Genomic DNA, 89,250 nt, shown 5'->3' with positions numbered 1-89,250 from the left:
TGGAGGACGGGAAGGCGTAGGGGCGGCGGGGGCGACCGCGTCCATCAGCGGCCCCGCCATGGGCCTGCGCCGCATCGAGGGCCTCCTCCTCGGCCTGGCCGCGGGCGACGCCGCCGGCTGGCCCGCCGCCCGCCACCGGGCCGCCCGCATGCCCGACTGGACCCGCCGCCTCACCCGCGAACTCGACACCTTCGCCGAACAGAACGCCACCACCACCCTCCCCGTCCCCATCGCCCTCAACCAACCCCCCGAACCCCTCCGCCTGGGGCCCTCTGACGACGCGGAATGGGCGGCCTTCGCAGCCGAGGCCCTCCTCCGCGCGGGCGACGACACCGCCCTGGGCGACCTGAGCCGAGCACGCAGAACCCGCGCCGCGATCGACCTCGCCTGGAACGGTCTGGCCGCCGAGGTGGCGGCGGCGGCCGAGCGCGCCCCCGAGGTCGAGTCCGCCGTGCTCCCCTTGCGTGCCCGCATCTCCGTCCGGGCGGGCCTCGGCAACCTCGCCACCGGCCTGCGCCCGCCCGCCACCGGCCACGACAACCCCCACTACTTCGACGACGCCGCCTGTGTCCGCGCCTGCGTCCTCGCCGCGGCCCACCCCGGCGACCCCCGACTCGCCGCGGAGCTGGCCGAGTTCGACGCCCGCTACACCCAGGACGGCGACGGCGTGCACGGCGCGCGGGCCATGGCCGCCGCCCTCTCCCTCGCCCTCGCCGGCGCGGACATCCACGCCTGTGTCACGGCCGCCCTCAGCGAACTCCCCGCGGAGACGGAGATCGGCCGCAACGCCCGCCACGCCCTGAAGCTGGCCCAGCACGCCGAGGGCGCCTTCGCGCTGATCCCCCTCCTCGAACACCAGATCGTCGACCACGTCTACAGCTACGGCATCGCGGCGGCCGAAACGGTCCCGGTGGCGCTGGCCCTGGCCACAGCCGCCGACGGCCGCGTCCGCGAGGCGATCCCGGCAGCCGCCTGCCTCTCCCGGGTCGCCGACTCCGCCCCCGCCCTGACCGGCGCCCTCACCGGCGCGCTGAGCGGCGGTGGCGCGATCCCCGCCACCTGGCGGGACGCCTGTCGCACCCTCTCCGGCTGCGCCCTCCCCCGCCTCACCGGCACCGACCTCGTGGAACTCGCCGGGCTCCTGGAAGCCACGCCACCGACCCCTCCAGGAGGATGATTCGGGCATGACGCCCAAAGAATCAGAAACCAGCCTGGACGACCGGATCTCCGGCGCCCTCGTGGGCGCGGCGGTCGGCGACGCCCTGGGCGGCCCGGTGGAGGGCTACTCCCCCGACCAGATCCTCGAACGCCACGCCGGCCGCGTCCACGGCGTCGTCGGCCCCTGGAACGGCGACGCCTGGCGCACCGCCCGCCCCATCGCCCCGTACCACAAGGGCGACGGCCACGTCACCGACGACACCTTGATGACCCACGCCCTGATCAGGGTCTACGCCCGGGTCCGCGACCACCTCGACGCGTACGCGATCGCCGAGCACCTGGTCCCGGACCTGATGACGACCCCCCGCTGGATCCCGGAACTCGAACAGGAGGCCCTCCCCCTGCACCGCGTCTTCCTGGCGGAGAAGTGGCTGGTGGCCCGGCTGCACTACGGCCATGTCGATCCCCGCGAGGCGGGCGTCGGCAACATCGTCAACTGCGGCGCGGCGATGTACATGGCCCCCGTCGGCCTGGTCAACGCGGCCAACCCCAGGGCCGCCTACACGGAGGCCCTGGACATCGCGGGCGCCCACCAGTCCTCGTACGGCCGCGAGGCGGCGGCGGTGTTCGCGGCGGCGGTGGCGGCGGCCTGCGCTCCCGACGCGACCCCGGAATCGGTCGTCACCACCTGCCTGTCCCTGGCGAAGGACGGCACCCGCACGGCGATCCAGAAGGTCTGCGAGACGGCCCACGCCCACACCGACTTCGAGTCCGCCCTCGGGCCCCTGCGGGAGGCGGTGGCCCCTTACGACACGGTGGGCCCGGACTACCGCTCCCCCTCCCTGGGCGCCCGCCGCCCCTCCCGCCTCCACACGATCGAGGAACTCCCCATCGCCCTGGGCATGTTGCTGGTGGCCGGCGGCGACTACCGCCACGCGGTGCTCGGTTCGGTCAACTACGGCCGCGACTGCGACTCGATCGCGACGATGGCGGGCGCGCTCGCGGGCGCCCTGGGCTCCCCGGTCCCGGACGACTGGTCGAAGACGGTCGCGGAGGCCAGCCGCCTGGACCTCTGGGAACCGGCGCGCACCCTCACCGAGGTGACCCGGGAGATCCACGAGCGGGACGTACGCCGCCGCAGGGCCCACGAGTCGGCCTTCGCCGGGATCGGAGGCCCACGATGCTCCGGCTGACCTGGGTCCAACCGGAGGACCTCCTGGGCCACGAACTGCGCCAGGCGGCCCTGGACGGCCGCGAGGCCGGGGCGATCGCCGCACGCTGGAGCGCGGCGGGCGGCAACGACGCCCCGCCGAGGGCCGGAGCCTCGCCGGACCGGTCCTCGGGATACCTGCGGCGACTGGCGAGAGACCTGCTGGACGAACTCGCGGACCTGCCCGGCACGTTGGCGGACCAGGAGCCGAGCGACCTGGAAAGGATCAAGGCCGCCTGCCCGGCCTGGCCCGCGCCCACCCCCGCAGCGCCCCCCACCCGCTCGGCCCTCGAAGCGGCCTGGCTGGGCCGGGCGGTGGGATGCCTCCTGGGCAAGCCCGTCGAGAAGCTCCCTCTGGAAACCATCCGCCAACGGGCCGCGGCCACCGGCAACTGGCCCCTGAACACCTACTTCACGGCACAGGGCGTCCCCGAACACCTGCTGCGCTCCCACCCCTGGAACCGCCGCTCGGCATCCACCTCGCTCGCCGAGAACATCGACGGCATGCCCGAGGACGACGACCTCAACTACCCCCTGCTCAACCTTCTCCTGCTCCAACGCCACGGCAGACGGTTCACGACCGCGGACGTCGCCGGCCTCTGGCTCGACGAACTCCCCGCCGGCCGCACCTTCACCGCCGAACGCATCGCCTACCGCAACCTCCTCCTCGGCCTGGACCCCCCGCACACGGCCCGCCACCGCAACCCCTTCCGCGAGTGGATCGGCGCCCTGATCCGAGCCGACGTGCACGGCTGGACCAACGCGGGCGACCCCGCGGCCGCGGCCGAGCAGGCCCACCGGGACGCCACCCTCACCCACACCGCCAACGGCGTCTACGCGGCGATGTTCACGGCGGCCACGATCGCCACCGCGGCGACCGGCACGCACGACATCCACGCCTGCCTTCGCACCGGCCTGACCGTGATCCCGCCGGCCTCCCGCCTCTCCCGGGCGATCCGGCACGCGATCGGGCTGGCGCGGTGGTGCGCCGACTTCGACACGGTCGTGGACGAACTCCACGCCACCTACGCCGACACCCACCACTGGGTCCACGCCGTCCCCAACACCGCCCTGATCGCCGCCGCCCTCACCCACGCGGACGGCGACTTCACCGCCTCCATCTGCAAGGCGGTGAGCGGCGGTTGGGACACCGACTCCAACGGCGCCACCGCGGGCAGCATCGCCGCTCTCCTCGCCGGCACCCCACGCCGGCTCCCCGACCGCTGGACCGCTCCCCTCAAGAACCGCCTCGCCACCTCCGTCGCCGACTTCGACGGCACCGGCTTCGACGCCCTCGCCCACCTCACCCACGTGGAGGCTTCCCGCCCATGACCCACATCGCCGTGCTCGGCAGCACCAACATGGACCTCGTCGCCTACGTCGGGAAGGCCCCGCAGCGCGGGGAGACCGTGACCGGACGGGAGTTCCGTACGATCCCCGGCGGCAAGGGCGCCAACCAGGCGATCGCCGCGGCCCGCGCCGGCGCCACCGTCTCGATGATCGGCGCGGTCGGCAACGACGCCTACGGCACCCAGCTGCGCTCCACCCTCGAACACTCCGGCGTCGACACCGACCACCTGCGCACCATCGAGGGGCCGTCCGGCACCGCCCATATCGTCGTCGACGACGAGGGCGGCAACGCGATCGTCGTGATCCCCGGCGCGAACGGCACCGTCGACCACCTCGCCCCCGGCGACGACGGCCTCATCGCCAGCGCCGACGCCCTGCTGCTCCAGCTGGAGATCCCGCTGGCCGCGGTCGTGGCGGGCGCCGAGGCGGCCCGCGCCCACGGCGTCCGGACGATCCTGACGCCCGCCCCCGCCCAGCCGCTGCCCATCGAACTCCTCGCCGCCACCGACCTGCTGGTCCCCAACGAGCACGAGGCGACCACCCTCACCGGCCGTATCGACCCCATGGCCGCGGCCACCGCCCTCCTCGAGGAGGTGCCGGAGGTGGTCGTCACCCTCGGTTCCGCGGGCAGTCTGTACCTGGCCCGCGACCGCGAACCGCTCACCGTCCCCGCCCCGCAGGTGACCGCCGTCGACTCGACCGGCGCCGGTGACACGTTCGTCGGCACCCTCGCGGTGGCGCTCGGCGAGGGCCGCCCCATGCGCGAGGCGCTCCAGTGGGCGGCCAGGGCGGCCGCCCTCTCGGTCCAGCGGGCCGGCGCGTCGGCGTCGATGCCGTACCGCCCGGAGATCGACAAGCAGGCCACGTCATGACGGCCGCACACCCCCGGGCGGCCCCCCTCTGCGGCCTCCGCGTCCTGGACCTCGCCACCCTCTTCGCCGGTCCCCTCGCCGCCACGATGCTCGGCGACTTCGGCGCGGAGGTCGTGAAGGTCGAGCACCCCACGAAACCGGACCCCTCCCGCGGTCACGGCCCCGCCAAGGACGGCATCGGCCTGTGGTGGAAGCTCCTCGGCCGCAACAAGCGCACGATCACCCTGGACCTGTCGAGGCCGGGCGGCCGCGCCACCCTGCTCCGCCTCGCGGCGAGCGCCGACGTCGTCATCGAGAACTTCCGCCCGGGCACCCTGGAGAAATGGGACCTCGGCTGGGAGGAGCTCTCGGCCGCCAACCCCCGTCTGATCCTCACCCGGGTCACCGCCTTCGGCCAGTTCGGCCCCTACGCCCACCGCCCCGGCTTCGGCACCCTCGCCGAGGCGATGAGCGGTTTCGCCGCGGTCACCGGCGAACCGGACGCGCCCCCGACGCTCCCGCCGTTCGGCCTCGCCGACTCCATCGCGGGCCTCGCGACGGCGTACGCGGTGCTGACGGCGCTGGCCGCCCGCGATCGCACCGGCCACGGCCAGGTCGTGGACATGGCGATCATCGAGCCCATCCTCAGCGTCCTCGGCCCCCAGCCGACCTGGTACGACCAGCTGGGCTACGTCCAGCAGCGCACCGGCAACCGCTCCGCCAACAACGCCCCGCGCAACACCTACCGCACCGCGGACGGTGGTTGGGTCGCCGTCTCCACCTCGGCCCAGTCGGTCGCCGAGCGGGTGATGCGCCTGGTCGGGCGCGAGGACCTGACCGCCGAGCCCTGGTTCACCACCGGTGCCGACCGCGCCCGCCACGCCGACGTCCTCGACGACGCGGTCGGCACCTGGATCGCCGCCCGCCCCCTGACCGAGGTCCTGGCGGCCTTCGAGAAGGCGGAGGCCGCGGCGGCCCCGGTCCAGGACGTCCGGGAGGTGATGACGGACCCCCAGTACCAGGCCCTCGACACGATCACCACCGTCGACGACCCGGAGCTGGGCCCCCTGCGCATGCAGAACGTCCTCTTCCGTCTCTCCGACACCCCCGGCGCGATCCGCTGGGCGGGCCGCCCGCACGGCGCGGACACCACGCAGGTCCTCACCGAACTGGGGCTGACAAAGGCCGAGGTGGCGGCCCTGCGCGCGGAAGGGGCGGTATGACCCCGCTGACCTGGCTGTACGTCCCCGGCGACCGCCCCCAGGTGGTGGCCAAGGCGCTGGCGGCCGGTGCCGACGTGGTGGTGATCGACCTGGAGGACGCGGTCACCCCCGACCGCAAGGCGTACGCCCGGGACGCCACCGCCGACCTCCTCTCGGCGCCGCAGCCGCGGCCCGTCCACGTCCGTGTGAACGCCCTGGAGACCCCTTGGGCGGCGGCGGACCTGGCGGCGGTGTCCGCCCTGCCCGGGCTCGGCGGCCTCCGCCTGCCCAAGGTGACCTCGCCCCGGCAGATCACCGCCGTCGCCGAGCGCACGCCCCCCGCCGACGGCGGCGCCCCCGCCCTGTACGCCCTCCTGGAAACGGCCCTCGGTGTGGAGCAGGCGTACCCGATCGCCGCGGCCCACCCCGCCCTGCGCGGCATCGCCCTCGGCGAGGCGGACCTCCGCGCCGACCTCGGCGTACGGGACGACGCGGGCCTCGACTGGGCCCGTTCCCGGGTCGTCGTGGCGGCGCGGGCGGCGGGCCTGCCTCCGCCGCCCCAGTCGGTCCACCCCGACATCCGCGACCTCGAAGGCCTGGCGGCCTCGTGTGCCCACGGCCGCGCCCTCGGCTTCCTGGGCCGGGCCGCCATCCACCCGTGCCAACTCCCGGTGATCGAGCGGGCCTACCTGCCGACACCGCTGGAGATCGAACGGGCGGAGACGATCGTGAGGGCGGCGGCGACGAGGCCGGGCGCCCAGGCACTGCCGGACGGCCGGTTCATCGACCCGGCGGTGGTGGCCGCGGCACACCGCACCCTGTCACTCACCCACCGCCCCTGACCGCCCCCCGCGGCGCGGCCCGGCGGTGCCAAACCCGGTGACGCGACCGCGACCGGCCGCACACGACGAGGGGCGCCCGGCAGATCCCGGGCGCCCCTCGTCCTCGTACGACCAGCAGTCGTCGTACGACCGGCTGTCAGCTCTTCTTGGCCGACTCGGCCTCGTCCGTCGACGCGGCCTTGTCCATGGAGACGGCCTCGTCCTTCACCTCGGTGGTCTCCGGGTCGGCCGCGTCCGCGTTGTCGCCGTCGCCGTCGGCCTCGACCTCCGCGGCCTCACCGTCGGGGTCGGCCGGCTCCACGACCTCTTCCCGGCCGGGCCGCTTCTTCGCCGACACCGCGATGTAGGCCACCGCGAGCAGGAAGACGACCAGCGCGGTCCAGTTGTTCAGGCGCAGGCCCAGGATGTGGTGGGCGTCGTCGACGCGGAGGTACTCGATCCAGAACCGGCCCACGCAGTACGCGGCGACATACAGCGCGAACGCCCGTCCGTGCCCGAGCTTGAAGCGGCGGTCGGCCCAGATGACGAGAAGGGCGACGCCGACGCACCACAGGGACTCGTACAGGAAGGTCGGGTGGTAGTAGCCCGGCACGCGGCCGTCCGTCGTGGACGTGATGTGCAGGGCCCACGGCAGGTCCGTCTCCCGCCCGTACAGCTCCTGGTTGAACCAGTTGCCCCAGCGTCCGATCGCCTGGGCGAGGGCGATGGCGGGAGCGATGGCGTCGGCGTAGGCCGGCAGCGGGATGCCCCGGCGGCGGCAGCCGATCCAGGCGCCCAGCGCGCCGAGCGCGATCGCGCCCCAGATGCCGAGGCCGCCCTCCCAGATCTTGAAGGCGTCCACCCAGTCGCGGCCCTCGCTGAAGTACAGCTCGTAGTCCGTGATCACGTGGTAGAGGCGGCCGCCGAGCAGACCGAACGGCACGGCCCAGACAGAGATGTCGGCCACCGTGCCGACCCGCCCGCCCCGGGCGACCCAGCGCTTGTTACCGAGCCAGACCGCGACGAAGACGCCGATGATGATGCAGAACGCATAGCCGCGCAGCGGAATGAGGCCGAAGAGGTGGTAAACCCCGTGCGACGGGCTGGGAATGTAGGCAAGTTCCATGGCAGGACCGACGCTACCGTGCCGGGCGCCGCGCACGGCAGGCAGCCCGGCTACGGCTCCATAACGGGAGGGTCGGAAAACTCTTACCCCTTGTTCGCCTCCCGCACCTGCTTCTTCAGCTTGGCCGGGGTCATCGTCTGGTCCTGGTAGATGTTCTTGCCGTCGAGGAGGACGGTCGGGGTGCCGCTGAAGCCGCCGTTGCGGAAGGCCGCGGCGGACTTGGCGACCCAGCTGTCGTGGGTGCCGTCCTCGACGCAGGTGCGGAACGTGGGGGTGTCCAGGCCGTCGACCTTCTTCGCCAGCTCGATGAGCTTGCTGTTCTCGGCGTAGGCGTCGTCGGTCTCCGCCGGCTGGTTCTCGTACAGCACGTCGTGGTACGCGGTGAAGTCGCCCGCGTCCTGGGCGCAGGCCGCCGCGTTGGCCGCCTTGCGGGAGCCGGTGCCGCCCATGTTGCCGTCGATGATGGTCGCGAGGTGGTAGTCGACCTTGAGCTGTCCGGAGTCCGTCAGCTCGTGGATCGTCGAGCGGTAGGCGTCCTCGAAGGACTTGCAGGCCGGGCAGCGGAAGTCCTCCCAGATGGTGAGCGAGGCCTTGGCGCTCGTCTTTCCGACCGGGATGGCGAGGTTGTCGTCGCCGTTGGCCCCCGAGGGCGCGACGACCGGGCCCGCGGAGTCGCTGCCGTCGTCCTTGCCCGCGTTGGCAGCGACCACTCCGATCACCGCCGCCAGGCCCAGCACACAGACCACGCTCGCGCCCACGATCAACGTCCGTCGACGCTTCTCCGCGGCCTTCTGCTTCTCACGCTCGACCGCCAGCCGCTCGCGGGCGGTGCGCTTTCCGTCACGGTTCTTCTCGCTCACACCCGCAGAACGAACCGGGGAGGCGCAGAGCGCCTCCCCGGCCCCAGGTCCACCCGTTCGAGTGAGCTGTACGACATGTCCCGACCGCGGCCGGGTCCTACGAGCGGTGCTACGCCTCTCCGCGCACGCCCTTCGCCAGCTCACCGGCGAGCTCGCGCACCGCCTCGACGCCGGCCTTGTCGTCCGGCGCGTCCAGCATCCGCTTCACGAAGGCCGAGCCGACGATCACGCCGTCGGCGAAGCCGGCGACCTCGGCGGCCTGATGGGCGTTCGAGACCCCGAGCCCGACACAGACGGGCAGGTCGGCCCGGGTGGCGCGGGTGCGCTCGACCAGGTCCTGGGCCTGCGCGCCCACCGACTCACGGGTGCCGGTGACCCCCATGAGCGAGGCGGCGTAGACGAAGCCGCTGCCCGCCGCGGTGATCTCGGCGAGGCGCGCGTCCTTGCTGCTGGGCGCCACCACGAAGACCGTGGCGAGCCCGTGCTTCTCGGCGTGCTCCCTCCACAGGGCCGCCTCCTGCACGGGCAGGTCGGGCAGGATGCAGCCCGCGCCGCCCGCCTCGGCGAGTTCGGCGGTGAAGCGCTCGACGCCGTAGCGGTCGATGGGGTTCCAGTACGTCATCACGAGCACCGGCTTCCCGGTGGCCTCGTAGGTCTCCCTGACCGTGCGCATCACGTCCGCGATCTTGACGCCGCCGCGCAGGGCGATGTCGTCGGCGGTCTGGATGACGGGGCCGTCGAGGACGGGGTCGCTGTGCGGCAGACCGACCTCGACGACGTCCGCGCCGCCGTCGAAGGCGGCCCTGATCGCCTCGATGCCGCCGTCCACGGTCGGGAACCCGGCCGGGAGGTAGGCGATGAGGGCGGAGCGGCCCTCGGCCTTGGCGCCGGCGAGGGTGTCCGACAGCAGTTGGATGTTCCCGCTCACTTGGCGTCCCCCTCGATCTCGGCGAGGTCGGCGGCGTCGGCCGCGACCTCGGCGTCGGTGTCGTACAGGCCGAAGTACCGCGCGGCCGTGTCCATGTCCTTGTCGCCGCGGCCCGACAGGTTGACGACGATGAGCCCGTCCTTGCCGAGTTCCTTGCCGACCTCCAGGGCACCGGCCAGCGCGTGCGCGCTCTCGATGGCCGGGATGATGCCCTCGGTGCGCGACAGCAGGCGCAGCGCCTGCATGGCCGCGTCGTCGGTGACCGCGCGGTACTCGCCGCGGCCGGAGTCCTTGAGGTAGGAGTGCTCCGGGCCGATGCCCGGGTAGTCCAGACCGGCCGAGATGGAGTACGGCTCGGTGATCTGGCCCTCCTCGTCCTGGAGGACGTAGGAGCGGGAGCCGTGCAGGATGCCGGGCTCGCCCGCGGTGAGGGTCGCCGCGTGCTCGCCGGTGTCCACCCCGTGCCCGGCGGGCTCGCAGCCGATGAGGCGTACGTCCGCGTCCGGGATGAAGGCGTGGAAGAGGCCGATGGCGTTGGAGCCGCCGCCGACGCAGGCGATGGCCGCGTCGGGGAGCCGGCCGGCCCGTTCCAGGAGCTGGCGGCGGGCCTCGACGCCGATCACGCGGTGGAAGTCGCGGACCATGGCCGGGAAGGGGTGCGGTCCCGCGACCGTGCCGAAGAGGTAGTGCGTGCGGTCGACGTTGGCGACCCAGTCACGGAACGCCTCGTTGATCGCGTCCTTCAGCGTGCGGCTGCCGGACTTCACGGCGACGACCTCGGCGCCCAGCATGCGCATCCGGGCCACGTTGAGGGCCTGGCGCTGGGTGTCGATCTCACCCATGTAGATCGTGCACTCGAGGCCGAACAGCGCGCAGGCGGTGGCCGTCGCGACACCGTGCTGACCGGCGCCGGTCTCGGCGATCACCCGGGTCTTGCCCATGCGCTTGGTGAGCAGGGCCTGGCCGAGCACGTTGTTGATCTTGTGCGAGCCGGTGTGGTTGAGGTCCTCCCGCTTGAGGAAGACCCGGGCGCCGCCCGCGTGCTCCGCGAAACGGGGGACCTCGGTGAGCGCCGACGGGCGGCCCGTGTAGTTGAGGAGCAGGTCGTCGAGCTCGCGGGCGAACTCGGGGTCGTGCTTGGCCTTGTCGTACTCGACGGCGACCTCGTCCACGGCGGCGACGAGGGCCTCCGGGATGAACTTGCCGCCGAAGTCGCCGAAGTAGCCTTCGGGACTCGGGACTTGACCCTCGGGGTCGGGGATGAAGAACTCGCTGGGCATGCGGAAACCTCACGGTGAGTTGGGGAAATACCTAATCGCCGTGGGGGCGGGGCTTGTTCGACGGCCTCAGGCCGCCGGTGGCTTGTCGCGCAGTTCCCCGCGCCCCTGAAGGGCGCGCTGCCATCGACAGCCGTTCACCTGCCCGGGTTCGTCCCCGATGACGTATCGCACTCGACGGCCGTGCACCCGGCGGGCGGGCGCGCGGCAGCCACGGGGGCGGCAGCCGCGCGCGAGGCGGGCGTACCGGTCCGTGGGTGTCATGGTGAGCGTCATCGGGGCAAGCCTATCGAATGATCAGCTGCGCCCGTGCCGCAGAGCCGGGTGCTCGCCCGCCGCGACCAGGTCGGAGACCGCGGACCTCGGGTCCTTGCCGGTGACCAGGGACTCGCCGACCAGGACCGCGTCGGCGCCGGCGTTGGCGTACGCGATGAGGTCGTGCGGGCCGCGGACGCCGGACTCGGCGATCTTGACGATGTGGTCGGGGATCTCGGGGGCGACGCGCTCGAAGGTGCCGCGGTCGACCTCGAGGGTCTTGAGGTTGCGGGCGTTGACGCCGATGACCTTGGCGCCGGCGTCGACCGCGCGCTCGACCTCGTCCTCGTCGTGGACCTCGACGATCGGGGTGAGTCCGATGGACACCGCGCGCTCGACGAGGGACTCCAGGGCGGGCTGGTCGAGGGCGGCCACGATCAGCAGGGCGAGGTCGGCGCCGTACGCGCGAGCCTCCCAGAGCTGGTACGACGTGACGATGAAGTCCTTGCGCAGGACGGGGATGTCCACGCGTGCGCGGACCGCCTCCAGGTCGGCCAGCGAGCCGCCGAAGCGGCGCTGCTCAGTGAGGACGGAGATGACGGCCGCGCCGCCCGCCTCGTAGTCCGCGGCGAGTCCGGCGGGGTCGGCGATCGCGGCCAGCGCGCCCTTGGAGGGGCTGGAGCGCTTGACCTCGCAGATGACCTTGACGCCGTCGCCGCGGAGGGCGGCCACACCGTCCTTGGCCGCGGGTGCCTTCGCCGCGCGCTCCTTGAGCTCGTCGAGGCTGACGCGCGCCTGCCGCTCCGCGAGGTCGGCACGGACTCCGTCGATGATCTCGTCGAGCACACTCACGCGAGCGGCCCCCTTCCAGACGGTTGACAGTTCCAGCGACCAGAGAACAGGTGGTCACTGCGATGGTATCCGGAGGAAGGCCAAGGCCTCACATCCGGTTGACGGCGGTCCCACTACCTGGACGTTCACCCATTGATCAAGGGTGCAGCCAGCCACCGAACGGCAGGTTCCGGACAACGGTGAAGACCAGCAGCAACGCGCCGACGGTCCAGAGGAGCACGGGTCCGGGGTCGAACCGCAGCGGCCGTCCGCGCGCGGTGCGGACCACCCAGACGGTCCACAGCACCGCGAACCCCAGATAGCCGAGTACGGCGGGCGCGTTGGCCTGGAGGGCCGTCAGGAAGTCCCCGTGCGCGAAGGCGTGTGCGCTGCGCAGTCCGCCGCAGCCGGGGCAGTACAGGCCGGTGAGGCGCAGGAGCGGGCAGACGGGGTAGTGGCCCGGTTCGTTGGGGTCCACGGCGGCGACGTACCCGAACGCCCCGGCGACGGCCGCGAGGACCCCCGCGGGCACGGCCAGGCGGCCCGCTCGCGCCGCGTACGGCGTCACTCTGTGGCTGTCGGCGTTCACGCCTTGCATTGTGCCCCCGCCGGGCCCCGGACGCGCGTGAGGGGCGGCACGGGCCGCCCCTCGATGGGTCGTACGCGACTGCCGTACGGCGATCAGCTCTTGGAGCCGGCCGTCTCCGGCGTCGAGGTGACCAGCGGCTTGTGAGCATCCTTCGGCATGCCCATGCCCATCGCGCTCATGATCCAGCCGACGATGCCGCCGAGGACCACGATCGCCATGCCCGCCCAGAAGCCGACCGGGCTGGCCAGGACCATGAAGGCGCCCGCGACGCAGAAACCGATGAAGGCGATAGTGACACCGGTCCAGGCGGCCGGGGTGTGACCGTGGCTGCTGCCCGCCATGACTTGCTCCTCGTTGCTGTAAACGTGTCTGAGCCGGACGCTCGCGACCATTGTCCCGTACGCGCGCGTGCGAAGTGATCGGGGGTGGCCCGACCGACCCGGGCGCGCCGGGCGCGCCGGCCGGCGGTCGGGGACCTGCCCTCAGGCGCCCGTGGGGTCCTCTCCTCGGTCCAGGGCCTTCCACATCTCCTCGGGCCGGTCGGGGTCCGCGGCCCTCGGCCTGCGAGCGGGACGCGGCGCGCCGTTGCGCTCGTACCGACCGGACATCGCGGGCCACAGCCGCCCGTACCGCAGGGCGAGCAACCCGGCCAGCAGGATCAGCGCCCCGCCGACGGCGGCGACGTAGGGCCAGGCGGTGTGGCTCAGGGCGCCGACCGTGGCCGACGCGTCGCCGGAGGCCTTCGCGGCCTGCTCGTCGAGCGCGGAACTGTCGGACGCGCCGAACAGGGACGCGGCGACGATGCCGGCGCCGGAGAGCGCGAGCAGTCCGGCGACGGCGAGGCGGCCGGCCCTGCGGACGGCGAAGACGGCGACGAGCGCGGCGAGGCCCACTATGGCGAGGGCGGCGGGGACGCCGGTGACGTCGCTGCCCTGGGCGGTCAGCGGGAAGTCGCCGCCGGCCACCGTGGCGGTGCCCTCCGACCACTGCTGGCGGGTCGCGAGCAGCGCCACGGCCGCGCCGAGCGCGCCGGACAGCAGGGCTACGGCGAGGCTGACGCGGCCGGCCCTGGCGGGGCCTGCGGCTTCGGAACGGGGGTGAGGTACGGCAGTCACGTACCCCACTATCGCCCGAACCCCGGGCGAACCGTCACCCGGGGTTGTATGAGAAGCGCCCCATTCGTCGCGGAGGCGCTCCCGCGTGGCTTATTTGCCGAGTCGGTTCGCCGTGTGCACCGCGCGCAGCACCGCCGCCGCCTTGTTGCGGCACTCGGTGTCCTCGGCGACCGGGTCGGAGTCGGCGACGATGCCGGCGCCGGCCTGGACGTAGGCGGTGCCGTCGCGCAGCAGGGCCGTGCGGATGGCGATGGCCGTGTCGGAGTCGCCCGCGAAGTCGAGGTAGCCGACGCAGCCGCCGTACAGCCCGCGCCGGGACGGTTCGAGTTCGTCGATGATCTGCATCGCGCGGGGCTTGGGGGCGCCGGAGAGGGTGCCCGCCGGGAAGCAGGCGGTGAGGACGTCGAAGGCGGTGCGGCCCCGCGCGACCCTGCCGGTCACCGTCGAGACGATGTGCATGACGTGGGAGTAGCGCTCGACGGACATGAAGTCCACGACCTCCACCGAGCCCGGCTCGCAGACCCGCCCCAGGTCGTTGCGGCCGAGGTCGACGAGCATCAGGTGCTCGGCGCGCTCCTTGGGGTCGGCGAGCAGTTCCTCGGCGAGGGCCTGGTCCTCCTGCGGGGTCGCCCCGCGCCACCGGGTGCCGGCGATGGGGTGGACCATGGCCCGTCCGTCCTCGACCTTGACCAGGGCCTCCGGGCTGGATCCGACGACGTCGAAGCCGTCGAAGCGGAACAGGTACATGTACGGGGAGGGGTTGGTGGCCCGCAGGACCCGGTACACGTCCAGCGCGCTCGCCGTGCACGGTGTCTCGAAGCGCTGCGAGGGGACGACCTGGAAGGCCTCGCCCGCGCGGATGCGCTCCTTGATGTCCTCGACGGCCTCCTGGAAGTCGGGGCCGCCCCACCGGGCCGTGTACTCGGGGAGCTCGGAGGGCGGGAGCACGGCGGGCGGCTGGGCCACCGCGCGGGAGAGGTCCGCCTCCATGGCGTCCAGGCGGGCCACCGCGTCGGCGTGGGCCTCGTCGACGCCGGTGTCGAGGTCGTTGTGGTTGATCGCGTTGGCGATCAGCAGGACCGAGCCCTCCCAGTGGTCCATCACCGCGAGGTCGCTGGTCAGGAGCATGGTCAGCTCGGGGAGCTCAAGGTCGTCACGCTCGCCGGGGCCGATCTTCTCCAGGCGGCGCACGATGTCGTAGCCGAGGTAGCCGACCATGCCGCCGGTGAAGGGCGGCAGGCCCTCCTGGTGGGGGGTGTGCAGGGCCTCGATGGTGGCGCGCAGGGCGGCCAGCGGGTCGCCGTCGACGGGGACGCCGACCGGTGGGGTGCCCAGCCAGTGGGCCTGGCCGTCACGCGCCGTCAGGGTGGCGGCCGAGCGCACGCCCACGAAGGAGTAGCGAGACCATCGAAAAGCCGTACGACCGTTCTCCGCGGACTCCAGCAGGAAGGTGCCGGGGCGCTCGGCGGCGAGCTTGCGGTAGAGCGCGACCGGGGTGTCGCCGTCGGCGAGGAGCTTGCGCGTGACCGGGATGACGCGCCGGTCGGTGGCGAGCTTGCGGAAGGTCTCGAGGTCCATGGCCGCTGACCTTACTGATCCGAGGCGGGTGCGCCGGAATCGGCGGCGCCCTGGTCGCCGGCGGGGCCGTCGTCGAGGAGCACGTCGGCGTCGAAGCAGGTGCGGGCGCCGGTGTGGCAGGCGGCGCCGATCTGGTCGACCTTGACCAGCACGGTGTCCGCGTCGCAGTCCAGCGCGACCGACTTCACCCACTGGAAGTGGCCGGAGGTGTCGCCCTTGACCCAGTACTCCTGGCGGCTGCGCGACCAGTAGGTGCAGCGGCCGGTGGTCAGCGTGCGGTGCAGCGCCTCGTCGTCCATCCAGCCGAGCATCAGCACCTCGCCGGTGTCGTACTGCTGGGCGACGGCTGGGAAGAGCCCGTCGGCGCCGCGCTTGAGGCGGGCGGCGATCTCGGGGTCGAGGCTGCTGGGCCGGGGCGTACCGGTCGTGCTGGTCATGGTTGCCATTGTGCCGCGCGCCACTGACAGGACCGGCGCGGTGTCCACTGTGCGGACCGCCCGCACAGTCGTAGGCTGACGGCATGTCGACTTTCGCCAAGCGTGAACGACTTCTGCTCGCCGACCTTCTGGAGACCGCCGGTCCGGAGGGGCCGACCCTGTGCGAGGGCTGGCGCACCCGTGACCTCGCCGCGCACGTGGTGGTGCGCGAGCGCCGCCCCGACGCCTCCGCGGGGCTGCTCATCAAGCAGCTCTCCGCCCGCCTGGACAAGGCGATGGAGGAGTTCGCGGCCAAGCCGTACGAGGAACTGATCCAGCTGATCCGTACCGGCCCGCCGCGTTTCTCCCCGTTCTCCCTCAAGCAGATCGACGAAGCGTCCAACACGGTCGAGTTCTACGTCCACACCGAGGACGTCCGCCGCGCCCAGCCCGACTGGACCCCGCGCGAACTCGACCCCGTCTTCCAGGACGCCCTGTGGAGCCGCCTGGAGCGCACCGCCCGCCTCATGGGCCGGGGCGTCCCCACCGGCCTCGTCCTGCGCCGCCCCGACGGCCAGACAGCGGTCGCCCACCGAGGCACCCCGGTCGTCACCGCCACCGGCGAACCCTCGGAACTGCTGCTGTTCCTGTACGGCCGCCACAGCGCCGCGAAGGTGGAACTGGACGGCGAGAAGGACGCGATCGCCCGGCTGTACGAGGCGAAGGAGCTGGGGATCTAGGGGCTACGTCGGGAGCTCGGCGCGGCGCAGGTCCCGTACGCACAGGGCCACGACCCCGCCGAGTCCGCAGACCGCCGCGCTCACGGCGAACACGGGGCCGGTCCCCCACGCCGAGATGGCCGCGGCGGACAGCGGCATGCTCAGCGGGGCGAGGCCCAGGCTCACCAGACTGGCCACGGCGGTGACCCGGCCCAGGTAGGCGGGGTCGGCCTGCGTCTGGAGCAGGGCCGCGCACATCGCGCCGCTGAGCCCGGCGAGCAGCCCGACCAGCAGGGCCGTGCCGACGGCGACGGCGATGCTCGGCGCCTGGGCGAGGGCCCCGATCGCGACCGAGCCCGCGATGATCGTGAACCCCGCCACCCGCCCCGCGTGCGGCAGCCGCCCGCGCACGGTCAGCAGCAGGGACGCGGCACCCGCGCCGACACCGAACCCGGCGAGCATCGACCCCATCGGCCGTCCGGTTCCACTCACGGCCCCAGTGGGCGCGTTCGTCGAGCCAGCGGCGGTACATGTCCATGCGCTGCTCGGCGAAGAGCCTGCTGGCCGCGGTGTGCGCGGCCGCTCCCTCGGGGGCGTCGCGGAAGTCCTCGTCGCGGATGCTCACGCCGTCCGAGGCGGGCTGCCACCATCTCTCCCGGCCGTCCGCGCTCTGCGGCCGGGCCTCTTCGATCAGGCCGTGCTCGGCGAGCTTGCGCAGGTGGTAGCTGACCAGCGAGACGGCCTCGTCGACCGCCTCGGCCAGCTGCGAGGCGGTGGCGACCCGGGCCAGGTTCAGGTGCCCGGGGCTTGCCTCAACGCCTCACGCACGTCACCGCACGGGGTGCCCGGCCCCCCGCAGCGCGTTCTTGACCTCGCCGATCCGCAGGTCACCGAAGTGGAAGACCGAGGCGGCGAGGACCGCGTCGGCGCCCGCCTCGATGGCCGGGGCGAAGTCGGGCAGACGGCCGGCGCCGCCGGAGGCGATCACCGGGACCGTCACGTGCTTGCGGACGGCGGCGATCATCTCCAGGTCGTAGCCGTCCTTCGTGCCGTCCGCGTCCATCGAGTTGAGCAGGATCTCGCCCGCGCCCAGCTCGGCGGCCCGGTGGGCCCACTCGACGGCGTCGATGCCGGTGCCCTTGCGGCCGCCGTGGGTGGTGACCTCGAAGGAACCCGACTCGGTGCGCCGCGCGTCCACCGACAGGACCAGGACCTGGCGGCCGAAGCGCTCGGCGATCTCGCGGATCAGGTCGGGGCGGGCGATGGCGGCGGTGTTGACGCCGACCTTGTCCGCGCCGGCCCGCAGCAGCTTGTCCACGTCCTCGGCGGTACGGACGCCACCGCCGACCGTCAGCGGGATGAAGACCTGCTCGGCGGTGCGGCGCACCACGTCGTACGTGGTCTCGCGGTTGCCCGACGAGGCGGTGATGTCCAGGAACGTCAGTTCGTCGGCGCCCTCGGCGTCGTAGACCTTGGCCATCTCGACGGGGTCGCCCGCGTCACGCAGGTTCTGGAAGTTGACGCCCTTGACGACCCGGCCGTTGTCCACGTCCAGGCAGGGGATGACTCGTACGGCGAGGGTCATGCGGGGGTGTCTCCTCGGAACGCCTCCACCTCGACCTCGACGACCAGGCTGGGGTCCACGAAGCCAGAGACGATGATCATGGATGCGGCGGGCCGGACGTCGTCGAACAGCTCCTTGTGAGCGCGTCCGATCTCGTCGACGTCCCGGGCGTGGGTGATGTACAGCCGCGTGCGCACCACGTCGTCCCGGCCGAGCCCCAGCTCCTTCAGCGCCGCGAACGCGACGTTGAAGGCGTTGACCGTCTGCTCGTACGGGTCGCCCGCGGCGATCTCGCCGTCCACCACCGAGGTGCAGCCGGAGACCAGCACCAGGCCGTTCGGCAGCTCGACCGCGCGGGAGTACCCGAAGGTGTCCTCCCAGGGCGCACCGGTCGTGACGCGTCGCAGATCACTCACTGAGCCACCGCCTCCAAAGCCTCTTCCAGGGTGAACGCCTTCGCGTACAGCGCCTTCCCGACGATGGAGCCCTCGACACCGAGCGGGACCAGCTCGGCGATGGCCCGCAGGTCGTCCAGCGAGGACACCCCGCCGGAGGCGACCACCGGACGGTCGGTCGCCGCGCAGACGTTGCGCAGCAGCTCCAGGTTGGGGCCCTGGAGCGTGCCGTCCTTGGCGATGTCGGTGACGACGTACCGCGCGCAGCCCTCCTTGTCGAGCCGCTCCAGCGCCTCGTAGAGGTCGCCGCCCTCACTGGTCCAGCCGCGGCCCTTGAGGGTCGTACCCCGGACGTCGAGGCCCACCGCGATCCTGTCGCCGTGCTCGGCGATGACCTTGGCGACCCACTCCGGGCTCTCCAGGGCGGCCGTGCCGAGGTTCACCCGGGTGCAGCCGGTGGCGAGAGCGGCCGCCAGGGAGGCGTCGTCGCGGATGCCACCGGACAGCTCGACCTTGATGTCCATCGCCTCGGTGACCTGGCGGACCAGGTCCCGGTTGTCGCCGGTGCCGAAGGCCGCGTCGAGGTCGACCAGGTGCAGCCACTCGGCGCCCGCCGACTGCCAGGCGAGCGCGGCCTGGAGCGGGGAGCCGTACGAGGTCTCGGTACCGGACTCGCCGTGCACGAGGCGGACGGCCTGGCCGTCGCGGACGTCGACGGCGGGGAGCAGTTCAAGCGTGGCGGGCATCAGAGGGTTCCGATCCAGTTGTTCAGCAGCTGCGCACCGGCGTCGCCGGACTTCTCGGGGTGGAACTGCGTGGCCCACAGGGTGCCGTTCTCCACGGCGGCCACGAACGGCTTGCCGTGCGTGGACCAGGTCACGAGCGGGGCCCGCATCGCGGGGTTCGCGGTCTCCAGGTTCCAGTCGTGGACGGCGTAGGAGTGCACGAAGTAGAAGCGGGCGTCCGCATCCAGGCCGGCGAACAGCTCGGAGCCGGCCGGCGCGTCCACGGTGTTCCAGCCCATGTGGGGCACGATGTCGGCCTGGAGCGGCTCGACCGAGCCGGGCCACTCGTCCAGGCCCTCGGTCTCCACGCCGTGCTCGATGCCGCGCGCGAACAGGATCTGCATGCCGACGCAGATGCCCAGGACCGGGCGCCCACCGGCGAGCCGGCGGTCGATGATCCAGTCGCCGCGCGCCTGCTTGAGGCCGTTCATGCAGGCGGCGAAGGCACCGACGCCCGGCACCAGCAGTCCGTCGGCGTTCATGGCCTTGTCGAAGTCACGCGTGATCTCGACGTCCGCGCCGGTACGGGCGAGGGCGCGTTCGGCGGACCGCACGTTCCCGAAGCCGTAGTCGAAGACGACGACCTTCTTGCCGGACGTCGCGCTCAATTCCACACCTCCAGCCTCATGACGCCGGCGACGAGACACATCGCGGCGCCGATGGAGAGCAGCACGATGAGCTGCTTGGGCATGCCCTGCTTGACGAAGGAGATGATCCCGCCGACCAGGAAGAGGCCGACGACGATCAGGACGGTCGAAAGGCCGTTCACAGCGCGCCCTTCGTGGACGGGAGGATGCCGGCCGCGCGCGGGTCGCGTTCGGAGGCGTACCTCAGGGCGCGGGCCAGGGCCTTGAACTGGCACTCCACGATGTGGTGGGCGTTGCGGCCGTAGGGCACGTGCACGTGCAGCGCGATCTGGGCCTGGGCGACGAAGGACTCCAGGATGTGCCGGGTCATCGTGGTGTCGTACTCGCCGATCATCGGCGCCATCTTCTCGGGCTCGGTGTGCACGAGGTAGGGGCGGCCGGACAGGTCCACGGTGACCTGGGCGAGGGACTCGTCCAGGGGGACCGTGCAGTTGCCGAAGCGGTAGATGCCGACCTTGTCGCCGAGCGCCTGCTTGAACGCGGCGCCGAGGGCGAGAGCGGTGTCCTCGATGGTGTGGTGCGAGTCGATGTGCAGGTCGCCCTCGGTCTTGACGGTGAGGTCGAACAGGCCGTGCCGGCCGAGCTGGTCGAGCATGTGGTCGTAGAAGCCGACTCCTGTCGACACGTCGACCTTGCCGCTGCCGTCGAGATCGATCTCGACGAGCACGGAGGTCTCCTTCGTGACTCGCTCCACGCGTCCTACGCGGCTCATGCGCTCTGCTCCTTCTTGATGTCACGGACCGCGTCGAGGAACGCGTCGTTCTCTTCGGGGGTTCCGGCGGTGACCCGCAGCCAGCCCGGGATGCCGTTGTCCCGGACCAGGACGCCCCGGTCGAGGATCTGCCGCCAGACGGCGTGGGAGTCCTCGAACAGCCCGAACTGCACGAAGTTCGCGTCGGACTCCACCACCGCGTAGCCGGTCTCCCGCAGCGCGGTGACCAACCGGTCCCGCTCCGACTTCAGCTGCTCGACGTACTTCAGCAGCGTGTCGGTGTGCTCCAGGGCGGCCAGCGCGGTCGCCTGGGTGATCGCGGAGAGGTGGTAGGGCAGCCGTACGAGCTGGACGGCGTCCACGACCGCCGGGTGCGCGGCGAGGTAGCCGAGGCGCAGGCCGGCCGCGCCGAACGCCTTCGACATGGTCCGGGAGACGACGAGGTTGGGCCGGCCCTCGATGAGCGGCAGCAGCGAGGCGCCGTGGCTGAACTCGATGTACGCCTCGTCGACCACGACCAGCGAGGGCTTCGCCGCCTGCGCGGCCTCGTACAGGGCGAGGACCGTCTCGGCCGGGACCGCGGTACCGGTGGGGTTGTTGGGGGTGGTCACGAAGACGACGTCCGGCCGCTCCTCGGCGATCGCCTTCTCGGCCGCGGGCAGGTCGATGGTGAAGTCCTCACCCCGCGGGCCGGAGATCCAGCCCGTGCCCGTGCCGCGCGAGAGGAGCGCGTGCATGGAGTACGACGGCTCGAAGCCGATCGCCCTGCGCCCCGGTCCGCCGAAGGTCTGGAGCAGCTGCTGGAGGACCTCGTTGGAGCCGTTCGCGGCCCACACGTTGGCGAGCCCGACCTGGTGACCGGTGGTGTCCGTCAGGTACTGGGCGAGCCGCGTGCGCAGTTCGACCGCGTCCCGGTCCGGGTAGCGGTTGAGCGTGCGGGCGGCCTCACGGACCCGTTCGGCGATCCGCTCGACCAGCGGCTCGGGCAGCGGGTAGGGGTTCTCGTTGGTGTTCAGCCGTACGGGGACGTCCAACTGGGGCGCGCCGTAGGGGGACTTGCCGCGCAGCTCGTCCCGTACGGGGAGATCGTCGATACCGAACGTCACTTGCCGGGCACCTTCCAACCGAACCGGGCCTTGATCGCCGCGCCGTGCGCCGGCAGGTCCTCCGCGTCCGCCAGCGTCACCACGTGGTGCGCGACGTCCGCCAGCGCGTCCTCGGTGTAGTCGACGATGTGGATGCCGCGCAGGAAGGACTGCACGGACAGCCCGGAGGAGTGGCAGGCGCAGCCGCCGGTGGGCAGGACGTGGTTGGACCCGGCGGCGTAGTCGCCGAGGGAGACCGGCGCCCAGGGGCCGATGAAGATCGCGCCGGCGTTGCGCACCCGGTCGGCCAGGGCGGCCGCGTCGGCCGTCTGGATCTCCAGGTGCTCGGCGCCGTAGGCGTTGACGACCCGCAGCCCCTCCTCGACGCCGTCGACCAGGACGATCGCGGACTGCCGGCCCGCGAGGGCGGGGCGGATCCGGTCCTCGATGTGCTTGCTGGCCGCGACCTGCGGCTCCAGTTCCTTCTCGACCGCGTCGGCGAGCGCCACGGAGTCGGTGACCAGGACGGCCGCCGCGAGCGGGTCGTGCTCGGCCTGGCTGATCAGGTCGGCGGCGACGTGCACCGGGTCGGCGGTGTCGTCGGCGAGGATCGCGATCTCGGTCGGGCCGGCCTCGGCGTCGATGCCGATCCTGCCGGTGAAGTAGCGCTTGGCGGCGGCGACCCAGATGTTGCCGGGGCCGGTGACCATGTCGGTGGGCGGGCAGGACTCGGTGCCGTACGCGAACATCGCGACGGCCGTCGCGCCACCGGCGGCGTACACCTCGTCCACGCCGAGCAGCGCGCAGGCGGCGAGGATCGTCGGGTGCGGCAGCCCGCCGAACTCGGCCTGCGCCGGGGAGGCGAGGGCGAGCGACTCGACGCCGGCCTCCTGGGCCGGGACGACGTTCATGATCACGGAGGACGGGTAGACGGCCCGACCGCCGGGCGCGTACAGCCCGACCCGGTCGACGGGGACCCACTTCTCGGTCACGGTCCCACCCGGCACGACCTGGGTCGTGTGGGTCGTACGGCGCTGTTCGCGGTGGACGAGACGGGCGCGCCGGATGGACTCCTCCAGGGCCGCGCGGACGGCCGGGTCGAGTTCCTCGAGCGCCTTGGCGATCGCCGGGGCCGGGACCCGTACGGATTCCAGCCGGACCCCGTCGAACTTCTCCGCGAAGTCGATCAGCGCCGCGTCGCCCCGATGATGCACGGCCTCGCAGATCGGACGCACCTTCTCCAGGGCGGCCGAGACGTCGAAGTCGGCTCGGGGCAGCAGGTCGCGCAGGGCGGGGCCCTCGGGGAGGGCGTCGCCGCGCAGGTCGATTCGGGAGATCACGAGGTCAATTCTCTCAGACCGCGGTTGGGCGTCGTTCGGGCATTCCAATGGCTGATACGCAACCTCGAAGATCCTGCTCACGTCTAGCGTTCAGGGCGCACCCAACGGGCATGAACAGTTGTGCGAAATGTGTGAGCGACCGAGGGGGATGGGAGAGCCGTGACCGACGAGGCCGGCACCCGCGACGGGGACCTGCCGGACGATCTGACCGCCGCCGAGGCCGGGATGTGGCAGGCCTTCCGCAACGGCAGCGCGTACGACCTGAGCAGCGGCGACATGCTCGTCGACGATCCGCACGGCGGGCACCCGTGGGGACCGGAGCGGACCGTGCGGGCCCGCATCGTGTGCTGGCTGCTCCTGGACGGTCCGCCCGCGCTCGCGGGCCGGGTGCCCGCCTTGAAGCTCAGCGGTGTGCAGATCAGCGGCACGCTGGAGCTGGCCGGCGGGAACGTGGTGCCGTACGTCGAGATGCGCGGCTGCCGCTTCGAGCGGGACGTGCTGCTGCCCGAGGCCCGTTTCGCGACCCTGCGGATGGTGGACTGCTCGGTGCCCCGCCTGGAGGCCGCCCGGATCCACACCGAGGGCGACCTGCACCTGCCCCGCTGCCGCTTCCACAACGGCGTCCGGCTGACCGACGCCCACATCGGCACCGACCTGATGCTCAACCAGGCGATCGTCCACCAGGACCGCAGCGGCCGCTCGATCGCCGCCGACGGCATGACCGTCGGGCAGGACCTCCAGGCCGAACTGCTGGAGTCGCACGGCGAGCTGAGCCTGCGCAGCGCCAAGGTCGGCGTCTCGCTGAGCCTGCGCGGCGCGAAGCTGGTCAACCCCTGCACCCGGCTCGCCCTGAACGCGCCGCAGCTGACCGTCGAGCGCTCGATGTACCTGACCCCGGCGGGCATCGGCAGCCCGCTGCTGAGCGGGGCCACCCCGGCGCACGGGACGCGCATCCAGCGCTTCAGCTGCGAGGGCGGGCTGCGCCTGGACGACGGGCGGTTCGGGGACGCGCTCGACTTCGAGCGGGCCCGGTTCACCCTCGCCGACGACCAGGAGGTGTCGCTGCGCCGCATCCAGACGCCCGAGCTGCGCTTCCTCGGGGAGCGCCCGGCGCGCGGGCGGGTGGTGCTGTCGGGGGCGCGGGTGGTGAACCTGATGGACCGCACGGACAGCTGGCCGGGCCCGGGGCGGCTGCACATGGGCGGCTTCTCCTACGAGAACCTGGTGCCGAGGGGCCCGTTCCCGCTGGACGAGCGGCTGGCGTGGGTCACGGCGGCGACCGCGGAGTACAACCCGGAGCCGTACGAGCGACTGGCGGCCGTGCTGCGGTCCGGCGGCGAGGACGAGGACGCGCGCGAGGTGCTGCTCGCCAAGCAGCGCCGACGCCGCGAGACGCTGCCGCCCGCGGCCAAGCTGTGGGGGTACGCGCAGGACTGGACGGTCGCCTACGGGTACCGGCCGGGACGGGCCCTGGTGTGGATGGCGGTGCTGTGGGCGGCGGGCTCACTGGCCTTCGCGCACGCCCACCACCCGCCGATCAAGAGCGGCGAGGCGCCGTACTGGAACCCGGCCCTGTTCGCCCTGGACCTGCTGCTGCCGGTCATCGACCTGGGGCAGGTGGGCTTCTTTCAACTCAGGGGCGGCTGGCAGTGGCTGGCGGCGACGATGATCCTGCTGGGCTGGGTGCTGGCCACGACGGTGGCGGCGGGGGCGTCCAGACTGCTGCGCCGGAGTTAGCCGCCGCGGGGCGAGGGGGCCACCGCGCGCGGACACTTGTTGAACAATAAACACTTTGCCCATTCTTGACCTCTGGCCGTACAACTTTCCGCCCTTTGCCCGGAACCTCTGGCGCATCCAGGACCCGCCGCTTTTCAATGGTCGACACCATGGCTCTGCTGCCCCCGTTCGTCCGCTCGTCCCGCGCGACCCGGACGACCCGGCCCCCCACCCAGCATCCCGCCGTCGCACTCCCGCCCGACGACGAGGTGCTCCTGGACGCGCCCGACGACCGGCTCGGCCCCGCCCTCGTCGCCGCGGGCCAGGGCACCTGGCGGACCGCCTCCGCCCTGCTCGCCGCCACCCGCGCGGACGCCGCCTGGGAGATGCGCGACCGGTACGTCGCACGCCTCGCGTCCTTCGCGCACTCGCGACCCGAGTGGTTCCAGGACTGGCGTACGGCCGCCCCGCACGACCCTGACCAGCTGCTGGTCGGCGCCCAGCTGGCGGTCAGCCGCGCCTGGGGCTCACCGGCCCGGGCGGAACTGCTGCGCGAGCTGAACCCGCTGATCACGGCCGCCGCGCGCGGCGACGACCGCGACCCGGTGCCGTGGCGGCTCGCCCTGGATCACGCGCACGGCTCCCAGGCCGGGCACAAGTACTTCGGGGAGCTCTGGGAGGCGGCGATCCGCCGCGCGCCGCACCACTACGGCTGCCACGCGGCCGCCCTGCGCTATCTCGCCGACTCCTGGAACGGCTCGCACCGCGAGTGCTTCGACTTCGCCGAGACCGCCGCGCAGGACTCCCCCGCCGACTCCCTCGTCCAGGCGCTGCCCACGCGCGCCGCCTTCGCCTATCTGGCCGACGGCTGCGGCCCGGCCGTACCGCGCGAGCGGCTGGACGCGGCGGCGGACCGGGCGATCACGCTGTCGGCCCGGTTCCCGGCGGCCGACCCGTGGCCGGCGGAGATGCGGAACAAGCTGGCCTACGTCCTGTCCCGCCTCGACCGCTGGACGGACGCGCTCGAGCAGATGAGGCTCGTCGGCCCGTACGCCACCTCGTTCCCCTGGGACCGGCTCTCGGACGATCCGCTGGGCGGCTTCCTGGAACTGCGCGAGGAGATCCGCCTCCGCGCGGCCGGCGGGCATCCACGAAGTGGGCACCCCGGACGCGCCCATCCCGGCGACCATTAGGCTTTTGCGTCGTGACCACCGTCCGTCTCCCGCTCTTCCCCCTGAACTCGGTGCTGTTCCCGGGGTTGGTGCTTCCGCTGAACGTCTTCGAGGAGCGCTATCGCGCCATGATGCGCGAGCTGCTGAAGACCCCCGAGGACGAACCGCGCCGTTTCGCCGTCGTGGCGATCCGCGACGGCCTCGAGGTCGCCTCGACCTCCCCCGGCATGCCCGATCCGACGGCCCTGCCCGACCGCGGGCCGGCGGCCGGCTTCGGCACGGACCCGATCAAGGCGTTCCACGGCACCGGGTGCGTGGCCGACGCGGCGACCATCCGGGAGCGGGAGGACGGCACCTTCGAGGTGCTGGCGACCGGCACCCGGCGGGTGCGCCTGCTGTCGGTGGACGCATCGGGCCCGTTCCTGACAGCGGAGCTCGAAGAGCTCGACGAGTCTCCGGGCGAGGAGGCGGGCGCCCTCGCGGAGGGGGTGCTGCGGGCCTTCCGGCAGTACCAGAAGCGGCTGGCCGGCGCCCGCGAACGCTCGCTGACCACCGGCTCGGAGCTGCCGGACGAACCCTCCGTCGTCTCCTACCTGGTCGCCGCCGCGATGATGCTGGACACCCCGACCAAGCAACGGCTGCTCCAGGCCCCCGACGCCGCGTCCCGCCTGCGCGACGAACTGAAGCTCCTGCGCTCGGAGACGTCGATCATCCGCAGCCTGCCCTCGTTGCCCGCGTCGGAGCTGACGCGCGGCCCGACGAGCCTGAACTGAGCCGGAGACCCTCGATGGCGAAGAAGTCCAAGAAGCAGCAGTCCGGAGGCACCCCCGCGACGGTGGCGCTGACCGCCGCGGGCGTCGAGTACACCGTCCACGCCTACGACCACGACCCCGCGCACCCCTCGTACGGCGAGGAGGCGGCCGAGGCCATGGGCGTCTCCCCGGAGCGGGTCTTCAAGACGCTGGTGGCGGACGTCGACGGCGCCCTGACGGTCGCGGTGGTCCCGGTCGCCGGCCAGCTGGACCTGAAGGCGCTGGCGACGGCGGTGGGCGGCAAGCGCGCCACCATGGCCGACCCAGCGCTGGCGGAACGCACCACGGGCTACGTCCGGGGCGGCATCTCCCCGCTCGGCCAGCGCAAGAAGCTCCCGACGGTCCTGGACGCCTCGGCGTCGTCCCACGCCACGATCTGCGTCTCGGCCGGCCGCCGGGGCCTGGAGGTCGAGCTCGCCCCCGAGGACCTGACGAAGCTGACCGACGCGGTGGTGGCCCCCGTCGGGCGTGCGTGACCTCTCGACGCGCCCGGGTTCCTCGGTCAAGCACGAGGGGCATGTCGAAGAAAACACGCAAGCGGAAGTGGCGCATGAAGAAGGGCCGCGCGAACCACGGCAGGCGACCGGCCCAGCGAGTGCTCCGGGCCGTCGCGGAGGTCTGGGGGCCCACGCTCCCAGACCTGCCCATAGGCCTCGGCCGACACCGACCCTGCCCGTACGCCTGGGCCGACGCCGACGGCGCCCCAGGGCGCGCACAGCCCGGCCCTGGCCCGGCCCTACGCCGACGGCGCCCCAGGAGGCCCGTACGGCCCCTGCTGCTGGTACGGGTCGGGGTCCCGGGGCCCGAACAGTCCGGTGAGTCCCAGGTGGACCACCAGCGCCGCCAGCGGCCACGCCAGCCAGGCCCCGTACGCCTCCAGCTTCAGCGGCGCCGAGAAGGTGACCCCCTTGCCCACGGACTTGGCGTGGGCGATCACGTCCTGTGCGGGACCGAGCCAGATCCCGACCCGCCACGCCAGCAGCGAGCCGAGCAGTCCGCCCGCACCGAGCGCCACCACCAGCGGGACACCGCCGCGCCGACGCAGCAGGAACACCACGAGCGCGCTGACCGCGCCGAACGCCAGTCCCAGCAGAGTGAACGTTCCGTCGACGCCGATCGCCTGCTCCCCCTCGCTGTCCCCGAGGTAGACGACCCACTTCTCGTCGACGATGTCCCCGACCAGCGGGACATGCGGAGCCAGCCACCACCACAGCACCCCGAGCAGCGCCCCGGCGAGCGCCATTGCGACGGTGACGACCGCGGCCTCACGCACCTCGGTCGCCATTCCGGGACCGTCGTACACGGTCTCGTGAGGCGCGGGAGCCACGTACGCCGCGGCAGGAGACTGCCACGCGGCGTGCGAGGACGGTTCGTGCGGGGGCGGGGGCGGAGTCAACGGTGCGGTCACCCTGACATCGTGCCAGGCGCCTGTGTGCGGCGCGTCACCGGACGGCCGCCCGACGGTACGCCCAGGTGGCCACGGCCAGCGACACGACCCCGACCACCGCGCACACGGCGAGGTCACCGAGCACGAACGCCCAGTCCGGATGCGGTCCGAAGGTCCGCGCGAAGGCCTCCACGCCGTACGTGGACGGCAGCAGGTCGCGCAGGAAGCGCAGCGCCTGCGGCATCCGGTCGGCGGGCAGCACCCCGAGCAGCAGCGCCGCGGACATGCCCAACTGACCGAGCACGGTCGCCAGTTCCGGCCGCGGCGCGAGCAGCCCGAAGGCCGCCCCGAGCCCGGCCAGTGCCGCGCCCGCCAGCGGGATCACCGCGACCAGCACCCACAGATGCGCCAGCGGAAGCCCGAACAGCGCGCACCCGAACACCGCGGTCACCACGGTCCCGGGCACGGTGAAGGAGGCGTAGGCCCCCGCCGCCCCGAGCACGACGGCGGCCGGCGGCACCGGCAGCGTGGCGTAGTGGTCCAGCCCTCCGTTGGCCCGCAGCTGCCCGAAGTACTGGGCGAGCAGGTTCAGCGCGACGAAGGCCACGACGAGCACCGACGAGCCCGCGACGACGGCCTGCGCCTCGGCCCCGCCGTCCACGACCCCGCGCATCAGGATCATGATCCCGACCGACTGGAAGGTCGCCACGAACAGCAGCGGGATCCGCGCGACCCGCGCCCGGGACAGCTGTGCCCGGTACACGGCCGCGAGCGACGGCCACAGCCGCGCGCGCGGCCCGAGCTCGGCCGCGCCGCGGGCCGTCTCCTCGACGGCCAGGGCGCCGCCCGGCAGAACCTCGGCGGGTACGACACTCACGTGGCGCTGCTCCCTCTCACAAACGGGTTCACTGCGGCGTTCGCCTTCCGTACGGATGCTACGGCCCGTGCGCTCAAGCCCGGCTCGAGGTCCCGCACAGCGTTCGAGCCCGGCTCGAGGTCCCGCGGCTCCCTCACGCCTTCACCAGCCCCTGCTGCGCCGCCCCGCCCAGCGCCAGATAGACGTCCTCCAGGCTCGGCGTGGCCAGCGTGAAGTCGTCCAGCGCGGCGAAGGCGGCCCCGCCGGTCACGGTCGCGACGACCGTGCGGGCCTCCTCGGGGGCGAGCCGCAGCGTCCAGCGGCGCCCGGAGGCGACGGCCCGGTCCTGGAGGGCCGCGACCTCGGGAACGTGCAGCGGCGCGGTCTCGCGCCACACCAGGTCGACCCGGACCTCCCCGGCGACCCGCTCCTTGAGCCCGACGGGGGTGTCACAGGCGATCACGCGGCCCTGGTCGAGGACGGCGACCCGGTCGAGGACGGTCTCGGCCTCGATGACGTTGTGGGTGACGAGCAGCACGGTCGCCCCGCGCTCCGCCCGCCGCCGGTCCACCGCGGACCAGACCGCCCGGCGCGCCACGGGGTCCATCGCGGTGGTCGGCTCGTCGAGGACCAGCAGCGGCCGCTCCCCGACCAGGGCGGCCGCGAAGCACGCCAGGCGCCGCTGACCGCCGGACAGCTTCCTGATCGCCCGCCCGGCGAGCGGGGTGAGCCCCAGTTCGTCGAGGACGGCGTCCCGCTCGGCCCGCGCGGCCCGCGCCTGAAGGCCGCGCAGCCGCCCGGTGGTCTCGGCGGCGAGGGAGACGGTGAGATCGTCGAGGGCGGTGGACTCCTGACCGAGATAGGCGAGGATCCGCGCGGCCCGCTCCGGGTGCCGCACGATGTCGTGGCCGAGGATCTCGACGCTGCCCCGGTCGGGCCGCATCAGGCCGGTGAGCTGGCGTACGAGGGTGGACTTGCCGGCGCCGTTCGGGCCGAGCAGTCCGAAGATCTCACCGCGCCGGATGTCGAGCCGTACGTCGTCGGTGGCCCGCACCTCGGGGGTGGCGGGGACCCCGCGCCGGCCGCGCACCGCCGGATAGGTCTTGGTCAGTCCGCGCACCGCGCACACGACATCGTCACCGTGCCGAAGTGCCTGTGCCGCGCGCGTACTCACAAGGGACGAGGGTACGGGGTCGGCCGGCCCCGCTCGCCCTTGGGGGCGGCGTATGTGCCGTTTCACTCCCCCACGGGCGCGTGCTGGGCGTCGGTGCGTACGTCGATCTCACGCCAGAACCCGGCACGGATGGCGTAACGGTCGTGCTCGTCGATCTGGTCGTCCTTGTGGGCGAGCAGACCGAAGCGGGCGGCGTAGCGCAGCAGCTCGCCGTCGATGCGGTGCGGCACGCGCGGATACATGCCGGACAGCTTCTGAAGGTGGCTCGGGTCGCCGAGCCGCTCCATCCAGCGCCGCGCGAAGACCTGCCCGACCTCGAAGGGGTCGCCGCCGACCGTGGTGATGTCCTCCTCGCGGTCCGCCCAGCGCTGTTCGGCGCTGGTCAGCTGGGCGAGGGTGGGCATGGAGGAGACCTCGGGGGGCTCGACGACACCGGGACGGTCGACCCAGCCCTTGTCGGAGGACCAGCGCAGGGTGGCGTTGGCGGGGTGCTGGGGCTGCTGGACACCGGGGGCGCGCAGCGCGGCGAGGTCCTTGGGGGTGGGCACGCCCTTGGGCGCGGGCACCCGCTCCTGGGTGCCGTTCTCCGAGGTGGCCGCGGTGGTGTGCTCGCCCTCCTCGCCGGATCGCTCGGCGGCCGCGGCGAGCGCGGACTCGGGCAGCGGCGCGGACAGGATCGCGGCGATCTCGGGCCGTGGCACGGGCTGCGGCGCGCAGATCCCGCCGAGCTCCTTGGCGCGTACGGCCTTGGTGATCCAGGTGCGGTCCAGCACGCGCCGTTCGTCGGCCTCGGCGACCAGGTCCTCGGACTGGTTGTAGTCCCCGTCGGCGGCCTGCACGGCCCACAGGTGTACGGCGACGCCGTGCTCCTTGGCCGCCATCATGCCCGGCAGCAGATCGCCGTCGCCGGTGACCAGGACGATGTCGGAGCAGGCGCGGTTGCGGGCCAGCTCGGTGAGCTCGGCGTGCATGGCCGCGTCCACGCCCTTCTGGGCCCAGCGGCCGTCGCTGCGGGTGAGGGCGCCGAGCCGGACGGTGACCCGGGGCATCACGCGCAGCCGGCGGTGCTCGGGCTGCGGGACGCGGTCGGGGGCGCCGTCGAACCAGTAGATGCGCAGCAGGGGCCGTTCGGTGTCCGACTCGGCGCGTTCGCGCAGGCCCTGGATCAGGGCGGGGTGGTCGACGGTGATCCTGGATCGGGAGGGCTCCCCGGCGAGGAGACTGGCGGCCGCCCCCAGCAGATACCCGGCGTCCACCAGGACGATGCAGCGGTCCACGCGACTCACCCTCTTCCGAGGCGGTTTGGTTCAGGCTTCCTTCGAGTCTGCCCGACCGCGCGGGGGTTAACGGCCGGAACTCGATCTTCGGCGTGGCGTTTCGGGGGCTTCGGGGGGCGACGAGCCCTGTCACAGACGGTAATTATCCGAAATGCGCTCATTGTCAGGCTATGTGAATCTGGTCCCGGCTCTGGCCCCTAGATCACCCACAGGAGGCAGATCACCATGGCCAAGAACAAGAACCGTGACCGTAAGCAGCCGCAGTCCGAGCGTGGTCAGCAGGCCCCGCAGTCCTCGATGGAGCCGCAGGGCGAGCAGCGCATGACCCAGGTGACTCCGGGCGACATGGCCCGCAAGGGCAAGCAGAAGCGCTTCGGTCACAACTGACATCTGCACAACGGGTTGTTGAGACCCAGGCACACAGAGAGGGCGCACCCGGTCCAGGGGCGCGCCCTCTCTTGCACGTGCGGGTGCGGCCGTCCGGCTTCCCGGGTCCGGCCGTCCGGCTTCCCGGTTGCGGTCGTCCGGCTTCCCGGGTGCGGCTATCCGGCGAGGCAGGACGGGCCGAGCAGCACCTTCAGGTCGCCGAAGAGCGCCGGGTCGGGCTTCACGCGGTGCCGGTCCAGGCGCAGGACGGTGGTCTTGGTCGGACCCTGGAGCTTGATCCGGACCTCGCTCTCGCCCTTGTGGTGGGTGAGGATCTCACCGAGGCGGCTGATCATCGGCGGGGTGACCCGCGTCGCCGGGATGGTGAGGACCACGGGGGCGTTGGTGCCCGCGTGGGACAGGTCGGGGACCTGGAGCTCCATCGCGACCAGCCGGGGGACGTCCTCGCGCTTGTCGAGGCGGCCCTTGACGAACACCACGGCGTCCTCGACGAGTTGGGTCGAGACGAGCTGGTAGGTCGCCGGGAAGAACATGCACTCGATGGACCCGGCGAGGTCCTCGACGGTGGCGATCGCCCAGGCGTTGCCCTGCTTGGTCATCTTGCGCTGCAGCCCCGAGATGATGCCGCCGATGGTGACGACCGCGCCGTCGGCGTGCTCACCGCCGGTGAGCTGGGCGATGCCCGCGTCGGCCTTGTCGGACAGCACGTGCTCCAGCCCGAAGAGCGGGTGGTCGGAGACGTACAGGCCGAGCATCTCCCGCTCCTGGGCGAGCAGATAGGTCTTGTCCCACTCGTCCTCGGTGAACTGCACGTCGAGTCCGAAGCCGGGCTCGGTGCTCTCCTCCTCGCCCATCCCGCCGAAGAGGTCGAACTGGCCCTCGGCCTCCTTGCGCTTGACCGCCACCACGTTGTCGATCATCGGCTCGAAGTGCGCGGTCAGGCCCTTGCGGGTGTGGCCGAGGCTGTCGAAGGCGCCCGCCTTGATCAGCGACTCGGTGGTGCGCTTGTTGCAGGCGGTGGCGTCGACCTTGTCGAGGTAGTCGGGGAAGGAGGCGTACTTCCCCTTGGCCTTGCGGGACTTGATGATCGACTCGACGACGTTGGAACCGACGTTCCGGACGGCCTCCAGGCCGAAGAGGATCACGTCGTCGCCCTGCGCGGCGAAGTTGTGCACCGACTCGTTGACGTTCGGCGGGAGCACCTTGATGCCCATGCGCCGGCACTCGTTGAGGTAGACGGCCGACTTGTCCTTGTCGTCCTTGACCGAGGTCAGCAGGGCGGCCATGTACTCGGCCGGGTAGTTGGCCTTCAGATAGGCGGTCCAGTACGACACCAGTCCGTACGCGGCGGAGTGCGCCTTGTTGAACGCGTATCCGGCGAAGGGGACCAGCACGTCCCAGAGGGCCTTGATCGCCTCTTCGCTGTAGCCGTTCTTCTGGGCGCCGGCCTGGAAGATGGTGAAGTTCTTCGCCAGTTCGTCGGGCTTCTTCTTGCCCATCACGCGGCGCAGGATGTCGGCCTCGCCGAGCGAGTAACCGGCGATGATCTGGGCGGCCTTCTGCACCTGCTCCTGGTAGACGATCAGGCCGTAGGTGACGTCCAGGACCTCCCGGAGGGGCTCTTCGAGCTCCGGGTGGATGGGGGTGATCTCCTGGAGCTTGTTCTTGCGCAGCGCGTAGTTGGTGTGCGAGTCCATGCCCATCGGGCCGGGACGGTAGAGCGCGGAGACGGCGGAGATGTCCTCGAAGTTGTCGGGCTTCATCAGGCGCAGCAGGGAGCGCATGGGGCCGCCGTCGAACTGGAAGACGCCGAGGGTCTCACCGCGCTGGAGCAGTTCGAAGGTCGTCGGGTCGTCCAGCGGGAGGCTCAGCAGCTCCAGGTCGACGCCCTTGTTGGACTTCACCATCTTGACGGCGTCGTCCATGATCGTCAGGTTGCGCAGGCCGAGGAAGTCCATCTTCAGCAGGCCGAGCGACTCACAGCTCGGGTAGTCCCACTGCGTGATGGTCACGCCGTCGGTGTGCCGGACCCAGACGGGCACGTGCTCGGTGATGGTCTCGCTGGACATGATCACGCCGGCGGCGTGCACGCCCATCTGCCGGACCAGGCCCTCGACGCCCTTGGCGGTGTCGATGACCTTCTTCACGTCGGGTTCGTTCTCGTACATCCCGCGGACCTCGCCGGCCTCCGAGTAGCGGGGGTGCGAGGGGTCGGTGATGCCGTTGAGGTCGATGCCCTTGCCGAGGACGTCGGCGGGCATCGCCTTGGTGATGCGGTCGCCCATCGCGTACGGGTAGCCCAGCACGCGCGCGGAGTCCTTGATCGCGTTCTTGGCCTTGATCTTGCCGTAGGTGCCGATCATGGCGACCTTGTCGGCGCCGTACTTCTCCGTCACGTACCGGATCACCTCGACGCGCCGGCGCTCGTCGAAGTCGATGTCGACATCGGGCATGGAGACGCGCTCGGGGTTGAGGAACCGCTCGAAGATCAGGCCGTGCGGGATCGGGTCGAGGTCGGTGATGCCCATGGCGTAGGCGACGATCGAACCGGCCGCGGAGCCTCGGCCGGGGCCGACCGCGATGCCGTTGTTCTTGGCCCACATGATGAAGTCGGCGACGACGAGGAAGTAGCCCGGGAACCCCATCTGGATGATGACGTCCATCTCGTACTCGACCTGGCGCTGGCGGTCCTCGGGGATGCCGCCCGGGAAGCGGCGCTCCATGCCGCGGCGGACCTCCTCCTTGAACCAGGTGACCTCGGTGTAGCCCTCGGGGATGTCGAACTTCGGCATGAGGTTCTTGGCCTCGAACATGCCGGTGGTGTCGACCTGCTCGGCCACCAGGAGGGTGTTGCGGCAGCCCTCCTGCCAGGCGTCCGAGGAGTCGATGGCGTACATCTCGTCCGTGGACTTCAGGTAGTAGCCGGTGCCGTCGAACTTGAAGCGGTCGGGGTCGGAGAGGTTCTTGCCGGTCTGGATGCACAGCAGCGCGTCGTGCGCCGTCGCCTCGTGCGCGTACGTGTAGTGCGAGTCGTTGGTCACCAGCGGCGGGATGCCGAGCTTCTTGCCGATGTCGAGCAGGCCCTCGCGGACCCGGCGCTCGATCTCGATGCCGTGGTCCATCAGCTCCAGGAAGTAACGGTCCTTGCCGAAGATGTCCTGGTACTCGGCGGCCGACTTCAGCGCCTCGTCGTACTGGCCGAGGCGCAGCCGGGTCTGGAGCTCGCCCGAGGGGCAGCCGGTGGAGGCGATGAGCCCCTCGGACCACTGGGAGATGGTCTCCTTGTCCATCCGGGGCCACTTCTGCAGCCAGCCCTCGGCGTACGCGTCCGAGGAGAGCCGGAAGAGGTTGTGCAGGCCCGTGGAGTTCGCCGCCCAGATCGTCTTGTGCGTGTAACCACCCGAACCGGAGACGTCGTCCCGCTTCTGGTGCGGCTGGCCCCACTGGATCTTGCGCTTGTTGCGCCGGGACTCGGGGGCCACATAGGCCTCGATGCCGATGATCGGGGTGACGCCTGCCTTCTTCGCGGAGTGGAAGAAGTCGTACGCCCCGTGCAGGTTGCCGTGGTCCGACATGGCGATGTGGGTCATGCCCATCTCGTTGCACGCGTCGAACATGTCCTTCAGCCGCGCGGCACCGTCCAGCAGGGAGTACTGGGTGTGGACGTGCAGGTGCGTGAACGGCGGCTTTGACACGTTCGACCTCCTAGGAAAACAGTCGGCGGCAGGCTGTCGGACAGTCTGGGGACAGCGTCGAAGTCTATGCCTCGGCAGTGACACTCCGGGGGCCGCCCCGCGTACCTTCACACCGAGGGTCGCGGGCACTTATCCCGGGGCCCGCCCGTTGGACGAACGACAGAAACGCTGTCGTACACATGCACCAGGAGGCACCCCGCGATGTCGGTTCCGCAGCTCAACGACGAGCCTCGCGGCGAGGAGATTCTCGCCGTCTTCGACACCGCCTTCGGCGAGCTCCTGGCCGCCGACCCGGCCGCGTTCCGCGTCAAGTTCCGCAAGATGGCGGCCTCCGCGTTCGCGTTCTACCGCGGGACGGCGTGCCTCTTCTACCACGACCTCGACGCGGAGAACGTCGGACGGGCGGGCGGGGACATACTGAGCGGCCCCTACCTGGACGAGCGCACCTCGCGCGTGTGGATCCACGGCGACCTGCACGCCGAGAACTTCGGCACGTACATGGATTCCACCGGCCGGCTGATCTTCAACGTCAACGACTTCGACGAGGCCTATGTCGGCCCCTTCACCTGGGACCTCAAGCGCTTCTCCGCCTCCATCGCGCTGATCGGGTACGCCAAGGCCCTCAGCGACGAGCAGATCACCGAGCTGGTGCGGGTGTACGGGGCCGCCTACCGCGAGCGGATCCGCGCCCTGGCCACCGGCGCCAAGAGCGACGAGGTGCCGCCCTTCACCCTGGACACCGCCGAGGGCCCGCTGCTGGACGCGCTGCGCGACGCCCGCGCGCTGACCCGCTTCGGCCTGCTGGACTCGATGACCGAGATCCGCGACTTCGAGCGCCGCTTCGCGCCCGGCGGCGGCTCCATCGAGCTGGACGCGGCCACCCGCTACAAGGTCCTCGCGGCCTTCGACGGCTACCTGGAGACCCTGCCGGAGACCTCGCTGACCCGCCCTGACTCCTACCGCGTCAAGGACGTCGTCGGCCGTCGCGGCATCGGTATCGGCTCGGCGGGGCTGCCCTCGTACAACATCCTGCTCGAGGGCCACAGCGACGCCCTGGAGAACGACGTGGTGATCTACATCAAGCAGGCCCAGACCCCGGCGGTCTCCCGGCACATCACCGACCCGGCGATCCGCGACTACTTCCAGCACGAGGGCCACCGCACGGTGCTGTCCCAGCGCGCTCTCCAGCAGCACGCCGACCCGTGGCTGGGCTGGACCGAGCTGGACGGCTCGGGCCAGCTGGTCGCCGAGGTCTCGCCGTACGCGGTCGACCTGAACTGGGGCGACATCGACGACCCGGAGGAGATCGCGGCGGTCGTCGCCGACCTCGGCCGCGCCACGGCCACCATGCACGGGGCGGCGGACGACCAGTCCGGGGAGTCCCTGGTGCCCTTCTCCACCGAGCGGGCCATCGACGCGGCGATCGCCGCCGACGAGGACGGCTTCGGCGAGCTGCTGGTCTCCTTCGCGCACGACTACGGCGCACGCGCGCGTGCCGACCACCAGATCTTCGTGGACCTGTTCCGCAACGGCCGCATCCCGGGCCTGTAGACGGCGGGGATCGATGACGACAGGGCCGCTCACAGGGACCCTTTAGGGGTCCCTTACCGGCCCGCGTGACACACTCTCTGCGCTATGGACATATCCGGGACCCGACTGCGAGCGCTGCGCGCGGCACTGTTCACGGCACTCGTCGTGACGCTCAGCACCGCGTCGCACGTGCTGCTGTCCCGGGTCCCGCTCCCGCTGACCACGGTGGCCCTGGTGGCGGCCGTCGTGTTCGTCCTCGCCTACGCCCTGGCCGGCCGCGAGCGGGGCTTCGGGCGGATCGCCGCCCTGCTCGTCCCGCTGGAGCTGGCCGCCGACACCGTCTTCACCGCCGGCCAGCACGTCTGCTACGGCGCCGCGGGCGGCCCGGTCACGGGCCCCCTGCGCTCGGTCGGCTGGGACGTGTTCTGCGGCGACGGCGCCAGCGTCGGCAGCCCGCTGGCCCGGGTGACCGGCACCGACACCGACCACCTCGCGGGCGCCCTCGCCCACCTCGACCCGTGGGCCGCCTGGCTGCTGCTGGGCGCGCACCTCGGCGTCGGCCTCCTCGCCGCCGGGTGGCTGCGCCGCGGCGAACGGGCCCTGGCCCAGCTGCTCGGCGCGGCGGCGGCGACCACGTTCCGCCCGCTCCTGCTGGCCGTGGCCGCGGTGACGGTACGGCGGACCCCGGCGGCCCGCGTCCCGCGGCACCCCGGTCGCCGTACCCATCTGGTCCGGGACCGGGTCCTCGTGCACTCCCTGGGACGGCGTGGACCGCCGTGCCCGGCCGCTGTCGCCTGACCGGACAGCCCCCCGAGCACCACCAGTTCCCCTCTTCCGCATCCCCGCGCACCAGGTGCGCACCCCAGGCATCCCGCACACGAGGTGTGCGCGTCCCCTTACGGAGATCCCCCATGAGCAAGCGGAACAGCCAGACGGCGAAGACGGCGGCCCGCGAGCGGCTGCGCCAGGAGCGCGAGCGCCAGGCCAAGCGCGACAAGGTCAAGCGGCAGGTCATCGTCGCCTGTTCGATCGTCGGCGTCCTCGCGATAGCCGGCGGCATCGGCTACGCGGTCGTCCAGGGCAACAAGCCGGACTACTGGGAGGCCGCCAAGAAGGACAAGCTCGTCAAGCCGGCCCACACCAGCGGCGCGAACGGCACGACCGTCACCATCGGCAAGAGCACCGCCAAGAAGACCCTCGTCATGTACGAGGACCCGCGCTGCCCCGTCTGCGCCCAGTTCGAGCAGACCGTCGGCGCCACGGTGGACAAGGGCGTCGAGGACGGCACGTACAAGATCGAGTTCGTCGGTGCCAGCTTCCTCGACAACGGCCTGGGCGGCGAGGGGTCCAAGAACGGCCTGAGCGCGCTCGGCGCGGCGCTCAACGTCAGTCCCGAGGCGTTCCTCGAGTACAAGACCGCGATGTACTCGGCGAAGTGGCACCCCAAGGAGTCCGACGACAAGTTCAAGGACGACGCCTACCTCATCGAGATCGCGAACACGGTCGACGCCCTGAAGGACAACAAGACGTTCCAGAACGCCGTGAAGAACGGCACCTACGACAAGTGGGCGCTGGAGATGTCCGAGAAGTTCGACGACAGCGGCGTCCAGGGCACCCCGACCCTGAAGATGGACGGCAAGGCGCTGACCGGCCCCGACGGCAAGAACGCCCCGATGACGGTGGCCGACTTCAACACGGCGATCACGGCGGCCCTCAAGGCCTGACCGTCCGTCCGACAAAGAGCGGGCGAACTTTTGCCGGTTCGCCCGCTCTCGCTCATACCGCTCAGTAACCTGATCGGTCGTGACCAGAAGACTCAGAGCCTCCGAGCATCTCAACTCCCTGTCACCGCGCCGCCGTACGGTCGTCAAGGCCGCGGCGGCCGGCGCTGTTCTGGCCGGTCCGCTCGCCGCCGCGCTGCCGGCCCGGGCCGCCTCCGACACCCCCGCCTTCCTGCACGGGATCGCCTCCGGGGACCCGCTGCCCGACGGGGTCCTGCTGTGGACCCGGGTGACGCCCACCGCCGAGGCGATACCCGGCTCCGGGCTCGGCCCGGACACCGAGGTGGGCTGGGTCGTCGCCCGGGACAAGGCGTTCACCGACGTCGTCGCCAAGGGCTCCGTCACGGCGACCGCCGCCTCCGACCACACCGTCAAGGCCGACGTCCGCGGCCTGGAACCGGCCACCGACTACTGGTTCCGGTTCTCCGCCGGCGGCACCGACTCCCCGGCGGCGCGCACCCGCACCGCGCCGGCGGTGGACGCGGCCGTCGCGGGCCTCCGCTTCGGCGTGGTCTCCTGCGCCAACTGGGAGGCGGGGTACTTCTCCGCGTACCGCCATCTCGCGGCCCGCGGCGACCTGGATGCCTGGCTGCACCTGGGCGACTACGTCTACGAGTACGGCACCGGCGAGTACGGCACCCGCGACACCGTCGTACGCCCGCACGCGCCCACCCACGAGATCCTCACGCTGGCCGACTACCGCACCCGGCACGGCAGGTACAAGACCGACCCCGACCTCCAGGCCCTGCACGCGGTGGCGCCCGTCGTCGCGATCTGGGACGACCACGAGTTCGCCAACGACGCCTGGTCGGGCGGGGCGGAGAACCACACCGAGGGCGCGGAGGGTGCCTGGGCCGCCCGTCAGGCCGCCGCCAGGCAGGCCTACTTCGAGTGGATGCCGGTGCGCACCGCGGTCGCCGGCACCACCTACCGACGGCTGCGCTTCGGCAAGCTGGCGGATCTGTCGCTGCTGGACCTGCGCTCGTACCGCTCCCAGCAGGTGGCCGTCGGCAACGGCTCGGTCGACGACCCGGACCGTACGATCACCGGCCGCGCCCAGCTCGACTGGCTGAAGGCGGGGCTGGCGTCGTCGGACACCACCTGGCGGTTGGTCGGCAACTCGGTGATGATCTCGCCGTTCGCCATCGGCTCGCTGTCCGCGGACCTCCTGAGGCCGCTCGCCGAGCTGCTGGGCCTGCCGAAGGAGGGGCTCGCCCTCAACACCGACCAGTGGGACGGCTACACCGACGACCGCCGGGAGCTCCTCGCCCATCTGCGCGCCAACGCGATCCGCAACACCGTGTTCCTGACCGGCGACATCCACATGGCGTGGGCCAACGACGTGCCGGTCGACGCCGGCACCTACCCGCTGTCCGCCTCGGCCGCCACGGAGTTCGTCGTCACCTCGGTCACCTCCGACAACCTCGACGACATCCTCAAGGTCCCCGAGGGCGCGGTCTCCGCGCTCGCCGCACCGGTCATCAGGGCCGCCAACCGGCATGTGCACTGGGTCGACACGGACCGGCACGGCTACGGCGTCCTGGACATCACGGCCGAGCGGGCGCAGATGGACTACTACGTGCTGTCCGACAAGACGCAGGCGAACGCGACCTCCTCCTGGGCCCGTTCGTACCGCACGCGCAGCGGCACCCAGAAGGTCGAGCGGACCTACCGGCCCGTGTGAGTCGAATTCCGGCCAACGGCGGGTGGTGCGGCCCGTGTCCCGAATCCGGACACACCACCCGCCTGGTCGGCGAGGTGGCCGATTTCAGGCCTGCCTGTTCGAGATCCCTCTTGGCCGAATCGTTTCTCCACGCCTTTGACCATGTACACGTAATGTCCGGGCGGTGGCCAGGAAAGACCCCTGCGCCGCTCCTCCCCAACGCATCAGCTAGGAGTCAGCATGCGTGCGCTCGCCCGGATAACCCCCTCTACGCGCAGACGCCTTCTCGGCACGGCCGTCATGGCCGGAACCTTGCTGCTCACCCCCCTGTCGGCACCCACCGGTGTCGCGGCGGCCCAGGCTCCGGCCGCCGACTGCGCCGACACCGACACCCACGCCGCGGCCCGCGAGGCCCACCCCAGTCACGGGGGCGGAAACGTCGCCGAACCCAACGAGATCAGCGCCGCCAAGGCCCAGTCGATGGACGCCGCGCTGCGCGCCAAGCTCGACAAGCTGCCCTCCTCCGGCAGCCGCAGCCTCGCCGCGGCCGCCTCGACGACCATCCCGGTGTACTTCCACGTCGTTCACAACGGCACGACCGGCAAGCTCACCTCGACCGACATCTCCGCCCAGCTGAACGTCCTGAACGCGGCCTACGCCGGCCAGGGCACCGGAAACGTCGACTCCGGCTACCAGTTCACCCTGGCCGGCACCGACTACACCGACAACGCGGCCTGGTACAACGTCGGTTACGGCTCCGCGGAGGAGAAGGCGATGAAGTCCGCCCTGCGCAAGGGCGGCGCGAACGCGCTCAACGTCTACACCGCCAACCTCGGCGACGACCTCCTCGGCTGGGCCACCTTCCCCAGCTCCTACAAGTCCAGCCCGAGCATGGACGGCGTCGTCCTCCTCGACACGTCCCTGCCCGGCGGCTCGGCCACCAACTACAACAAGGGCGACACCGCCACCCACGAGGTCGGCCACTGGATGGGGCTCTACCACACCTTCCAGGGCGGCTGCAGCGGCAAGGGCGACTACGTCGACGACACCCCGGCCGAGAAGAGCGCCGCCTACGAGTGCCCGACCGGCCGCGACACCTGCACCACCAAGGCGGGCGTCGACCCGATCCACAACTTCATGGACTACACCTACGACGACTGCATGTACCAGTTCACCTCCGGCCAGGTGACCCGCATGCAGCAGAACTGGGCCGCCTACCGCGCCGCGGGCTGAGCCTAGAGGGACTCCAGGAAGCCGAGCGCCACCCGCCAGGTGGCCTCGGCGGCCTCCTCGTCCCAGTCCGGCAGCTCGGGGTCGGTGTAGAGATGACCGGCCCCGGCGTACCGGTACACCTCCACGTCGGCGCCCGCCCGGCCCATCTGCAGATACCAGGAGCTCAGCCAGTCGTCCGTCTCGAACTGGTCCGGCTCGGCGACATGCAGCTGCACCGGCAGGTCGTCCACGGCGCCGTTGGCGGCGATGTCCGAGGTGCCGTGCAGAAGCAGCAGACCGCGCGCCCGCTCGTCGCCGAGGGCGAGGGTCTGCGCGACGGAGGCGCCGAACGAGAACCCGGCGTAGACGAGCCCCCGCTCCGAGTAGGGCGCGGCGGCCAGCACGGCCCGCTTGAGCAGTTCGTCCTTGCCGACGCTCTCCTTGAACTCCATGCCGTCCTCGACCGTCTCGAACGTGCGCCCCTCGAAGAGGTCCGGCGTCCACACCTCGTGTCCGGCGGCACGCAGCCGGTCGGCGGCCTGGCGCACGGCGGGCCTCAGACCGTAGGTCGAGTGAAAGAGCATGATGTTCATGAGGCCATGGTGCCAGCAGGGACCGACAACGCCGGTCCGCGGCCGTACCCACTTCCACGCCGAAGTCACATGTTCATGACCGCCCGGGGCCGGTTAGGTTCGGGGTCATGGAGAACGTACTCCGCCCCCTGATCGTGATCGGTGGCTCGGTCCTGCTCACCCTGGTGATCGGCTGGGCCACAGACCTGTTGCTGCGCAAGATCGACGCCCGGCAGAGCGACACACCGTTGTGGGACCTGCTGCGCCGCGGCCGGATCCCCTACCAACTCGTCATCTGCGCGGCCCTGCTCAGAGGGGCGTATGACAGCGCCAAGGTCCTGGAGAGGCACCGGGTCGGCGTCGGGCAGACCCTGACGCTGGTCCTGATCGGGTCGGTGGCCTGGCTGGTGGTCCGCATCGTCTCGGCGATAGTCGAGGCCTCCTACAGGCGCTACTCGCGGGCCCAGCGCGACCTCGCCCGGGTCCGGCGGGTCCGCACCCAGGTGACGTTGATCACACGGGTGGTCACCGCGATCGTCGGTGTGGTGGCGGTGGCGGCGATGCTGCTGACGTTCCCGGCGATGCGCGCGGCCGGTGCCTCGCTGCTGGCCTCGGCCGGCATCCTCGGCATCGTCGCCGGTGTCGCGGCGCAGTCCACGCTGAGCAACATGTTCGCCGGGTTCCAGATCGCGTTCGGCGACATGGTGCGCATCGGGGACACGGTCGTGGTGGACGGCGAGTGGGGCACGGTCGAGGAGATCACCCTGACCTTCCTGACCGTGCGGACCTGGGACGAGCGCCGGATCACGATGCCCGTCTCCTACTTCACCTCCAAGCCGTTCGAGAACTGGTCGCGCGGCGGCGCCCAGATGACCGGCATCGTCTACTGGCATCTCGACCACTCGGCGCCGATGGACGCGATGCGCCAGCAGCTGCGCGACATCCTGCGCGACTGCCCGGCCTGGGACGGCCGCGCCTGCGACCTGACCGTCACCGACTCCACCCCGAACACCATGCAGGTGCGTGCCCTGGTGACCGCCAAGGACGCGGACGACATCTGGACGGTCCGGGTCACGGTCCGCGAGCGCATGCTGCGCTGGCTCTCCGAGCAGCACCCGTACGCCCTGCCCCGCGTCAACACCGCGGACGCGGCCCTGCCGCACAGCTTCAACGGCAACCGCCTGTCCCACGACCGCGCCCACCGCCGGGCCTACGAGCCCCCGAGGACGAGCCGCTGACCGACCCCGGCGCCCCGGTGGATCTGCGCGAGCCGTGAAGTACCGCACATCCCGGCGATGCGGCAGGCCACCGGGGGCGCCGGGGACACCCGCCTCGGCCGCTCACCACCCCGACGTCAACGCCCCCGCTGCGCGCCCCCGTTGACAACAGCACCCGCCCGCCGGGCTCGGCGGGGTTCGGGATGCCCGGCACCGCCGGCCCCGTGCACCAGCACGTCCATGGTCCCCACCTCCCGGGCCACGAAAGCCGCGACCCCGCGCACCTCCCCCGCGTCGCTCAGATCGCGATGGTCAGACGACGGCCGGATCACCGCAGACTGCGCACATCCAGGTGCCGCAGCACCCGGTCCACGACCTCGGGGTCCGCCCCCGGTTCACTGCGCGCCGCGAGCACCTCGTGCCGGGCCGCGCTCAGCATCTCGCCCTGGATCCGCCGCACCCGCTTCAGCCGGCGCACCCGCTGCTCGTGCGCCTCCCGCCGTTCCTCGTCCCCCATGTCCGGACTGATCCGCACGCCGATCTCGAAGGCCCGCCGCAGCATCTGCTCGGACAGCTCCTCCGGCAGCTCCTCGACCTCCTCGATCTCCCGCAGCCTGCGCTTGGCCGCCTTGGCCGCCCGGGTCGCCAGCGTCTTCTCGAACTCCTTCTCCCGCTCGGTGTCGGCCTTCACCCCGAGCTTGCGCACGAGCCACGGCAGGGTCAGGCCCTGCAGCACGAGGGTCGCCATGATGACGCCGAACGCGATGAACACGATCTCGTCCCGGTCCGGGAAGGCGGACCCGTCCTCGGTCTTCAGCGGGATCGCCAGCGCCAGCGCCACGGACGCCACCCCGCGCATCCCGGACCACCACATCACGACGGTCTCCCGCCAGCTCATCGGGACCTCCTCGGCGTAGTCCTGCTTGGCGTGCAGCCGCTTGGCGACCCAGGTCGCGGGCAGCAGCCACACCAGCCGGACGAGGATGACGACCCCGACGATCGCGGCCGCCCAGCCGAGCAGCTCGCCCCACCGACCGGACGCGGTCCGGACCGCGTTGTGCAGCTCCAGACCGATCAGCCCGAACGCCACCCCGGTCACCAGCGTGTCGACGATGTCCCAGAAGGTGTGCCCGGCGAGCCGGGTGAGCACGTCGTCGGCGTCGGTGGCGTACTCGGCGAGGAAGAGGGCGGTGGCGAGCACGGCCAGCACCCCTGAGCCGTGCAGCTCCTCGGCCGCCACATAGGAGGCGTACGGCACGAGGAGGGTCAGGCCGATCTGGAGGGTCGGGTCGTCGAGCAGATCCATGAGCCTGTTGGCACCCCAGCCGAGTCCGACCCCGACGGCGATGGCGACGACCGCGGAGAGCACCAGCTCCAGCGCGGCCTCCCCGACCGCGAACGAGCCACTGACGGCCGCCGCGATCGCCACGTGGTACAGCACGATCGCCGTGACGTCGTTGAAGAGCCCCTCGCCCTCCAGGATCGACACCAGCCGGCGCGGCAGCCCGAGCTGCCCGGCGACGGCGGTCGCCGCGACCGGGTCGGGCGGCGCCACCAGCGCGCCCAGCGCCACGGCGGCGGCGATCGGCAGGCCCGGCACGACCGCGTGGGCGACGAGGGCCACGCACAGGGTGGTGACGAACACCAGGGCCACGGCCAGCAGGAAGATCGGCCTGACGTTGGCCGTGAACTGCCGCCACGAGGTCCGCCGCACGGCCGCGTAGAGCAGCGGTGGCAGCAGCAGCGGAAGGATCAGGTCCGGCGGGACCTCGACGTTCGGCACGAACGCGAGCAGGGCCAGCACGATCCCGAGCAGGGTCATCAGCACCGGCGCCGGCAACTTCAACCGGTCGCCGACCGGGACACTGACCACGGCCCCGAGCAACAGCACGAACAACAGGGCCAACTGATCCACGATCAGCACTCCGATGGGGTTCTCGGCGTTCGGACGACAGGCCTCAAGCCTGCCACGCCGCCGTTCCCACCAGCGCTTTCGGCCCCCGCGCTACAGCGCGCGCCGCATTCCGCGGTGCGGGATCCCGGCCTCCGGGTACTCCGGCCCGTAGGCCTCGTAGCCCAGTCGCTCGTAGAACCCCAGCGCGTGCGTCTGGGCGTGCAGCTCCACCGCGGCGAGCCCCCGCGCGCGTGCCGCCTCCTCGATGGCCCGCACGAGCGCGACGCCGACCCCGAGCCCGCGGGCGTCCTTGGTGACGGCGAGCCGCCCGAGCAACCCGAGCGTCAGATCGCCGCCGACCTTCTCCGCGGCCTCGGAGCCGGACAGCAGCCGCCCCGTGCCCAGCGGCGCCCCGTCCTCCCGCACGGCCAGGACATGCACCGCGACGGCGTCGTACGCGTCGTACTCCAGGTCCGCCGGCACCCCCTGCTCGGCGACGAAGACCTCCTTGCGCACCGCGAAGCACAGCTCGCGGTCGGCGGGGTCCTCGGCGACGCGCACGGTGTACGACGGCAGGCTCATCCGTACGTCTCCTCGCGGACCTGGTCCAGGGCCTGCTGGAGGTCGGCCGGGTAGTCGCTCGCGAACTCCGCCCACTCCCCGTCCCCGGGGTGCTCGAAGCCGAGGCGGACGGCGTGCAGCCACTGCCGGGTCAGCCGCAGCCGCTTGGCGAGCGTCGGGTCGGCGCCGTAGGTGAGGTCGCCGACGCAGGGGTGGCGGTGGGCGGCCATGTGGACGCGGATCTGGTGGGTGCGGCCGGTCTCCAGCTTCACGTCGAGCAGGGAGGCCGCGCGGAACGCCTCGATGAGGTCGTAGTGGGTGACCGACGCCTTGCCCTCGGCAGTGACCGCCCACTTGTAGTCGTGCTGCGGGTGGCGGCCGATGGGGGCGTCGATGGTGCCGCTCGTCGGGTCCGGGTGGCCCTGCACCAGGGTGTGGTAGCGCTTGTCGACCGTGCGCTCCTTGAACTGGCGCTTGAGCGAGGTGTACGCGCGCTCGGACTTCGCGACCACCATCAGGCCCGAGGTGCCGACGTCGAGGCGGTGCACGATGCCCTGGCGCTCGGCGGCGCCGGAGGTCGAGATACGGTACCCGGCCGCGGCGAGGCCGCCGATGACGGTCGGGCCGGTCCAGCCGGGGCTGGGGTGCGCGGCGACGCCGACCGGCTTGACGATCACGACCACGTCGTCGTCGTCGTGCACGATCTCCATGCCCTCGACCGGCTCGGCGACGACCCGCACGGGCGCGGGCGCCTGCGGCATCTCCACCTCTAGCCAGGCGCCGCCGTGCACCCGCTCGGACTTCCCGACCACCGAGCCGTCGACCGTGACCTTCCCCGCCGCGGCGAGCTCGGCGGCCTTGGTACGGGAGAAGCCGAACATGCGGGAGATGGCGGCGTCGACGCGCTCGCCCTCCAGGCCGTCGGGCACGGGCAGGGTACGGATCTCGGGAATCGTGCTCACCCGTCGAGTATGCCGGACGGCACCGGCGGCCCCGACCGCGCCTGTGGATCAGTCCCGCGGACCGGCCCCTGGGGATCAGTCCTTGTGGACCGTGCCGTCCGGGTCCAGGCCCTTGAAGGACAGCAGCACGATCAGGATGCCGCCGCACACGATCGCCGAGTCCGCCAGGTTGAACACCGCGAAGTGCTTGGGCGCGATGAAGTCGACGACCGCTCCCTTGAAGACACCCGGCGAGCGGAAGACCCGGTCGGTGAGGTTGCCGAGCGCGCCGCCGAGGAGCAGGCCGAGCGCGATCGCCCAGGGCAGGCTGTAGAGCTTGCGGGCGAGCCGGGCGATCACCACGATCACGGCCGCCGCGATCACCGTGAAGATCACGGTGAAGGCCTCGCCGAAGCCGAAGGCCGCGCCCGCGTTGCGGATCGCCTCGAACTTCAGCCAGTCCCCGATGATCTCGATCGACGCGTGGTGCTCCAGCTTGGCGACCACGATCATCTTGCTGACCAGGTCGAGGGCGTACGCGAACGTGGCGACCGCGAACAGCACGGCGATCCGCCGCCTGCCCCTGGGCGGCGCCTCGGCGCTCTGCTGCCCCTCCGCACCGGCTGACTGCTCCGGCTCGGCCTCCGCCCCCTCCGGGGAGTCCGGCGTACCGATGATGCGCTCCGCCTCTGCCACGTGAGTCCCTCGACTAGGTACCTGACTGAGCACGAGGGTACGTCACGTCCCCTGGCACCCTCAGTACCGGCGTTCCTGCTTCTGCTTGCACTCCACGCAGAGGGTGGCCCGCGGGAACGCCTGCATGCGCGCCTTGCCGATGGGGTTGCCACAGTTCTCGCACAGACCGTAGGTGCCCGCGTCGAGCCGCTCCAGGGCGCGCTCGGTCTGGAGCAGCATCTCGCGCGCGTTGGCCGCGAGGGCCATCTCGTGCTCGCGCGTGATGTTCTTGGTGCCGGTGTCCGCCTGGTCGTCGCCGGCGCCGTCCCCGGAGTCCCGCATCAGACCCGCGAGGGACTCCTCGGAGGACGTGATCTCGGTGCGCAGCCGCAGCGCCTCGGACTGGAGCTCGGCGCGCGCCTCCTCGACCTCCTCCGGCGTCCAGGGGTCCTCGCCGGGGCGGACCGCGAGTTCGCCCGGCTCCACCGCCGCGGCGAGGCGTGCCTTGGGGACCGCGGTCTTCGCCGCCGTGGCCGTGCCAGGAGTCTTCTTCGCAACCACCGTCGTGGCTCCCGTCTGCTTCGCGGCCTCGGCCGCGCCCGCCTTCTTGGCCGTGCTCTCGGTACCGGCCGCGCTCTTCGTGCCGGTCGTGCTCTTCGTGGAGGTGCTCCGCGCGGTGGCCGTCTTCTTCACGGCCGCCTTCTTCGCCGCGGCGGTCGTCTTCTTGGCCGCGGCGGTCGTCCTCGACGCCACTGCCGTGTTCTTCGCCGCCGCTGCCGTCTTCTTCACCGCCGTGGTCCTCGACGCCGTCTTCCCCGCGGTCTTCTTCCCCGCGGTCTTCTTCGCGGCGGTCTTCTTCGCGGCGGCCTTCCCGGCCCCCTCTCTCCCGGGCCCCTCCTGCTCCACGGCCTTCCGCGCGGGAGCCGCCTTGGACGCCGCGGCCTTCTTGGCCGCGGTCTTCTTCGCGGGGCTCTTGGCCGCCGTCTTCCTCACGGCCTCGCCCACCGCCTTCACCGCCTTGGTCACCTTGGCGGCACGCCCTTCCGCACCCCCCTGTGCGCTCTTCTTCCCGCCCACGTCCTTGGCCGCACCGACGGAGGCCTTGGCAGCCCCCGAGCTGCCCGACGCCGACTGCTGTACGGCGGTCTTCTTCGCCACCATGGCCGCGGCCCCTTCACATATTGTGATCTTGCACGCGAATCGTGCTGGGACGATAAATCGACTTGAGTCCCACGGCAACGGGGCACACCGCCCGATTCGCCCGGCTCACGCAGGGGCGCGCCGAGCCTGCATGCGTTGTGCCCAGCTCCCCGCCGGGTAATCCGCCGCGCCGCGCCTCCCAGAACCCGAACGCGCGCACCGCCCCATTCGGGTCACCCCCACCACCCGCCACCCCCGCACCCCGGACCCGGAAATCCGGTCGGCCGCTGTCGGTGCGGCGCCGTACACTGGGCGGAGCGAAAAGCGTGGATGGGGACGAGTAGCGGCGTACGCAGCCAAGAGCGACCCGGGGACGGTGGGAGCCCGGGGGCGAGCGCGACGCGAAGATCACCCCGGAGCCGCCGGAAGAAACCCCGCGAGGGGCGGTAGACCCGGCATCGCGACCCCAATGAGGGGGCTCATCGGTGTGGAAGGCACACCGGGGAGCCAAGGAGGGTGGTACCGCGGGAGCGCGCCGACGACGGCGTACAGCATTCGGCTCTCGTCCCTCCGGACGGAAGGCAGCAAGTCCGCCGGAGGAAGCTCGCTGATGACAACGCCGATGTACCGCCAGGTGCCCGCCCAGGTCGACCTGCCCGCCCTCGAGCACGCCGTGCTCGAGTTCTGGCGCGAGCAGAAGATCTTCGCCAAGACCCTGGAGCAGTCCGAGGGCCGCCCCGAGTGGGTGTTCTACGAGGGCCCGCCCACCGCCAACGGCATGCCCGGCGCCCACCACATCGAGGCGCGCGTCTTCAAGGACGTCTTCCCCCGCTTCCGCACCATGCGCGGCTACCACGTGGCCCGCAAGGCCGGCTGGGACTGCCACGGCCTGCCGGTGGAGCTGGCGGTCGAGAAGGAGCTCGGCTTCTCCGGCAAGCAGGACATCGAGGCGTACGGCATCGCCGAGTTCAACGCCAAGTGCCGCGAGTCGGTGACCCGCCACACCGACGCCTTCGAGGCGCTGACGACGCGCATGGGGTACTGGACCGACCTCCAGGACCCGTACCGCACGATGGACCCCGAGTACATCGAGTCGGTCTGGTGGTCGCTGAAGACGATCTTCGACAAGGGTCTGCTGGTCCAGGACCACCGCGTCGCCCCCTGGTGCCCGCGTTGCGGCACCGGCCTCTCGGACCACGAGCTGGCGCAGGGCTACGAGACGGTCGTCGACCCGTCCGTGTACGTCCGTTTCCCGCTCACCTCCGGTCCGCTCGCCGGCGAGGCCGCGCTCCTGGTGTGGACGACCACCCCCTGGACCCTGGTGTCCAACACGGCGGTCGCCGCGCACCCGGAGGTCACCTACGTCGTCGCCACCGACGGCGAGGAGAAGCTCGTGGTCGCCGAGCCGCTGCTCGCCAAGGCGCTCGGCGAGGGCTGGCAGACCACCGGCCAGTCCTTCACCGGCGCCGAGATGGAGCGCTGGACCTATCAACGTCCGTTCGAGCTCGTGGAGTTCCCGGAGGCGGCGCACTTCGTCGTCAACGCCGAGTACGTCACGACCGAGGACGGTACGGGTCTGGTCCACCAGTCCCCCGCCTTCGGTGAGGACGACCTCAAGGTCTGCCGCGCCTACGGCCTGCCCGTGGTCAACCCGGTCCGCCCGGACGGCACGTTCGAGGAAGACGTCCCCCTGGTAGGCGGCGTCTTCTTCAAGAAGGCGGACGAACAGCTCACCGAGGACCTCCAGCAGCGCGGCCTCCTCTTCAAGCACATCCCGTACGAGCACAGCTACCCGCACTGCTGGCGCTGTCACACCGCGCTCCTCTACTACGCGCAGCCGTCCTGGTACATCCGCACCACCGCGCTGAAGGACCGCCTCCTCCAGGAGAACGAGAACACCAACTGGTTCCCGGAGACGGTCAAGCACGGCCGCTTCGGCGACTGGCTCCAGAACAACATCGACTGGGCGCTGTCCCGCAACCGCTACTGGGGCACCCCGCTGCCGATCTGGCGCTGCGAGGACGACCACCTCACGGTCGTCGGCTCCCGCGCGGAGCTCACCGAGCTGACCGGCACGGACCACTCCGAACTGGACCCGCACCGCCCGTTCATCGACGACGTCACCTTCGCGTGCCCGCAGTGCGAGAAGACGGCCACGCGCGTGCCGGAGGTCATCGACGCCTGGTACGACTCGGGTTCGATGCCGTTCGCGCAGTGGGGCTACCCGTACAAGAACAAGGAACTGTTCGAGTCCCGTTACCCGGCGCAGTTCATCTCCGAGGCCATCGACCAGACGCGCGGCTGGTTCTACACGCTGATGGCCGTCGGCACCCTGGTCTTCGACAAGTCCTCGTACGAGAACGTGGTCTGCCTCGGCCACATCCTCGCCGAGGACGGCCGCAAGATGTCCAAGCACCTGGGCAACACCCTGGAGCCGATCCCGCTGATGGACCGGCACGGGGCGGACGCGGTGCGCTGGTTCATGGCGGCCGGCGGTTCCCCCTGGGCGGCCCGCCGCGTCGGCCACGGCACCATCCAGGAGGTGGTGCGGAAGACCCTCCTCACCTACTGGAACACGGTCGCCTTCCAGGCCCTGTACGCCCGTACGTCGAACTGGGCGCCCAGCGAGGCCGACCCGGCCCCGGCCGACCGCCCGGTCCTGGACCGCTGGCTGCTGTCCGAACTCCACGCCCTCACCGACCAGGTGACCCAGGCCCTGGAGGCGTACGACACCCAGCGCGCCGGCAAGCTCCTGTCGGCGTTCGTCGACGACCTCTCCAACTGGTACGTCCGCCGCTCCCGGCGCCGCTTCTGGCAGGGCGACAAGGCCGCGCTGCGCACCCTGCACGAGGTCGTCGAGACGGTCACCAAGCTGATGGCCCCGCTGACCCCGTTCATCACCGAGCGGGTCTGGCAGGACCTGGTCGCCCCGGTCACCCCGGGCGCCCCGGAGTCGGTGCACCTGGCGTCGTGGCCGGAGGCCGACCTCGGCGCCATCGACCCGGAACTGTCGAAGCAGATGGTCCTGGTGCGCCGGCTCGTCGAGCTGGGCCGGGCCACGCGCGCGGAGTCGGGTGTGAAGACCCGCCAGCCGCTGTCCCGGGCGCTCATCGCGGCGACCGGTTTCGACGCCCTCGACCGCGAACTGCACGCGCAGATCACGGAGGAGCTGAACGTGAGCGCGCTCGCGTCCCTCTCCGAGGTCGGCGGCAGCCTGGTGGACACCACCGCGAAGGCCAACTTCCGCGCCCTGGGCAAGCGTTTCGGCAAGCGCGTCCAGGACGTGGCCAAGGCCGTCGCGCACGCGGACGCCGCCGCGCTCTCCCTCGCCCTGCGCGAGGGCACGGCATCGGTGGAGGTCGACGGCGAGACGGTCACGCTCGCCCCCGATGAGGTGATCATCACGGAGACCCCGCGCGAGGGCTGGTCGGTCGCCTCCGACTCCGGTGCCACGGTCGCCCTGGACCTGGAGATCACGGAGGAGCTCCGCCAGGCCGGCCTCGCCCGTGACGCGATCCGCCTGATCCAGGAGGCCCGCAAGAACAGCGGCCTCGACGTGGCCGACCGCATCGCGCTGCGCTGGACCTCCACCGACCCGGCGGTGGTCGAGGCCCTGACCGAGCACACGGGCCTGATCTCCGACGAGGTCCTGGCGACGGACTTCGGCCAGGGAGAGGCGGACGACACCTACGGCGAGGCCTTCACCGACGAGGGCCTGTCGCTGACGTTCCGCCTGCGCAAGGCGTAACCGGCACGGCGCCCGAGGGGCCCGGACTCCCCAGCGGAGCCGGGCCCTTCCCCATGCCACCACCCCACCCCCGCCCAAGCGCCGCGGCGAACCGCACACCCCCGGACACCACCGGCCCACCCCCGCGAGGAACCCCACCACGGCCAGAGCGTGCCCCGCCCCTGCCAGGCGACGCGAGGACCTACGCCACGGCCACGACCACCTCACCCCCGCCCAAGGGACATGACAAACCACACGACCGGGCAACGCCGCCCCGCCCCGCGAGGGACGCGACGAACCCCACACGACCGGCCAACGCCGCCCCAAGCACCGCGAAGCACCGCACGGCCAGCCACAACCACCGCACCCCGCCCCGCCCAAGCGCCGCGACGAACCGCACGCCCCCGGACACCACCGCCCCGCCCCCGCGAGGGACGCGACGAACCCCACACGACCGGGCAACGCCGCCCCAAGCGCCGCGAAGCACCGCACGACTGGCCGCCGTCGCCCCCACCCGCCCAACAGCCCCACCACCGCGCCCCGTAGCGGCGCCCCGCACCGGTGACCCCATGCGAAAGGGCGAGGCCCCGGGTCAAAACCCGGGGCCTCGCCCTGAACGCTGCCGACGCCTGAGGCGTACTACCTCTCGTCAGTTGTCGTCCTCGTCGATGAGGAAGCCGCGCATCGGCGACGGAGCCTGGCCCATCGGGCCGGGGCCCTGCGGCCGGACCGGAGCCATCGGCTGGGTCATCGCGGGCGACATCTGCTGCTGGCCGCCGTAGGACGGGCCCGCCGGGGACGGGCCGCCGCCCATGCCGCCCGGGTTGCCGCCGTACGACGGGGCGCTCGCGCCGGCCGGGGCCATGGAGGGCGCCGGGGACGGCGGCAGCGACGCGGTCGCCGGGGTGCGCGGCGGGGCCAGCGAGTCGTCGGCCTGGGTCTCCAACTGACGCAGCTGCGACTCGAGGTAGGACTTCAGGCGGGTGCGGTACTCGCGCTCGAAGCCACGCAGATCCTCGACCTTGCGCTCCAGCGTGGCGCGGGCGGACTCCAGGGAGCCCATCGCGACGCGGTGCTTCTCCTGCGCGTCCCGCTCCAGGGCGTCGGCCTTGGCACGGGCGTCACGCTCGAGACCCTCGGCACGCGAACGCGCCTCGCCGACGATCTTGTTGGCCTCGGAACGGGCCTCGGCGATCGCCTGGTCGGCGGTCTGCTGGGCCAGCGACAGGACTCGCGCGGCGCTGTCGCCACCGGGGCCCTGACCGGGGCCACCCATGCCGCCCATGGGGCCGCCCATCGGGCCACCCATCTGCTGCTGCATGGGGGGCTGGCCGCCCATCGGGCCCTGACCCATGGGCCCCTGGCCCATCGGACCGTGCCCCTGGCCCATCGGGCCGGGACCCTGCGGGCCACCCTGACCGCTGGGACCGGCAGGCAGCTGCGGCGCACCGCTCGGCAGCTGGGGCGGACCGCCCATGGGGCCGCCCATCTGCTGCTGCGGCGGGCCCGATATGCCGGCCGGCACGGGGCCGCCGGGCCCACGCATGCCCTGCTGCGGCATCCCACCCTGCTGGGGCATACCCTGCTGCGGCATACCCTGCTGTTGCATCCCGCCCTGCTGCTGATCCTGGGGGCCGCCGGGGCCCTCCGGAGGCTTGCGCATGTTCTGCTGGTTCTGGGCAGCGGCACGCGTCGCCGCGGCCAGCTTGGCGCGCAGATCCTCGTTCTCGCGCAGCAGGCGCGTCAGTTCGGCTTCGACCTCATCGAGGAAGGCATCGACCTCGTCCTCGTCATAGCCTTCTCGGAGGCGGACGGTCGTGAACTGCTTGTTCCGCACGTCCTCGGGGGTCAACGGCATCTCTTCACCTCAACGTAGTCATCGGCAGTCGGCAGGACCGTATCGTCCACTGTCACCTCGCGAGATTGCCCACGATAGAGATCAAGATGTAGACGATGATCATCAGTACGAAGAAGGACAGGTCGAGCGCCACGCCCCCGAGACGCAGCGGCGGAATGAACCGCCGCAGAAGCTTCAGCGGTGGATCGGTGACAGTGTAGGTGGCCTCCAGAACGACCACCATCGCCTTGCCAGGTTGCCACGAGCGGGCGAACTGGAAGACGTAGTCCATGACCAACCGGAAGATGAGCACGATGAGGAACACCATCAGCGCGATGTAGATCACCTGCGCGAACACGCCCATGGTCTGTGTTTCCCTCTCCCCTGCTCGTACGTCTTACCGGTCGTCTGTCTCAGCTCTGATTGAAGAACCCGCCCTCTGCGATACGGGCCTTGTCCTCCGCCGTGACATCGACGTTAGCAGGCGACAACAGGAACACCTTCTGCGTCACCCGCTCGATGCTGCCGTGAAGACCAAACACCAAACCGGCCGCAAAGTCGACAAGTCGCTTGGCGTCTGTGTCATCCATCTCAGTCAGATTCATGATCACCGGGGTGCCCTCACGGAAGTGTTCCCCGATGGTACGGGCCTCGTTGTAGGTCCGCGGGTGAAGCGTGGTGATCCGGTAAGGCTCTCGTTCCGACACGACCTTGGGCATGATCACCGGTGCGTTCTTCTCCAGGCTTGCGCGTTCTTGTGTGATGGACGCCACGGGCGCGATCCGCGCCGGACGCCCGGATTCAGCGGTGAGCGAAGCGGAACGGGCGACCGGCTCGCGCGTCACCGGCGGCTGCACGATTCGCACCTCTTCGTCCCTTTGGGACTGATGTGCACTGTGCGCCTGGTGTACCGGTTCATGCCTCCGGTGGTCCCGCTCGGGCTCCGGGTCCAGTTCGGGTTCGAAGTCGTCGTCGGGGTCGAATCCGCGGCCGTCGTACCCATCGTCCTCCACGAGGCCGAGGTAGACCGCCATCTTGCGCATCGCGCCGGCCATTCTCTGAGTCCTCCGCTCTGTGGTGGATCGGCTGACGACTGCCAAGTGCCCGCGATCCACGTGGTCGTTACACCCGCCTTCCGGCGGTAATGACCATATTTTCTGCTGTGGTCCGACTTCCTGGCGACGTTACCCGAGCCTCGGGCGGACTCCGAGTACCGCCGTACCGACGCGCACATGTGTCGCTCCGGCCGCCACGGCCTGTTCGAGGTCCGCACTCATCCCTGCCGAGACCATGTTCGCAGCCGGATGACTTCGGCGCAGGTCAGTCGACAAATCCATCAACCGCTCGAACGCCGCCTGTTGGCGACCCGCGTACTCCCCGGTGAGCGGCGCGACGGTCATCAGCCCGGCGAGCCGAAGCCCCGGAGCACCGGCGACCAGATCGGCCAACTCCCCGATCCCGCCCGGCGCGACACCGCCGCGCTCCCCCCGCTCGCTCTCCCCGGCGTCGAGCGCGACCTGGAGCAGACACCCCACCTCGCGCTCGGCCCGTACGGCCTCCTTCGACAGGGCCGTCACCAGCTTCGAACGATCGACGGACTGCACGAGATCCGCGTAACCGACCACGGAACGCACCTTGTTGGTCTGAAGCTGTCCGACGAAATGCCACTCAAGGGGCAGATCCGAGCATTCGGCCGCCTTGGGTGCCGCGTCCTGGTCCTTGTTCTCGGCGACGGCGCGCACGCCGAGTGCGGACAGGATCCGCACATCACTCGCGGGGTAGGTCTTGGTGACCACGATCAGGGTCACTTCCTCGCGCTTGCGGCCCGCGGCCGCGCACGCGGCGACGATCCGCTCCTCCACCTTCGCCAGATTCGCGGCGAGTTCGTCCTTACGGTCCGTCATGCTCTCTCAGCCCAGCCAGACATATCCCGCGAGTCGCCCCGTGGTGCGATCGCGTCGGTAGGAGAAGTGGTCGCCCGATTCGAGCGTGCACACCGGCGACCGCTCCCGGTCGCGCACCCCGAGCCGTTCGAGCTGCGCGTGCACCCCGGCGGTCACGTCCACCGCGGGTGTGCCCCAACTCGTCTCGGCGTACGCCGCCGGCTCGTTCGCGGCGACGTCGGCGCGCATCGCGTCCGGCACCTCGTAGCACCGGCCGCAGACGGCGGGTCCGGTGCGGGCGACGATCCGGACGGGGTCGGCGCCGAGTTCGGCCATGGCCCGCACGGCGGCGGGGACGACCCCGGCGATCATGCCGGGCCGTCCCGCGTGCACCGCGCCGACGACTCCGGCGACCGGGTCGGCGAGCAGTACGGGCGTGCAGTCCGCGGTGAGGACGGCGAGGGCGAGACCCCGCTCGGCGGTGACGATCGCGTCCACCTCCGGCACCGGCCGGTCGCCCCAGGGCTCCGCGACCACGGCCACGTCCGCCCCGTGCACCTGGTTCATCCAGACCACCCGGCCGGGGTCGAGCCCCAGCGACTTGGCGGCCAGTTCACGGTTGGTGCGTACGGCGTCGGCGTCGTCCCCGACCGCCCCGCCGAGGTTGAGCTCCTCGTACGGAACGGCGCTCACCCCGCCCCACCGGTCGGTGAAGGCGAAGTGGGCGCCGCTCGCAGTGCTCGTTGCGGAGCGCTGTCCTATCACTTCAGGAAGTCCGGCACGTCCAGTTCCTCGGCCGCGCTGTCCGAGTAGGACCGCGACGGCGGGACCGGCGGGGCGACCGGGAGGTCGGCCACCGGCTCGGGCGCGGGCTCCGGGTCCTCCTTCGGCGTGACGCTGCCGAGCGAGCCGAAGGACGGGCGGGACTCGGTCTGCCGTACCGGGGTGGGCTCCTCCCGGCGGGCCGGGGAGGAGGAGGTCGAGCCGAGGACGGTGTCCCGGCGGGTCGGCGGCTGGCCGCCGTCGAAGCCGGCGGCGATGACCGTGACGCGCACCTCGTCGCCGAGGGCGTCGTCGATGACCGCGCCGAAGATGATGTTCGCCTCGGGGTGGGCGGCCTCGGAGACCAGTTGGGCGGCCTCGTTGATCTCGAACAGGCCGAGGTCGGAGCCACCGGAGATGGAGAGCAGCACACCGCGGGCGCCGTCGATGGACGCCTCCAGCAGCGGCGAGGAGATCGCCATCTCGGCGGCGGCCACCGCGCGGTCGTCGCCGCGGGCCGAGCCGATGCCCATGAGGGCCGAACCGGCCTCGGACATGACCGACTTGACGTCGGCGAAGTCGAGGTTGATCAGGCCGGGCGTGGTGATGAGGTCGGTGATGCCCTGGACACCGGAGAGCAGGACCTGGTCTGCCGACTTGAAGGCGTCGAGCACCGAGACCTGGCGGTCCGAGATGGACAGCAGTCGGTCGTTGGGGATGACGATGAGGGTGTCGACCTCTTCGCGGAGTTCCGCGATGCCGTCCTCGGCCTGGTTGGCGCGGCGCCGGCCCTCGAAGGTGAACGGGCGGGTGACCACGCCGATCGTGAGGGCGCCCAGGTTGCGTGCGATGTTGGCCACGACGGGTGCGCCGCCGGTGCCGGTGCCGCCGCCTTCACCGGCCGTCACGAAGACCATGTCGGCCCCCTTGAGGACCTCCTCGATCTCCTCGCGGTGATCCTCGGCGGCCTTGCGTCCGACGGCCGGGTTGGCGCCGGCGCCGAGTCCGCGGGTGAGTTCACGGCCGACGTCGAGCTTGACGTCGGCGTCGCTCATCAACAGCGCCTGCGCGTCGGTGTTGATGGCGATGAACTCGACGCCCTTGAGACCGACCTCGATCATCCGGTTGATGGCATTGACACCACCGCCGCCGACACCGATGACTTTGATGACTGCGAGGTAGTTCTGCGGTGCTGCCACGTCGAAGGCCTCTCGCCTCGAGTTACGTGTCGTCGTATCGCGGGTGTTGCGATGCGACGACGGATGCCGAATGGGACGGTCCATAGCGCCGACCCGAACCCTAACGTTGAAGTTTAGGGTTACCAGTGTGTCTGTTCCCTGGAGTCTTCTGAACAGGACACTAAGTCGACAAGTGGCGCACGTTCAACGAACACGCCGAACCTCCCGTTTTTCTTTTCACCCTATGTGATCAGCCGTAGCGGTAGCCAACCAGGGTGCTGGCCTGCGCGGATGGACGTCAACTCCCTGATGACGCAGGGGCGGTGGGAACGGAGACGTCGAAGTGCCGCGCGTCCGGCACCGCTTTCATGAGAGCGTCGAGCGTACGGGCCTTCTCGGCCCCCTTCTCGCCACTCCCCCACGCGACGGTGCGACCGTCGCTCAACTCCAGCGAGATGTCGTCGTAGGAACGCACCTTGACGGTCCGGGTGCTCTTCGCCACGGCGGCCGGGATGTGACCGGCGACCCGCACCGCCTCGCGCACCAGCCGTTCCTCGCCGAAGCGGCGCAGGCTCGCGGCGGCGGAACCCGACTCGGAGACCGTCAATTCCAGCGCGGGAACGCCTTTCGGGGCCCGGGAAACCGTGGCAAAACGGACGCCGTCGTCGTCCACTTCGGCAAACTTTCCGCCCTTTTCGACAATCAGAACCGGAGTGCGCTCAACCACTTTCAGATCGATTCCGTGGGGCCAGGAACGAGCCACATCAACCGCGTCAATTCGGGGCAATTTCCGGAGCAACCGTGCCTCGATCGCGTCGGTGTCCACGGAAATCAGCGGCGCCCCGGTCGGCACATCGGCGGCCTCGCGCACCTGTGCGGGCGTCAGAACGCCGGTGCCCGAGACCGCCACGCGCTCCACGCGCAGCCACTGCGAGCCGTACAGGGCCCACAGGGAGCCCGCGCCGAGCAGGACCAGCGCGACGGCGAGGACGACGACCGTCCGGGGCCGAGGCGCCCGCAACCGGCGGACGGGCGGCGGGCCGGACGACTCCTGCTGGCGTTCACCGCGCTCGGCGGTCGTCGTTCCGGCCACGCTGCCTGCCCTTCGCTCTACATGGAAACGCCGTGCCTAGCGGTGTGCTCGGCTGGCGGCGATCGCCTCGTACACCATGCCGACGAGCAGCTCGTCGGCGTCCCGGCGGCCGAACTCGGCGGCGGCGCGGGACATCTCGTACAGCCGGTGCGGGTCGGCGAGGACGGGCAGGACCTGCTGCTGCACCCACTCGGGGGTCAGCTCCGCGTCGTCGACCAGCAGACCGCCGCCCGCCTTGACCACCGGCTGGGCGTTGAGCCGCTGTTCGCCGTTGCCGATGGGCAGCGGGACATAGGCGGCCGGGAGCCCGACGGCGGAGAGTTCGGCGACGGTCATCGCGCCCGCGCGGCAGAGCATCATGTCGGCCGCGGCGTACGCGAGATCCATCCGGTCCACGTACGGTACCGGGATGTACGGGGGCATCCCCGGCATCTGCTGCACGTGCGGCAGTTCGTTCTTCGGGCCGACCGCGTGCAGGATCTGGATGCCGGCCTGCTGGAGCCAGGGCGCGACCTGCTGCACGACCTCGTTGAGGCGGCGGGCGCCCTGCGAGCCGCCGGAGACCAGCAGGGTCGGCAGGTTCGGGTCCAGGCCGAACATCGCGCGGGCCTCGGGACGGGCGGCGGCCCGGTCCAGGGTGGCGATGGTCCGGCGCAGCGGGATGCCGATGTAGCGGGCGTCGCGGAGCTTGCTGTCCGGGGTGGAGACGGCGACCCTGGCGGCGTAGCGGGAGCCGATCTTGTTGGCGAGGCCGGGGCGGGCGTTCGCCTCGTGCACCACGATCGGCACGCCGAGCCGCTTGGCGGCGAGGTAGGCGGGCAGGGCCACGTACCCGCCGAAGCCGACCACGGCGTCCGCCTTGGTGCGCTCCAGGATCTGCTCGGCGGCCTTGATGGTGCCGCGCAGCCGGCCCGGGACGGTGATCAGCTCGGGGGTGGGCTTGCGTGGCAGGGGCACGGCCGGGATCAGCGCGAGTTCGTAGCCGCGCTCGGGAACGAGACGAGTCTCAAGGCCGCGCTCCGTGCCCAGGGCCGTGATCCCCACGGTGGGGTCCTGCCTGCGCAGGGCGTCCGCGAGGGCGAGCGCGGGCTCGATGTGGCCGGCGGTCCCCCCACCGGCGAGTACGACATGCACCGAAATTCACCGCTCTCCGGACGAACGCGCCGAGGCGCGCCGTCGCATCGTGTTCCATCTCCGAGGCCCCGAGAGACCCCCGCCTCCCCGCTTTCTACCAAAGCGGGGCTGCCGCATCGACAGCGCGGCCCGCGCAGCGGGCTCGTCACGCGCGAAGGCGATCAGCAGCCCGATGGCGAACATGGTCGGCAGCAGGGCGGATCCTCCGTAGGAGAACAGCGGGAGGGGGACACCGGCGATCGGCAGCAGACCGAGCACCGCACCGATGTTGATCACCGCCTGCGCGGTGATCCAGGTGGTCACGCCTCCCGCGGCATACCTGACGAAGGGGTCCTCCGTACGACCGGCCACGCGGATACCCGCATAGCCTAGAGCCGCGAAGAGGGCCAGCACCGACAGCGTCCCCGCGAGGCCCAGTTCCTCACCGGTGACGGCGAAGATGAAGTCCGTGTGCGCTTCCGGGAGTTGGCCCCATTTTTCCACACTCGCGCCGAGCCCGGAGCCGAAGATCCCGCCGGAGGCGAGGGCGTAGATGCCGTGCACGGCCTGCCAGCAGGTGTCGCCCGGGCCGGGGTCGGTGGCGCCGATGCACTGGAGCCGGGCCATCCGGTTGGGGCTGGTCTTGATGAGGATCAGACCGATCGCGGCGGCCACCGACAACACCCCGACGAACAGCCGGGTCGGTGCCCCCGCGAGCCACAACAGGCCGAAAAGGATCGCCGTGAGGATGATCGCGGTGCCCATGTCGCCGCCGAGCATGATCAGCCCGAGCAGCATGAAGGCGACCGGGACGAGCGGCACCAGCATGTGTTTCCACTGCGTGAGCAGCTTCTTGTCCTGCTTGCGGGCGAGCAGGTCGGCACCCCACAGCACCAGGGCGAGCTTGCCGAACTCGCTGGGCTGGATCTGGAAGGAACCGCCGAGCGAGATCCAGTTCTGGTTGCCGTTGACCGCCATCCCTATCCCCGGCACCTGCACCAGCGCCATCAGGAAGACGGCGCCCGCGAGGATCGGGTAGGCCAGCGCCCGGTGCAGCTTCACCGGCATCCGCGAGGCGAGCAGCATCAGCCCGGCGCCGATCGAGGCGGCGAGGAGCTGCTTGCGGAAGAAGTAGGACCCCGGCAGCGACATCTGCAACGCCTTGATCTGGGAGGCCGAGTAGACCATCACCAGACCCAGCACGGTGATCAGCAGACTGCCGCCGAGGATCAGGTAGTACGCGGTCAGGGGCCGGTCCCACGCCTTGCGCGCGCGGGTGACGAGCTGTTGGACGGGGTTCTCCCGCGGTGCCCGGGAAGCCGCGGGACGTCTGACGGCCCGCTGCACGGGCGGTCGGCCGGTACGGCTAGTGGGCATCAGAGCCTCCGCTACGTCGGTCAGGAGCCGAGTTCGCGAACCGCCTCCGCGAACGCGTCACCGCGCTTGTTGTAGTTGGTGAACATGTCCATGGAGGCGCAGGCCGGGGCCAGCAGCACCGTGTCGCCGGGCCGAGCGAGCCGCTTCGCCTCCGTCACCGCCTGGAGCATCGCCCCAGTGTCGGTCCGGTCGAGGTCGACGACGGGTACTTCCGGGGCGTGTCGCGCGAGGGCTTCACGGATCAGCTCGCGGTCCTGTCCGATGAGCACGGCACCGCGCAACCGTTGTGCCGACCGGGCGACCAGTTCGTCGAAGGTGGCGCCCTTGGCGAGGCCGCCCGCGATCCACACGATCGACTCGTACGCCGCCAACGAGGCTTGTGCCGCATGGGTGTTGGTGGCCTTGGAGTCGTCGACGTAGGAGACGCCGTCCAGGTCGGCCACGTGCGCGATGCGGTGCGCGTCCGGCGTGAAGGCCCGCAGACCGTCGCGTACGGCCTTGGCGGGCACCCCGAAGGCGCGCGCGAGGGCCGCCGCCGCAAGGGCGTTGGCGATGTTGTGCGGGGCCGGCGGGGTGACGTCGGAGATCTCGGCGAGCTCCTGCGCGTTCTTCTGCCGGTTCTCGACGAAGGCGCGGTCGACCAGGATGCCGTCCACGACGCCGAGTTGGGAGGGGCCCGGGGAGCCGAGGGTGAAGCCGATGGCCCGGCAGCCCTCCTCCACGTCCGCCTCACGCACCAGGTCCTCGGTGGCCTTGTCGGCCACGTTGTAGACGCAGGCCACGCGATTGCCCTCGTAGACGCGGCCCTTGTCGCGCGCGTACGCCTCCATGGAGCCGTGCCAGTCCAGGTGGTCCGGCGCGAGGTTGAGCACGGCGGCGGAGTGGGCGCGCAGGGAGGGCGCCCAGTGCAGCTGGTAGCTGGACAACTCCACGGCGAGGACGTCGTAGCGCTCCTCGCCGAGCACCGCGTCCAGCAGGGAGACGCCGATGTTGCCGACGGCGGCGGTGCGCAGCCCGGCGGCCGTCAGGATCGACGCCAGCATCTGGGTGGTGGTCGTCTTGCCGTTGGTGCCGGTGATGGCGAGCCAGGGGGCCGCGTCGGGGCCGCGCAGCCGCCAGGCGAGCTCCACGTCCCCCCAGATGTCGACGCCGGCCTCGCGGGCCGCCGTGAACAGTGGCTTGTCGGGCTGCCAGCCGGGGGCGGTGACGACGAGCTCGGTGCCCTCGGGCAGGGTCGCGCCGTCGCCGAGGCGGACGGTGATGCCGAGCGCCTGAAGTTCGGCGGCCTGCTCACGCGCGCGTGCGTCGTCGCCGTCGTTGACGACCGTGACGACGGCTCCGCGCGCGTGCAGGGCCTTGGCCGCCGGGAGGCCGGAGACGCCGAGGCCGGCGACGGTGACGTGCTTGCCCTGCCAGTCGGCAGACTCCGAGGAGGTCACTTTTCCGCTGCCCATCCCGCGTAGAAGAGGCCCAGGCCGACGATCACGCAGATGCCCTGGATGATCCAGAAACGGACCACCACAAGGACCTCGGACCAGCCTTTGAGCTCGAAGTGGTGCTGGAGCGGCGCCATCCGGAAGACGCGCTTGCCGGTGAGCTTGAAGGAGCCGACCTGGATGACCACGGACATGGTGATGAGGACGAACAGGCCGCCCATGATGGCCACCAGCAGCTCCGTGCGGGAGAGGATGGCCAGGCCGGTGAGGACGCCGCCGAGCGCGAGCGAACCCGTGTCGCCCATGAAGATCTTGGCCGGCGAGGTGTTCCACCACAGGAAGCCGAGGCAGGCACCCATCAGCGCCGAGGCGATGACCGCCAGGTCGAGGGGATCCCGTACCTCGTAGCAGGCACCCGGGTTGGTCAGGGTGCCCGCGTTGGCGCAGGACTCCTGGAACTGCCAGACGCCGATGAAGGTGTAGGCGCCGAAGACGAGTACGGAGGCGCCGGTGGCCAGGCCGTCCAGACCGTCCGTCAGGTTCACGCCGTTGGACATGGCGAGGATCATGAACAGCGCCCAGATCACGAACAGCACCGGGCCGATCTTCCAGCCGAAGTCCGTGATGAACGACAGCCGGTCGGAGGCGGGGGTGTTGTTGCGGGCGTCCGGGAACATCAGGGCGAGCACCGCGAAGCTGATGCCGACGATCAGCTGGCCGGCCATCTTGGCCTTGGCCCGCAGACCGAGCGAACGCCGCTTGACGATCTTGATGTAGTCGTCGAGGAAGCCGACCAGGCCCATGCCGACCATCAGGCCGAGCACCAGCAGACCCGAGTAGGTCGGGGGGTAGCCGGTGATGACCTTGGACAGGAAGTAGGCGACAACCGTCGCCAGGATGAAGGCGATACCACCCATGGTCGGCGTACCGCGCTTGCTGGCGTGCTCGCGCGGGCCGTCGTCTCGGATGTACTGACCGTAGCCCTTGCGCGCGAGCAGTTTGATCAGCAGCGGGGTGCCGACCAGGGTCAGGAACAGACCAATGACTCCTGCGAACAGGATCTGCTTCATCATCGGGCGGCAACCTCACCCTCGGCGCCGAGCAGCGCCGCGGCGACACTCTCCAGGCCGACCGAACGGGACGCCTTCACGAGTACGACGTCTCCCGGACGCAGCTCGCTGCGCAACAGGTCGACCGCCGACTGTGCGTCGGACACGTGCACCGACTCCTCACCCCACGAACCCTCGTTATATGCGCCCAGTTGCAGCCAGGACGCTTCCCTGCCCCCGACCGCGACGAGCTTGCTGACGTTGAGCCGGACGGCGAGCCGTCCGACCGCGTCGTGCTCGGCGAGCGCCTCGTCCCCGAGCTCGGCCATCTTGCCGAGCACCGCCCAGGTCCGCCGCCCCTTGCCCATGGCCGCGAGCGCGCGCAAAGCCGCTCGCATGGACTCGGGGTTCGCGTTGTAGGCGTCGTTGACGACCGTCACGCCGTCCGGGCGCTCGGTGACCTCCATACGCCAGCGGGAGAGGGAGCCCGCCTCGGAGAGCGCGGTGGCGATCTCAGCTGCGGACATGCCCAGCTCATGGGCGACGGCGGCCGCGGCGAGCGCGTTCGACACGTGGTGCTCACCGTACAGGCGCATGGTCACGTCGCTGTCACCGGAGGGTGTGCGAAGCCTGAAGGCGGGCTGTCCGGTGTCCGTGAGTCGCACGTTCTCGGCACGTACGTCCGCTTCGTCGGACTCTCCGAAAAGGACCACCTTCGCCTTCGTACGGGATGCCATGGCCCGTACGAGGGGGTCGTCGGCGTTGAGGATCGCGGCGCCGTCCTCGGGCAGGGACTCCACCAGTTCGCCCTTGGCCTGGGCGATCTGCTCCCGGCCGCCGAACTCGCCGATGTGGGCGGTGCCGACGTTCAGGACGAGACCGATCCTCGGAGGCGTCAGGTCCGCGAGGTAGCGGATGTGGCCGATACCGCGGGCGCCCATCTCCAGGACCAGGAACCTGGTCTCGTCGGTGGCGCTGAGGGCGGTCAGCGGCAGCCCGATCTCGTTGTTGAGCGAGCCCGGGGTCCACACCGTCGGCGCCTTGCGCTGGAGCACCTGGGCGATCAGGTCCTTGGTGCTGGTCTTGCCCGCGGAGCCGGTGAGGGCCACGAGGGTCGCGCCGAGCCGTTGCACGACGTGGCGGGCGAGCGCGCCCAGCGCCGTCTGGACGTCCTCGACGACGATGGCGGGCACGCCGACGGGCCGCGAGGCGAGGACGGCGACCGCGCCCGCCCCGACGACCTGCGCCGCGAAGTCGTGGCCGTCCACGCGCTCGCCGACGAAGGCGACGAAGAGGCTGCCGGGCCCCGCCTCCCGGGAGTCCCGGACGACGGGTCCGGTGACCTGGACGGACGGATCCGGTATGTCGTGCGTCTGCCCGCCGACGACTGAGGCGATCTCGGCGAGAGAGAGGGCGATCACAAGTTCATCCCTGGGTCTTCTGAATGGCTTCTCGAAGCACCTGGCGGTCGTCGAAGGGACGGACCACTCCGGCGATGTCCTGGCCCTGCTCGTGGCCCTTGCCGGCGACCAGCACGGTGTCCCCCGGCCGGGCGCGGGCGACGGCGGCGGCGATCGCGGCGGCCCGGTCCTCGAAGACCTGGACCTCACCGCGCTCGTGCGACGGTACGGACGCGGCACCGTCGAGCATGGTGGCGAGGATGGCGAGGGGGTCCTCGGAGCGGGGGTTGTCGGAGGTCAGTACGGCGGTGTCGGCGAGCCGGGCCGCGGCGGCTCCCATGGGCCCGCGCTTGGTCCTGTCACGGTCGCCGCCGCAACCGAGCACGATGTGCAGCCTGCCCTCGGTGACCTTGCGCAGGGCGCGCAGGACCGATTCGACGGCGTCGGTCTTGTGGGCGTAGTCCACGACCGCGAGATACGGCTGCCCGGCGTCCACCCGCTCCAGGCGCCCCGGCACGCCCGGCACCGCGGCGATGCCGTCGGCGGCGGTCTGCGGGTCGAGGCCCGCGAGGGCGAGGGCGGTGATGGCGGCCAGGGTGTTGGCCACGTTGAAGGGTCCGGCGATCGGCGACCTGGCGGAGATCCGCTCGCCCTTGGGGCCGATCACGGTGAACGTGGAGTCCATCGGGCCGACCTGGACGTCCTCGGCCCGCCAGTCGGCGTCGGGGTGGCCCTCGGCGGAGAAGGTGACGATCGGGACCCCGGCCTCCTTGACCAGCCTGCGGCCGTACTCGTCGTCGAGGTTGACGATGCCGAGTCTGCTGCGTCGGGGCGTGAACAGCTGGGCCTTCGCCTGGAAGTAGTCCTCCATGTCGGAGTGGAACTCCATGTGCTCCGGGCTCAGGTTGTTGAACACCGCGATGTCGAAGACGGTGCCGTCGACGCGGCCGAGCACCAGCGCGTGGCTGGAGACCTCCATCGCGACCGCCTCGACGCCGCGTTCGCGCATGACCGCGAACAGGGCCTGGAGGTCGGTGGCCTCGGGGGTGGTGCGCTCGGACTTGATGCGCTCGTCACCGATCCGCATCTCCACGGTGCCGATGAGTCCGGTGCTGCGGACCGTCTTCAGACCGCCTTCCACCAGGTAGGCGGTGGTGGTCTTGCCGGAGGTGCCGGTGATGCCGATCTGGAGCAGATCGCGGCCCGGGTGACCGTAGATGGTGGCCGCGAGTTCGCCCATCAGCGCGCGCGGGTCGTCGACGACCAGCACGGGCAGCCCGCTCGCGGCGGCGCGGTCGGCGCCGGTCGGGTCGGTCAGCACGGCGGCCGCGCCGAGGCCGGTGGCCTGGGTGACGAAGTCGGCGCCGTGCAGCCGGGCGCCCGGGAGGGCGGCGTACAGGTCGCCGGGGCGGACGGCACGGGAGTCATGGGTGATGCCCGTGATCCGCGCGTCGTTCTCCGGGCGTGCGACACCCAGTTGGTCGGCGAGTTCCGCGAGGGGTGCGGCGGAGACCTGAACCGGCCTGGGCGGCCCGGGGTATGTCACGGGATGCCCCTTCTGGGTGGTTTGGGACTGATCAGCGTGTGGCACGGCGGTGAGCGTACCGGGCGCACCCACTTCCGAGCGAAGTGAGGGCAGGGGCGTGGCCTGGTTCCCGGGGTCGGGAGTGATCGTTGTCACGAGCTGGTTCCTGGGTGGTTCCGTGCTGAGGCGTGCGGGTCAGGGGGTGAAGGTGACGGGGAGGCTGGCGGACTTGGCGCCGGTCGGCGGGACCTGGAGGGACTTCAGGGCGAACTCCATGACCTGCTTGTAGACCGGGCCGCAGATCTGGCCGCCGAAGTAACTGCCCTTGGTGGCGTTCTGGATGGCGCAGTACACGGTGATCCGGGGCTTGTCGGCGGGCGCGAATCCGGCGAACGAGGAGGTGTAGCCGTGGTACTTGCCGGTGGCCGGATCCACGCGGTTGGCCGTACCCGTCTTGCCCGCGACCCGGTAGCCGGGGATACGCGCCTTGGTGCCGGTACCGTCCCGGTCGTCCACCACCGACTCCAGCATCCGGGCGAGGGTCTTCGCCGTCTTCTCGCTGATCACCCTGGTCTTCTCGGGCTTCGCGGCGGGCGTGAAGCGTCCGTCGGGACCCTTCGTGCCGCGTACGAGCGTGGGTTCGACGCGTACGCCGCCGTTGGCGATCGTCGAGTAGACGGACGCGGCCTGCATCGCGTTGAGCGAGACGCCCTGGCCGAAAGGAATCGTGTACTGCTGCGAGGTCGACCAGTCCTGCGGTGCCGCGAGGATGCCCTTGGTCTCGCCGGGGAAGCCCAGGCCGCTGTAACTGCCGAGGCCGAACTTGCGCAGGTAGGAGTAGAGGGTCCGGTTGATCTGCGCCTGCGTGCGGCCCAGCTGACCGGTCGCCAGGATGGTACCGATGTTGCTGGACTTGGCGAGCACGCCGTTGAGCGTGAGGTACCAGGTCTCGTGGTCGATGTCGTCCTTGAAGAGCCGGTCGCCGCGGTGCAGCCGGTTCGGCACGACGACCTGCGTCAGCGGCGTCGCGACGTTCTCCTCCAGCGCGGCGGCCATCGACATGACCTTGGCGGTGGAGCCGGGCTCGTAGGCGTCCTCCAGAGCCCAGTTGTGCAGGGTGTTCGGGTCGGCCCGGGAGAGGTCGCCCGGGTCGAAGCCGGGCGAGTTGGCCATGGCGAGGATCTCCCCGGTCCGGGTGTCCTGCACCATCACGTACCCGCGGTCCGCCCCGGACTTGCGCACCTGCTCGCTGATGGCGTCCTGCGCCGCCCACTGGATGTCGCGGTCGATGGTGAGCTCGACGTCGCTGCCGGGCACCGCGGGGGTCTCGGTGGAACCGGCGGTGGGGACCTGCCGGCCACCGGACTGGGCGTAGCGGATCTTGCCGTCCTTGCCGGACAGCAGGGTGTTCAGCTTCTGCTCGACCCCGCCGCCGCCCTTGCCGTCGGCGTTGACCCAGCCCAGTATCCCGGCGGCGAGGTCGCCGTTGGGGTACACGCGCTTGCTGGTGGCGACGGCGAAGACCCCGGCGAGGACGTTGACGGTGGTGTGGTCCTCCCCCGCCTTCGTAGCCAGCGCGCTCTTGAGGTCCTTGATCTGCCGCCAGACCTGCGGCGTCTGCCGCCCGGCGAGCTTGACGTACTGCCCCTTGGCGCGCAGCTTCCCGGTCAGCTCGGCCTGGTCCTTGCCGAGGATCGGTGCGAGGAGGGCGGCCGCCTGCTCGGGACCGTCGGCGACCTTCAGCTGCTTCTTGCCGAAGAGCGTGGGGTCGGCCGTGATGTCGTACGCGTCGACGCTGGTCGCCAGGGCCACTCCGGCGCGGTCGGTGATCTGGCCGCGCTCGGCGGCCAGGGTGTAGCCGACGTACCGGTTCTGCTGGGCCTTGGCGGCGTAGGTGCTCGCGTCGACGGCCTGCACCTGGAGCAGCCGTACGGCGAAGGTGATCAGGACGAGGGTCAGGGCGAGGCTGACCATGCGCAGCCGGGGCCGGGGGCTGCCGAGCCGGATGACGCGCGGACCCGTGGGCCGGGGCGCGGCGGGGCGGCGGGCCGGGCGGGCGCCGGGTCCGGGCCGGGGCCGCCGCCGGGCGTCGGAGGCGGGCCTGGCGGGGCCGGGTACGCGGCGGCGCGGCGGTTCCCTGTCGGACACTTCCGTCACCTGCCGGGAGTCGGGGTCGCGGAGGACACGGTGGGGGCGGGGCTCGGCGTGGGGGTGGCCGCCGGGCCGGGGGTGGGGGTCGGCGGCACCGAGGTCGCCGTCAGCGGCACCACCGCCTCGGGTGGCGGTACGACCTGCGTATAGGCCTGCTGGGTCGCCTCTCCCGGGACGCCCTTGACTCTGCCGTCGGGGTCGAGGAAGGCGGGGTCGCCGCCGGGGACCATGCCGAGCTCGCGGGCGCGCCGCTGGAGGGCGTCCGGGGCGGAGTAGGAGTCGATGTCCCGTTGCAGGGCCTGCTCCTGGTCGGTGAGGCTCTTCGTCTCCTTCTCGAGGTCGTCGAGCTTGAACGACCCTTCGGAGAGCGCGGAGTTCAGCACGAGGAGCCCGATGAGGCCCCCGCCGAGGAGCAGGACGACGAGCAGGACGAACGGGGTGCGGGCCGCCTGTCCGCGGCCCCCGGCCGTCGGGAAGAGCCGCGCGAGACGGGCGGCCCGCCCTTTCAGTTCGGGTTTCCTACTCACTCCGCCTCCAGTGAGTCCGGTTTCCCAACTCGCTCACGCTCCCCATTCCCCTCGTTCCCCTCATTCCAGGGACTCCCTGATGCGCTCGGCGCCACGCAACCGCGCGGGCGCCGCCCGCCGGTTCTCGGCGACCTCTTCCTCCGTGGGAAGTTCGGCACCGCGCGTCAGCAGCTTGAGCCTCGGCTGGTACTGCTCGGGGACGACCGGCAGTCCGGGGGGCGCGGTGGTGGCGGCACCGGCCGCGAACACCTGCTTGACCAGACGGTCCTCGAGCGAGTGGTACGACAGGACGGCGATCCGCCCGCCCACCGCGAGCGCCGCCACGGCGGCCGGGATCGCCCGTTCCAGGACGGCGAGTTCCCCGTTGACCTCGATGCGCAGCGCCTGGAAAGTGCGCTTGGCGGGGTTTCCGCCGGTGCGCTTGGCGGCCTGCGGCAGGGAGTCGCGGATCAGCTCGACGAGCCGCGCGCTGTGGGAGAACGGCTCCTTGTCGCGTTCGCGCACGATCGCGCTCACGATCCGCTTGGCCTGCTTCTCCTCGCCGTACGCGCGAAGGATCCGGACGAGCTCACCGGGCGGGTAGGTGTTGAGGACCTCGGCGGCGCTGACGCCGGTCGTCTGGTCCATGCGCATGTCGAGCGGGGCGTCCTGGGCGTAGGCGAAACCGCGGTCGGCCTCGTCGAGCTGCATGGAGGAGACGCCGAGGTCGAACAGGACGCCCTGCACGCGTGGGAGGCCGAGTCGGTCGAGGACCTCGGGGAGCTCGTCGTAGACCGCGTGGACGAGGGTGGCGCGTTCGCCGTAGGGCGCGAGGCGCTCGCCGGACAGGCGCAGGGCCTCCTTGTCGCGGTCGAGGGCGACGAGCCGGGCCTCGGGGAACCGCTGGAGCAGGGCCTCGCTGTGGCCGCCGAGCCCGAGGGTGCAGTCGACGACGACGGCGCCGGGGGCCTGGAGGGCGGGGGCCAACATGTCCAGGCACCGCTGGAGCATCACCGGGACGTGTCGACTGTTGCTCAAGGGGCCCTCTCAGATCCGGCGGGCCGTACGCACCGCCGGGTCCCCGCCTTCCCCCGAACAACCGGGGAAACCCCCGGTGAAGGGGAGGCCCGCCGGCGCCGGGAGCGTCAGCCGGCCGGGAGCGGGAGGAGGCCGAGCCGTACGTGCGCGCCGCGCACGTGGGGAGATCCGGCTGCTTGGCCGGTGTCTCCGTGGGAATTCAGTCCAGCAGGGAGACCTCGCCTCCCGCTTCGCGTCACTTTAGTCCACGGTGTCTCGCGGTCAATCAACCGGCCTGCGCGGCGCGGCCCGGCTCCGGCCCGAAGCGCCCGGCCCGGCGAAATCACCCGCTCGGACGCACCACCACCCCCTTGTGGCTTACCTCACAGAGAGGGCGTGATGGCACTCTTTTTCCGCTCTCACGACAGGACCGGAACCCCTGTGACCAGTACCGTCGTGCCTATGACGACTTCCGCATCCGCCGCCGCCGCGCCCGAAGACGCCATACGGGACACCGCGGTCACCGACCGTCTCGTCCAGGCCAACGCACGATATGCCGCCTCGTTCGCCGACCCCGGCATGGACGCCCGTCCCGTCCTGCGCGTCGCCGTCGTGGCCTGCATGGACGCCCGCCTCGACCTGCACGAGGCGCTCGGCCTGGAGCTCGGCGACTGCCACACCATCCGCAACGCGGGAGGCGTGGTCACCGATGACGTGATCCGCTCGCTCACCATCAGCCAGCGCAAGCTCGGCACCCGCAGCGTCGTCCTGATCCACCACACCGGCTGCGGTCTGGAGCAGATCACCGAGGACTTCCGCACCGACCTGGAGATGGAGGTCGGCCAGCGCCCGGCCTGGGCCGTGGAGTCCTTCCGGGACGTCGACCAGGACGTACGGCAGTCCATGCAGCGGGTGCGCACCAACCCGTTCCTGCTGCATACCGACGACGTGCGCGGCTTCGTGTTCGACGTGAAGACGGGTCTGCTGCGCGAGGTCGACCCGGTCTGACGCCCACCGAAGCTGTCGTTCTGCTGTTGATTTCCGGTTCGGGGCCGCCGAAAAGGCAGTAAGGCCGACATATCGCGGTCAGTTGTCCACAGGCGAGTGACACGAATCGGTAACGGCAGCAAGAATGCGGGGATGGACGTCGCGCGGAACCATTTCCGTGCGGTGTCCGTGATTCGGGGTGGGCCGGTCCGCAACGCAGAGCGTCGGCCCGGGAAAGAACGGGCCGAGGAGGGCCGGGTGACGACCTATGACGATCGAGCGAGCCTCACTGATCTGACCGCCACTGTGGAGCGTGTCCGCAGTTCGGTGGAGGGTGTGATCGAGGGCAAGCCCGAGGTCGTACGGCTTTCGCTGACCGTACTGCTCGCCGAGGGGCATCTTCTGATCGAGGATGTCCCCGGCGTCGGCAAGACCATGCTGGCGAAGGCACTGGCGCGGTCCATCGACTGCTCGGTGCGGCGTATTCAGTTCACGCCCGACCTGCTGCCCTCGGACATCACCGGTGTGTCCATCTGGGACCAGCAGCGCCGGGACTTCGAGTTCAAGCCGGGTGCGATCTTCGCGCAGATCGTGATCGGCGACGAGATCAACCGCGCCTCGCCCAAGACCCAGTCCGCGCTCCTCGAGTCCATGGAGGAGCGGCAGGTCACCATCGACGGGCAGACCTACGAGCTGCCGAGCCCCTTCATGGTGGTGGCCACCCAGAACCCGGTCGAGATGGAGGGCACCTACCCGCTGCCCGAGGCCCAGCGCGACCGCTTCATGGCCCGGGTCTCCATCGGCTACCCCAGCGCGGAGGCCGAGCTGCAGATGCTCGACATCCACGGCGGGGTGAACCCCTTGGACGACCTCCAGCCGGTGGCCCACGCCCACGAGATCGTCAAGCTGGTCGACGCCGTCCGCGGCGTCCACGTCGCCGACGCGGTCCGGCGCTACGCGGTGGACCTGGTCGCCGCCACGCGCACCCACCCCGACCTCAGACTCGGCGCCTCCCCGCGCGCGACGCTGCATCTGCTGCGCGCGGCGAAGGCGTCCGCCGCCCTCAGCGGCCGGGAGTACGCGCTGCCGGACGACATCCAGGCACTCGCCGTCGCCGTCCTGGCCCACCGCCTGCTGCCCACCGCCCAGGCCCAGCTCAACCGGCGCACGGCCGAGCAGGTGGTGCAGGAGATCCTCCAGCGCACCCCGGTGCCCCAGCAGCAGAGCGGCATGGGTCTCGGGCACGGCACTCAGGCGTTCGGTCAGCAGCCGCCGCGGAGGCTGTGATGACCACCGCCGCGGGGCCGGGCCACGGGGAGCCCGACCGGGGCGACAAGGGCGGGATACGCACGGCGCTCGCCGGGCTGACCACCCGCGGCCGCTCCTTCCTGGCCGCCGGGATCGCCGCCGCCATCTGCGCGTACGTCCTGGGGCAGAGCGATCTGCTCCGGGTCGGACTGCTGCTGGCGCTGCTGCCGCTGGTCTGCGCGACCGTGCTCTACCGCACCCGCTACCGGGTGGCCGGCAGCCGCCGGCTCTCCCCCGCGCGCGTGCCCGCCGGCAGCGAGGCCCGGGTCCACCTGCGCATGGACAACGTCTCGCGGCTGCCCACCGGCCTGCTGATGCTCCAGGACCGGGTGCCCTACGTCCTCGGCCCGCGCCCGCGCTTCGTGCTGGACCGGGTGGAGGCGGGCGGCCGCCGCGAGGTGTCCTACCGCGTCCGCTCCGACCTGCGCGGCCGCTACCCGCTGGGACCGCTCCAGCTGCGCCTGACCGACCCGTTCGGCATGTGCGAGCTGACCCGGTCCTTCTCGTCGTTCGACACCCTGACGGTGATCCCGCGCGTGGAGCCGCTGCCACCGGTGCGGTTCAGCGGCGAGGCCAAGGGGTACGGCGACGGGCGGCACCGCTCGCTGGCGCTGGCCGGCGAGGACGACGTGATCCCGCGCGGGTACCGCTACGGCGACGACCTGCGCCGGGTGCACTGGCGGTCCACCGCGCGCTACGGCGAGCTGATGGTGCGCCGCGAGGAGCAGCCGCAGCGCGCCCGCTGCACCGTGCTGCTCGACACCCGGGGCCTCGCCTTCCGCGGCGCGGGCCCCGACTCGGCCTTCGAGTGGGCCGTGTCGGGCACCGCGTCAACGCTGGTGCACATGCTCGAACGGGGCTTTTCGGTACGGCTGTTGACGGACACCGGCAGCTCCGTGCCCGGCGAGGGGGCGGACGGGTTCGCGGGCGCCAACCAGGAGTCGGCGGACGCCGCCGGGCTGATGATGGACACCCTCGCGGTCGTCGACCACTCCGACGGCACCGGCCTGTCCCGGGCCTATGACGTGCTGCGCGGGGGCAACGAAGGGCTGCTGGTGGCCTTCTTCGGCGACCTCGACGAGGAGCAGGCCGCGGTGGCCGCCAAGATGCGCCAGCGCAGCGGAGGCGCGGTCGCCTTCCTGCTGGACAGCCAGAGCTGGGTGCGGGAACCCACCGATGTGGCCCGGCCGTTGGACAGGAGCGAGGAGCGGTTGCGGATGCTGCGCGAGGCGGGCTGGACGGCGCTGCGCGTGCCACGCGGCTCCTCCTTGACCGAGCTGTGGCGCCAGGCGGACCGCGAGCGCACCGGCTTCGGAGCGCCGAACGGGCCGGGAGCCGAGGGGGCACGCGCATGAGCGGGCGGGCACGACTGGCACTGTGCGCCTGGGCGGCCACCCTGATGACGTCCTGCGCCCTGCTGCCCCTGGTGGAACCGGCCTCGTGGATCCTTCAGGCGGCCTTCCTGCTCGGCGTCCAGTCGCTGGTGGGCGCGGCGACCCGGCGGGTGCCGCTGGCCCGGCCGCTGACCGTCGCCGCGCAGGCCCTGGTCACCCTGATGCTGCTGACCGTGGTCTTCGCCCGGGAGCAGGCCCTGGCAGGCGTCATCCCGACTCCGGGGGTGTTCCAGCGCTTCGCCGATCTGCTCCAGCAGGGCGGCGACGACATCGCGCGGTACGCGATCCCGGCGCCGCTGGACTCCGCCGGCATCCGGCTGATGATCATCGGCGGGGTGCTGATCATCGGGCTCGCGGTGGACACCCTCGCGGTCACCTTCCGCGGCGCGGCGCCCGCCGGGTTGCCGCTGCTCGCGCTGTACTCCGTCGCCGCGGGGCTGTCCGACGGCGGCGCCGACTGGCTGTGGTTCCTGGTCGCGGCGGCCGGCTATCTGATGCTGCTGCTGGCCGAGGGACGCGAGCGGCTCTCCCAGTGGGGGCGGGTCTTCGGCGGGGCGCCGCGCACCCCCGGCGGGGACTCCGGCGTGGTGGCCCCGGTCCGCACCGGGCGGCGCATCGGCGCGGTCGCGCTGGGCCTCGCCCTGGTGGTGCCGGTCGCGCTGCCGGCCATGGACGGCGGCCTCCTGGATGGCACCGGCACGGGTGTGGGCGGCGGCAGCGGGAACGGCGGCACGATCGCCGCGGTGAACCCGCTGGTGTCCCTGCGCGACAACCTCAACGTGGACGAGGACCGCCAGGTCCTGACCCTGCGCACCGAGCCCGAGGACCAGGGCAGCCTGTACTTGCGGATCGTGTCGCTGGACGACTTCGACGGCCGCACCTGGAGGCCGTCCAAGCGCAACATCGAGAAGGTGCCGGACGAGTTCCCCACCCCGGTCGGGCTCGGCGCCGACATCCGGCGCGCCGAGATCACGACCCGGGTCGTGGCCGCCGAGGACTACCGGCAGGACTGGCTGCCGATGCCCTACCCGCCCAGCGGCGTGGAGGTCGAGGGGGACTGGCGCTACGAGCCGGAGGGCATGACCCTCGTCGGCGACCACGACCAGAACACGGGCGGGGCGACGTACGAGGTCAAGAGTCTCGTGGTGCAGCCGACGGCGGAACAGCTGGCGGCGGCCACGGCACCGCCGGCGGGTCTGCGGCGCGAGTACACCAAGGTGCCCGACTCGCTGCCGGCGGTCGTGACCCGGACGGCCCGTGAGGTCACCCAGGGCTCGGCGAACCACTACGAGCAGGCGGTCAAGCTCCAGGAGTACTTCTCACTGACCGGCGGCTTCCAGTACGACACCCAGGTGCAGGTGGGCTCCGGCTCCGAGGCGATCGCCCGGTTCCTGAAGGACAAGCAGGGCTTCTGCGTCCACTTCTCCTTCGCCATGGCGGCGATGGCCCGCACGCTGGGCATCCCGGCCCGCGTCGCGGTCGGTTTCGCGCCGGGCACACCGCAGGTCGACGGCACCGTGTCGGTGGGGCTGCGGGACGCGCACGCCTGGCCGGAGCTGTACTTCGAGGGCGTGGGCTGGACCCGCTTCGAGCCGACGCCGACGCGGGGCACCCAGCCGGAGTACACCCAGACGGACAGCCCGAGCAACAGCCTGCCCGACCCGGGCCTGCCCTCACGGTCGGCGAGCGCCGCGCCCTCCACCGCCCCCTCGGCGAGCGAGAGCTGCACGGCGGAGCAGAAGAAGCTGGAGGCCTGTCCGAGCGAGTCCGCGGCGATCGCGACGCCCACGGACGACGACGGCCCGAAGTGGTACGTCGCCCTGGCCTGGGCGTTCGGTGGTCTCGCCGCCCTGGCGATCCCCCTGGCGCCGATGATGTGGCGCCGGCGCGTCCGGGCGGTACGACTGGGGGCGCACGGCCGTGGTGAGGCGGACGTGGTGCCGCACACCCTGGCGGTCTGGCTGGAACTGACCGACACGGCGTGGGACTTCGGCATTCCGCCGGACGAGTCGCAGACCCCGCGCAAGGCGGCGGCCAGGATCGTCAGACTCGGGCATCTCGACCCGGAGGCCGCGACCGCGGTGCACCGGGTGGCGGACGCCGTGGAGCAGGTCCTCTACGCACCGCGGCCCCGTCTGACGGCAGGACTCGCGGAGGATGCCCGCCGGGCGGTCGCCGGACTGGCCGGTCCGGTGCCGCGGCGTACGCGGCTGCGGGCGCTCCTCGCCCCGCGTTCCGCCGTACGAGTGGTGTGGGCCGTCTCGCAGTGGTGGGCCCGGGTGACGGCCCGCGCGGCTGCGGCCAGGCCGACGCTGCGCAAGCCGTCGGGTCAGGAGGGCTGAGCGGTCTGAGCCCTCGGGGCAAGGGGTGAGGCCCCGAACCGTGTGAACGGTTCGGGGCCTCACTCGTCGGCCCCCGTCGGCACTTGTCGACACTCGTCGGCCGGGCGGCTGTCTCTGCGGCGATCACTCACGCACGGGGTGCTCCGTGCCGTCCAGCGGGCGTGCGTGAGGGGGTGACCGCCTGCGGGCGGTCACCCCCTCACGCTCAGCTGCTGGGCCGGCTAGTGGCCGCCCTGCTCGTCGCGGCGCTTCTGCCAGCGTTGCTCGATGCGGTCCATCATGGAGCGCTTCTGCCGAACCGGGCGGTGGGCCTGCGGGGCCCCGGCAATGGGCTGCTCGCCCGGCTTGGGGGCCTTGCGCCAGCCGGTCACGGCCAGCACCGCACAGCCCAGCATGACGAGGAAGCCCATCACACTGAGCCAGACCTGCTTGGCGACCATTCCTGCCATGAGGAGCGCGATACCGACGAGGAAGCCCGCGACCGCCTGGTAGACCCGTCGCCGGGTGTACGTGCGCAGCCCGCTTCCCTCAAGCGCTGTCGCGAACTTGGGATCTTCGGCGTACAGCGCTCGCTCCATCTGCTCGAGCATGCGCTGCTCGTGCTCCGAGAGCGGCACGGAGTCCTCCTCATCGTGCAGTCGCCGGGGCGACCCGGGGGGTCCCTTCAGGATAGGCAGGGAATCGCCCCCGTGAAACCCGCCCCTCTACGCCAATTGGCCAACCGGGATTCCGCCATGAACGTCCCGGCCCGCTAGATCCTGCATTCCCCAGCGGCCGACACGTCATGCCGGACGGTCTCCCTCGATCATACGGCTCTGGACGCCCGATCGGGGGGCCTGTGGCGTACTCCATGCGCACCCAAGTACCTGATCAGCGCCGCCCGAGGAGAGCCGGGTCAGCCCCCGCTGGTCCCCCGTGTCTCACCGAGCACATGGAGCTGCGTGGCCACGGAGTGGAAGGCGGTCAGTTCGGCCGCCGCCTCCTCCAGCTTGAGCAGGGCCTCCAGCGCTCCGGGCTCGGTGTCGACCAGCACGCCGGGGACCAGGTCGGCGAAGACCCGCACCCCGTGCACGGCACCGACCGCGAGGCCCGCGCCCTCGACCAGCTCGGTGAGCTGCTCGGCGGTGAACCGCCGCGGCACGGGGTCGCCGGTGCCCCAGCGGCCGTTCGGGTCTTCGAGGGCCTGTCGAGCCTCCTTGAAGTGGCCTGCGAGGGCGCGGGCGAGCACGGCGCCGCCGAGGCCCGCGGCGAGCAGGCTGAGGACACCCTCGGCGCGCAGGGCGGCCACCACGTTGCGCACGCCCTCGGCGGCGTCGTCCACGTACTCCAGCACGCCGTGGCACAGCACCGCGTCGTAGGCTCCGCGCTCGACCACGTCGAAGAGGCCGTGGGCGTCGCCCTGCACGCCCCGCACCCGGTCGGCGACGCCGGCCTCGGCGGCGCGGCGCTCCAGGGCGAAGAGCGCGTTGGGGCTGGGGTCGACGACGGTGACCCGGTGACCGAGACGGGCGACGGGCACGGCGAAGTTGCCACTGCCGCCTCCGGTGTCGAGGACGTCCAGCGCGTCGCGGCCCGTGGCCTTGACCCGTCGGTCGAGGGCGTCCTGGAGGACCTCCCAGACCACGGCGGTACGGAGAGAGGCGCGGGGTCGCAGCGGGTCCGACACGGCAGTTGACTCCTCGGCGCGGCACCGCCTCTTGCGCGGCGGGGCGAACGGGCTGCCGTCCCCGCCGGACGTGCGGACGGAGAAGGCTTCAGGCGCCCTCCACCCTATTGCCTCCGCCACCTCGTCCGGCCACCGCGAGGGGCGGCCCCGGCCGGCGTCTCACACCGCGGACCTCGCCGTACGCACCCGAGTCGGCTGTTCGCGGCGCCCGGGCCGTGAGCGGTCCGTCCCCGGTGTGCGGCCCCTCCCCCGGTGGTGCTCACCCCGGCCGCCGCTCACCCCGCGTCCGGCATGTCGCGCCCCGTGGTGTGGTCGTCGGGTGCCGGATGGTCCGCGTCCGGGCGGGGCTGGGGCAGGACCGGCTGGAGGACCAGCATCCGCTCGACCAGGCGCAGGAACATCGCCACGTCGCGTATCAGGTCGTCGGCGTCCCGGCGGCTGGCCGCGCCCTGGATGCCGGCCTCGGCGCGGGCGCGACGCCGGGCACCGGCGGCGAACAGGGCGCTCCACTCGGCGAGCTCGGGCGCTATCTCGGGGAGCACTTCCCAGGCGCTCCGGATCTTGGCCCGGCGTCGCGGCGTGGGTTCGGGGCGTCCGCGCGCGGCGAGCACGGCGGCGGCGGTGCGCAGGGCGGCGAGGTGCGCCGTGGCGTACCGCTCGTTGGGGGTCTCCAGGACAGCGGCCTCGTCGAGTCCGGCACGGGCCTGGGCGAGCAGGTCGAGGGCGGCGGGCGGGGCCGTGGTCCGGCGGAGCACGGGGTGTACGTCGCTCGCCGGGCCGGTCAGTGAGGGGGCAGGGCCGGTGGCACGGCGCCGGCGGGCGGCTGCTGCGTGATAGCTGGCCATGACGAACCTCCTGTCGTCTGTGTGACGGCACGTCCCGATACGGGATGCCGTATGGGCCCATCGTGAGGTATGGCACTGACAATCCGTTCCGACCTGCGCTTTTGCCTCGATCGAAGGTTCGGGCTAGTTTTTGCACTGACCAGTCAGTTCAAAAACAGGGGCAGTTGGGGAAGAGGGGGGTGGGGCCGTGCACGGAGTCGCCGTCACAGCCGAGGGCTTCGGGCTCAGGGGGCCGCGCGGCTGGGCCTTTCGCGGGGTCGAACTCGACGCGGAGCCCGGTGCGCTGATCGCCGTCCAGGGGGCGTCGGGGTCGGGCCGTACGTGTCTGCTGCTGGCGCTCACCGGGCGCATGAAGGCCTCCGAGGGAACTGCGGCCGTGGGCGGGGCACGGCTGCCCAAGCAGTTGGGGGCGGTGCGGCGGATGAGCGCCGTGGCCAATGTCGCCGGTGTCACCGACCTCGACCCCGCCCTGACCGTCGGGGAGCACCTGCGGGAACGGGCGCTGCTCCAGCGCCGGTTCGGCGGCTCCCTGCGGGGGCTGCTGCGGCCGCGCGCCGAGCGCGCCGCGGAGGCGAGGCTGCGGATCGACACCGCCCTGACCGCCGCCGGACTCGACCCGGAGTCCCTGCCCAAGGGCCCGCGGACCGCCGTACGCGATCTGGAGCGGCTGGAGGCGCTGCGGCTGTCCGTGGCGCTGGCCCTGGTCGGGCGGCCCCGGTTGCTCGGCGTGGACGACGCCGATCTGAAGCTGTCCGAGGCGGAGCGGGCGGAGGTCTGGGCGCTGCTGAAGTCCCTCACCGAGGCGGGGACCACGGTCCTGGCGGTGTGCGGCCAGGCCCCGGACGACGCGCTGACGGTCTCCACGGACCAGGAGTCCGCCCAGGCGCAGTCCACCGGGCACAGGTCGACCGAGTCGAAGGAGGACGCCGATGCGCTCGCCACGCCTGGCCGCGCTTGAGCTGCGCCGTTTCGGGCGGGGGAAGCTGCCGCGGGCCGCGCTGGTCGCGCTGCTGGTCCTGCCCCTGCTGTACGGCGCGCTGTACCTGTGGTCGTTCTGGGACCCGTACGGGCGCCTGGACCGCATCCCCGTCGCGCTCGTCAACGACGACAAGGGGGCGAGTGCCGACGGCAGGAAGCTCGCCGCGGGCGACGACATCACCCGTGGGCTGCGTGACAGCGACGTCTTCGAGTGGCACGAGGTCAGCTCCGCCGAGGCACGCGCGGGCGTGGAGGACGGCAGGTACTACCTGTCGCTGACCGTGCCGACCGACTTCAGCGAGCGGATCGCGTCCAGCGCGGGTGACTCCCCGGAGACGGGCGCCCTCCAGGTGCGCACCAACGACGCGAACAACTACATCGTCGGGCAGATCTCCCGCACCGTCTTCAGCGAGGTGCGCCGGGCCGCGTCCACGAAGGCGTCGCGGTCCTTCCTGGACCGGATCTTCATCTCCTTCTCCGACATCCACGGCGCGACGGTCAAGGCCGCCAAGGGCGCCGACAAGCTGGAGGGCGGGCTCGGGAAGGCCGAGAAGGGCTCCAAGGACCTCGCCGACGGGCTGAAGGACGCCAAGAGCGGAAGCGGCAAGCTGGCCAAGGGGCTGAAGAAGCTCGACAAGGGCGCCGGCGACCTCCAGGACGGCTCGCGGCAGGTCGCGGACGGCACCCAGACGCTCGCCGACAAGGTCAACGGGGTCGCGTCGAAGGTGGGCCCGTTCCTGGAGGACAACGAGCGGACGATCGGCGACACCGCCCAGCTCGTCGCCGACTCGAGCAAGGCGATCCGCAAGCATCTGGACACCCTGGCGGAGACCGCCCCCGCTGCCGCCGAGGGTGCCCGGGGCGCCTCCGACACCCTGGACAAGGTCTACCGGGCCCGCTGCGAGAAGCCCCTCCTGCCCGACGCGGCCTGCGCCGACCTGGAGAAGGCCAAGGACGCGGCCGCCGACGTGTCGACGATCGCCGACGACATCGACACCCTGGTGGACGACCAGGACGGCGATCTGAAGAAGCTCGACAAGAACCTGGCGGCCCTGCAGAAGCAGGCACAGGCTCTGGCCGACCGCGCTCCGCACCTCTCGGAGGACCTCGACGACGCCGTGTCCAAGATCAACAAGCTGAACAAGGGCGCGGGGAAGGTCGCCGCGGGCGCCGAGAAGCTGCACACGGGGCTCGGTACCGCCCGGACCGGAGCCGGCGACCTGGACGAAGGACTCGGCAAGCTCAAGACCGGCGCCTTCGATCTGAACGGCGGCCTGTACAAGCTCGTCGACGGCTCCGGGAAGCTCTCCGACGGGCTGCACGACGGCGCCGACCAGATCCCCGACTACGACAAGAGCGACCGCGACGAGCGCACCGGTGTCATGGCCGACCCGGTCCAGCTGGTCTCCCGGGACCTGCACAAGGCGCCCAACTACGGCACCGGCTTCGCCCCGTACTTCATCCCGCTGTCCCTGTGGGTGGGCGCGATGGTGGCGTACATGCTGATCGCGCCGATGAACCGGCGCGCGCTCGCCGCGGGCGCCCCCGCGTGGCGGATCGCGCTGGCGGGCTGGTTGCCGGTGGTGGCGATCGGGGTGCTCCAGACCGTGGCCCTGATGTCGGTGCTGCACTGGGCGATCGGCCTGCAGATGGCACGGGCGGCCGGGACGGTGGGCTTCCTGTTCCTGGTGACGGCGTGCTTCGCGGCGATCGTGCAGTGGCTGAACGCCCGCTTCGGAGCCGCGGGACGGATCCTCGTCCTGGCCTTCCTGATGCTCCAGTTGACGTCCGCGGGCGGCACCTACCCCGTGCAGACCAGCCCCGGCTTCTTCAACGCCCTCCACCCGTTCCTGCCGATGAGCTACGTCGTCGACGCGCTCCGCCGGCTCATCACGGGCGGCGGTCTCGGTCCGGTGTGGCACGCGTGCGTGGTGCTCACGGCGTTCACCGCGGGCGCGCTCGCGCTCACCGCGCTGTCGGCCCGTCGCCGTCAGGTGTGGACGCTCGACCGGCTGCACCCGGAGCTGAGCCTGTGACCTCGGCGACCGCCGGGCCCCCGGCAGCTGTGAGAATCGGGTCCATGGAAAGCAGCAGCGGCAGCACGCGCCGCGAGGCCACCCGGCAGAAGCTCTACGAGGCGGCCGTGACGCTCATCGCGGAGCAGGGCTTCTCCGCCACCACCGTCGACGAGATCGCCGAGCGCGCCGGGGTGGCGAAGGGCACGGTCTACTACAACTTCGCGAGCAAGTCCGTCCTCTTCGAGGAGCTGCTGCGGCACGGTGTGGGCCTGCTCACCGCCTCCCTGCGGGAGGCCGCGGAGCGGACGGCGGCGGAGGGCGGCAGCAAGACGGACGCCCTGGACGCGATGATCCGGGCCGGCCTGGTCTTCATCGACCGCTATCCGGCCTTCACCCAGCTGTACGTGGCCGAGCTGTGGCGTACCAACCGGGCCTGGCAGTCCACGCTCATGGTGGTCCGGCAGCAGGCGGTCGCGGTCGTCGAGGACGTGCTGCGCGAGGGCGTCGAGGGCGGCGAGTTCCACGAGGCGATCGACATCCCGCTGACCGCGCCCGCGCTGGTCGGCATGGTGCTGGTGGCGGCGCTGGACTGGAAGGCGTTCCAGGCGGAGCGTTCCCTGGACGACGTGCACGCGGCGCTGTCGCGGCTGCTGCAGGGACGGGTGAGCGGGCGGGGCTGAGCGCGCCCCGCGCGGGGACGGACGAAGGCGCCGGTCCGATGTGGCCGCGTCCCCCGCGGGCCACCTCGAACCGGCGCCTTCTCGTGCTCCCCCGTGTCCCCCGTCGGACCCCCGTTTCGGTCGTTCCCCCGGGCCCCCGTGCCTCGCTCCCGCCGACCTCCGCCGGCGGAAGGAGCGGATCCGGGCCGGCTCCGTTCCGGCGCCCCGTGTCGCCGGTACCGGAGCCGTTCCCTTCTCCGTGCCTCCACTCTCTCGTTCCCGCAGGTCGGGCCCCATCCGCGCGCGTACTCATCTCGCCGACTAGGTACGGATACTCAGTACTGGGTGCGCGGGCCCAGGACCCCGCGTCGGCGAGTGGCTACGATCGCGTCCGTGTCGGTACTCCCTCTCGTCTTCACCAGCGGCTGGGCCAGCGGAATCAACGCCTACGCCGTCGTGCTGCTGCTCGGCGTCTTCGGCGCGACCGGGCTGAGCGACGACGTCCCCGAGACGCTCCAGCGCCCCGAGGTGCTCGTCGTGGCCGGCGTGCTCTTCCTGTGCGAGGCGGTCGCGGACAAGATCCCGTACGTCGACTCGGCGTGGGACTCGGTGCACACCCTGATCCGTCCGGCCGCCGGTGCCTGGGTCGGCGCGGTGCTCGCCGGGCAGAGCGGCTCGCTCAACGACGCGGTCGCGGGCCTGGTCGGCGGTTCGACGGCGCTGGCCAGCCACGCCGTCAAGGCCGGGACGCGGATGGCGGTGAACACCTCGCCGGAGCCGATGAGCAACGTGATCGTGAGCCTGGCCGAGGACCTCGGCGTCGGCGCTCTCGTCACCTTCGCCATGTTCCATCCGGAGGCGGCGGCGATCATCGCGGCGGTGCTGCTGATCGGCGGGCTGGTGATACTCGTCTTCCTGATCTCCCGGATCCGCCGGTTCCTGCGGCGCCGGGCGCAACGCCGGGAGGAGAAGCGGCTCGCGGGCCGCACCGGGCCCCCGCCGCACTGGTGACCCCCGACAGCCCGCCGGCACCGCCCGCGGCCGGGGCTGTCAGTGGCGGCCGATAAAGTCGCGGGCATGGCACGGATTGCGGTGATCGGCGCCGGGATGGGCGCGATGGCGGCCGCTGCCCGGCTGGCCGTCGCGGGCCACCGGGTGGCGGTGTACGAGCGTACGGAGACCTACGGCGGTGCGGTGCGCCGCCTCGAGCGCGACGGGTTCGCCTTCGACACCGGTCCCGGACTGCTGCCGCTGCCCGCGGTCTACCGCGACCTGTTCGTCAAGACCGGCAAGGAGCCGCTGGAGTCGGTCGTCGAGCTGGTCCAGGTCGACCCGTCCGCACGCCACCTCTTCGCGGACGGCACCGAGGCCTCGCTGCCCAACGCCTCGCGCGCGGGCGTCGTCGCGGCGCTGGACGAGGCGCTCGGCTCGGGCGCGGGCGCCCGCTGGGGCGACTTCCTGGTCCGGGCCCGCGAGGCCTGGGACCGCACCCGCAGACCGCTGCTGGAGGAGCCGCTCTGGCCGAACTGGTCGGTGCTGGCCGACCGCGAGCCCTATCCGTCGGTCCCCCACAAGAAGCTGCTGCGCACCCGCCGGGCCGGCACGCTCGCCGAGGTGGGCGCCTGGGAGCTGCGCGACGCCAGGCTCACCGCGCTCCTGGAGAGCCACGCCCTCGCGTACGGGCTGGACCCGCGGGTCGCCCCGGCGAGCGCGGCGGTGCTGCCGTACATGGAGCACGCCTTCGGTACCTGGTATGTGCGCGGCGGCATCAGGGAGTTGGCGCGCGCGGTGTACGAGAGGTGTGTGGCGCGCCGGGTGGAGTTCCACTTCGGTGCCGAGGTCACCGGGGTGCTGGAGAAGGACGGCCGGGCGGCGGGTGTCGAGCTGGCCGACGGGACGCCGGTGGAGGCGGAGTTCGTGGTCGCCGGCGTCGCCCCCGAGGTGCTGGACCGCTGTGTGCGGGGCGCCGGCGCGCGCGGGAGCGGTGACGTCCCCGCGGTGCCCGGGTCGCCGAGCCGTATGACGGTGCTGCTGGCGCTGCGGGGCGGGCGCCCGGCGGGGGCGGCGCACCGGACGGTCGTCCACGCGGAGGACCGGGAGCGCGAGCTGGATCTGCTGTTCGGGCCGACGCGGGGGCTGGACGCGCGCCCCACGCTCACCGTGCTGCGCCCCGACGACCCCGCTCTCGTCCCCGACGCGGACCATGAGGCGATCACCCTCACCGCGACCGTGCCCGCCTTCCCGGGCCGGAAGTGGCCGGAGTCCGAGGTCTTCGGTGATCACGCACAGAAGCTGATCACCGCCGCGGAACGGGCCGTCCCGGACCTCCGCGAGCGCCTCCTCTGGCACGAGGTCCGCGTACCGGCCGACATCGCGGAGGCGACCGGCGCGGCGGGCGGCGCGGTTCCGGCCCCGGCGCTGGCGGCGGCCGAGGGGCGTCTGCTGCACCCGGCGAACACCACGGCGCTCGACGGGCTGTTCGCCGTCGGCGGCTGGTCGCACCCCGGCGGGGGGCTGCCCCACGCGGGCATGTCGGGCGCGCTGGTCGCCGGACTGATCGTGGAGGGCCCGGACTTCCGGGGTTCGCAGTGACCGCCGGCCGACGGCGGACCTCTGCGTGACCGTCGGTCAGAAGCGGTGCCCCGGAGCCGCCGGCCGGTAGCGGTCCGCTGCGTGACCGTCGGTCAGAAGCGGTACTGCTCGTCGTAGCCGTTCCCCTGCCGGCTGTTGTCCTGGTGGGGGTACTGCTGCTGTTCCGGCGGGAGTTCGCCGCCGTACGTCTCGTCGGTGCGCTGCTGCGGGACCCAGACGCCGCCGGCCGGGGTCTCCCCGCCGTAGGTGGGGTTGCCGTACTGGTCCTGGCCGTAGGCCTGTTGGCCGTAGCTCTGCTGGCCGCCGTAGGAGGTGTCGTAGCCGCCGTAGGTCTGGGTGCCGATGTACGGGTCGGAGTAGGCGGCGTACTGCTGCTGGCCGGCCATGTCGTAGCCGTAGTTCTGCTGGTCGTAACCGGTGTAGCCGTCGTAGCCGTAGGGCTGGTCGGCGCCCTGGGCGGCCGTCGCGTACTGGTCCTGGTCCTGGCCCTGGGGCTGGCTCTGGCCGGCGTAGGAGCCGTCGCGGTACACGCCGTAGGAGCCGGTGTCGTCGGGCAGGGGCTGGGGCTCGTAGACCGCGGTGGTCTCGGCGGCCGGGGCGGCGACGGGACGGGCGGGCGTGAAGACGTCGTCGCGGTCGTAGTCGTCGTGGCCGTAACCGGACGTGTCCGAGGCGTAGGTGGCGGCGTCGCCGTAACCGGTGTCGGTCGCCTGGAGGTCGGAGACCTCCAGGGTGGGCTCCGCGCGGCCTCGCTCGCGGCGGCCGGCGCGCTTGCCGCCGACCAGGCCGCCCAGGGCCTCCGGCGGGTTGACCGCCCAGCCCTGCTCGAAGCCGCGGCGGAAGGAGAGGGTGACGTAGGTCTGGCCGACCGCGAAGGCGGCCGCGCCCAGGCCGATGACGATCACCGAGGGGATCAGGACGCCGAGCACCACGCCCACGAAGCCCGCGAAGGCGAGCAGTCGCCAGCGCAGACGCGCCTTGTACTGCAGCAGCACCTCGCCGAGCAGCCACAGCGCGACGCCTCCGAACGCGATGTAGAGGACCGTCCAGCCCATGTACGCCCCTCTCCCAGTAGCCGCTACGCAGTGTGTCGTATGTCCGTGCGGCCGGTCTAGGCCTGCGGTGGGTGGTGCAGGCCCAGGTTCTCGTAGATCTCCAGCGTCGCCGTGGAGTTGTTCAGCGTGATGAAGTGCAGTCCCGGCACTCCCTCGGCCAGCAGCCGCGCGCAGAACTCCGTGGCGAATTCGATGCCAATGGAGCGTACAGCGGCCGGATCGTCTTGTGCTGTGAGGATCCGCTCTTTCAGGACGGAGGGGATGGCCGCGTTGCTGAGCTGCGGCAGCCGCTCCAGCATCCGCACGCTGGTCACCGGCATGACCTCGGGGATGACGGGGGTCGCGCAACCGGCCGCCACGACCCGGTCGCGCAGCCGCAGATAGGACTCCGGCTGGAAGAACATCTGCGTGATGGCGTAGTCGGCGCCGGCCCGGCACTTGTCGACGAAGTGCGTGACGTCGGCGTCCCAGTCCGCGGAGCGCGGGTGCATCTCCGGGAAGGCCGCGACGCCGACACAGAAGTCACCCGACTCCTTGATGAGCCGGACGAGGTCGGCCGCGTAGGTCAGGCCCTGCGGATGCGCCACCCACTCGCCCATGGGGTCGCCGGGCGGGTCGCCGCGCACGGCCAGCATGTTGCGGATCCCGGCGTCGGCGTACTGGCCGATGATGTTGCGCAGTTCCGCGATGGAGTGGTTGACCGCGGTGAGGTGGGCGACCGGCGTCAGCGTGGTGTCGGCGACGATCTGCTGGGTCTCCTTGACCGTGCCGGCGCGCGTGGAACCGCCGGCGCCGTACGTCACCGAGACGAAGTCCGGGGCGACCGCCTCGACCCTCCTGAGCGCGCTCCACAGGTTCCGCTCGCCCTTGGGGGTCTTCGGCGCCGAGAACTCGAAGGAGTACGTCGTCTTGCCCGTGGCGAGCATGTCGCGCACGGTGCGTGCGCGGTCCGTCCTGGTGGATGCGGTTCCGAGGGCCATACCGGCAGGTTAGCCAGGGGGTGACGGTCACCCAACCGGATCGGGGAAATTTGCCCTTTTTGTCGACTTGTTGTCCACCCCTCGGACACCCGGGCCGTCCACCCCCGGGCTCACGCCGGACCGCCCGCCCGCCTCACACCCCCTCACACCGCCTCCCGAAGCCGCTTGGCGAACTCCGCCGCCGCCGCGCCCGGGTCGTCCGCGTCCGTGATGGCCCGCACGACCACGACCCGCCGGGCCCCGGCCGCCAGTACCTCGTCCAGGTTGCCCAGGTCGATGCCACCGATGGCGAACCAGGGACGGTCGGTGCCGAGGGCGGCGGTGTACCGGACCAGGTCCAGCCCGGGGGCGTGCCGGCCGGGCTTGGTGGGCGTGGGCCAGCACGGGCCGGTGCAGAAGTAGTCGACGCCCTCCTGGACGGCGGCCGCGGCGGCCTCGGTCTCGGAGTGCGTGGAGCGGCCCACCAGGATGTCGTCGCCGAGGATCGCGCGGGCCGCGGGGACCGGGAGGTCACCCTGGCCCAGGTGCAGGATCGCGGGGGGCCAGGGGTGGGCGGCCCGGGCGGCGTGCGCCACGTCGGCGCGGTCGTTCACCGACAGGGTCCTGCCGTGCTCCCGGCACTTGTCGGCGAACAGCGCGAGCAGGCCCAGTTCCTCGTCCGCCTCCAGCGTCTTGTCGCGCAGCTGGACGAAGTCGACGCCGTTGGCCAGGACGGCGTCCAGGAACTCGGGAAGGTCGCCCTGCTTCTTGCGGGCGTCCGTGCACAGATAGAGCCGGGCGTCGGCGAGCTGGGCGCGGGCGGCGGTGTCGGACGTGACGGGCATGGGTGTCCCCCGGTGTGGATGGCGTACGGGCCGCGGACCGCTGCGGTCGGCCTCGGCGGACCGGGCGTAGTGAACCACAGGCGCACAGCCGCGGCGGTGCGCGCCGGTTCTCGTGCGGTCGGCCCGCCCCGACGGGACCGGCCGCCACTCCATCGCCGCCGCGCCACGGCCGCAGTCTCCCGCGACCGTGGCCCGCGGGGCCCCGCCCGTACGTCAGACGGTGTTCGGTTCTCTCCGCGCCCGGATCAGACGGCGAGCGCCTGGGCCCGGCGCTTCACCTCCGTGCCGCGGTTCTCGCTGAGTGCCTGCGCGGGGGTGCCGGGCAGGCTGTCGTCGGGGGTGAAGAGCCACTCCAGCATCTCTTCGTCGCTGAAGCCGTCGTCCCGCAGGAGCGTCAGGGTCCCGGTGAGGCCCTTGACGACCTTCTGCTCGGCCCCGTCGATGAAGGCGGCGGGGACGTGCAGCGCGCGGTTCTCACCCCGGCGTACGGCGATGAGCTGGCCCTCCCTGACCAGCTGCCGCACACGCGTCACCTCGACATCGAGGATTTCCGCGATGTCGGGGAGGGTGAGCCAGGCGGGCACGAGAGCATCGATCTTTGCGTCAATCTCGGTCACGACATCAAGCCTGCCATCCCGCACTGACAGGAGGAAGCCGGACCCCTCCGACCAGGGCGTTCCGACTCCCCCGCGGTCCGCCTCCCCGCGCCCCCTCCGGCCGCCTCGCCTCCGCGCCCTACGCCGTCGCCGCCTTCAACGGCCGCGCCGGGTCGAGCAGCAGCTCCGGGTCCAGTTCCGTGCCCGCCTCGATCAGCTTCCGCCCCTGGGCCAGGTCCCGGGGCCGGCCGACCGCGAGGAGGGCGACCAGGCGGTTCTCGCGCAGCCAGCACACCGACCAGGCCGGCCCGGCCGGGTCGCCGCGCCACAGGGTCGCGTCGGCGCAGGCGTGGTGCCCGGCGTACTGGACGAAGCGGCCGAACTGCTCGGACCAGAAGTACGGCACCGGGTCGTAGACCGCGGGCGTCTCGCCGATGATGTTGGCCGCGACCGTGCGCGGCCCCTGGAGGGCGTTG

Annotated in this window: 82 protein-coding genes and 2 pseudogenes (1 of these 84 only partly in view); 28 read left to right on the top strand and 56 right to left on the bottom strand. The window is 71.8% G+C overall.

Translation table 11 applies throughout. The features are described from left to right. Positions 1 to 43 precede the first annotated feature (43 nt). From ACZ56U_RS35165 to ACZ56U_RS35140, 6 genes are read left to right on the top strand one after another with little or no spacing between them, the layout of a single operon-like run. Entirely contained in the window at positions 44 to 1,177 is a 1,134-nt protein-coding gene (locus tag ACZ56U_RS35165) for an ADP-ribosylglycohydrolase family protein (RefSeq protein WP_469088021.1), read from the top strand. Positions 1,178 to 1,184: 7 nt separating this feature from the next. Then, complete coding sequence (locus ACZ56U_RS35160) at positions 1,185 to 2,351, top strand: ADP-ribosylglycohydrolase family protein (protein ID WP_469087977.1); 1,167 nt, start codon at positions 1,185 to 1,187, stop codon at positions 2,349 to 2,351. Beyond that, positions 2,339 to 3,700 carry an ADP-ribosylglycohydrolase family protein gene (locus ACZ56U_RS35155; protein WP_469087976.1) on the top strand — a complete coding sequence of 454 codons (1,362 nt, stop codon included), beginning with the start codon at positions 2,339 to 2,341 and terminating at the stop codon, positions 3,698 to 3,700. The genes ACZ56U_RS35160 and ACZ56U_RS35155 overlap by 13 nt, the downstream gene beginning before the upstream one ends. Then, complete coding sequence (rbsK, locus tag ACZ56U_RS35150) at positions 3,697 to 4,590, top strand: ribokinase (protein WP_469087975.1); 894 nt, start codon at positions 3,697 to 3,699, stop codon at positions 4,588 to 4,590. The genes ACZ56U_RS35155 and rbsK overlap by 4 nt, the downstream gene beginning before the upstream one ends. Then, positions 4,587 to 5,792 (top strand): CaiB/BaiF CoA transferase family protein, encoded by a 1,206-nt coding sequence (locus ACZ56U_RS35145; protein ID WP_469087974.1) that lies wholly within the window; start codon positions 4,587 to 4,589, stop codon positions 5,790 to 5,792. Before rbsK ends, ACZ56U_RS35145 begins: the two co-directional genes overlap by 4 nt. After that, positions 5,789 to 6,613 (top strand): HpcH/HpaI aldolase/citrate lyase family protein, encoded by an 825-nt coding sequence (locus ACZ56U_RS35140; RefSeq protein ID WP_469087973.1) that lies wholly within the window; start codon positions 5,789 to 5,791, stop codon positions 6,611 to 6,613. The genes ACZ56U_RS35145 and ACZ56U_RS35140 overlap by 4 nt, the downstream gene beginning before the upstream one ends. A gap of 136 nt (positions 6,614 to 6,749) precedes the next feature. Here the strand turns inward: ACZ56U_RS35140 and lgt are convergent, their stop codons facing one another. The 11 genes from lgt to hisI all read right to left on the bottom strand — a co-directional run bounded on the left by lgt (position 6,750) and on the right by hisI (position 15,588). Next, positions 6,750 to 7,718: a prolipoprotein diacylglyceryl transferase gene (gene lgt, locus ACZ56U_RS35135; RefSeq protein ID WP_469087972.1), complete on the bottom strand. Its 969-nt coding sequence runs from the start codon at positions 7,716 to 7,718 to the stop codon at positions 6,750 to 6,752. Positions 7,719 to 7,801: 83 nt separating this feature from the next. Beyond that, the gene (locus tag ACZ56U_RS35130) at positions 7,802 to 8,578 is read right to left on the bottom strand and encodes a DsbA family protein (protein WP_469087971.1); all 777 of its coding nucleotides are present in this window, start codon (positions 8,576 to 8,578) and stop codon (positions 7,802 to 7,804) included. 109 nt (positions 8,579 to 8,687) lie between these two features. Then, positions 8,688 to 9,506: a tryptophan synthase subunit alpha gene (gene trpA, locus ACZ56U_RS35125; protein WP_469087970.1), complete on the bottom strand. Its 819-nt coding sequence runs from the start codon at positions 9,504 to 9,506 to the stop codon at positions 8,688 to 8,690. Next, positions 9,503 to 10,786 carry a tryptophan synthase subunit beta gene (gene trpB / locus ACZ56U_RS35120; RefSeq protein WP_469087969.1) on the bottom strand — a complete coding sequence of 428 codons (1,284 nt, stop codon included), beginning with the start codon at positions 10,784 to 10,786 and terminating at the stop codon, positions 9,503 to 9,505. The genes trpA and trpB overlap by 4 nt, the downstream gene beginning before the upstream one ends. Positions 10,787 to 10,852: 66 nt before the next feature. Next, positions 10,853 to 11,059 carry a tryptophan biosynthesis modulator TrpM gene (gene trpM / locus ACZ56U_RS35115; protein WP_469087968.1) on the bottom strand — a complete coding sequence of 69 codons (207 nt, stop codon included), beginning with the start codon at positions 11,057 to 11,059 and terminating at the stop codon, positions 10,853 to 10,855. Positions 11,060 to 11,080: 21 nt separating this feature from the next. Then, positions 11,081 to 11,890: an indole-3-glycerol phosphate synthase TrpC gene (gene trpC / locus ACZ56U_RS35110; RefSeq protein ID WP_469087967.1), complete on the bottom strand. Its 810-nt coding sequence runs from the start codon at positions 11,888 to 11,890 to the stop codon at positions 11,081 to 11,083. Between the two features lie 136 nt (positions 11,891 to 12,026). Further along, positions 12,027 to 12,467 (bottom strand): DUF2752 domain-containing protein, encoded by a 441-nt coding sequence (locus ACZ56U_RS35105; RefSeq protein WP_469087966.1) that lies wholly within the window; start codon positions 12,465 to 12,467, stop codon positions 12,027 to 12,029. Between the two features lie 83 nt (positions 12,468 to 12,550). Next, on the bottom strand, positions 12,551 to 12,799 hold the full coding sequence (locus ACZ56U_RS35100; protein WP_391230087.1) for an HGxxPAAW family protein: 249 nt from the start codon (positions 12,797 to 12,799) through the stop codon (positions 12,551 to 12,553). A 141-nt stretch (positions 12,800 to 12,940) separates the two neighbouring features. Beyond that, positions 12,941 to 13,582 carry a TIGR02234 family membrane protein gene (locus tag ACZ56U_RS35095; protein WP_469087965.1) on the bottom strand — a complete coding sequence of 214 codons (642 nt, stop codon included), beginning with the start codon at positions 13,580 to 13,582 and terminating at the stop codon, positions 12,941 to 12,943. 81 nt (positions 13,583 to 13,663) lie between these two features. Then, positions 13,664 to 15,151: an anthranilate synthase component I gene (locus ACZ56U_RS35090; protein WP_469087964.1), complete on the bottom strand. Its 1,488-nt coding sequence runs from the start codon at positions 15,149 to 15,151 to the stop codon at positions 13,664 to 13,666. Positions 15,152 to 15,162: 11 nt separating this feature from the next. After that, entirely contained in the window at positions 15,163 to 15,588 is a 426-nt protein-coding gene (gene hisI / locus ACZ56U_RS35085; RefSeq protein ID WP_469087963.1) for a phosphoribosyl-AMP cyclohydrolase, read from the bottom strand. Between the two features lie 83 nt (positions 15,589 to 15,671). On the opposite strand from hisI, the gene ACZ56U_RS35080 reads away from it, so the two are divergent. Further along, the gene (locus ACZ56U_RS35080; RefSeq protein WP_469087962.1) at positions 15,672 to 16,307 is read left to right on the top strand and encodes a TIGR03085 family metal-binding protein; all 636 of its coding nucleotides are present in this window, start codon (positions 15,672 to 15,674) and stop codon (positions 16,305 to 16,307) included. 3 nt (positions 16,308 to 16,310) lie between these two features. Here ACZ56U_RS35080 and ACZ56U_RS35075 read toward each other — a convergent pair. From ACZ56U_RS35075 to hisD, 10 genes and pseudogenes are all read right to left on the bottom strand, one after another. Next, positions 16,311 to 16,757: pseudogene (locus ACZ56U_RS35075) on the bottom strand (MFS transporter); the annotation flags it as partial. A gap of 1 nt (position 16,758) precedes the next feature. After that, a pseudogene (locus ACZ56U_RS35070) lies at positions 16,759 to 17,082 on the bottom strand (helix-turn-helix domain-containing protein); the annotation flags it as partial. 33 nt (positions 17,083 to 17,115) lie between these two features. Further along, positions 17,116 to 17,871: an imidazole glycerol phosphate synthase subunit HisF gene (gene hisF / locus ACZ56U_RS35065; protein WP_469087961.1), complete on the bottom strand. Its 756-nt coding sequence runs from the start codon at positions 17,869 to 17,871 to the stop codon at positions 17,116 to 17,118. Next, positions 17,868 to 18,266 carry a RidA family protein gene (locus ACZ56U_RS35060; protein WP_469087960.1) on the bottom strand — a complete coding sequence of 133 codons (399 nt, stop codon included), beginning with the start codon at positions 18,264 to 18,266 and terminating at the stop codon, positions 17,868 to 17,870. The genes hisF and ACZ56U_RS35060 overlap by 4 nt, the downstream gene beginning before the upstream one ends. Continuing rightward, on the bottom strand, positions 18,263 to 18,991 hold the full coding sequence (gene priA / locus ACZ56U_RS35055) for a bifunctional 1-(5-phosphoribosyl)-5-((5-phosphoribosylamino)methylideneamino)imidazole-4-carboxamide isomerase/phosphoribosylanthranilate isomerase PriA (protein ID WP_469087959.1): 729 nt from the start codon (positions 18,989 to 18,991) through the stop codon (positions 18,263 to 18,265). The genes ACZ56U_RS35060 and priA overlap by 4 nt, the downstream gene beginning before the upstream one ends. Further along, positions 18,991 to 19,638 carry an imidazole glycerol phosphate synthase subunit HisH gene (hisH, locus tag ACZ56U_RS35050; RefSeq protein ID WP_469087958.1) on the bottom strand — a complete coding sequence of 216 codons (648 nt, stop codon included), beginning with the start codon at positions 19,636 to 19,638 and terminating at the stop codon, positions 18,991 to 18,993. Before hisH ends, priA begins: the two co-directional genes overlap by 1 nt. Continuing rightward, a complete protein-coding gene (locus tag ACZ56U_RS35045; RefSeq protein ID WP_469087957.1) occupies positions 19,635 to 19,799 on the bottom strand; it encodes a hypothetical protein in 165 nt (54 codons plus the stop codon). Before ACZ56U_RS35045 ends, hisH begins: the two co-directional genes overlap by 4 nt. Beyond that, positions 19,796 to 20,389, bottom strand: coding sequence for an imidazoleglycerol-phosphate dehydratase HisB (gene hisB, locus ACZ56U_RS35040; RefSeq protein ID WP_020137489.1), 594 nt, complete (start codon positions 20,387 to 20,389; stop codon positions 19,796 to 19,798). The genes ACZ56U_RS35045 and hisB overlap by 4 nt, the downstream gene beginning before the upstream one ends. After that, a complete protein-coding gene (locus ACZ56U_RS35035) occupies positions 20,386 to 21,495 on the bottom strand; it encodes a histidinol-phosphate transaminase (protein WP_469087956.1) in 1,110 nt (369 codons plus the stop codon). The genes hisB and ACZ56U_RS35035 overlap by 4 nt, the downstream gene beginning before the upstream one ends. Then, on the bottom strand, positions 21,492 to 22,814 hold the full coding sequence (gene hisD, locus ACZ56U_RS35030; RefSeq protein WP_469087955.1) for a histidinol dehydrogenase: 1,323 nt from the start codon (positions 22,812 to 22,814) through the stop codon (positions 21,492 to 21,494). The genes ACZ56U_RS35035 and hisD overlap by 4 nt, the downstream gene beginning before the upstream one ends. A 159-nt stretch (positions 22,815 to 22,973) precedes the next feature. On the opposite strand from hisD, the gene ACZ56U_RS35025 reads away from it, so the two are divergent. The 4 genes from ACZ56U_RS35025 (at position 22,974) to ybaK (ending at position 26,990) form a co-directional block, all read left to right on the top strand. After that, positions 22,974 to 24,551 carry an oxidoreductase gene (locus ACZ56U_RS35025; protein WP_469087954.1) on the top strand — a complete coding sequence of 526 codons (1,578 nt, stop codon included), beginning with the start codon at positions 22,974 to 22,976 and terminating at the stop codon, positions 24,549 to 24,551. Positions 24,552 to 24,688: 137 nt separating this feature from the next. After that, entirely contained in the window at positions 24,689 to 25,723 is a 1,035-nt protein-coding gene (locus tag ACZ56U_RS35020; protein ID WP_469087953.1) for a hypothetical protein, read from the top strand. Between the two features lie 11 nt (positions 25,724 to 25,734). Further along, positions 25,735 to 26,475, top strand: coding sequence for an LON peptidase substrate-binding domain-containing protein (locus ACZ56U_RS35015; RefSeq protein ID WP_469087952.1), 741 nt, complete (start codon positions 25,735 to 25,737; stop codon positions 26,473 to 26,475). A 14-nt stretch (positions 26,476 to 26,489) separates the two neighbouring features. Next, a complete protein-coding gene (ybaK, locus tag ACZ56U_RS35010; RefSeq protein ID WP_469087951.1) occupies positions 26,490 to 26,990 on the top strand; it encodes a Cys-tRNA(Pro) deacylase in 501 nt (166 codons plus the stop codon). A gap of 260 nt (positions 26,991 to 27,250) precedes the next feature. On the opposite strand, the gene ACZ56U_RS35005 is transcribed toward ybaK, so the two are convergent. From ACZ56U_RS35005 to ACZ56U_RS34990, 4 genes are all read right to left on the bottom strand, one after another. After that, positions 27,251 to 27,922, bottom strand: coding sequence for an AAA family ATPase (locus ACZ56U_RS35005; protein WP_469087950.1), 672 nt, complete (start codon positions 27,920 to 27,922; stop codon positions 27,251 to 27,253). A gap of 34 nt (positions 27,923 to 27,956) precedes the next feature. Beyond that, positions 27,957 to 28,778 carry an ABC transporter permease gene (locus tag ACZ56U_RS35000; RefSeq protein WP_469087949.1) on the bottom strand — a complete coding sequence of 274 codons (822 nt, stop codon included), beginning with the start codon at positions 28,776 to 28,778 and terminating at the stop codon, positions 27,957 to 27,959. 133 nt (positions 28,779 to 28,911) lie between these two features. Further along, positions 28,912 to 29,886, bottom strand: coding sequence for an ABC transporter ATP-binding protein (locus tag ACZ56U_RS34995; RefSeq protein ID WP_469088020.1), 975 nt, complete (start codon positions 29,884 to 29,886; stop codon positions 28,912 to 28,914). A gap of 107 nt (positions 29,887 to 29,993) precedes the next feature. Then, positions 29,994 to 31,208 carry an NYN domain-containing protein gene (locus ACZ56U_RS34990; protein ID WP_469087948.1) on the bottom strand — a complete coding sequence of 405 codons (1,215 nt, stop codon included), beginning with the start codon at positions 31,206 to 31,208 and terminating at the stop codon, positions 29,994 to 29,996. 225 nt (positions 31,209 to 31,433) lie between these two features. Between ACZ56U_RS34990 and ACZ56U_RS34985 the strand changes: the two genes are divergently transcribed. Continuing rightward, positions 31,434 to 31,595 carry a hypothetical protein gene (locus ACZ56U_RS34985; protein WP_469087947.1) on the top strand — a complete coding sequence of 54 codons (162 nt, stop codon included), beginning with the start codon at positions 31,434 to 31,436 and terminating at the stop codon, positions 31,593 to 31,595. 155 nt (positions 31,596 to 31,750) lie between these two features. Here ACZ56U_RS34985 and dnaE read toward each other — a convergent pair whose 3' ends face one another. Continuing rightward, positions 31,751 to 35,290: a DNA polymerase III subunit alpha gene (dnaE, locus tag ACZ56U_RS34980; protein WP_469087946.1), complete on the bottom strand. Its 3,540-nt coding sequence runs from the start codon at positions 35,288 to 35,290 to the stop codon at positions 31,751 to 31,753. A 201-nt stretch (positions 35,291 to 35,491) separates the two neighbouring features. Here dnaE and ACZ56U_RS34975 point away from each other — a divergent pair, with 201 nt between their 5' ends. From ACZ56U_RS34975 to ACZ56U_RS34955, 5 genes are all read left to right on the top strand, one after another. After that, positions 35,492 to 36,841, top strand: coding sequence for a DUF2252 domain-containing protein (locus ACZ56U_RS34975; RefSeq protein WP_469087945.1), 1,350 nt, complete (start codon positions 35,492 to 35,494; stop codon positions 36,839 to 36,841). Positions 36,842 to 36,925: 84 nt separating this feature from the next. After that, complete coding sequence (locus tag ACZ56U_RS34970; protein ID WP_469087944.1) at positions 36,926 to 37,618, top strand: hypothetical protein; 693 nt, start codon at positions 36,926 to 36,928, stop codon at positions 37,616 to 37,618. 113 nt (positions 37,619 to 37,731) lie between these two features. Continuing rightward, a complete protein-coding gene (locus ACZ56U_RS34965) occupies positions 37,732 to 38,544 on the top strand; it encodes a DsbA family protein (RefSeq protein ID WP_469087943.1) in 813 nt (270 codons plus the stop codon). A gap of 79 nt (positions 38,545 to 38,623) precedes the next feature. Continuing rightward, on the top strand, positions 38,624 to 40,285 hold the full coding sequence (locus tag ACZ56U_RS34960) for an alkaline phosphatase D family protein (RefSeq protein WP_469087942.1): 1,662 nt from the start codon (positions 38,624 to 38,626) through the stop codon (positions 40,283 to 40,285). A 219-nt stretch (positions 40,286 to 40,504) separates the two neighbouring features. Further along, on the top strand, positions 40,505 to 41,497 hold the full coding sequence (locus tag ACZ56U_RS34955) for a zinc metalloprotease (protein ID WP_469087941.1): 993 nt from the start codon (positions 40,505 to 40,507) through the stop codon (positions 41,495 to 41,497). A gap of 2 nt (positions 41,498 to 41,499) precedes the next feature. Here the strand turns inward: ACZ56U_RS34955 and ACZ56U_RS34950 are convergent, their stop codons facing one another. Continuing rightward, the gene (locus tag ACZ56U_RS34950; RefSeq protein ID WP_469087940.1) at positions 41,500 to 42,069 is read right to left on the bottom strand and encodes a dienelactone hydrolase family protein; all 570 of its coding nucleotides are present in this window, start codon (positions 42,067 to 42,069) and stop codon (positions 41,500 to 41,502) included. Between the two features lie 107 nt (positions 42,070 to 42,176). Between ACZ56U_RS34950 and ACZ56U_RS34945 the strand changes: the two genes are divergently transcribed. Then, positions 42,177 to 43,286 (top strand): mechanosensitive ion channel family protein, encoded by a 1,110-nt coding sequence (locus ACZ56U_RS34945; protein ID WP_469087939.1) that lies wholly within the window; start codon positions 42,177 to 42,179, stop codon positions 43,284 to 43,286. A 307-nt stretch (positions 43,287 to 43,593) separates the two neighbouring features. On the opposite strand, the gene ACZ56U_RS34940 is transcribed toward ACZ56U_RS34945, so the two are convergent. The 5 genes from ACZ56U_RS34940 to ACZ56U_RS34920 form a co-directional block, all read right to left on the bottom strand. Continuing rightward, the gene (locus ACZ56U_RS34940) at positions 43,594 to 45,180 is read right to left on the bottom strand and encodes a Na+/H+ antiporter (RefSeq protein ID WP_469087938.1); all 1,587 of its coding nucleotides are present in this window, start codon (positions 45,178 to 45,180) and stop codon (positions 43,594 to 43,596) included. A gap of 90 nt (positions 45,181 to 45,270) precedes the next feature. Then, positions 45,271 to 45,741: a GNAT family N-acetyltransferase gene (locus ACZ56U_RS34935; protein ID WP_469087937.1), complete on the bottom strand. Its 471-nt coding sequence runs from the start codon at positions 45,739 to 45,741 to the stop codon at positions 45,271 to 45,273. Further along, entirely contained in the window at positions 45,738 to 46,682 is a 945-nt protein-coding gene (locus ACZ56U_RS34930; RefSeq protein ID WP_469087936.1) for an RluA family pseudouridine synthase, read from the bottom strand. Before ACZ56U_RS34930 ends, ACZ56U_RS34935 begins: the two co-directional genes overlap by 4 nt. A gap of 75 nt (positions 46,683 to 46,757) precedes the next feature. Beyond that, complete coding sequence (lspA, locus tag ACZ56U_RS34925; protein ID WP_469087935.1) at positions 46,758 to 47,357, bottom strand: signal peptidase II; 600 nt, start codon at positions 47,355 to 47,357, stop codon at positions 46,758 to 46,760. 60 nt (positions 47,358 to 47,417) lie between these two features. Further along, on the bottom strand, positions 47,418 to 48,497 hold the full coding sequence (locus ACZ56U_RS34920; protein ID WP_469087934.1) for a TraR/DksA family transcriptional regulator: 1,080 nt from the start codon (positions 48,495 to 48,497) through the stop codon (positions 47,418 to 47,420). Between the two features lie 589 nt (positions 48,498 to 49,086). Here ACZ56U_RS34920 and ileS point away from each other — a divergent pair. Further along, a complete protein-coding gene (ileS, locus tag ACZ56U_RS34915) occupies positions 49,087 to 52,224 on the top strand; it encodes an isoleucine--tRNA ligase (RefSeq protein WP_469087933.1) in 3,138 nt (1,045 codons plus the stop codon). A 628-nt stretch (positions 52,225 to 52,852) separates the two neighbouring features. Here the strand turns inward: ileS and ACZ56U_RS34910 are convergent. The 16 genes from ACZ56U_RS34910 to rsmH all read right to left on the bottom strand — a co-directional run bounded on the left by ACZ56U_RS34910 (position 52,853) and on the right by rsmH (position 70,551). Further along, positions 52,853 to 54,061, bottom strand: coding sequence for a DivIVA domain-containing protein (locus tag ACZ56U_RS34910; protein WP_469087932.1), 1,209 nt, complete (start codon positions 54,059 to 54,061; stop codon positions 52,853 to 52,855). A gap of 52 nt (positions 54,062 to 54,113) precedes the next feature. Then, positions 54,114 to 54,404 carry a YggT family protein gene (locus ACZ56U_RS34905; RefSeq protein WP_037937545.1) on the bottom strand — a complete coding sequence of 97 codons (291 nt, stop codon included), beginning with the start codon at positions 54,402 to 54,404 and terminating at the stop codon, positions 54,114 to 54,116. 49 nt (positions 54,405 to 54,453) lie between these two features. After that, on the bottom strand, positions 54,454 to 55,095 hold the full coding sequence (locus ACZ56U_RS34900; protein ID WP_469087931.1) for a cell division protein SepF: 642 nt from the start codon (positions 55,093 to 55,095) through the stop codon (positions 54,454 to 54,456). 129 nt (positions 55,096 to 55,224) lie between these two features. Beyond that, entirely contained in the window at positions 55,225 to 55,944 is a 720-nt protein-coding gene (locus ACZ56U_RS34895; protein WP_469087930.1) for a YggS family pyridoxal phosphate-dependent enzyme, read from the bottom strand. 6 nt (positions 55,945 to 55,950) lie between these two features. Next, complete coding sequence (gene pgeF, locus ACZ56U_RS34890) at positions 55,951 to 56,688, bottom strand: peptidoglycan editing factor PgeF (protein ID WP_469087929.1); 738 nt, start codon at positions 56,686 to 56,688, stop codon at positions 55,951 to 55,953. Then, the gene (ftsZ, locus tag ACZ56U_RS34885; RefSeq protein ID WP_391230000.1) at positions 56,685 to 57,884 is read right to left on the bottom strand and encodes a cell division protein FtsZ; all 1,200 of its coding nucleotides are present in this window, start codon (positions 57,882 to 57,884) and stop codon (positions 56,685 to 56,687) included. Before ftsZ ends, pgeF begins: the two co-directional genes overlap by 4 nt. 277 nt (positions 57,885 to 58,161) lie before the next feature. After that, positions 58,162 to 58,956 (bottom strand): cell division protein FtsQ/DivIB, encoded by a 795-nt coding sequence (locus ACZ56U_RS34880; RefSeq protein ID WP_469087928.1) that lies wholly within the window; start codon positions 58,954 to 58,956, stop codon positions 58,162 to 58,164. Positions 58,957 to 58,992: 36 nt separating this feature from the next. Beyond that, positions 58,993 to 60,090: an undecaprenyldiphospho-muramoylpentapeptide beta-N-acetylglucosaminyltransferase gene (murG, locus tag ACZ56U_RS34875; protein WP_391229996.1), complete on the bottom strand. Its 1,098-nt coding sequence runs from the start codon at positions 60,088 to 60,090 to the stop codon at positions 58,993 to 58,995. A gap of 6 nt (positions 60,091 to 60,096) precedes the next feature. Next, positions 60,097 to 61,446, bottom strand: coding sequence for a putative lipid II flippase FtsW (ftsW, locus tag ACZ56U_RS34870; RefSeq protein ID WP_469087927.1), 1,350 nt, complete (start codon positions 61,444 to 61,446; stop codon positions 60,097 to 60,099). A gap of 20 nt (positions 61,447 to 61,466) precedes the next feature. Beyond that, the gene (murD, locus tag ACZ56U_RS34865; protein ID WP_469087926.1) at positions 61,467 to 62,900 is read right to left on the bottom strand and encodes a UDP-N-acetylmuramoyl-L-alanine--D-glutamate ligase; all 1,434 of its coding nucleotides are present in this window, start codon (positions 62,898 to 62,900) and stop codon (positions 61,467 to 61,469) included. Further along, a complete protein-coding gene (gene mraY, locus ACZ56U_RS34860) occupies positions 62,882 to 63,955 on the bottom strand; it encodes a phospho-N-acetylmuramoyl-pentapeptide-transferase (RefSeq protein ID WP_391229989.1) in 1,074 nt (357 codons plus the stop codon). Before mraY ends, murD begins: the two co-directional genes overlap by 19 nt. Next, entirely contained in the window at positions 63,952 to 65,352 is a 1,401-nt protein-coding gene (locus ACZ56U_RS34855; protein WP_469087925.1) for a UDP-N-acetylmuramoyl-tripeptide--D-alanyl-D-alanine ligase, read from the bottom strand. The genes mraY and ACZ56U_RS34855 overlap by 4 nt, the downstream gene beginning before the upstream one ends. A gap of 4 nt (positions 65,353 to 65,356) precedes the next feature. Next, the gene (locus ACZ56U_RS34850) at positions 65,357 to 66,877 is read right to left on the bottom strand and encodes a UDP-N-acetylmuramoyl-L-alanyl-D-glutamate--2,6-diaminopimelate ligase (protein ID WP_469087924.1); all 1,521 of its coding nucleotides are present in this window, start codon (positions 66,875 to 66,877) and stop codon (positions 65,357 to 65,359) included. 174 nt (positions 66,878 to 67,051) lie between these two features. Beyond that, on the bottom strand, positions 67,052 to 69,004 hold the full coding sequence (locus ACZ56U_RS34845; protein WP_469087923.1) for a peptidoglycan D,D-transpeptidase FtsI family protein: 1,953 nt from the start codon (positions 69,002 to 69,004) through the stop codon (positions 67,052 to 67,054). Positions 69,005 to 69,009: 5 nt separating this feature from the next. Beyond that, positions 69,010 to 69,534: a cell division protein FtsL gene (gene ftsL, locus ACZ56U_RS34840; protein WP_469087922.1), complete on the bottom strand. Its 525-nt coding sequence runs from the start codon at positions 69,532 to 69,534 to the stop codon at positions 69,010 to 69,012. 60 nt (positions 69,535 to 69,594) lie between these two features. Beyond that, entirely contained in the window at positions 69,595 to 70,551 is a 957-nt protein-coding gene (gene rsmH, locus ACZ56U_RS34835) for a 16S rRNA (cytosine(1402)-N(4))-methyltransferase RsmH (protein ID WP_391229978.1), read from the bottom strand. Positions 70,552 to 70,929: 378 nt separating this feature from the next. Between rsmH and ACZ56U_RS34830 the strand changes: the two genes are divergently transcribed. The 4 genes from ACZ56U_RS34830 to ACZ56U_RS34815 all read left to right on the top strand — a co-directional run bounded on the left by ACZ56U_RS34830 (position 70,930) and on the right by ACZ56U_RS34815 (position 76,561). Beyond that, entirely contained in the window at positions 70,930 to 71,538 is a 609-nt protein-coding gene (locus ACZ56U_RS34830) for a beta-class carbonic anhydrase (protein WP_469087921.1), read from the top strand. Between the two features lie 237 nt (positions 71,539 to 71,775). Then, positions 71,776 to 72,804: an AAA family ATPase gene (locus tag ACZ56U_RS34825; protein WP_469087920.1), complete on the top strand. Its 1,029-nt coding sequence runs from the start codon at positions 71,776 to 71,778 to the stop codon at positions 72,802 to 72,804. Further along, positions 72,804 to 74,180 (top strand): DUF58 domain-containing protein, encoded by a 1,377-nt coding sequence (locus ACZ56U_RS34820; protein WP_469087919.1) that lies wholly within the window; start codon positions 72,804 to 72,806, stop codon positions 74,178 to 74,180. Before ACZ56U_RS34825 ends, ACZ56U_RS34820 begins: the two co-directional genes overlap by 1 nt. Beyond that, a complete protein-coding gene (locus tag ACZ56U_RS34815; protein WP_469087918.1) occupies positions 74,177 to 76,561 on the top strand; it encodes a transglutaminase TgpA family protein in 2,385 nt (794 codons plus the stop codon). Before ACZ56U_RS34820 ends, ACZ56U_RS34815 begins: the two co-directional genes overlap by 4 nt. Positions 76,562 to 76,782: 221 nt before the next feature. On the opposite strand, the gene ACZ56U_RS34810 is transcribed toward ACZ56U_RS34815, so the two are convergent. The 3 genes from ACZ56U_RS34810 to ACZ56U_RS34800 all read right to left on the bottom strand — a co-directional run bounded on the left by ACZ56U_RS34810 (position 76,783) and on the right by ACZ56U_RS34800 (position 79,072). Continuing rightward, the gene (locus ACZ56U_RS34810; protein WP_469087917.1) at positions 76,783 to 77,178 is read right to left on the bottom strand and encodes a DUF3040 domain-containing protein; all 396 of its coding nucleotides are present in this window, start codon (positions 77,176 to 77,178) and stop codon (positions 76,783 to 76,785) included. A 278-nt stretch (positions 77,179 to 77,456) separates the two neighbouring features. Next, positions 77,457 to 78,227, bottom strand: a complete 771-nt coding sequence (locus ACZ56U_RS34805; protein WP_469087916.1) for a methyltransferase — start codon at positions 78,225 to 78,227, stop codon at positions 77,457 to 77,459. A 275-nt stretch (positions 78,228 to 78,502) separates the two neighbouring features. After that, positions 78,503 to 79,072, bottom strand: coding sequence for an SAV_6107 family HEPN domain-containing protein (locus tag ACZ56U_RS34800; protein ID WP_469087915.1), 570 nt, complete (start codon positions 79,070 to 79,072; stop codon positions 78,503 to 78,505). A 187-nt stretch (positions 79,073 to 79,259) separates the two neighbouring features. On the opposite strand from ACZ56U_RS34800, the gene ACZ56U_RS34795 reads away from it, so the two are divergent. The 5 genes from ACZ56U_RS34795 (at position 79,260) to ACZ56U_RS34775 (ending at position 85,319) form a co-directional block, all read left to right on the top strand. After that, complete coding sequence (locus ACZ56U_RS34795) at positions 79,260 to 80,030, top strand: ATP-binding cassette domain-containing protein (protein WP_469087914.1); 771 nt, start codon at positions 79,260 to 79,262, stop codon at positions 80,028 to 80,030. After that, on the top strand, positions 80,002 to 82,086 hold the full coding sequence (locus ACZ56U_RS34790; RefSeq protein WP_469087913.1) for a YhgE/Pip family protein: 2,085 nt from the start codon (positions 80,002 to 80,004) through the stop codon (positions 82,084 to 82,086). The genes ACZ56U_RS34795 and ACZ56U_RS34790 overlap by 29 nt, the downstream gene beginning before the upstream one ends. A gap of 44 nt (positions 82,087 to 82,130) precedes the next feature. Next, entirely contained in the window at positions 82,131 to 82,748 is a 618-nt protein-coding gene (locus ACZ56U_RS34785) for a TetR/AcrR family transcriptional regulator (RefSeq protein WP_469087912.1), read from the top strand. 372 nt (positions 82,749 to 83,120) lie between these two features. Then, complete coding sequence (locus ACZ56U_RS34780; protein ID WP_469087911.1) at positions 83,121 to 83,738, top strand: DUF4126 domain-containing protein; 618 nt, start codon at positions 83,121 to 83,123, stop codon at positions 83,736 to 83,738. Between the two features lie 66 nt (positions 83,739 to 83,804). Then, the gene (locus ACZ56U_RS34775; RefSeq protein ID WP_469087910.1) at positions 83,805 to 85,319 is read left to right on the top strand and encodes a phytoene desaturase family protein; all 1,515 of its coding nucleotides are present in this window, start codon (positions 83,805 to 83,807) and stop codon (positions 85,317 to 85,319) included. Positions 85,320 to 85,411: 92 nt separating this feature from the next. Here the strand turns inward: ACZ56U_RS34775 and ACZ56U_RS34770 are convergent, their stop codons facing one another. From ACZ56U_RS34770 to ACZ56U_RS34750, 5 genes are all read right to left on the bottom strand, one after another. Continuing rightward, a complete protein-coding gene (locus ACZ56U_RS34770; protein WP_469087909.1) occupies positions 85,412 to 86,374 on the bottom strand; it encodes an SCO2102 family sporulation regulator in 963 nt (320 codons plus the stop codon). 56 nt (positions 86,375 to 86,430) lie between these two features. Further along, the gene (metF, locus tag ACZ56U_RS34765; RefSeq protein WP_469087908.1) at positions 86,431 to 87,354 is read right to left on the bottom strand and encodes a methylenetetrahydrofolate reductase [NAD(P)H]; all 924 of its coding nucleotides are present in this window, start codon (positions 87,352 to 87,354) and stop codon (positions 86,431 to 86,433) included. A gap of 143 nt (positions 87,355 to 87,497) precedes the next feature. Then, positions 87,498 to 88,178: a thiamine phosphate synthase gene (gene thiE, locus ACZ56U_RS34760; RefSeq protein WP_469087907.1), complete on the bottom strand. Its 681-nt coding sequence runs from the start codon at positions 88,176 to 88,178 to the stop codon at positions 87,498 to 87,500. Between the two features lie 245 nt (positions 88,179 to 88,423). Next, positions 88,424 to 88,795 carry an Rv2175c family DNA-binding protein gene (locus ACZ56U_RS34755; RefSeq protein WP_391229943.1) on the bottom strand — a complete coding sequence of 124 codons (372 nt, stop codon included), beginning with the start codon at positions 88,793 to 88,795 and terminating at the stop codon, positions 88,424 to 88,426. Positions 88,796 to 88,913: 118 nt separating this feature from the next. Next, on the bottom strand, positions 88,914 to 89,250 hold the 3' end of the coding sequence (locus ACZ56U_RS34750; protein ID WP_469088019.1) for an NAD(P)/FAD-dependent oxidoreductase. Its footprint extends 827 nt past the window's final position; 337 of the gene's 1,164 nt are visible here — the last part of the coding sequence; the start codon falls outside the window, past its right edge; its stop codon occupies positions 88,914 to 88,916.

It is taken from the genome of Streptomyces sp. NPDC034103 (genome assembly GCF_055575395.1).
Note: the sequence above shows the minus strand (reverse complement) of the source record. Positions and strands in the feature narration are given on the sequence as shown.

What these genes read in the sequence shown, in the direction of transcription:
- mraY (WP_391229989.1), bottom strand. Translation starts at nt 63,955, where the DNA reads ATGATGAAGCAGATCCTGTTCGCAGGAGTCATTGGTCTGTTCCTGACC.
- ACZ56U_RS35145 (WP_469087974.1), top strand. Translation starts at nt 4,587, where the DNA reads ATGACGGCCGCACACCCCCGGGCGGCCCCCCTCTGCGGCCTCCGCGTC.
- ACZ56U_RS34900 (WP_469087931.1), bottom strand. Translation starts at nt 55,095, where the DNA reads ATGGCCGGCGCGATGCGCAAGATGGCGGTCTACCTCGGCCTCGTGGAG.
- ACZ56U_RS34820 (WP_469087919.1), top strand. Translation starts at nt 72,804, where the DNA reads ATGACCACCGCCGCGGGGCCGGGCCACGGGGAGCCCGACCGGGGCGAC.
- ACZ56U_RS34970 (WP_469087944.1), top strand. Translation starts at nt 36,926, where the DNA reads ATGGACATATCCGGGACCCGACTGCGAGCGCTGCGCGCGGCACTGTTC.
- ACZ56U_RS34945 (WP_469087939.1), top strand. Translation starts at nt 42,177, where the DNA reads ATGGAGAACGTACTCCGCCCCCTGATCGTGATCGGTGGCTCGGTCCTG.
- lgt (WP_469087972.1), bottom strand. Translation starts at nt 7,718, where the DNA reads ATGGAACTTGCCTACATTCCCAGCCCGTCGCACGGGGTTTACCACCTC.
- hisB (WP_020137489.1), bottom strand. Translation starts at nt 20,389, where the DNA reads ATGAGCCGCGTAGGACGCGTGGAGCGAGTCACGAAGGAGACCTCCGTG.
- priA (WP_469087959.1), bottom strand. Translation starts at nt 18,991, where the DNA reads ATGCCCGCCACGCTTGAACTGCTCCCCGCCGTCGACGTCCGCGACGGC.
- ACZ56U_RS34935 (WP_469087937.1), bottom strand. Translation starts at nt 45,741, where the DNA reads ATGAGCCTGCCGTCGTACACCGTGCGCGTCGCCGAGGACCCCGCCGAC.
- ybaK (WP_469087951.1), top strand. Translation starts at nt 26,490, where the DNA reads ATGGCGAAGAAGTCCAAGAAGCAGCAGTCCGGAGGCACCCCCGCGACG.
- ACZ56U_RS35080 (WP_469087962.1), top strand. Translation starts at nt 15,672, where the DNA reads ATGTCGACTTTCGCCAAGCGTGAACGACTTCTGCTCGCCGACCTTCTG.
- ACZ56U_RS34955 (WP_469087941.1), top strand. Translation starts at nt 40,505, where the DNA reads ATGCGTGCGCTCGCCCGGATAACCCCCTCTACGCGCAGACGCCTTCTC.
- rbsK (WP_469087975.1), top strand. Translation starts at nt 3,697, where the DNA reads ATGACCCACATCGCCGTGCTCGGCAGCACCAACATGGACCTCGTCGCC.
- ACZ56U_RS34775 (WP_469087910.1), top strand. Translation starts at nt 83,805, where the DNA reads ATGGCACGGATTGCGGTGATCGGCGCCGGGATGGGCGCGATGGCGGCC.
- ACZ56U_RS34920 (WP_469087934.1), bottom strand. Translation starts at nt 48,497, where the DNA reads ATGGTGGCGAAGAAGACCGCCGTACAGCAGTCGGCGTCGGGCAGCTCG.
- ACZ56U_RS34895 (WP_469087930.1), bottom strand. Translation starts at nt 55,944, where the DNA reads ATGACGGACCGTAAGGACGAACTCGCCGCGAATCTGGCGAAGGTGGAG.
- ACZ56U_RS34965 (WP_469087943.1), top strand. Translation starts at nt 37,732, where the DNA reads ATGAGCAAGCGGAACAGCCAGACGGCGAAGACGGCGGCCCGCGAGCGG.
- ACZ56U_RS34770 (WP_469087909.1), bottom strand. Translation starts at nt 86,374, where the DNA reads ATGGGCTGGACGGTCCTCTACATCGCGTTCGGAGGCGTCGCGCTGTGG.
- thiE (WP_469087907.1), bottom strand. Translation starts at nt 88,178, where the DNA reads ATGCCCGTCACGTCCGACACCGCCGCCCGCGCCCAGCTCGCCGACGCC.
- ileS (WP_469087933.1), top strand. Translation starts at nt 49,087, where the DNA reads ATGACAACGCCGATGTACCGCCAGGTGCCCGCCCAGGTCGACCTGCCC.
- ACZ56U_RS35105 (WP_469087966.1), bottom strand. Translation starts at nt 12,467, where the DNA reads ATGCAAGGCGTGAACGCCGACAGCCACAGAGTGACGCCGTACGCGGCG.
- ACZ56U_RS34785 (WP_469087912.1), top strand. Translation starts at nt 82,131, where the DNA reads ATGGAAAGCAGCAGCGGCAGCACGCGCCGCGAGGCCACCCGGCAGAAG.
- ACZ56U_RS35140 (WP_469087973.1), top strand. Translation starts at nt 5,789, where the DNA reads ATGACCCCGCTGACCTGGCTGTACGTCCCCGGCGACCGCCCCCAGGTG.
- ACZ56U_RS34905 (WP_037937545.1), bottom strand. Translation starts at nt 54,404, where the DNA reads ATGGGCGTGTTCGCGCAGGTGATCTACATCGCGCTGATGGTGTTCCTC.
- murD (WP_469087926.1), bottom strand. Translation starts at nt 62,900, where the DNA reads ATGGGCAGCGGAAAAGTGACCTCCTCGGAGTCTGCCGACTGGCAGGGC.
- ACZ56U_RS34910 (WP_469087932.1), bottom strand. Translation starts at nt 54,061, where the DNA reads ATGCCGTTGACCCCCGAGGACGTGCGGAACAAGCAGTTCACGACCGTC.
- trpM (WP_469087968.1), bottom strand. Translation starts at nt 11,059, where the DNA reads ATGACGCTCACCATGACACCCACGGACCGGTACGCCCGCCTCGCGCGC.
- ACZ56U_RS34800 (WP_469087915.1), bottom strand. Translation starts at nt 79,072, where the DNA reads ATGGCCAGCTATCACGCAGCAGCCGCCCGCCGGCGCCGTGCCACCGGC.
- hisI (WP_469087963.1), bottom strand. Translation starts at nt 15,588, where the DNA reads ATGACCAGCACGACCGGTACGCCCCGGCCCAGCAGCCTCGACCCCGAG.
- ACZ56U_RS34790 (WP_469087913.1), top strand. Translation starts at nt 80,002, where the DNA reads ATGCGCTCGCCACGCCTGGCCGCGCTTGAGCTGCGCCGTTTCGGGCGG.
- trpB (WP_469087969.1), bottom strand. Translation starts at nt 10,786, where the DNA reads ATGCCCAGCGAGTTCTTCATCCCCGACCCCGAGGGTCAAGTCCCGAGT.
- ACZ56U_RS35160 (WP_469087977.1), top strand. Translation starts at nt 1,185, where the DNA reads ATGACGCCCAAAGAATCAGAAACCAGCCTGGACGACCGGATCTCCGGC.
- ACZ56U_RS34830 (WP_469087921.1), top strand. Translation starts at nt 70,930, where the DNA reads ATGGCACTCTTTTTCCGCTCTCACGACAGGACCGGAACCCCTGTGACC.
- metF (WP_469087908.1), bottom strand. Translation starts at nt 87,354, where the DNA reads ATGGCCCTCGGAACCGCATCCACCAGGACGGACCGCGCACGCACCGTG.
- ftsW (WP_469087927.1), bottom strand. Translation starts at nt 61,446, where the DNA reads ATGCCCACTAGCCGTACCGGCCGACCGCCCGTGCAGCGGGCCGTCAGA.
- ACZ56U_RS35090 (WP_469087964.1), bottom strand. Translation starts at nt 15,151, where the DNA reads ATGGACCTCGAGACCTTCCGCAAGCTCGCCACCGACCGGCGCGTCATC.
- ACZ56U_RS34975 (WP_469087945.1), top strand. Translation starts at nt 35,492, where the DNA reads ATGTCGGTTCCGCAGCTCAACGACGAGCCTCGCGGCGAGGAGATTCTC.
- ACZ56U_RS34950 (WP_469087940.1), bottom strand. Translation starts at nt 42,069, where the DNA reads ATGAACATCATGCTCTTTCACTCGACCTACGGTCTGAGGCCCGCCGTG.
- ACZ56U_RS34985 (WP_469087947.1), top strand. Translation starts at nt 31,434, where the DNA reads ATGGCCAAGAACAAGAACCGTGACCGTAAGCAGCCGCAGTCCGAGCGT.
- ACZ56U_RS35100 (WP_391230087.1), bottom strand. Translation starts at nt 12,799, where the DNA reads ATGGCGGGCAGCAGCCACGGTCACACCCCGGCCGCCTGGACCGGTGTC.
- ACZ56U_RS34815 (WP_469087918.1), top strand. Translation starts at nt 74,177, where the DNA reads ATGAGCGGGCGGGCACGACTGGCACTGTGCGCCTGGGCGGCCACCCTG.
- hisF (WP_469087961.1), bottom strand. Translation starts at nt 17,871, where the DNA reads ATGACCCTCGCCGTACGAGTCATCCCCTGCCTGGACGTGGACAACGGC.
- ACZ56U_RS35155 (WP_469087976.1), top strand. Translation starts at nt 2,339, where the DNA reads ATGCTCCGGCTGACCTGGGTCCAACCGGAGGACCTCCTGGGCCACGAA.
- ACZ56U_RS35020 (WP_469087953.1), top strand. Translation starts at nt 24,689, where the DNA reads ATGGTCGACACCATGGCTCTGCTGCCCCCGTTCGTCCGCTCGTCCCGC.